General features: G+C 41.6%; 104 protein-coding genes, 8 tRNA genes, 6 rRNA genes, 2 pseudogenes and 2 riboswitches (2 of these 122 running past the window's edge). Of the genes and pseudogenes, 64 read left to right on the top strand and 56 right to left on the bottom strand.

Annotation, left to right across the window (positions count from 1 at the left end; translation table 11 throughout):
• Both uvrA and VCASEI_RS02515 read left to right on the top strand, forming a co-directional pair.
• Window positions 1–1,275: the 3' end of an excinuclease ABC subunit UvrA gene (uvrA, locus tag VCASEI_RS02520; protein ID WP_089110585.1), read on the top strand. 1,551 nt of this gene lie to the left of the window's left edge; 1,275 of the gene's 2,826 nt are visible here — the last part of the coding sequence; its start codon lies off the left edge, out of view; its stop codon occupies window positions 1,273–1,275.
• A 143-nt stretch (window positions 1,276–1,418) separates the two neighbouring features.
• Window positions 1,419–3,212, top strand: coding sequence for a PglL family O-oligosaccharyltransferase (locus VCASEI_RS02515; RefSeq protein WP_089110586.1), 1,794 nt, complete (start codon window positions 1,419–1,421; stop codon window positions 3,210–3,212).
• 113 nt (window positions 3,213–3,325) lie between these two features.
• Here the strand turns inward: VCASEI_RS02515 and VCASEI_RS02510 are convergent, their stop codons facing one another.
• A complete protein-coding gene (locus VCASEI_RS02510) occupies window positions 3,326–4,444 on the bottom strand; it encodes a pyridoxal-phosphate-dependent aminotransferase family protein (RefSeq protein WP_089110587.1) in 1,119 nt (372 codons plus the stop codon).
• A 276-nt stretch (window positions 4,445–4,720) separates the two neighbouring features.
• Window positions 4,721–4,923: riboswitch (Lysine riboswitch) on the top strand.
• Window positions 4,924–5,038: 115 nt separating this feature from the next.
• On the opposite strand from VCASEI_RS02510, the gene lysC (VCASEI_RS02505) reads away from it, so the two are divergent.
• Window positions 5,039–6,412, top strand: coding sequence for a lysine-sensitive aspartokinase 3 (gene lysC, locus VCASEI_RS02505; RefSeq protein ID WP_162621007.1), 1,374 nt, complete (start codon window positions 5,039–5,041; stop codon window positions 6,410–6,412).
• A gap of 128 nt (window positions 6,413–6,540) precedes the next feature.
• Here lysC (VCASEI_RS02505) and metH read toward each other — a convergent pair whose 3' ends face one another.
• On the bottom strand, window positions 6,541–10,227 hold the full coding sequence (gene metH, locus VCASEI_RS02500; protein WP_086960850.1) for a methionine synthase: 3,687 nt from the start codon (window positions 10,225–10,227) through the stop codon (window positions 6,541–6,543).
• 320 nt (window positions 10,228–10,547) lie between these two features.
• Here metH and VCASEI_RS02495 point away from each other — a divergent pair, with 320 nt between their 5' ends.
• Entirely contained in the window at window positions 10,548–11,888 is a 1,341-nt protein-coding gene (locus VCASEI_RS02495; protein ID WP_089110588.1) for a cation:proton antiporter, read from the top strand.
• 84 nt (window positions 11,889–11,972) lie between these two features.
• Here the strand turns inward: VCASEI_RS02495 and metA are convergent, their stop codons facing one another.
• The 9 genes from metA to zapE form a co-directional block, all read right to left on the bottom strand.
• Window positions 11,973–12,914, bottom strand: a complete 942-nt coding sequence (metA, locus tag VCASEI_RS02490; RefSeq protein ID WP_086960761.1) for a homoserine O-acetyltransferase MetA — start codon at window positions 12,912–12,914, stop codon at window positions 11,973–11,975.
• A 156-nt stretch (window positions 12,915–13,070) separates the two neighbouring features.
• Entirely contained in the window at window positions 13,071–13,547 is a 477-nt protein-coding gene (gene sspB, locus VCASEI_RS02485) for a ClpXP protease specificity-enhancing factor (RefSeq protein WP_086960763.1), read from the bottom strand.
• A gap of 2 nt (window positions 13,548–13,549) precedes the next feature.
• Window positions 13,550–14,185, bottom strand: a complete 636-nt coding sequence (gene sspA, locus VCASEI_RS02480; protein WP_086960851.1) for a stringent starvation protein SspA — start codon at window positions 14,183–14,185, stop codon at window positions 13,550–13,552.
• A gap of 126 nt (window positions 14,186–14,311) precedes the next feature.
• Window positions 14,312–15,052: a cytochrome c1 gene (locus VCASEI_RS02475; protein ID WP_086960765.1), complete on the bottom strand. Its 741-nt coding sequence runs from the start codon at window positions 15,050–15,052 to the stop codon at window positions 14,312–14,314.
• A complete protein-coding gene (locus VCASEI_RS02470; protein ID WP_086960766.1) occupies window positions 15,049–16,317 on the bottom strand; it encodes a cytochrome b in 1,269 nt (422 codons plus the stop codon). Before VCASEI_RS02470 ends, VCASEI_RS02475 begins: the two co-directional genes overlap by 4 nt.
• Window positions 16,317–16,910: a ubiquinol-cytochrome c reductase iron-sulfur subunit gene (petA, locus tag VCASEI_RS02465; protein WP_086960768.1), complete on the bottom strand. Its 594-nt coding sequence runs from the start codon at window positions 16,908–16,910 to the stop codon at window positions 16,317–16,319. Before petA ends, VCASEI_RS02470 begins: the two co-directional genes overlap by 1 nt.
• Before the next feature lie 603 nt (window positions 16,911–17,513).
• Window positions 17,514–17,906, bottom strand: a complete 393-nt coding sequence (gene rpsI / locus VCASEI_RS02460; protein ID WP_086960770.1) for a 30S ribosomal protein S9 — start codon at window positions 17,904–17,906, stop codon at window positions 17,514–17,516.
• A 15-nt stretch (window positions 17,907–17,921) separates the two neighbouring features.
• On the bottom strand, window positions 17,922–18,350 hold the full coding sequence (gene rplM, locus VCASEI_RS02455) for a 50S ribosomal protein L13 (RefSeq protein WP_017024950.1): 429 nt from the start codon (window positions 18,348–18,350) through the stop codon (window positions 17,922–17,924).
• Between the two features lie 379 nt (window positions 18,351–18,729).
• Window positions 18,730–19,833, bottom strand: coding sequence for a cell division protein ZapE (zapE, locus tag VCASEI_RS02450; RefSeq protein WP_086960772.1), 1,104 nt, complete (start codon window positions 19,831–19,833; stop codon window positions 18,730–18,732).
• A 165-nt stretch (window positions 19,834–19,998) separates the two neighbouring features.
• Here zapE and zapG point away from each other — a divergent pair, with 165 nt between their 5' ends.
• The 4 genes from zapG to VCASEI_RS02430 all read left to right on the top strand — a co-directional run bounded on the left by zapG (window position 19,999) and on the right by VCASEI_RS02430 (window position 24,038).
• Window positions 19,999–20,439 carry a Z-ring associated protein ZapG gene (gene zapG / locus VCASEI_RS02445; protein WP_086960774.1) on the top strand — a complete coding sequence of 147 codons (441 nt, stop codon included), beginning with the start codon at window positions 19,999–20,001 and terminating at the stop codon, window positions 20,437–20,439.
• A 75-nt stretch (window positions 20,440–20,514) separates the two neighbouring features.
• Window positions 20,515–21,888: a Do family serine endopeptidase gene (locus VCASEI_RS02440; protein ID WP_086960776.1), complete on the top strand. Its 1,374-nt coding sequence runs from the start codon at window positions 20,515–20,517 to the stop codon at window positions 21,886–21,888.
• 129 nt (window positions 21,889–22,017) lie between these two features.
• Complete coding sequence (degS, locus tag VCASEI_RS02435) at window positions 22,018–23,082, top strand: outer membrane-stress sensor serine endopeptidase DegS (RefSeq protein WP_086960778.1); 1,065 nt, start codon at window positions 22,018–22,020, stop codon at window positions 23,080–23,082.
• 74 nt (window positions 23,083–23,156) lie between these two features.
• Window positions 23,157–24,038 carry a DMT family transporter gene (locus VCASEI_RS02430; protein WP_086960780.1) on the top strand — a complete coding sequence of 294 codons (882 nt, stop codon included), beginning with the start codon at window positions 23,157–23,159 and terminating at the stop codon, window positions 24,036–24,038.
• A gap of 139 nt (window positions 24,039–24,177) precedes the next feature.
• Here the strand turns inward: VCASEI_RS02430 and parC are convergent, their stop codons facing one another.
• From parC to nudF, 6 genes are all read right to left on the bottom strand, one after another.
• On the bottom strand, window positions 24,178–26,463 hold the full coding sequence (parC, locus tag VCASEI_RS02425; protein ID WP_086960782.1) for a DNA topoisomerase IV subunit A: 2,286 nt from the start codon (window positions 26,461–26,463) through the stop codon (window positions 24,178–24,180).
• Window positions 26,464–26,510: 47 nt separating this feature from the next.
• Window positions 26,511–28,397, bottom strand: coding sequence for a DNA topoisomerase IV subunit B (gene parE / locus VCASEI_RS02420; RefSeq protein ID WP_086960784.1), 1,887 nt, complete (start codon window positions 28,395–28,397; stop codon window positions 26,511–26,513).
• A 245-nt stretch (window positions 28,398–28,642) separates the two neighbouring features.
• Complete coding sequence (gene yqiA / locus VCASEI_RS02415) at window positions 28,643–29,230, bottom strand: esterase YqiA (RefSeq protein ID WP_162621055.1); 588 nt, start codon at window positions 29,228–29,230, stop codon at window positions 28,643–28,645.
• Window positions 29,231–29,269: 39 nt separating this feature from the next.
• Window positions 29,270–30,079, bottom strand: coding sequence for a 3',5'-cyclic-AMP phosphodiesterase (gene cpdA / locus VCASEI_RS02410; protein ID WP_086960786.1), 810 nt, complete (start codon window positions 30,077–30,079; stop codon window positions 29,270–29,272).
• A gap of 62 nt (window positions 30,080–30,141) precedes the next feature.
• The gene (locus tag VCASEI_RS02405) at window positions 30,142–30,564 is read right to left on the bottom strand and encodes a DUF1249 family protein (RefSeq protein WP_086960788.1); all 423 of its coding nucleotides are present in this window, start codon (window positions 30,562–30,564) and stop codon (window positions 30,142–30,144) included.
• Between the two features lie 20 nt (window positions 30,565–30,584).
• A complete protein-coding gene (gene nudF, locus VCASEI_RS02400) occupies window positions 30,585–31,220 on the bottom strand; it encodes an ADP-ribose diphosphatase (RefSeq protein WP_086960790.1) in 636 nt (211 codons plus the stop codon).
• Between the two features lie 224 nt (window positions 31,221–31,444).
• Between nudF and tolC the strand changes: the two genes are divergently transcribed.
• Window positions 31,445–32,785, top strand: coding sequence for an outer membrane channel protein TolC (tolC, locus tag VCASEI_RS02395; protein WP_086960792.1), 1,341 nt, complete (start codon window positions 31,445–31,447; stop codon window positions 32,783–32,785).
• 186 nt (window positions 32,786–32,971) lie between these two features.
• Here the strand turns inward: tolC and hldE are convergent, their stop codons facing one another.
• Window positions 32,972–34,402, bottom strand: coding sequence for a bifunctional D-glycero-beta-D-manno-heptose-7-phosphate kinase/D-glycero-beta-D-manno-heptose 1-phosphate adenylyltransferase HldE (gene hldE / locus VCASEI_RS02390; RefSeq protein WP_086960794.1), 1,431 nt, complete (start codon window positions 34,400–34,402; stop codon window positions 32,972–32,974).
• A 98-nt stretch (window positions 34,403–34,500) separates the two neighbouring features.
• The gene (gene glnE, locus VCASEI_RS02385; RefSeq protein ID WP_086960855.1) at window positions 34,501–37,350 is read right to left on the bottom strand and encodes a bifunctional [glutamate--ammonia ligase]-adenylyl-L-tyrosine phosphorylase/[glutamate--ammonia-ligase] adenylyltransferase; all 2,850 of its coding nucleotides are present in this window, start codon (window positions 37,348–37,350) and stop codon (window positions 34,501–34,503) included.
• A 239-nt stretch (window positions 37,351–37,589) separates the two neighbouring features.
• Between glnE and VCASEI_RS02380 the strand changes: the two genes are divergently transcribed.
• The gene (locus VCASEI_RS02380; RefSeq protein WP_374700993.1) at window positions 37,590–38,366 is read left to right on the top strand and encodes a potassium channel family protein; all 777 of its coding nucleotides are present in this window, start codon (window positions 37,590–37,592) and stop codon (window positions 38,364–38,366) included.
• A gap of 49 nt (window positions 38,367–38,415) precedes the next feature.
• Here the strand turns inward: VCASEI_RS02380 and VCASEI_RS02375 are convergent, their stop codons facing one another.
• Complete coding sequence (locus VCASEI_RS02375; RefSeq protein WP_086960798.1) at window positions 38,416–39,933, bottom strand: CYTH and CHAD domain-containing protein; 1,518 nt, start codon at window positions 39,931–39,933, stop codon at window positions 38,416–38,418.
• A 210-nt stretch (window positions 39,934–40,143) separates the two neighbouring features.
• On the opposite strand from VCASEI_RS02375, the gene VCASEI_RS02370 reads away from it, so the two are divergent.
• The 3 genes from VCASEI_RS02370 to VCASEI_RS02360 all read left to right on the top strand — a co-directional run bounded on the left by VCASEI_RS02370 (window position 40,144) and on the right by VCASEI_RS02360 (window position 43,040).
• A complete protein-coding gene (locus VCASEI_RS02370) occupies window positions 40,144–40,824 on the top strand; it encodes a TIGR00153 family protein (RefSeq protein ID WP_086960800.1) in 681 nt (226 codons plus the stop codon).
• A 117-nt stretch (window positions 40,825–40,941) separates the two neighbouring features.
• Window positions 40,942–42,201 (top strand): inorganic phosphate transporter, encoded by a 1,260-nt coding sequence (locus VCASEI_RS02365; RefSeq protein WP_086960802.1) that lies wholly within the window; start codon window positions 40,942–40,944, stop codon window positions 42,199–42,201.
• Window positions 42,202–42,428: 227 nt separating this feature from the next.
• Window positions 42,429–43,040 carry a TIGR04211 family SH3 domain-containing protein gene (locus VCASEI_RS02360; RefSeq protein WP_086960804.1) on the top strand — a complete coding sequence of 204 codons (612 nt, stop codon included), beginning with the start codon at window positions 42,429–42,431 and terminating at the stop codon, window positions 43,038–43,040.
• A gap of 113 nt (window positions 43,041–43,153) precedes the next feature.
• Here VCASEI_RS02360 and VCASEI_RS02355 read toward each other — a convergent pair whose 3' ends face one another.
• The 3 genes from VCASEI_RS02355 to VCASEI_RS02345 form a co-directional block, all read right to left on the bottom strand.
• Window positions 43,154–44,401 carry a uracil-xanthine permease family protein gene (locus tag VCASEI_RS02355; RefSeq protein WP_086960806.1) on the bottom strand — a complete coding sequence of 416 codons (1,248 nt, stop codon included), beginning with the start codon at window positions 44,399–44,401 and terminating at the stop codon, window positions 43,154–43,156.
• A 199-nt stretch (window positions 44,402–44,600) separates the two neighbouring features.
• The gene (locus VCASEI_RS02350; RefSeq protein WP_086960808.1) at window positions 44,601–45,470 is read right to left on the bottom strand and encodes a general secretion pathway protein GspB; all 870 of its coding nucleotides are present in this window, start codon (window positions 45,468–45,470) and stop codon (window positions 44,601–44,603) included.
• Entirely contained in the window at window positions 45,470–47,221 is a 1,752-nt protein-coding gene (locus tag VCASEI_RS02345; RefSeq protein WP_089110589.1) for an ExeA family protein, read from the bottom strand. Before VCASEI_RS02345 ends, VCASEI_RS02350 begins: the two co-directional genes overlap by 1 nt.
• Window positions 47,222–47,412: 191 nt before the next feature.
• Between VCASEI_RS02345 and VCASEI_RS02340 the strand changes: the two genes are divergently transcribed.
• Window positions 47,413–48,681, top strand: coding sequence for a multifunctional CCA addition/repair protein (locus VCASEI_RS02340; protein WP_089110590.1), 1,269 nt, complete (start codon window positions 47,413–47,415; stop codon window positions 48,679–48,681).
• A gap of 126 nt (window positions 48,682–48,807) precedes the next feature.
• A complete protein-coding gene (locus VCASEI_RS02335) occupies window positions 48,808–49,578 on the top strand; it encodes an undecaprenyl-diphosphate phosphatase (protein WP_086960814.1) in 771 nt (256 codons plus the stop codon).
• 72 nt (window positions 49,579–49,650) lie between these two features.
• On the opposite strand, the gene folK is transcribed toward VCASEI_RS02335, so the two are convergent.
• Window positions 49,651–50,148 carry a 2-amino-4-hydroxy-6-hydroxymethyldihydropteridine diphosphokinase gene (gene folK / locus VCASEI_RS02330; RefSeq protein WP_086960816.1) on the bottom strand — a complete coding sequence of 166 codons (498 nt, stop codon included), beginning with the start codon at window positions 50,146–50,148 and terminating at the stop codon, window positions 49,651–49,653.
• Entirely contained in the window at window positions 50,145–50,504 is a 360-nt protein-coding gene (gene folB / locus VCASEI_RS02325) for a dihydroneopterin aldolase (protein ID WP_086960818.1), read from the bottom strand. The genes folK and folB overlap by 4 nt, the downstream gene beginning before the upstream one ends.
• A 201-nt stretch (window positions 50,505–50,705) precedes the next feature.
• On the opposite strand from folB, the gene plsY reads away from it, so the two are divergent.
• Window positions 50,706–51,317: a glycerol-3-phosphate 1-O-acyltransferase PlsY gene (gene plsY / locus VCASEI_RS02320; RefSeq protein ID WP_086960820.1), complete on the top strand. Its 612-nt coding sequence runs from the start codon at window positions 50,706–50,708 to the stop codon at window positions 51,315–51,317.
• A gap of 80 nt (window positions 51,318–51,397) precedes the next feature.
• Here the strand turns inward: plsY and tsaD are convergent, their stop codons facing one another.
• Window positions 51,398–52,417, bottom strand: a complete 1,020-nt coding sequence (tsaD, locus tag VCASEI_RS02315; RefSeq protein WP_086960821.1) for a tRNA (adenosine(37)-N6)-threonylcarbamoyltransferase complex transferase subunit TsaD — start codon at window positions 52,415–52,417, stop codon at window positions 51,398–51,400.
• Window positions 52,418–52,649: 232 nt separating this feature from the next.
• Here tsaD and rpsU point away from each other — a divergent pair, with 232 nt between their 5' ends.
• From rpsU to VCASEI_RS02290, 5 genes are all read left to right on the top strand, one after another.
• Complete coding sequence (gene rpsU, locus VCASEI_RS02310) at window positions 52,650–52,865, top strand: 30S ribosomal protein S21 (RefSeq protein ID WP_017024921.1); 216 nt, start codon at window positions 52,650–52,652, stop codon at window positions 52,863–52,865.
• Between the two features lie 27 nt (window positions 52,866–52,892).
• Window positions 52,893–53,336, top strand: a complete 444-nt coding sequence (locus tag VCASEI_RS02305) for a GatB/YqeY domain-containing protein (RefSeq protein ID WP_086960822.1) — start codon at window positions 52,893–52,895, stop codon at window positions 53,334–53,336.
• A 157-nt stretch (window positions 53,337–53,493) separates the two neighbouring features.
• Window positions 53,494–55,257, top strand: coding sequence for a DNA primase (gene dnaG / locus VCASEI_RS02300; protein ID WP_086960824.1), 1,764 nt, complete (start codon window positions 53,494–53,496; stop codon window positions 55,255–55,257).
• A 117-nt stretch (window positions 55,258–55,374) separates the two neighbouring features.
• On the top strand, window positions 55,375–57,216 hold the full coding sequence (rpoD, locus tag VCASEI_RS02295; protein ID WP_086960826.1) for an RNA polymerase sigma factor RpoD: 1,842 nt from the start codon (window positions 55,375–55,377) through the stop codon (window positions 57,214–57,216).
• Window positions 57,217–57,385: 169 nt separating this feature from the next.
• Window positions 57,386–57,462, top strand: a tRNA-Ile gene (locus VCASEI_RS02290).
• Window positions 57,463–57,642: 180 nt separating this feature from the next.
• On the opposite strand, the gene ribB is transcribed toward VCASEI_RS02290, so the two are convergent.
• From ribB to VCASEI_RS02270, 4 genes are all read right to left on the bottom strand, one after another.
• On the bottom strand, window positions 57,643–58,305 hold the full coding sequence (gene ribB, locus VCASEI_RS02285) for a 3,4-dihydroxy-2-butanone-4-phosphate synthase (RefSeq protein ID WP_089110591.1): 663 nt from the start codon (window positions 58,303–58,305) through the stop codon (window positions 57,643–57,645).
• A gap of 134 nt (window positions 58,306–58,439) precedes the next feature.
• Window positions 58,440–58,591: riboswitch (FMN riboswitch) on the bottom strand.
• Between the two features lie 147 nt (window positions 58,592–58,738).
• Window positions 58,739–59,341 (bottom strand): acetate uptake transporter, encoded by a 603-nt coding sequence (locus tag VCASEI_RS02280; RefSeq protein ID WP_086960857.1) that lies wholly within the window; start codon window positions 59,339–59,341, stop codon window positions 58,739–58,741.
• 192 nt (window positions 59,342–59,533) lie between these two features.
• The gene (locus VCASEI_RS19625) at window positions 59,534–60,160 is read right to left on the bottom strand and encodes a mechanosensitive ion channel domain-containing protein (RefSeq protein ID WP_226983415.1); all 627 of its coding nucleotides are present in this window, start codon (window positions 60,158–60,160) and stop codon (window positions 59,534–59,536) included.
• A 32-nt stretch (window positions 60,161–60,192) separates the two neighbouring features.
• Entirely contained in the window at window positions 60,193–61,182 is a 990-nt protein-coding gene (locus tag VCASEI_RS02270; protein ID WP_086960830.1) for a bile acid:sodium symporter family protein, read from the bottom strand.
• 226 nt (window positions 61,183–61,408) lie between these two features.
• Between VCASEI_RS02270 and VCASEI_RS02265 the strand changes: the two genes are divergently transcribed.
• Both VCASEI_RS02265 and VCASEI_RS02260 read left to right on the top strand, forming a co-directional pair.
• Window positions 61,409–61,807, top strand: a complete 399-nt coding sequence (locus VCASEI_RS02265) for a DUF3302 domain-containing protein (protein WP_086960832.1) — start codon at window positions 61,409–61,411, stop codon at window positions 61,805–61,807.
• Window positions 61,807–62,940 (top strand): HlyD family secretion protein, encoded by a 1,134-nt coding sequence (locus VCASEI_RS02260; RefSeq protein WP_086960834.1) that lies wholly within the window; start codon window positions 61,807–61,809, stop codon window positions 62,938–62,940. Before VCASEI_RS02265 ends, VCASEI_RS02260 begins: the two co-directional genes overlap by 1 nt.
• 86 nt (window positions 62,941–63,026) lie before the next feature.
• Here the strand turns inward: VCASEI_RS02260 and VCASEI_RS19620 are convergent.
• Window positions 63,027–63,800 (bottom strand): annotated as a pseudogene (locus tag VCASEI_RS19620) (NAD(P)/FAD-dependent oxidoreductase); the annotation flags it as partial.
• 60 nt (window positions 63,801–63,860) lie between these two features.
• Between VCASEI_RS19620 and VCASEI_RS02250 the strand changes: the two are divergent.
• Window positions 63,861–64,916: pseudogene (locus VCASEI_RS02250) on the top strand (beta-ketoacyl-ACP synthase); the annotation flags it as partial.
• Window positions 64,917–65,005: 89 nt separating this feature from the next.
• Here VCASEI_RS02250 and VCASEI_RS19745 read toward each other — a convergent pair.
• Together VCASEI_RS19745 and VCASEI_RS19740 are read right to left on the bottom strand one after the other, a co-directional pair.
• Complete coding sequence (locus VCASEI_RS19745; RefSeq protein ID WP_264298562.1) at window positions 65,006–65,257, bottom strand: OmpW/AlkL family protein; 252 nt, start codon at window positions 65,255–65,257, stop codon at window positions 65,006–65,008.
• Window positions 65,238–65,696, bottom strand: coding sequence for an OmpW/AlkL family protein (locus tag VCASEI_RS19740; RefSeq protein WP_264298561.1), 459 nt, complete (start codon window positions 65,694–65,696; stop codon window positions 65,238–65,240). Before VCASEI_RS19740 ends, VCASEI_RS19745 begins: the two co-directional genes overlap by 20 nt.
• A 280-nt stretch (window positions 65,697–65,976) precedes the next feature.
• On the opposite strand from VCASEI_RS19740, the gene zntR reads away from it, so the two are divergent.
• Window positions 65,977–66,426, top strand: coding sequence for a Zn(2+)-responsive transcriptional regulator (zntR, locus tag VCASEI_RS02240; protein WP_226983414.1), 450 nt, complete (start codon window positions 65,977–65,979; stop codon window positions 66,424–66,426).
• A gap of 336 nt (window positions 66,427–66,762) precedes the next feature.
• On the opposite strand, the gene VCASEI_RS02235 is transcribed toward zntR, so the two are convergent.
• The 20 genes from VCASEI_RS02235 to dusA all read right to left on the bottom strand — a co-directional run bounded on the left by VCASEI_RS02235 (window position 66,763) and on the right by dusA (window position 85,444).
• Window positions 66,763–66,839: transfer RNA gene (locus VCASEI_RS02235), tRNA-Trp, on the bottom strand.
• Window positions 66,840–66,908: 69 nt separating this feature from the next.
• Window positions 66,909–66,985: transfer RNA gene (locus tag VCASEI_RS02230), tRNA-Asp, on the bottom strand.
• 30 nt (window positions 66,986–67,015) lie between these two features.
• Window positions 67,016–67,131: ribosomal RNA gene (gene rrf / locus VCASEI_RS02225) — 5S ribosomal RNA — on the bottom strand.
• A gap of 141 nt (window positions 67,132–67,272) precedes the next feature.
• Window positions 67,273–70,160 (bottom strand): 23S ribosomal RNA (locus VCASEI_RS02220).
• A 354-nt stretch (window positions 70,161–70,514) separates the two neighbouring features.
• Window positions 70,515–70,590 (bottom strand) — tRNA-Val (locus tag VCASEI_RS02215).
• A 43-nt stretch (window positions 70,591–70,633) separates the two neighbouring features.
• Window positions 70,634–70,709, bottom strand: a tRNA-Lys gene (locus VCASEI_RS02210).
• A 19-nt stretch (window positions 70,710–70,728) separates the two neighbouring features.
• Window positions 70,729–70,804, bottom strand: a tRNA-Glu gene (locus VCASEI_RS02205).
• Between the two features lie 91 nt (window positions 70,805–70,895).
• Window positions 70,896–72,452, bottom strand: a 16S ribosomal RNA gene (locus tag VCASEI_RS02200).
• Window positions 72,453–72,832: 380 nt separating this feature from the next.
• Window positions 72,833–72,948: ribosomal RNA gene (rrf, locus tag VCASEI_RS02195) — 5S ribosomal RNA — on the bottom strand.
• Between the two features lie 141 nt (window positions 72,949–73,089).
• A 23S ribosomal RNA gene (locus VCASEI_RS02190) occupies window positions 73,090–75,977 on the bottom strand.
• A 307-nt stretch (window positions 75,978–76,284) separates the two neighbouring features.
• Window positions 76,285–76,360, bottom strand: a tRNA-Ala gene (locus VCASEI_RS02185).
• A 40-nt stretch (window positions 76,361–76,400) separates the two neighbouring features.
• Window positions 76,401–76,477 (bottom strand) — tRNA-Ile (locus VCASEI_RS02180).
• 70 nt (window positions 76,478–76,547) lie between these two features.
• Window positions 76,548–78,104 (bottom strand): 16S ribosomal RNA (locus VCASEI_RS02175).
• Together the 16S, 23S and 5S rRNA genes with 7 tRNA genes alongside form the textbook arrangement of a ribosomal RNA operon.
• Window positions 78,105–78,738: 634 nt before the next feature.
• Window positions 78,739–79,521: a phosphoadenylyl-sulfate reductase gene (locus tag VCASEI_RS02170; RefSeq protein ID WP_086962894.1), complete on the bottom strand. Its 783-nt coding sequence runs from the start codon at window positions 79,519–79,521 to the stop codon at window positions 78,739–78,741.
• Window positions 79,514–81,241, bottom strand: a complete 1,728-nt coding sequence (cysI, locus tag VCASEI_RS02165; protein ID WP_086962896.1) for an assimilatory sulfite reductase (NADPH) hemoprotein subunit — start codon at window positions 81,239–81,241, stop codon at window positions 79,514–79,516. Before cysI ends, VCASEI_RS02170 begins: the two co-directional genes overlap by 8 nt.
• The gene (locus VCASEI_RS02160; protein ID WP_089110280.1) at window positions 81,241–83,055 is read right to left on the bottom strand and encodes an assimilatory sulfite reductase (NADPH) flavoprotein subunit; all 1,815 of its coding nucleotides are present in this window, start codon (window positions 83,053–83,055) and stop codon (window positions 81,241–81,243) included. Before VCASEI_RS02160 ends, cysI begins: the two co-directional genes overlap by 1 nt.
• Window positions 83,056–83,287: 232 nt before the next feature.
• Entirely contained in the window at window positions 83,288–83,518 is a 231-nt protein-coding gene (locus VCASEI_RS02155) for a hypothetical protein (RefSeq protein WP_086962899.1), read from the bottom strand.
• Between the two features lie 137 nt (window positions 83,519–83,655).
• Complete coding sequence (locus VCASEI_RS02150; protein ID WP_086962900.1) at window positions 83,656–83,973, bottom strand: porin family protein; 318 nt, start codon at window positions 83,971–83,973, stop codon at window positions 83,656–83,658.
• 40 nt (window positions 83,974–84,013) lie between these two features.
• Window positions 84,014–84,226 (bottom strand): envelope stress response protein PspG, encoded by a 213-nt coding sequence (locus VCASEI_RS02145; RefSeq protein WP_086962902.1) that lies wholly within the window; start codon window positions 84,224–84,226, stop codon window positions 84,014–84,016.
• Window positions 84,227–84,433: 207 nt separating this feature from the next.
• A complete protein-coding gene (gene dusA, locus VCASEI_RS02140; protein WP_089110281.1) occupies window positions 84,434–85,444 on the bottom strand; it encodes a tRNA dihydrouridine(20/20a) synthase DusA in 1,011 nt (336 codons plus the stop codon).
• A 122-nt stretch (window positions 85,445–85,566) separates the two neighbouring features.
• On the opposite strand from dusA, the gene VCASEI_RS02135 reads away from it, so the two are divergent.
• The 3 genes from VCASEI_RS02135 to VCASEI_RS02125 all read left to right on the top strand — a co-directional run bounded on the left by VCASEI_RS02135 (window position 85,567) and on the right by VCASEI_RS02125 (window position 88,439).
• Window positions 85,567–86,643, top strand: coding sequence for a tyrosine-type recombinase/integrase (locus VCASEI_RS02135; RefSeq protein WP_089110282.1), 1,077 nt, complete (start codon window positions 85,567–85,569; stop codon window positions 86,641–86,643).
• 114 nt (window positions 86,644–86,757) lie between these two features.
• Window positions 86,758–87,225, top strand: a complete 468-nt coding sequence (locus tag VCASEI_RS02130; protein ID WP_089110283.1) for a Panacea domain-containing protein — start codon at window positions 86,758–86,760, stop codon at window positions 87,223–87,225.
• Window positions 87,216–88,439 carry a RelA/SpoT domain-containing protein gene (locus VCASEI_RS02125; protein ID WP_089110284.1) on the top strand — a complete coding sequence of 408 codons (1,224 nt, stop codon included), beginning with the start codon at window positions 87,216–87,218 and terminating at the stop codon, window positions 88,437–88,439. Before VCASEI_RS02130 ends, VCASEI_RS02125 begins: the two co-directional genes overlap by 10 nt.
• A gap of 199 nt (window positions 88,440–88,638) precedes the next feature.
• On the opposite strand, the gene VCASEI_RS02120 is transcribed toward VCASEI_RS02125, so the two are convergent.
• Window positions 88,639–89,328, bottom strand: a complete 690-nt coding sequence (locus VCASEI_RS02120; protein ID WP_089110285.1) for a helix-turn-helix domain-containing protein — start codon at window positions 89,326–89,328, stop codon at window positions 88,639–88,641.
• A gap of 146 nt (window positions 89,329–89,474) precedes the next feature.
• Here VCASEI_RS02120 and VCASEI_RS02115 point away from each other — a divergent pair, with 146 nt between their 5' ends.
• From VCASEI_RS02115 to VCASEI_RS01995, 24 genes are all read left to right on the top strand, one after another.
• Window positions 89,475–89,729: a pyocin activator PrtN family protein gene (locus VCASEI_RS02115; protein ID WP_089110286.1), complete on the top strand. Its 255-nt coding sequence runs from the start codon at window positions 89,475–89,477 to the stop codon at window positions 89,727–89,729.
• Window positions 89,730–89,822: 93 nt separating this feature from the next.
• Window positions 89,823–90,032 carry a hypothetical protein gene (locus VCASEI_RS02110; protein ID WP_089110287.1) on the top strand — a complete coding sequence of 70 codons (210 nt, stop codon included), beginning with the start codon at window positions 89,823–89,825 and terminating at the stop codon, window positions 90,030–90,032.
• Entirely contained in the window at window positions 90,032–90,268 is a 237-nt protein-coding gene (locus VCASEI_RS02105) for a hypothetical protein (RefSeq protein WP_089110288.1), read from the top strand. Before VCASEI_RS02110 ends, VCASEI_RS02105 begins: the two co-directional genes overlap by 1 nt.
• Window positions 90,265–90,486: a hypothetical protein gene (locus tag VCASEI_RS02100; RefSeq protein ID WP_089110289.1), complete on the top strand. Its 222-nt coding sequence runs from the start codon at window positions 90,265–90,267 to the stop codon at window positions 90,484–90,486. Before VCASEI_RS02105 ends, VCASEI_RS02100 begins: the two co-directional genes overlap by 4 nt.
• Window positions 90,487–90,709: 223 nt before the next feature.
• A complete protein-coding gene (locus VCASEI_RS02090; RefSeq protein WP_089110291.1) occupies window positions 90,710–91,000 on the top strand; it encodes a hypothetical protein in 291 nt (96 codons plus the stop codon).
• Complete coding sequence (locus VCASEI_RS02085; RefSeq protein WP_089110292.1) at window positions 90,936–92,822, top strand: replication endonuclease; 1,887 nt, start codon at window positions 90,936–90,938, stop codon at window positions 92,820–92,822. Before VCASEI_RS02090 ends, VCASEI_RS02085 begins: the two co-directional genes overlap by 65 nt.
• 7 nt (window positions 92,823–92,829) lie before the next feature.
• Entirely contained in the window at window positions 92,830–93,081 is a 252-nt protein-coding gene (locus VCASEI_RS02080; RefSeq protein ID WP_089110293.1) for a PapB/FocB family fimbrial expression transcriptional regulator, read from the top strand.
• A gap of 37 nt (window positions 93,082–93,118) precedes the next feature.
• On the top strand, window positions 93,119–93,361 hold the full coding sequence (locus tag VCASEI_RS02075; protein ID WP_089110294.1) for an ogr/Delta-like zinc finger family protein: 243 nt from the start codon (window positions 93,119–93,121) through the stop codon (window positions 93,359–93,361).
• Window positions 93,358–93,642: a hypothetical protein gene (locus tag VCASEI_RS02070; protein WP_089110295.1), complete on the top strand. Its 285-nt coding sequence runs from the start codon at window positions 93,358–93,360 to the stop codon at window positions 93,640–93,642. Before VCASEI_RS02075 ends, VCASEI_RS02070 begins: the two co-directional genes overlap by 4 nt.
• A 281-nt stretch (window positions 93,643–93,923) precedes the next feature.
• Complete coding sequence (locus VCASEI_RS02065) at window positions 93,924–94,931, top strand: glycosyltransferase family 9 protein (protein ID WP_162621006.1); 1,008 nt, start codon at window positions 93,924–93,926, stop codon at window positions 94,929–94,931.
• Window positions 94,932–95,668: 737 nt separating this feature from the next.
• Window positions 95,669–96,865: a DNA circularization N-terminal domain-containing protein gene (locus tag VCASEI_RS02060; protein WP_089110297.1), complete on the top strand. Its 1,197-nt coding sequence runs from the start codon at window positions 95,669–95,671 to the stop codon at window positions 96,863–96,865.
• Window positions 96,862–97,797 (top strand): phage tail protein, encoded by a 936-nt coding sequence (locus VCASEI_RS02055; RefSeq protein WP_089110298.1) that lies wholly within the window; start codon window positions 96,862–96,864, stop codon window positions 97,795–97,797. The genes VCASEI_RS02060 and VCASEI_RS02055 overlap by 4 nt, the downstream gene beginning before the upstream one ends.
• The gene (locus VCASEI_RS02050) at window positions 97,790–98,266 is read left to right on the top strand and encodes a phage baseplate assembly protein domain-containing protein (RefSeq protein ID WP_238321384.1); all 477 of its coding nucleotides are present in this window, start codon (window positions 97,790–97,792) and stop codon (window positions 98,264–98,266) included. The genes VCASEI_RS02055 and VCASEI_RS02050 overlap by 8 nt, the downstream gene beginning before the upstream one ends.
• 19 nt (window positions 98,267–98,285) lie before the next feature.
• A complete protein-coding gene (locus VCASEI_RS02045) occupies window positions 98,286–98,483 on the top strand; it encodes a hypothetical protein (protein ID WP_089110299.1) in 198 nt (65 codons plus the stop codon).
• On the top strand, window positions 98,480–98,866 hold the full coding sequence (locus tag VCASEI_RS02040; RefSeq protein WP_089110300.1) for a phage GP46 family protein: 387 nt from the start codon (window positions 98,480–98,482) through the stop codon (window positions 98,864–98,866). The genes VCASEI_RS02045 and VCASEI_RS02040 overlap by 4 nt, the downstream gene beginning before the upstream one ends.
• A complete protein-coding gene (locus tag VCASEI_RS02035; RefSeq protein WP_089110301.1) occupies window positions 98,863–99,915 on the top strand; it encodes a baseplate J/gp47 family protein in 1,053 nt (350 codons plus the stop codon). Before VCASEI_RS02040 ends, VCASEI_RS02035 begins: the two co-directional genes overlap by 4 nt.
• Window positions 99,897–100,361, top strand: coding sequence for a hypothetical protein (locus VCASEI_RS02030; protein WP_089110302.1), 465 nt, complete (start codon window positions 99,897–99,899; stop codon window positions 100,359–100,361). Before VCASEI_RS02035 ends, VCASEI_RS02030 begins: the two co-directional genes overlap by 19 nt.
• On the top strand, window positions 100,358–101,446 hold the full coding sequence (locus VCASEI_RS02025) for a phage tail-collar fiber domain-containing protein (RefSeq protein ID WP_089110303.1): 1,089 nt from the start codon (window positions 100,358–100,360) through the stop codon (window positions 101,444–101,446). Before VCASEI_RS02030 ends, VCASEI_RS02025 begins: the two co-directional genes overlap by 4 nt.
• Window positions 101,446–102,324 carry a hypothetical protein gene (locus VCASEI_RS02020; RefSeq protein WP_089110304.1) on the top strand — a complete coding sequence of 293 codons (879 nt, stop codon included), beginning with the start codon at window positions 101,446–101,448 and terminating at the stop codon, window positions 102,322–102,324. The genes VCASEI_RS02025 and VCASEI_RS02020 overlap by 1 nt, the downstream gene beginning before the upstream one ends.
• 216 nt (window positions 102,325–102,540) lie before the next feature.
• Window positions 102,541–102,804 carry a hypothetical protein gene (locus tag VCASEI_RS02015; RefSeq protein WP_089110333.1) on the top strand — a complete coding sequence of 88 codons (264 nt, stop codon included), beginning with the start codon at window positions 102,541–102,543 and terminating at the stop codon, window positions 102,802–102,804.
• A complete protein-coding gene (locus VCASEI_RS02010) occupies window positions 102,801–103,340 on the top strand; it encodes a lysozyme (protein WP_089110305.1) in 540 nt (179 codons plus the stop codon). Before VCASEI_RS02015 ends, VCASEI_RS02010 begins: the two co-directional genes overlap by 4 nt.
• Before the next feature lies 1 nt (window position 103,341).
• Complete coding sequence (locus VCASEI_RS02005) at window positions 103,342–103,716, top strand: hypothetical protein (RefSeq protein WP_162621005.1); 375 nt, start codon at window positions 103,342–103,344, stop codon at window positions 103,714–103,716.
• Entirely contained in the window at window positions 103,646–103,945 is a 300-nt protein-coding gene (gene lysC / locus VCASEI_RS19920) for an Rz1-like lysis system protein LysC (protein ID WP_455685143.1), read from the top strand. The genes VCASEI_RS02005 and lysC (VCASEI_RS19920) overlap by 71 nt, the downstream gene beginning before the upstream one ends.
• Window positions 103,946–104,365: 420 nt before the next feature.
• Window positions 104,366–104,854, top strand: coding sequence for a hypothetical protein (locus tag VCASEI_RS01995; protein WP_089110307.1), 489 nt, complete (start codon window positions 104,366–104,368; stop codon window positions 104,852–104,854).
• 73 nt (window positions 104,855–104,927) lie between these two features.
• Here the strand turns inward: VCASEI_RS01995 and VCASEI_RS01990 are convergent, their stop codons facing one another.
• Complete coding sequence (locus VCASEI_RS01990; RefSeq protein ID WP_089110335.1) at window positions 104,928–105,860, bottom strand: phage portal protein; 933 nt, start codon at window positions 105,858–105,860, stop codon at window positions 104,928–104,930.
• Window positions 105,861–105,916: 56 nt separating this feature from the next.
• Window positions 105,917–107,677 carry a terminase large subunit domain-containing protein gene (locus VCASEI_RS01985; RefSeq protein WP_089110308.1) on the bottom strand — a complete coding sequence of 587 codons (1,761 nt, stop codon included), beginning with the start codon at window positions 107,675–107,677 and terminating at the stop codon, window positions 105,917–105,919.
• Window positions 107,678–107,810: 133 nt separating this feature from the next.
• On the opposite strand from VCASEI_RS01985, the gene VCASEI_RS01980 reads away from it, so the two are divergent.
• The 12 genes from VCASEI_RS01980 to VCASEI_RS01925 all read left to right on the top strand — a co-directional run.
• Window positions 107,811–108,656: a GPO family capsid scaffolding protein gene (locus VCASEI_RS01980; RefSeq protein ID WP_089110309.1), complete on the top strand. Its 846-nt coding sequence runs from the start codon at window positions 107,811–107,813 to the stop codon at window positions 108,654–108,656.
• Window positions 108,657–108,713: 57 nt separating this feature from the next.
• Window positions 108,714–109,802 (top strand): phage major capsid protein, P2 family, encoded by a 1,089-nt coding sequence (locus tag VCASEI_RS01975; RefSeq protein WP_089110310.1) that lies wholly within the window; start codon window positions 108,714–108,716, stop codon window positions 109,800–109,802.
• 141 nt (window positions 109,803–109,943) lie between these two features.
• Window positions 109,944–110,393, top strand: coding sequence for a head completion/stabilization protein (locus VCASEI_RS01970; protein ID WP_089110336.1), 450 nt, complete (start codon window positions 109,944–109,946; stop codon window positions 110,391–110,393).
• A gap of 8 nt (window positions 110,394–110,401) precedes the next feature.
• Window positions 110,402–110,869, top strand: a complete 468-nt coding sequence (locus tag VCASEI_RS01965) for a phage tail protein (protein ID WP_089110311.1) — start codon at window positions 110,402–110,404, stop codon at window positions 110,867–110,869.
• Window positions 110,866–111,387 carry a phage virion morphogenesis protein gene (locus tag VCASEI_RS01960; RefSeq protein WP_089110312.1) on the top strand — a complete coding sequence of 174 codons (522 nt, stop codon included), beginning with the start codon at window positions 110,866–110,868 and terminating at the stop codon, window positions 111,385–111,387. Before VCASEI_RS01965 ends, VCASEI_RS01960 begins: the two co-directional genes overlap by 4 nt.
• Before the next feature lie 36 nt (window positions 111,388–111,423).
• A complete protein-coding gene (locus VCASEI_RS01955) occupies window positions 111,424–111,630 on the top strand; it encodes a DUF2635 domain-containing protein (RefSeq protein ID WP_089110313.1) in 207 nt (68 codons plus the stop codon).
• Complete coding sequence (locus VCASEI_RS01950; protein ID WP_089110314.1) at window positions 111,627–112,760, top strand: phage tail sheath subtilisin-like domain-containing protein; 1,134 nt, start codon at window positions 111,627–111,629, stop codon at window positions 112,758–112,760. The genes VCASEI_RS01955 and VCASEI_RS01950 overlap by 4 nt, the downstream gene beginning before the upstream one ends.
• A gap of 9 nt (window positions 112,761–112,769) precedes the next feature.
• On the top strand, window positions 112,770–113,135 hold the full coding sequence (locus tag VCASEI_RS01945; protein ID WP_089110315.1) for a phage tail tube protein: 366 nt from the start codon (window positions 112,770–112,772) through the stop codon (window positions 113,133–113,135).
• A 10-nt stretch (window positions 113,136–113,145) separates the two neighbouring features.
• A complete protein-coding gene (gene gpM / locus VCASEI_RS01940) occupies window positions 113,146–114,078 on the top strand; it encodes a phage terminase small subunit (RefSeq protein WP_238321383.1) in 933 nt (310 codons plus the stop codon).
• On the top strand, window positions 114,071–114,340 hold the full coding sequence (locus VCASEI_RS01935; protein ID WP_089110316.1) for a phage tail assembly protein: 270 nt from the start codon (window positions 114,071–114,073) through the stop codon (window positions 114,338–114,340). Before gpM ends, VCASEI_RS01935 begins: the two co-directional genes overlap by 8 nt.
• Window positions 114,286–114,483: a GpE family phage tail protein gene (locus VCASEI_RS19850; protein ID WP_089110317.1), complete on the top strand. Its 198-nt coding sequence runs from the start codon at window positions 114,286–114,288 to the stop codon at window positions 114,481–114,483. Before VCASEI_RS01935 ends, VCASEI_RS19850 begins: the two co-directional genes overlap by 55 nt.
• Window positions 114,484–114,543: 60 nt before the next feature.
• A protein-coding gene (locus VCASEI_RS01925; protein ID WP_089110318.1) for a phage tail tape measure protein crosses the window boundary here: on the top strand, window positions 114,544–115,343 show its start. The gene runs 1,102 nt beyond the window's last position; 800 of the gene's 1,902 nt are visible here — the first part of the coding sequence; the start codon lies at window positions 114,544–114,546; its stop codon lies beyond the right edge, outside the window.

The raw sequence follows: 115,343 nt of genomic DNA, 5'->3' as shown, positions 1-115,343 counted from the left end.
GGTTTACATCAACGAGATAACGAACGTTTACTCAAAACTTTAATACATCTGCGTGATCTCGGAAATACCGTCATTGTGGTAGAGCATGATGAAGACGCGATCAGAGCAGCAGATCATGTAATTGACATTGGCCCAGGGGCTGGTGTTCATGGCGGTAATGTTATTGCAGAAGGAACAATGGATGACATACTGGCTACCCCAGATTCGTTAACTGGACAATATCTCAGTGGCGTAAAACAAATCGAGGTACCAAAACAACGAACCCCAGTAGATAAGAAAAAAATCGTAGAACTTATCGGAGCGACAGGAAATAATCTTCAGAACGTTAATTTGTCTATTCCTGTTGGTTTATTCACTTGCGTGACAGGAGTTTCCGGATCCGGTAAGTCGACCTTAATTAACGATACTTTCTTTAAAATCGCTCATGCTCGATTAAATGGTGCCACAACAGCAGAAGCGGCACCTTATAAGAAAATTGTAGGGTTAGAGCATTTTGATAAAGTCATCGATATTAATCAAAGCCCAATAGGTAGAACACCTCGTTCAAACCCAGCAACCTACACTGGCATTTTCACCCCTATCCGAGAGCTTTTTGCTGGAACTCAAGAATCACGTTCTCGTGGCTATAAACCAGGACGATTTAGTTTTAATGTGCGCGGTGGTCGTTGTGAAGCTTGTCAAGGTGATGGTGTCATCAAAGTTGAAATGCATTTCTTACCAGATGTCTATGTCCCTTGCGATGCCTGCAAAGGAAAGCGCTATAACCGCGAAACATTAGATGTTCGATATAAAGGCAAGAGTATTGATGAAGTACTTGAAATGACAGTTGAAGATGCTCATCAATTCTTTGAACCCGTTCCGGTAATTGCCCGTAAATTGAAAACCTTAATCGATGTTGGTTTATCCTATATCCGTTTAGGACAGGCCGCTACAACCTTGTCAGGAGGCGAGGCTCAGCGAGTTAAACTTGCCAAAGAACTCTCTAAACGAGATACAGGTAAAACCTTGTATATTTTAGATGAGCCAACCACCGGTCTGCACTTTCATGATATTCAGCAATTGCTTAATGTTTTGCATCGCTTACGTGATCATGGAAACACTGTTGTTGTCATTGAGCATAATTTAGATGTGATCAAAACGGCAGATTGGATTGTTGACCTTGGTCCTGAAGGTGGGAATGGTGGCGGTGAAATTATCGCGGTAGGCACCCCAGAAGATGTCGTAAAAGTGAAAGGATCTCATACCGCACATTTTCTAAAGGCATTATTAAAATAAATATACCTAAATAGCATTAAGGTATGAGTTTCAGCTAGGACGTCATCTTGAGTATACTAAAGGCATTCGTTTAACGTTAGTTTCGAATGCCTTTTCCAATCAACTATATTCTCAGTCTATTTAAAGAAGGATTTTCATCTAAAATGGCAATATTACACACCCAAGGTACTCAACTGGAAGAGGTCTCGGAACCAAGCTCACGGACGAAGCCTTTTCTGTGGTGCTTAGGTGCGGTTTTTATTATTGCGATGCACTTCTTTCAGCCAAACCCCGGTGGTGCAGGGTTATTTCTATCATTTAACTCGGTCACTTGGTTAGTATTAAGCCTAACTATCGGCGTTGCACTTTATTCAACAGCAAATCGTCATGCTTTACGCTTCTCCAGTTTAACACTAACGTTATTAACGACTTGTATCATTTTAACCATCCCAGTATTTTACAGCGCGGCCAATATACAAGATTCCGTATTAAGAATTATTGGGCTATGGGCTGGTTGGTTATTTTTACTTTTATTGCAACAATATAACTTCACCATAAAACAAAAACAGACTTTGCTTTGGTTTATTATTGGGGCAATTTTAATCGAATCTATTCTCGGTTATGTTCAATACCTTCTACTGCAACCTGGCAATATATTGGGCTACGACGTAGTGCAAAATCGACCGTACGGTATTTTCCAACAACCGAATGTAATGGCCAGTTTTCTGGCTACTGGTTTAACGGTTGCGGCGTACCTTCTCGCCAGACAAAAACAAACCAATGTTCAGCATCACCCAGTCATGACGGGTTTTCTTTATTTCATCCCTATAATTACGCTACCTTTGCTTTGGGTATTAGCTTCTCGCACAGGATGGCTTGGCGCCCTTATCGCTTCATTATTATTACTCCCTTACTTAAAAACATTCTTATCTAAGCGTGGATTTTATGTATGGTGTTTAGCTCTTATCATTGGTTTTTTGGGGGGGGTGACACTCGCATCATTAACCGGAGGTAATGCATTTATTGCCGAAAAATCAAGTTTAGAAAGCCCTCGCCGTTACACCTTCCCGCAAACTCTAGACATGGTGATCGAAAAGCCATGGTCTGGATATGGCTACGGTAAATTTGAATCGGCTTATATGCTTTATACCGCCAGACAACATCAGTTAAATTCAAGTTACCATGCTGGGTTAGCTTCGATGGATCACCCGCATAATGAAATACTTTACTGGGCGGTGGAAGGTGGTGTCTTGCCATTACTGGGCTTATTATTAGCGGCACTCGTTGTACTACGAAAAATACTGAAAGCGCAATCGGGTACTCGCTTAGCGTTAGCGGCTTTATTTTTTCCTATCGTATTACACACACAATTAGAATACCCGTTTTATCATTCAGCCATACATTGGATTATTTTTATTATTCTCATTTATTGGGTTGATCAAATCACGTCTCAGTATCAAACCATTTCATTTAGTAAAATAACCAAGAGTATGTTAAGTGTGATATCTCTCGTTTTACCTATTATAACGGCTTTCTTTATGATAACGGCTTTGCAAACAAACTCGATCCTTAGCCGTTTTGAATATCAAAAACCGATGGATCCAAACTTACTGAATAAAGTCACAAACCCAAGTGTTTGGAGAGACCGATTTGATTGGGATGTTTACAATACTCAACTCAATATTGGTTTACATATGAACAAGCCAGAATACATACAGCCTTATATTGATTGGGCGACAACCATAATAAAGCGCAAACCAAGACCGGCCTTTTACTCAAGTTTAATCGTGGCTTATCAGGGGTTAGGAGAACAACACAAAGCAGAAGAAATTAGAAAGGAAGCCAGCTTTTTATTTCCCAATCAAGATTTCTCAAAAGTACAATTTACGCCCTCGAAGAAAAGCGCACCACAAGCATTATCTTCAACCCAAACTAATCAGGTACCTAAGATAAAATAGCGCTAGAGCACGATTTACAGAAAAACACATTCAAGGCAAGACCGGAAAAAATTAAAGGCGACCAATGAGTCGCCTTTAATTTTTCCGCTATATAAGCAGGGAGTTGGCAAGGATCATTTGATCGTTTCTTCTAATGCCTTTAAACACAGCGCAACATTCTCTTTTTTCGCGCTGTATCCCATTAAACCAATACGCCAAACTTTACCGGCGAGTGCACCTAATCCACCACCGACTTCTAAATTATATTCCTTTAATAAGTGCTGACGAGTGTCTGCATCATTAACACCTTCTGGTAAATATACGGAATTAAGCTGTGGTAGACGATGAGCTTCCTCTACCACATATCGGAAGCCTAACTGTTCAAGTCCTAATTTTAGTCTTTGATGCATCTCGGCATGTCGTTGCCAGGCATTTTCTAACCCTTCTTCGTATAAAGCGAGTAAAGCCTCATGTAAAGCATACAGACTATTTACCGGAGCGGTGTGGTGATAACTACGTTTACCTTCCCCACTCCAATAGCCCAAAACTAAACTTTGATCGAGGAACCAACTTTGTATCGGCGTTTTACGAGCTTGGATTTTTTCAATCGCTTTAGGTGAAAAAGTAATGGGCGATAACCCTGGCACACACGAAAGGCACTTCTGGCTCCCTGAATACACGGCATCAAGTTGCCACTCATCTACTTTAAGCGGAACGCCTCCTAGAGAAGTAACTGCATCGACGATCGTTAGCGCACCATAATGCTTCGCCACCTTAGATAATGCCTCGGCATCACTCAACGCTCCGGTTGACGTTTCTGCATGAACAAAAGCTAATATTTTTGCATCTGGATTGGCTTTAAAAGCAGACTCGACTTTAGAAATACTGACCGGTTGTCCCCATTCATCATCCACAAGAATCACTTCAGCACCACTACGAAGGGCATTTTCACGCATGCGATCACCAAATACACCATTACGGCACACAATGACCTTATCGCCCGCTTCAATCAAGTTAACAAAACATGCTTCCATTCCTGCACTACCCGGGGCTGAAACTGGGATTGTAAAATCATTATCAGTCTGAAAAGCGTATTTTAATAATGCTTTAACTTCATCCATCATACCGATAAATAAAGGATCTAAATGTCCAATGGTAGGACGACTCAATGCCTGCAAAACATCAGATGAAATATCAGAAGGCCCCGGCCCCATTAAAATTCGGCGAGGAGGGAAAAAACGTTGTATCTTCATATCAATCCTTAATGATGAATAATTATATCTATACCTTAAATTAAATTGACGAGCTTCAACAATTAACCCGTAAGTCAAGAATCAAAGCTGTGAAGTCCCTCACCTAAAAGCATAAAATCAGAAGTACGCCTTAAAATAAAAACCAATATAAAAAGTTATTAACTGTAATACGAAGTGTTATTGACTTTTCAAGAACAAAAACGTTCAATGTGACCAGAGTGTTGGTTTTTTCAATGCCCTGTTCGTCAATGATGCAACAGTATAGATCAATCATCACTTCACAGAAGAGGAGCGTAACCCAGGCAGATCATTCGTGGATCCCTTAATCCAAAACGAATCATTCAGGGGGAGTTACGCCGAGGTGGATAAATCTTCGGGAATTTATCACACCGGTTGTTATATCAATGGATTTCGTTGGTATTAGGTTGAATCCTAGCAACTGTCATCAATATTAATCTTGATGAAGGGCTTCTAAGGTTTACATGGTTACACTATTCAGTGGTGACCTTCATGTATTTCCCTGCTCTAAGAAATCTCTCTTCAACATTGGACGTTTTTTTGTTTATCTCTTGATAGACATTATATGAAAGTATTATGGGAGACTGTGCCGTGAGCGCATTTAATGTAGCAAAGTTTGGTGGAACCAGCGTGGCAAATTTTGACGCCATGAGTCGTTGTGCCTCCATCATTGAAAATAACGCTTCAACAAAACTCGTCGTAAGCAGTGCTTGCTCGGGGGTGACTAATCTTTTGGTTGAACTTGCGCTTGGTATACAAAACCCAAAGGATCGTGAAGCCATTCTCGATGATTTACGTACGATTCATTACGCCATCATTGAACAGTTCTCTGAACAAAAGAAAACCAAACAAGCTGTCGATAATATCTTAAATACGCTATCTAGTATGGCTGAAGCCGCTTCATTTCAATCAAGTGATAAACTCACCGACCACATTGTTGCGTGTGGTGAGCTAATGTCGACTCACATTTTAACCCAACTCATGATTGAACGAGGCATTCCAGCGGTTCGCTTTGATATTAGAGAAATTCTTCGTACCAGCGCAGATTTCGGTAAAGCCGAGCCTATCGTTGATAAAATATCCGAATTAGCCCAACAAAAATTAGTACCACTATGCCAAGAAAATGTCGTGATCACCCAAGGTTTTATTGGTAGTGATAACGACGGTAATACGACAACACTGGGGCGAGGAGGAAGCGATTATAGCGCAGCACTTATCGCTGAAGCGGTAAAAGCTTCTGGTTTAGAGATTTGGACGGATGTTCCTGGGATTTATACCACCGATCCTCGTATTGCGCCTAAAGCCACGCCTATTCCCGAAATTAGCTTTAGTGAAGCGTCTGAAATGGCCAATTTTGGCGCAAAGATCTTACACCCATCAACCTTGCTCCCCGCTCTCCGACATAAAATCCCAGTTTTTGTAGGCTCGTCGAAATCCCCCAATCAAGGTGGTACATGGATAAGAAAACAAGTCGAAAGTGCACCACTTTACCGTGCTTTAGCACTACGTGGAAATCAAACAATGGTCACGCTTCGTAGCCCTGATATGTTCCAAACGTATGGATTTTTAGCTCAAGTCTTTGCTATTTTAGCGAAACATCAAATTTCCGTCGATTTGATTACAACATCTGAAGTCAGTGTGTCTTTAACGCTTGATCAAACCAACACTTCCGGACAAGCTCCTGAACTTCCTATCGATGCTCGTACTGAGCTAGAAGAACTGTGCATTGTTGAAGTTGAACATAACCTTAGCTTAGTGGCACTTATTGGTAATAAAATGAGTGCCAAAAAAGGCTATGCTAAGCAAGTATTCAGTGCATTAGAAGACTTTAATTTACGTATGATTTGCTATGGTGCAAGCCCGCACAATCTTTGCTTCTTAGTGGATTGCAATGAAGCAAAGCGCGCTATTCAAGTGCTGCATCAAGAATTATTCGAACAATCGGCCTAGATGCTATATAAGTGATATTCAAAACTGAAAAAGCGGTACCAGAATACAATCTGGTACCGCTTTTTTTCACTGCCGCTTATCTTCATTACGCGCTATATTAGCTCGTTAAAACACTCGAGAGTTGCTCATCAACTCAAATTAGGCCCTAACCATTTTTCCATTTCCGCCTCATCCCAACCTTTACGCTGCGCATATTCTTCAGCTTGATCTTGTTGGATCTGAGCAATCGCAAAATACTTAGAATCGGGATGAGAAAAATACCAGCCAGAAACCGATGCTCCTGGCCACATTGCGTAACTAGTGGTTAGAGACATTCCTATGGTTTCTTCAACTTTTAGAAGCCCCCATAAGCTGCCTTTTTCAGTATGCTCAGGACAAGCTGGGTAGCCAGGAGCGGGGCGTGTACCTTGATATTTTTCACGAATAAGATCATTGTTAGTCAAATTTTCATCTGCCGCATAACCCCAAATTTCTTTACGAACTTTTTCGTGCATATACTCGGCAAAGGCTTCTGCTAAGCGATCAGCCACCGCTTGGATCATAATCGCATTATAATCATCACCAGCCGCTTTATAGGCATCAGCCAAATCACGCTCACCAATCCCACCAGTTACAGCAAAACCACCAATCCAATCCGCCTTTCCGCTGTCTTTCGGAGCAATATAATCTGATAGACAATAATTCGGCCCTTTTGGTTTTTCGGTTTGTTGGCGTAAGTTATGTAGCACTTTGATGACCTCGGAACGCGATTCATCGGCATACACTTCAATGTCATCACCGACACTATTGGCAGGAAATAAACCACACATACCACTAGCTTTTAAAATGCCGTCTTGCTCGACCTTTTCTAGCAAAGCAATCGCATCATCAAAAATACGTTTTGCTTCTTCACCGACTTCTTCATGTTCAAAAATAGAAGGGTATTTGCCCATCAATCCCCAAGTTAAGAAAAAAGGCGTCCAGTCGATATAATTACGCAACATTGAAACATCAATATTTTCAAAAACTTGCACTCCAAGTTTTACGGGGGCTGGTGGCGTGTAATTCTGCCAATCAATTGCGACTTTATTCGCACGAGCTTGCTCAATAGTGACAGGCTTGGTTCTTGGACGCTTACGGGCATGTTGATCACGGGTCCGCTCGTAATCTAAATTTAATTTTTCGACAAATGCAGGAAGTAAAGTATCAGATAATAGTGCAGAACAAACGCCCACGGCACGTGATGCATTATTCACATACACAACTGGCTTGTGGTAGTTTTGTTCAATTTTAACCGCTGTGTGGGCTTTGGACGTTGTTGCACCACCAATCAATAATGGCAAATCGAATCCTTGGCGCTCCATTTCTTTTGCAACGTGCACCATTTCATCAAGAGATGGAGTAATAAGGCCAGATAAGCCAATAATATCAACGTTCTCTTCCTTCGCCACTTTAAGGATTTTTTCAGTTGGAACCATCACACCTAAATCGATGATCTCATAGTTATTACATTGCAGAACCACACCGACAATATTTTTCCCTATATCATGAACATCACCTTTTACGGTCGCTAATAAAATCTTGCCATTACTTCTTTGACCTTCATCTTTTAAAGCATTGATAAAGGGTTCAAGGTAAGCCACCGCTTGTTTCATAACCCGCGCAGATTTCACCACTTGAGGAAGGAACATTTTCCCTTCACCAAATAAATCCCCCACAACGTTCATGCCATCCATTAATGGGCCTTCAATGACATCAATCGGTTTATCCAACTTCAAACGCGCCGCTTCAGTATCTTCAATAATAAATTCGGTAATACCTTTGACTAAGGCGTGCTCAATACGCTTTTCAACTTCCCATGTACGCCATACTAAGGCATTAGGATCTTCGACTTTACCGACCCCATTTGAGCGATATTCTTCGGCGATCTCCAATAAACGTTCAGTGCCATCATCACGGCGGTTTAATACTACATCTTCAACCGCTTCACGCAGTTTATCTGGAACGTTATCGTAAATTTCAAGCTGTCCAGCATTCACAATCCCCATATCCATACCGCGTTTGAAACAGTGGTATAGGAAGACGGCATGGATTGCTTCACGTACGTAGTTATTGCCACGAAATGAGAAAGAAACGTTAGAGACACCACCAGAAATCATCGCGTAAGGGAGATCGCGTTTAATGTCACTAACGGCTTCAATAAAATCCACCGCATAGTTATTATGTTCATCAATCCCCGTCGCAATAGCAAAAATATTCGGGTCAAAAATGATATCTTCAGGCGGGAATCCCACTTCATCAACTAAGATACGGTAAGCTTCTGTACAAATTTCTGTCTTACGTTCACGAGTGTCCGCCTGACCAACCTCATCAAATGCCATGACAATAATTGCCGCACCATAACGACGAACCAATTTGGCTTGTTCAATAAATTTTTCGACGCCTTCTTTCATCGAAATCGAGTTAACGATCCCCTTACCTTGAACACATTTTAAGCCTGATTCGATGACTTCCCATTTAGAAGAATCGACCATAATCGGTACTTTGGAAATTTCAGGCTCAGACGCACAAAGATTCAAAAAGCGAACCATGCAGGCTTCTGCATCTAACATCCCTTCATCCATATTGATATCGATGATTTGTGCGCCATTGGCCACTTGTTCACGAGCCACATCAAGCGCTTCATCATATTGCTCTTCAACAATCAGACGTTTGAACTTAGCGGAACCCGTTACGTTAGTACGCTCACCAACGTTAACAAAGAGTGAATCTTTATCTATCGTCAAAGGCTCTAATCCTGACAATCGACATGCTTTAGGAATATCAGGTAAAGCGCGTGGCTTAACCCCTTCAACCACTCGAGCCATTTGGCGAATATGCTCAGGAGTTGTACCACAACACCCACCGACTAAATTTAAAAAGCCACTTTCAGCCCACTCTTGAATATGTTTTGCCATTTCACGAGGTTCAAGATCATATTCACCGAAAGCATTCGGTAAACCCGCGTTTGGATGAGCAGAGACATAAGATTCTGATATTCTAGATAACTCTTCAACATATTGACGTAGTTCATTCGGGCCAAGGGCACAGTTTAAACCAAATGAAATAGGTTCAATGTGGCGTAAAGCATTATAAAAAGCTTCCGTTGTTTGGCCTGAAAGCGTGCGCCCAGAAGCATCGGTAATCGTACCTGAAATCATGACCGGTAATTTATAACCTAGCTCATCGAAAACACTTAATACAGCAAATGCACAGGCCTTAGCATTTAAGGTATCAAAGATCGTTTCAATCATGATGAGATCCGCGCCACCAGAAATTAAAGATCGCGTTGATTCAGAATACGCTGTCACTAGCTCATCAAAACTTACATTGCGATAACCGGGATCGTTAACATCAGGAGAAATCGAGCAGGTACGGTTAGTTGGCCCTAATACACCAGCAACAAAACGTGGTTTGTGAGGCGTTTTTTTTGTCCACTCATCGGCCGCTTCTCTTGCCAGCTTAGCAGCAGCAAAGTTAATTTCAGCACTCAAGCCTTCCATATCGTAATCAGCCATCGCGATAGTCGTAGCATTGAATGTATTGGTTTCAAGAATATCGGCACCAGCGGCCAAATAATCAGAGTGGATATTTTTAATCAGTTGAGGTTGTGTGAGGACTAATAAATCGTTATTACCTTTAAGATCACTGTGCCATTCAGCAAAACGTTCACCGCGATAATCCGCTTCTTCCAACTTATAAGATTGAATCATGGTACCCATACCACCATCAATTAATAAGATGCGTTCTTTCAGTAATGCTTTAATATCTTGTGCCGATTGACTTTGAACATTCAAAGTAGTGTCTTGATTAAAAGTGCTTCCTGTCACGATACAACCTCTTTCGATACTGTTTATGCCATCCTATCATAGAAATCTAGACGTCTAAAATAAGTTTTAGTTCTCTTGACAAGATACGCCATACCACCAGTAGTATTTGCTTGCCATTCTCTGTCAGGTATCAAGAGCTTAATCAAAGATCATTAACTCCAATTCTTCTCGACCGGCTTCGCAGATAAAAAATAAACAGGCTATATTCTTTAAAAAGAGTTGATCTTTATTGAAATGAGCATGAAAATTGCGGAATTACAATTTGTTACATCAGCCAAGGTTCAATTATGTCAGTCTATAATACGCTTTGCTTCCTATCGTTTGCCGCGATGGTGATAGCATTGATTAACAGTAAATTCGGCCGCTTGCAAACCACCATTGCCATCACTGCCGGTGCGATGATGCTTTCTTTACTTATTTTAATTGCAGGCCATAGTGGCTGGTTCAACCTGGTTGATATTGCCGCCAAAACCATGGCAGAAATTAACTTTGAAAGCTTCTTACTTAACGGCATTTTAGGGTTCTTATTATTTGCAGGAGGCCTCGGAATAAAGTTACCTCATTTTGCCGATCAGAAATGGGAAATCACTATTCTTGCTTTAGGCGGCACATTATTTTCAACCTTCTTTATCGGTTTTAGCCTGTATGCTATATGTAACCTAATTAATATCCATATAGATTTAATTTACTGTTTATTATTTGGTGCACTCATTTCTCCTACCGACCCCATAGCTGTCCTCGCTATTGTTAAAAAGCTCAAAGCGCCTCAGCGAATTTCCACTCAAATAGAAGGAGAGTCCTTATTTAATGATGGTATTGGTTTGGTTATTTTTGTCACCATTTTCGCCGTTGCTTTTGGTGGGCATGCCCCAACATTTGGTAGTGTACTTTCATTATTCTTACAAGAAGCCATCGGTGGTATCGCTTATGGTTTCGTATTAGGGCTCCTTTTCCACTACCTAATCAGTGCAACCAATGATCACTCAATGGAATTACTATTAATGATCTGTGTTCCAACCGCCGGTTATGCTTTTGCTGAAGTACTCGAAGTTTCAGGGCCTCTTGCAATGGTTGTCTCCAGTATCATGATAGGCAACTGGACTCGCTATGTCGGTTTCTCAAAAGAGAGTACTGAACATATGGATCATTTCTGGGAGCTCATTGATGAATTTTTAAATGGAATCTTATTCTTACTTATTGGTATGACCATGCTGTTATTTGAATTTCATTCCGAAGATCTAATCATGATGGCTGTCGCAGTGCCTCTGGTTTTACTTGCTCGTTTCTTAAGTGTTTGGATCCCATACTTAGGCTTCAAACGCTTCCGTACCTACAATAAGTGCTCAGTTAAAATTTTAACTTGGGGTGGATTACGTGGTGGTTTAGCACTTGCTATGGCGCTATCAATACCGAGTGGAAAGTACTTTGTGACAGCTGCTCAAATTGATGTAAAAGAAATCATCATGGTCATGACCTATGCCGTGGTTGTATTCTCTATTTTAATCCAAGGTTCGACCATCACCCCGATGATTAATAAAGCCAAAGTACTCCAAAAACAAATGGAAGATGCGGAAGTATTGCGATCGCAGGTTGAAAAGACTGAAGATTTATCCAATAAAAACTCGTAAAATATACATAAATTTAAAATTCAAAAAAGCAGCGAATTTCGCTGCTTTTTTGATAGAAACTATTATCAGGATAACAAGATTAGGCTAGTTATCTTTCGTAAAATTATCGACTGAAAAATGTTCCAAATCATATGGCGTTTGTTGATAAACACAATAATTCAACCAATTCGCAAATAACAAATGCCCGTGACTTCTCCAACTAGCAATTGGCGAGTTGTCTGGATTATCATTTGGATAATAATTCACTGGGATCGGTGGGTCCATTCCCTCTGCAAGATCTCTTGCATATTCATTATGTAAAGTATGTGCGTCATATTCAGGGTGCCCAGTGACAAAAACATTACGCTTATCCTTTGTACTCGCCAAATATACCCCCGCATCTGATGACGTGGCCAGAATATCCAAATCCGTATGTTCAGTAAGATACTCAGCTGTAAAATCTGCATACCTAGAATGCGGGGCGAGGAAACTGTCATCAAATCCTCTCACCACTGGGTGAAATTCACTAGTGACGTTATGATGATATACACCAGATAACTTTTCTTTGCGTGTACGTTTAGGTAAGTCATAAAGTAACTTTAAACCTGCTTGTGCCGCCCAACAAACATAAAGTGTTGAGGTTACATGATTTTTTGCCCATTCCATGATCGTTTGAAGATGCTCCCAATAGGCAACATCTTCAAACTGCACCAAGCCAAGGGGGGCCCCAGTAATAATCAAACCATCAAAGTTTCGGTTTTTCACCATATCAAACTGACGATAAAAATTATTTAAATGCTCTTCAGGCGTATTTTTACTAGGTCTATCATCTATTCGTAATAACTCAATATCCACCTGTAGAGGGCTATTAGAAAGTAAACGAAGAAACTGAGTTTCCGTTTCTATTTTTTTAGGCATCAAATTAAGAATCAAAACTTTGAGTGGACGAATCATCTGAGTCGTCGCCCTAGTTTCCGACATAATAAAAATTCTCTCCTGACTTAGAATATCAGAAGCAGGTAGCTGATCGGGAATCTTAATAGGCATTGCACTCTCTCCATAAGCAATCTAGACGTCTAAACACCCATAAGTATATCAAGCAAAAAATGAATGTCGAGAAAGAAAAAGTGATGTAGGTATTATGTTATTTTAGAACAAAAAAAAGCAGCACATTTAGTGCTGCTTTTATTCGATAAAAAATCGTTACTTAACAATCTTAAGACTAGGACGACCTTTAGGTTTAGTATCATCAGAAATAGTTTGATTTGTCTCTATCTCTGACTCTTGCTTTCCTACGCTTGTTAAAGAAGAAACTTGTTCTTCCGCTATCCCCGCTTCCATTTCTGCTGCATAGCCATCTTCTGGCTCAAACATCGTTCCTGCACCATTTTCACGAGCATAAATAGCCTGAACTGCATACATAGGAACGATTACAGAATGTGGACGACCACTAAAACGAGCATTAAACATGATGGTATCGTTACTTATTTCTAAGTTACCAACCGCACGAGGTGCTACATTCAAAATAATTTGGCCATCCTGTACAAACTCAAGCGGAACACGTACACCGGGTAAATTGGCTTCAACCACAAGATGAGGCGTCAATTCATTATCGACTAGCCATTCATAAAAAGCACGTACCAAATAGGGACGTCTTGGTGTCATCTTATCCATATCCATTGCTATCGAACCAATCGCATTTCTCGTTCTGCTTCAGTCAAAGAAGCTAAGAATGAATCACGTTCAAATACACGGCTCATGTATATTTTCAACTCTTTTGAACCTGGACCCGATAACTCAATACCAAGCGCAGGTAAACGCCATAATAAAGGCGCTAGATAGCAATCGATTAAGCTGAATTCTTCACTCATAAAGTGTTCGTATTCAGCAAAAACAGGAGCAAGAGTCAGTAAATCATTACGTAATTTATTACGTGCAGCTTCAGCTTCTTCAGCTGTGCCTTTAACAATTTTTTCAGCTTGTGAGTACCAATTACGCTCAATACGATACATCATTAAACGGCTATTACCACGTGCCACTGGGTATACTGGCATCAATGGTGGATGAGGGAAACGCTCATCAAGATATTCCATAATGATATTTGAATTGTAAAGAGCAAGCTCACGATCGATCAACGTTGGAACAGACTTGTAAGGATTCAGTTCGATCAACTCAGCAGGCAAGTTATCTTCGTCGACAAGTTCAACTTCAACACTCACGCCTTTCTCAGCTAGAACAATACGAACCTGATGGCTATACATGTCTGAAGCACTTGAAAATAGAGTCATCACAGAACGTTTATTGGCAGCTACAGCCATTGATAAGCCCTCCAGCATACTTTAAATAAAAAAAGAATGGAGGCTAACTGCCTCCATTACAAAAAAATTAGCAAGGAATTTTAACACAAATGTTCACATTCAGGCTAATTTTTATTCCCAACACAATTAATGAACATCGCGCCAGTATTCTTTCTTAAGTAATACCACAATAATAGTGAAAATCACTAAGAAAGCCATTACCCACCAACCAAGGTTATGACGTTCTAATTTCACTGGATCACCAGAGTATTCAAGGAAGTTCACTAAATCACGGATCGTAGAGTCATACTCTTCAGTAGTCAATTCACCTTGTTTTTCAACTTTAGTGCTTGTGACTACTTTATGCTCTTTACCATCAATCATGGTGGTTTCATGCACAGGCTGAGGGATTCCTTGTAATCCTTCCAGTACATGAGGCATTCCCACATTCGGGAAAGTAATATTATTCACCCCAAATGGACGAGCAGGATCGGCATAAAAAGAACGCAAATAGGTATATAACCAATCAACGCCACGAACACGCGCCACTAAAGTTAAGTCTGGAGGCGGAGCACCAAACCATTTCGCAGCACTATCTTCAGGAATCGCATTGGTCATCAGATCCCCAATTTTAGCTTTAGGATCAAACATCAGATTTTCTTTCATCAAATCATCAGGAATACCTAAATCAGTCGCCACTCTTTGATAACGCTGATATTGGGTAGAATGACAACCCGCACAGTAGTTCATGAACGTTTTAGCGCCTCGCTGTAATGACGCTTGATCCGTTAGATCGTTATTTGCTTTATCTAGGTGGACGTTGCCACCAGCCGCCATCACCGATAATGGCAACATGAACGCAAAAAGTCCTACAATCCACTTTTTCATTTGAATGTCACCCTCTCTGGTAATGGTTTCGTAGCTTCATTTTTACTATAGAAATACAATAAAATGAAGAACATGAAATAACCTAAACTGAAAATCTGTGCTAACAAAGTGTAAAGCGCAGTTGCCGGTAAGGTTCCCAGAATACCAAGAGCAATAAAACAAATGACGAATTGAATAATATTCAATAAGTGCCACTTACTACGGTAACGGTATGAGCGAACTTTACAGCGATCAAACCAAGGAAGTAAGAATAAGAAAACAATAGATGCTCCCATTGCTGCAACACCTAATAACTTGTCCGGTACTGCGCGTAAAATGGCGTAAAATGGTGTGAAGTACCATACCGGAGCAATGTGTTCCGGTGTTTTCAGTGGGTTTGCGGCCTCAAAGTTAGGCGGCTCAAGGAAATAGCCCCCCATTTCAGGATTGAAGAACAATACATAACAGAAAAGAAACAAAAAGCCTGCAACACCAACCATATCTTTAACCGTACCATATGGATGAAATGGAACAGAGTCTTGAACATTGTACTTACTGGTAAATTGCTTATGAAACTTAAACTGTGTTTTATGCTCACCATTATCATCTGGCGCTTTTGGTATCTTTGTTTCAATTCCATCGGGGTTATTTGAGCCGACTTCATGCAAAGCCAATACGTGTAATACCACCAATAGTAGTAACACAATAGGCAGAGCAATCACGTGAAGTGCAAAGAATCGATTTAAGGTTGCGCCAGAGATAACGTAATCCCCACGTATCCATAATGTTAAGTCATCACCAATAACTGGAATTGCACCAAACAGAGAAATGATTACCTGAGCACCCCAATAAGACATTTGCCCCCAAGGTAATAAATACCCCATGAAAGCTTCAGCCATTAGCACTAGAAAAATCAACATACCAAAAATCCACAGCAATTCACGGGGCTTTTGATATGAACCATAAATCAGCCCACGAAACATATGCAAGTAAACAACAACAAAGAATGCTGAAGCGCCTGTGGAGTGCATGTAACGTAACAACCAGCCATATTCCACATCACGCATGATGTATTCAACAGAGGCAAATGCACCATCACCTGATGGGACATAGTTCATTGTTAGCCAAATCCCCGTTAGGATCTGATTAACCAACACCAACATCGCCAAAGAACCAAAAAGGTACCAAAAATTGAAGTTCTTAGGCATTGGGTATTCAGATAAATGCTTTTTATAGGCATCCATTACGGGTAGACGTTTTTCTACCCAATCAAGTAAGGCTTGCATCAGGCTTCCCCTCCACGGCTCTCACCAATGATAATACGTGTGTCACTAAGATACCCATGCTCTGGAACAACTAAGTTTAGCGGTGCTGGCACACCTTGGAACACACGACCAGCTAAATCAAACTTAGAGCCATGACATGGACAAAAAAATCCAGATTGAATGCCTTGAACTTGCTCACTAAAAGAGTCTGGTAAGTAGGTTGGTGAGCAACCAAGGTGTGTACAGATACCCACAGCAACAAAATACTCAGGCTTTATAGAACGATAAACATTATGAGCGTATTCAGGTTGTTGCTCTTGTTCTGATTGGGGGTCTCGCAATTTATCGGCGATAGAATCCAGCTCAACCAACGTTGATTTGGAACGACGAACCACCCAAACTGGCTTACCGCGCCATTCCACACGAACTAATTGTCCTTCTTCGAGCTTACTAATATCTACCTCTACAGGTGCACCAGCAGCTTTCGCCCTTTCACTTGGGTTCCAAGACTTAATAAAAGGCACAGCTACTGCCACTGCTCCAATCCCACCAACAACTGCTGTTGTGGCAGTCAAAAAGCGCCGACGGCCATTATTTATAGGCGCATTGCTCATCCAACATTCTCCCGATCGATTTGTATTAAATACAAAAGAATAACCAAGTCCTTAGCATTCTTATTATGTATTTTTTCTTTTATGAAAACCGACTTTTGCTTCCAATAATATTTATATGCGTATTTTCATGCACATGTATCTGCAAATGATAAATAAAGCGATACATAGAGACAAGGTAAAGCTACCTTTTCATAACATCTGTTACCCATATTTGTTTAGGACTTCACAAAAGCGGCTAAAAACAGCGAATATAAGGGCTGATAGCCTAAATTAAAAATCTAAAAAACAATACAAACAACCACTATAAAGCAAGATAATCCACCTAAAATGACACATTATGTAACACTTGGTTATATAAATATTAAAACTTACCGAGCCCTCTTTTCGAAATATAGTCAATACAAATACGTTCTCCCTCAAGAAATGAGGCTTAAATATAAAAGTACAAAAAGAGGAAGATACAAAAGTAGTATTAGAGAGTACATACCAATAGAGCTGTTTTTTAGATACAAAAAAGCCCGACCGAAGTCGAGCTTTTGTAACCACACACCAGAAATACTGATGACGTATATTTGCAGTACAGAAAAAACTCTGTAAAGAAAATTAACGCTTAGAGAATTGTGGTTTACGACGTGCTTTACGTAGACCAACTTTCTTACGTTCAACGCAACGAGCGTCACGCGTAACATAGCCAGCTGCGCGTAAAACAGGGCGTAGAGTTTCATCGTATTCCATAAGAGCGCGTGTGATACCATGACGGATCGCACCAGCTTGACCAGAAATACCACCACCTTTAACTGTTACATATAGGTCAAATGTATCAACCATATTAACAAGTTCAAGTGGTTGCTTAACAACCATACGTGAAGTTGGACGACCGAAGTACGTCTCTAGATCACGTTTGTTGATTACGATGTTGCCGCTGCCTGGTTTGATGAAAACACGAGCAGCTGAGCTTTTGCGACGGCCAGTGCCGTAGTATTGATTCTCTGCCATTTCGATAATCCTCGGTTAGATGTCTAGTACTTGTGGTTGTTGAGCAACATGGTTGTGCTCAGCGCCAGCGTAAACTTTTAGCTTACGGTACATAGCACGGCCAAGAGGACCACGTGGTAGCATACCTTTAACAGCTAGTTCAATAACCATTTCTGGCTTCTTATCAATCAGTTTTTCAAAAGAGATTGATTTTAGGCCACCAGGGAATTCAGAGTGACGGTAATAGATTTTACCCTTCGCCTTGTTACCTGTAACAGCTACTTTCTCTGCGTTTACAACGATGATGTAATCACCAGTGTCAACGTGAGGAGTGTACTCAGCTTTATGTTTGCCACGTAGGCGAGATGCAATTTCACTTGCTAGACGGCCAAGAGTTTTACCTTCAGCGTCTACAACATACCAGTCGCGTTTTACAGTTTCTGGTTTAGCAACGAAAGTTTTCATGCTAACAATACCCGTTTAATTTAAATTCATAGTTTAAGGAACAAGCGTCTTGCTCATTACCCTTAGGATAAAAAGCCTACAGAAAGCTTATTCCCACTGTCTAAGAGTCCCATTCATCACCCCTTCGAGTCGTTGGTACTCTCGGTTCATTATAAAATAATGAAACCTGCAGTAACGGTGGGTCGCAGGATTATAGAGAAGAGTGAAGGAAAAATCATCTACTTTCGATAAAAAAGTCTCTTTTTTTAGCTTAGGAGGTAAGGCTAGTGAAAACGAGCACTTTCTCGCACCAAAGATAAACTTTTTAAAACTTTTTCTTAAAAGAAAATTAAAGCCCCTTAAATAGTTATCTAGGTTTTAAAAGCCTACTGGCTATTTTTTATGATAAATGCTCATGAGAAAGATATTCTAAGCTCTGCATCTCGAACAAGCGAGATTGACAGCGTTGGAATTCAAATTCTAATTGCCCAGAACGATATAAAGATTCCAAATCCGTTTCAGCAGAAATAATCAAAGTAACATTCCGTTCATAAAACTCATCCACCAAAGCAATAAAGCGCCTCGCCGCATCATCACTACTGCGATCCATTTGCTTCACACCTGACAATAAAACAGTATGGTACAAACGGGATAATTCAATGTAATCAGATTGACTACGCGCTGTTTCACATAGCTGACTAAAGCTAGCATAAAGCACACCATCACATGCTCCTTTTACGTCAAGATTACGATAATTAATCTCAATACTCTTAACGTGTTTACATTCATCTCGGCTTAATTGAAGGTAATAATGCTCAAGATTTTCCTGAGCTTGACCATCTAACGGAAAGTGGTAAATTTCAGCTTGTTCTAATGTTCTCATTCGATAATCAATACCACTATCAACATTCACTTCTATGCAATGCTTTTCAATCAATTCAATAGCAGGTAAAAAACGTGCACGTTGCAATCCATTTCGGTAAAGGTCTTGAGGCGGGATATTTGATGTGGCAACAAGAATGACTCCCCGAGCAAATAACCCCTGAAAAAGAGTCCCTAAAATCATCGCATCGGTAATATCGGAAACGAAAAATTCATCAAAACACAAAATATCGGCTTCTTGCTTAAACGTATCCGCCACCCTTTCTAATGGATCACTTACCTCTTTTAAACTCGCTAGCTCTAAATGGACTCGCTGCATAAAGCGGTGGAAGTGAATTCTGGATTTTTTTTCATAGGGCAATGAATCAAAAAACAAATCCATTAAATAGGTTTTACCTCTGCCGACCCCCCCCCAGAAATATAGCCCTTTAGGTGGCACTTTTGAATGACTACGTCCTAACCATTTCGCAAATAAACTCACTTTTTCGTCAGGGGCTGATACATACTCAAGAAATTGATGGTAAAGTTGATCGAGCTTATCCACGGCGAATTGTTGCGCAGGATCTTGTTGATAACCTGAATGTTCAATGTCGTGCTGATACTTTTGTTTAGGCGTTGTCATTATTGAATGTCATTTACGAATATTAAGAAAAAATAGCCCGATCAAGTTAGCAACTTTCAAGGGCAGCTTTTGCTTTATCAAGCTGAGATGTCATAGTACCATGTATTCTCAACATGTATAACGCGTCGTAACAAACATGTTAAAAAACAATAATAAGGAGCTTATATGGCTTTTCTTTACGCTGCAGTAGGTTTGGTTATTGGTCTCATTGTTGGCATCATCATTGCTCGACTAATGACACCTGAATACAAAAAACACAAACAAATTCAAAAAGAACTCGAAACCGCAAAATTTGAATTAGAACAGCATAGGCAAGATTTGGCTGACCATTTTTCAAATTCAGCAGAAATGCTTGATACCTTAGGTAAAAACTACACTAAAATTTATCAACATATGGCTCAAAGCTCTTCAAACTTATTGCCTAATTTACCAAAGCAAGAAAATCCATTTGCAATACAAGCTTCAGAACCAACACCAGATGAACAGCGTAAGGCAGAAGAACTCACCGACGTTCAACCTAAAGATTACGCTAATGGTGCAACTGGCCTATTAAAAGAACAAAAGAAATCAATTGTTGATTCGCCAAAAATGAACAAAGCTTCGTAAATTACCCCGTAATAGCAAGGAACTTTGCAAAGGTTTTTCAGTCTTAACTCCGGTATACCATAAAGGAGTTTTAGAATGAAAGGACCTTTGCTTGTTCTGAGTACAATCTCATTAAGCCTCAGTGCTATTTTCACCCCAATATCGGCATCTGCAACCATTCCTAATTCAGTTAATGGGCAAGAAACGCCTAGCCTTGCACCTATGCTGGCCACCGTTACACCCGCGGTCGTCACTGTCTCGGTTGAGGGCAAAAAAACAGATAATAGCCAATCTATCCCTGAACAATTTAGGTATTTCTTTGGCCCAGATATGCCTATACAGTCAATGCCTAAACGACAATTTAGAGGATTAGGATCCGGAGTCATTATTGATGCTCAAAACGGCTATATTGTCACTAATTACCATGTCATTAATGAAGCAGATAAAATCCAAGTCACGCTTTCTGATAAACGTGAATTTAAAGCTACTTTAATTGGTGGCGATAAACTATCCGATATCGCCTTAATCAAATTAGAAAAAAAAGTATCCGGACTCACTCAGGCAACCTTGGCTGACTCAGACCATTTACGAGTGGGTGATTTTGCAGTAGCGATAGGTAACCCTTTCGGTCTCGGCCAAACCGTTACATCTGGGATTATTTCTGCTTTAGGTCGTAGTGGTCTCAATATTGAAAACTTTGAAAACTTCATTCAAACCGATGCAGCAATAAATAGTGGTAATTCTGGTGGAGCATTGGTTAACTTAAACGGTGAGTTAGTTGGTATTAATACAGCCATCTTAGGCCCTAACGGCGGTAACGTTGGAATTGGCTTTGCTATTCCGTCAAATATGGTCAAAAACTTAACTGAACAAATCATTGAATTTGGAGAAGTTAAGCGAGGTATACTCGGTGTCCAAGGCGGAGAAATTACGCCCGATCTTGCAGAAGCTATGGGTTATACGAATAGTAAAGGTGCTTTCGTTAGTCAAGTGATGCCCGACAGTGCTGCAGAAAAAGCAGGATTAAAAGCCGGTGACGTGATCACATCCATTAATGGTAAAGACATTAATACCTTTGGTGAACTCCGAGCAAAAATAGCCACCATAGGGGCTGGAAAGAGTGTCAAACTAGGCCTACTTCGTGATGGTAAAACCATAAAAACAAATGTGGTATTAGGATCATCACAGCAATTACAAGCGTCTGCAGAAGAACTGCATCCCGGTTTAGAAGGGGCTAAATTTAGTAACACAGACAATAATGATTCTATTTCTGGAATCAAAGTTACTGAAATAGTAAAAGGCTCACATGCCGAGAGCTATCAATTACAACAAGGTGATATCATCATTGGAGTTAATAGAACTCGAGTGAAAAATCTAGCGCAAATGAAAAAAGTATTGGACCACAAAACCAATATATTAGCCCTCAACATTCAACGAGGAGATCGTACAATTTACCTTGTCGTTAAGTAAATAAATCTTTCCGTCATCACTCAAAGAGAAGCTTCAATATGAAACTTCTCTTTTCTTTGCTTTCTTTCCAGTGCTATTCTTTGCAAATCTCAATCACCGCCCCTATTCATTCAGTACCTTGAGGGTTACATGTTAAAATTTTTGCTTCGACCTATTCTTATTGGCCTAGCAACCGCAACGATCATATTGCTCGCTGTCCCCTCTTTACGTCAAGATATCTTACGCATTCAGCCTTCCCAAGAAACTGAAGATATTGGTGATGTTCAGGTATCATTTAGCCATGCCGTGCATCGCGCCGGTCCAGCGGTTGCCAATATTTATAGTCGCCAGTATGTAGAAGGTGACCGATTAAAACTGAAAACTCAAGGACTTGGATCTGGTGTTATCGTTTCTGATAAAGGTTATATCATTACCAACTTTCATGTGGTTGCTCAAGCCGATCAAATTGTAGTTGCCTTGCAAGACGGGCGTGTTTCAAGCGCCCAACTTATCGGCTCGGACAAACAGAGCGATATTGCCGTCTTAAAAGTTGATATGAATAACTTGCCGGTGATTCCTCAAAATCCAAGTTATAAAGCCAAAGTGGGGGATATTGTGTTAGCAATCGGCAACCCCTACAATCTTGGTCAAACTACGACTTTTGGGATTATTTCAGCTCTAGGACGCTCATCGGTAAGCGCAGATGGGCGTCAAGCTTTCATTCAAACAGATGCTGCAATCAATAAAGGGAACTCCGGCGGTGCTCTAGTCAATACTCGAGGTGAATTAATTGGCATTAATACTGCTTCATTCCAGCAAGCGACAGACCTTGAAACGTATGGCATTTCTTTCGCTATTCCTTATGCACTGGCCAATAAAATCATGACCAAAATTATTGCTGATGGACGTGTTATTCGTGGTTATATCGGGATTGATGGGCAAGATATGAATGCCGTTGCTGCTCGATTACTAGGTATTGAACATGTTAGCGGTATCATTGTTTTAAGCATCGCAGAAAATAGCCCAGCACAAAAAGCCGGCCTAAAAGATAAAGATGTGATTGTCAGTATTGATGGTAATAAAATCCTTAACAGCCAAACCGTCATGGAAATGGTCACCGAATTCCGTCCTGGCACAACAATAGACTTCGATGTTTTACGAGATGGCAAAAAAATCACCCTTCCTGTCACGATAGAAGAAGATCCAAGAGATTAAATCCCTCAAAAATGAGAGGCTCTAGCAAACAATAAAAAGCAGCTTATTTGTACGGTAATAATAGGAACAGTGGTATGACATGGATTTTATTTACCTTACTTGCCGCATTTATGCAGTCATGGCGTAATGCTTTTCAAAGCCACTTATCAGATGAAGTCAAAACCCTTGGTGTTACCTTATCTCGTTTTCTTTGGGCAAGTCCAATTGCTGCCATTTATTTAATTATTTTGTACGCGGCGAACGCACCAGTCTCTCTTCCTCATTTCACGCCTCGTTTTTTTAGCTTCATTGTTGCCGCCTCTTTAATGCAAATATTAGCCACCGCATTAATGGTTCAATTATTTAAACTCAACAACTACGCGATTGGTGCAGGGCTTGCCAAAAGTGAAGCATTAGCTGCAGCGATTTTAGGTGTACTATTTTTTGGTACTACATTAACAATATTAGGCTGGATTGGTGTCTTCATCGGCGGCATTGGCATTTTTATGCTCAGCACCACCAATGGTTGGAAAGGACTATCAATTGGAACCATTACCTTAGGTTTATGCTGTGGAAGTGCCTTTGCTTTGACTTCTCTGTGGGTACGCGAAGCAAGTTTGTCTTTAGATTTACCCTTTCCATATAATGCTGGCTGGGTATTACTGTTTGTACTGAGCTTACAAACCTTATTACTTGTGGGTTATATTTTTATCCGCGATAAACCCACCCTTCAAGCGCTTTGGCAAAGGCCGAAACTCACGTTTCTAACTAGTGCGACTAGTTGTATTGGTTCAATAGGCTGGTTCAGTGCGATGTCTTTACAAGCTGTGCCCTATGTGAAAACATTAGGCCAAGTTGAAATATTCTTCACTATGCTTATTTCTATTTTCTGGCTAAAGCAAAAAGTTAAAATAAAAGATGGGTTAGGACTTACCTTAGTTGCTATTGCAGCAGTGTTAGTTATGTGGATTGAATAAAACACCTCGCTGAAATTATGAGGTGTTTTTGAGTCTAGTTTTTAATACATCGTGGCGCGCTCACGAACGTAAAACCGAATAACAAAGGCCACATATCAATGTGGCCTTTGGATAACATTCTCAATATAAAATTGCCATTTTACTCACTAGAAACAGAATCACTCACATCATTTGAAGCAACGGAATCGACTTCGATACTTGTCACGCGCTGCAACCCTCTTGGCAATTTACCACCTCGACGCCCACGCTCACCACGGAAGTTATCCAAATCAATCGGCTTCAAACCAAGTTTACGTTTACCAGCATACAAGGTTACAGTAACACCATAAGGAATCGATACGAGATGCGACACCACCTCTTCACGAGCTTTGGCTTTAGCAGAAGGAATATTGATAATTTTATTCCCTTTCCCCTTACTCAATTGAGGAAGATCTTTAATTGGGAAAAGGAGCATGCGCCCTTCATTGGTAATAACGAGAATTTCATCTTTTTCAAGATCTGAAACAGGGCTAGGCGGTAAAACCTCCGCCGCTTGTGGTAAGTTAATCAATGCTTTACCACTACGGTTTTTTGACAATAAATCACTGCCTTTACACACAAAACCATAACCAGCATCCGAGGCAATTAACCACAACTGATCTTCTTCGCCCATCACAACTTGGCGAACCTGACTACCTTCAGCTATGCCTAAACGACCTGTAATCGGCTCACCTTGGCTGCGAGCAGATGGCAATGAATGGGATTCTAATGAATAACTTCGACCATCGGATCCAAGGAAAACCGCGGGCTGGTTACTTTTACCATGAGCATGCGCTAAGTAACCATCCCCCGATTTATAGTTCAAGCTAGAAGGATCAACATCATGCCCTTTTGCATGACGTATCCAGCCTTTTTCAGACAACACTACAGTGATAGGCTCACTAGGGATCAAATCACGTTCAGTCAGTGCCTTAGCTTCCGCTCGTTCAACTAATGGCGAACGACGATCATCGCCATATTTCTCAGCATCCGCTTGAATTTCTTTTTTGATCAGCGTATTTAAACGGCGTTCTGAGCCCAGCAATAATTCTAATTTCTCACGCTCTTTTTCTAACTCACTTTGCTCACCACGAAGCTTCATTTCTTCTAGTTTGGCAAGATTACGTAAGCGAGTATCTAGAATAGCATTAGCTTGAATTTCGGTAATACCAAAACGAGCCATTAACACATCTTTAGGCTCATCTTCCGTACGAATAATCTCGATTACTTCATCAAGATTTAGATAAGCAACCAACAAGCCTTCTAAAATATGTAACCGATCTAAAATTTTATCTAAACGGTACTGTAAGCGACGGCGAACCGTGGTACGTCTAAACTCAATCCACTCTAAAAGAATACTCACTAAACCTTTAACTTCTGGACGATTATCCAAACCAATCATATTAAGGTTTACACGATAACTTTTCTCAAGATCAGTCGAAGCAAAAAGGTGGTTCATTAGCTGATCACAATCCACTCGATTAGAACGTGGCACGATCACCAAACGAGTTGGATTCTCATGATCGGACTCATCTCGTAAGTCATCAACCATTGGCAGCTTTTTGGCACGCATTTGATTGGCAATTTGTTCAATCAATTTTGCCCCAGAAACTTGATGTGGCAAGGCAGTAATAACAACATCAGAGCCTTCTTTATGCCACACTGCGCGCATTTTAATACTGCCACGACCATTCCGATAAATTTTCTCAATATCGCTTGCCGCTGAAATAATTTCCGCTTCAGTTGGGTAGTCTGGCCCTTTAACAAAGTTCATCACTTCGCCTAATTCGGCCTTAGGATTATCGATCAAGTGTACGGTGGCATCAGCAATTTCACGCACATTGTGCGGAGGAATATCCGTTGCCATACCGACGGCAATCCCTGTAATCCCATTCAATAAAATATGAGGCAAACGCGCTGGCAGCATTTTGGGTTCTTTCATGGTGCCATCAAAGTTTGGCGACCATTCCACCGTGCCTTGCCCTAACTCGCCTAACAAAACTTCCGCGAATTTAGATAATTTAGCCTCGGTGTAACGCATAGCGGCAAATGATTTAGGATCATCTGGCGCCCCCCAGTTACCTTGGCCATCCACTAATGGATAACGGTAAGAGAAAGGCTGTGCCATTAAGACCATGGCTTCATAACAGGCCGAATCACCATGAGGGTGGTATTTACCTAGCACGTCACCAACGGTACGAGCTGATTTTTTATATTTTGCCGCAGCCGATAACCCCAATTCAGACATCGCATAAATAATACGGCGCTGCACCGGTTTTAGACCATCTCCGACATACGGTAAGGCTCGATCCATGATTACGTACATGGAATAGTTCAAATACGCATCTTCAGTGAATTTGCGCAGGGCTAACTGTTCGACGCCATCAAATGTAATTTCAGAGCTCATTTCATAAACCTTGTTTATTCTCGTTCGCTAATCGTTTGATACGGTGCTTATAATTCAACATCGGCTTTATCGCCATATGCTTGAAGCCAATTTCTACGGTCTTCGGCACGTTTCTTACCAAGCAGCATATCCATCATTTCAATGGTTTGTTCATTATCATCAATGGTTAATTGCACTAAGCGGCGAGTATTTGGATCCATCGTGGTTTCACGAAGTTGAAGTGGGTTCATTTCACCCAAACCTTTAAATCGCTGTACATTTATTTTGGCTTTTTTATTGCTAAGACGCTCTAATATGCCTTCTTTTTCACCTTCATCCAGTGCGTAAAATACTTCTTTACCGCAATCAATACGGAATAAAGGAGGCATTGCAACATAGACATGTCCAGCACGCACTAAAGATTCAAAATGACGCATAAACAAGGCACATAACAAGGTTGCAATATGAAGACCATCGGAATCGGCATCGGCAAGGATACAAACTTTACCGTAGCGCAAGCCCTCTAAGTTGTCGGTATCGGGATCAATACCTAATGCAATCGAAATATTGTGTACTTCATCAGAAGCTAACACTTGATCAGACGAGACTTCCCAAGTATTCAGAATCTTACCACGCAGTGGCATAATCGCTTGAAACTCACGGTCACGAGCCTGTTTAGCAGAACCACCAGCAGAATCCCCTTCCACAAGAAAGAGTTCCGTTCGGCTAAGGTCTTGAACGGAGCAGTCCGTCAATTTCCCTGGTAAAGCCGGTCCCGATGCGACTTTTTTACGCACCACTTTTTTACTCGCACGCATACGACGATGGGCATTAGTAATACAAGTTTCTGCTAATAATTCAGCAATTTGTGGTTTTTCATTCAACCATAAACTGAAAGCATCTTTCACAACACCAGAAACAAAGGCTGCGGATTGGCGAGACGATAAGCGCTCTTTCGTTTGACCGGCGAATTGAGGGTCTTGCATTTTGATCGATAGGACATAAGCACAGCGATCAAAAATATCATCTCCCGTCAACTTAACACCACGTGGAAGTAAGTTTCGGAATTCACAAAACTCGCGCATAGCGTCCAACAAACCTTGACGTAAACCATTAACATGAGTGCCTCCTTGAGAGGTAGGAATCAAGTTAACATAGCTTTCAGTAATCAGATCACCACCTTCAGGCAACCATATGATTGCCCAAGTCGCCGCTTCAGTTTGAGCAATAAATTCACCAGTAAAAGGCTCTTCAGGAAGCAAAGGAAAACCTTTTACACCTTCAGCCAGATAGTCTTTTAAGCCATCTTCATAATGCCACTTGTATGTTTTATCATTAATTTTATCAATAAACTCAACATCCAAACCCGGGCATAATACGGCTTTAGCTCGTAAATTATTTACCAAACGGCTAACCGAGAAATTACCTGAATCAAAATACGACGCATCAGGCCAAAAATGAACACTAGTCCCCGTATTACGACGACCACAAGTTCCCGTCACTTCAAGTTCAGAAACTTTATTACCATGTTCAAAGGCAATTTCGTACACTTGCCCATCACGTTTAATTTGTACTTCAACACGCTTAGAGAGGGCATTCACAACCGAAATACCCACGCCATGTAAACCACCAGAAAATTGATAGTTTTTATTAGAGAATTTACCACCGGCGTGTAATTTACAGAAAATAAGTTCTACCCCTGAGATTTTCTCTTCAGGGTGAATATCAACCGGCATACCACGTCCATCATCACTGACTTCAATGGATTGATCAGCATGCAAGATCACTTGAACTTTTGAAGCATGCCCCGCTAAAGCTTCATCGACACTGTTATCGATAACTTCTTGCGCTAAATGATTTGGGCGTACCGTATCGGTGTACATCCCTGGTCGGCGGCGAACCGGTTCAAGCCCATTAAGAACTTCAATCGCACCAGCATTATATTGTTCAGTCATAATAAAAAGATTTACTCAAAATTGATGGTAGCCATTTATACACGCTACAAAACCTAGACCCGTAGAAGCCGATGCACATTATATACATAAATAAACCGTCTACTTTATTGTTGATTGGGTCATCATATTTCTCAAAACAATCATGGGAAATATACTCTGTATCCATAAGCCTTATGTCAAGTTAAGTCACAGAGAAAATGGGGATTTTTTGATTAAAGGTCGTAATTCATTATATTTGAAAATTTTTATAATTGTAAAAACTCGATAATCTTTTGAGGGTAACGCTCGAAATCAACAAAACTATGATCGCCATCAGGTTCAATAGTTGCTCTGCAGTGTTGGTATTTCGCAACCGCTTCTCGATAATCCAAAACCTCATCACCCATTTGTTGTAACAACCAAAATCTGTCTGGATAAAATAACGATTCAACGTCTAATGATTGTAACTCTTGAATGTGCACGTCTTCTAGAAAGTAATTTTGCAAAGTGTAAGGATTCGTTTGAGGACCTAAAAAGTCTTGTAAAAGCTCAAAAGGTTTAACCGCTGGGTTAATCAATACCGCTCGAAAACCGTATTGGTTATGGAGCCAAGTTGAAAGATAGCCTCCTAGAGAGCTCCCAACTAGCCCAATGTTATAGTCATTTTGATGACGATGAACAAAGTCACCTAAGAACTCAGCCGTTTGCTTTGGAAAAGAAGGGAGCTGAGGAATTTCTATTTTTATATCAGGGCGCTGTTGCTGACAATACTCTCGCATAACCCCCGCTTTATGAGACATAGGTGAACTATTAAAGCCATGTAAATACAGCAACATTGATGGTTTGGACACAATAAGTCCCTCAAAATAAAAGTGACATAATTATAGAGGGTTTTAATATCCCTGAGCATCAAAATCTGGCAAAAAGGCCTCATCCGCTAAACGATATACTTGGGTATCGATCACACCATTCGCTTTTAAGGTTAAAGCACGCCAACCAGGCGATACTTTCTCTAATGCAAAATCATCGGAGTTGGGTTTAAATTGAATGCACGTCGATGGGCTCGTCACCACACTCACGCCCAAATGCACTTGATGAAAATCTTGGTGTACATGACCACACAATATGCCTTTAACATTTTGATGTGGTTTTATGACCCCCCAAAAGTCATTACTATTATGTAAGCAATGTTTATCTAGCCACTGGCTACCAACAAGTACAGGGTGATGATGAAGCAAAACTAAAGAAAAACGGTCAGGATGCTGTTTTAATACCGAGTCTAAATACTCTAATTGTTGCTCAGACAAAAAACCATGCGGGGAGCCTTCTACTTGGCTATCCAATAAAATAACTTGCCAATGCTTACCAATTTGCAAGTAGGTATCATCCTTAATTTGAGTCGAAGGATAAATACTATGCATGCTAGGCTTGTAGTCATGGTTGCCCGGCAACCAATAACAATCTTGTTTTAATGGCAAGATCCCATGCTCAAAGCGAGAATAAGAAACATCGGTATGATCTTGGGAGACATCACCGGTCATAATGATCGCATGATATTCCAGCCCACTTTCAAGTACGTCGTTAACGACAGCAGAAAAGCTGTTTAATGTATTGACACCAAGAAGTTCACCTTCTGAATCAGAAAAAAGATGCGTATCGGTGATTTGAACTAGAGTGACATCATCTAAGTTCGGCTCAATCATTTCTATATCATTTGTTTTCAATGCTAATAGACTCAAAATTTACGTTCATACGTAGTCAATATTTAATAAATAGGTGTTCGACTAATTCCATGCTTTAAGCAAAAGCTTAGCCATTCACCAAGAAATTGGTTCAGCTGAAACTTTTCATCTTTTTGCATCATTTTAGCATTAGGGTAATCATATCTTGGCTTTACCCTAGAAATCTGCTCACTAGAACACACTTCAGCAACTCGAGCATCGTGATATAAGCGTACTAACATTCTTGGAAGAGGAAATATTGGGCGTACGTCACATTGGCAAACATCGACTAACGTTGTATAACGAGTAACTTCTTTTATTTCAAGTTGATAAGAAAAATCCGAAACTTGATAGGAACGCGTTTCTCCAACAATCGGATCCACAGGGATCAAAGCGTTCATCTTGGCGTAATTTGTTTCATAGATTCGCATTAAACCGGCTAAATCTACATGATATGTCTTTTGCATTTTGCCCTATTTACGCCTCGTTATTCAGTTGGAAACCAACGTTCTTTTAATTCTCCATGATGCAACTCTAACCATTGCAGAGCGATAATAGTCGCACTATTTTCTATCACACCAGAACGGACCAGTTGATAAGCCTGCGCTCGATTGATGACATGCACTTGAATGTCTTCATTCTCATCTTCTAAACCATGGACCCCAACTGCCGTCGAAGTATCGACTCGCCCGATAAAGACATCCAGCCTCTCGGAACACGCGCCTGATGAAGGATAATAATGGCTAATAGGTTCTATTTGAGTCACCGTAATGCCAGCCTCTTCTTTCGCTTCACGTCGAATGACCTCTTCAGGCGGTTCTCCTCTATCATTCATTCCTGCAATAATTTCTAACTGCCAAGGTGAATGATGCTCTAACGCACCGACTCGAATTTGTTCTATCAATACGACCTCATCCCTTGATGGATCATAGGCCAATAAAGCGGAAGCATTCCCTCTATCAAACATTTCTCGTTCAATAATAGGACTCCATCCTCCCAAAAATAAACGATGACGGAACCTATATTTGACCATTTTAAAGAAACCACGAAACAAGGTTTCTTTGCTTTCAATCACAAGATCTTTAGATTCAAATTTCGTTTTTATCATACGAAGTTGGTCCATATCGCCCATCCTTTAAGTCAATGATCTAATCATGATAGATTCAAATCAACAAGGCTTGTTATCAAAAAATTTGAATAATCTAGAGTTTTGTTTAAATTTCACCTATTATATTGTCCAGACGGATAGTAAGTGGTAAATTAGTGTAAAACTTTGCATAACATTTTTCTTACTTAGGTTACAATCTAAGTCATATTGTCTATTTATTTATAAGCGGGAAACGAACCATGAAAAAACTGCTTCCTCTTCTTATTAGCTTATCACTAGGTGGAACCCACCTTGCACACGCTGATGACCTAGCAGAGATTTATAATCAAGCGAAAGAAAACGATCCTCTATTATTAAGTTCAAAAGCCGATCGTGATGCAGCATTTGAAGCTATCAATTCAAGCCGTGGCGTCCTTTTACCGCAAATAAATTTAACCGCGGGTTACAATATTACTCGTAACATTGACTCTCATGATAGTCACCGCCCTAGCGCTTATACTGATGAAAATAACAATTTCACAGCAGGATTGGATTTTTCACAGCAATTGTACCAACGAGACAGTTGGGTAAATTTAGACATTGCTGAACAAAATGCTCGCCAACAAGACTCATCTTATGCCTCTCAGCAACAAAGTTTAATTTTAAGAGTCTCTCAAGCTTACTTCGGTGTGCTTCAGGCACAAGATAACCTTAGTTTTGTTAGCGCAGAAAAGAAAGCGGTTGGTCGTCAATTAGAACAAACAAAACAACGCTTTGACGTTGGACTTTCGGCGATTACTGATGTTCATGATGCTCAAGCACAATACGATAGTGTTCTAGCCGATGAAATCTTGGCACAAAATGACCTTACAAATAGCTATGAAGAGCTACGTGAAATTACAGGTCAAGACAATAAAGATCTTCGAATTTTAGACACTAAACGTTTTTCCGCCAGCACGCCTCAAACTACACAAAATTCATTGGTTGATGAAGCTCAAACGAAAAACTTAGATCTACTTACCGCTCGCATTGCACAAGATATTGCTAAAAGTAACATCTCACTTGCCAATTCTGGATACACGCCATCTCTAACTCTCGATGCTGGTTACCAATATTCAGATGTTGATGCTCATAATGATCATTCATCACTCAATAACTATAAGAGTAATGATTATAACGTCGGCATTAATCTTGTTGTGCCTTTATATCAAGGTGGTAGTACTAGCGCCGATGTAAAAACGGCTCAATATCAATATGTTTCAGCTAGCCAACAACTAGAAGCGACTTATCGTGGTGTTGTGAAAAATGTGCGTGCTTATTACAACAATATTAACGCATCTATTGGCACAATTAGAGCCTATCAACAATCTGTCGTTTCAGCGAAATCTGCATTAGAAGCGACCGAGGCTGGTTACGAAGTGGGTACTCGTACTATTGTCGATGTACTAGATTCAACTCGCAGCCTATACGATGCTAACCGTAACCTTTCGGATGCTCGTTATAACTACATTTTAAGTGTGCTTCAGCTTAAACAAGCAGTTGGTACACTGAGTGAGCAAGATATTTTAGATATCAATACCGGTTTGGTTGCTGCAAAATAGCAGCTAAAAAATAAATAACGACTATTCGTCAATTATTTTTATTGATATCAATCATTCAAATGCTGTCAGTAAATAGTTTAAGGTTGAACCACTTAAACTTATATACAACAAAAAAACGCCACTTCAATTGAAGTGGCGTTTTTATATTTATAATTAGAATTAGCAGGGTAAAGTTAAGCCAATACCTTAACCTTTACCGCCTTTTATCGCATTGATAATTTCGGATGTTGAGCAACCATCTTCAAAATTAAGCACTCTGACTTCACCACCTGCGGCAATAACCTCTTCACCACCAGCAATCTCTTCAGGCTTGTAATCTCCACCTTTCACCAAAATACTTGGTAGCACTTCTGATATAAGTCGTTGAGGTGTATCCTCACTAAAAGGTACCACCCAATCAACCGCACCTAACCCTGCCAATACAGCCATACGGCGATCGGTTGGATTCACTGGACGACCTGGGCCTTTTAAACGCTTAACTGAATCATCGGTATTCACAGCGACAATCAATCGATCTCCCAATTCAGCAGCATGGTTTAGATAAGAAACATGTCCAGCATGCAAAATATCAAAACAACCATTCGTCATAACGACTTTTTCACCACGAGCACGAGCACGCTTGACGGCTTCAATCAATGATGACTCACTGATCACGCCATAATCACTGTCTTTACTGCCATGTATGGCCTCAGCAAGTTCTATCGTCGACAATGTTGATGTGCCAAGTTTACCCACAACTACACCAGCAGCAGCATTGGCTAAGGCGCAAGATTCTTTCAAATTCTTCCCAGCCGCTACCGATGCCGCTAAAACGGAAATCACTGTATCCCCAGCTCCCGTTACATCAAAAACTTCTTGCGCTTGAGTTGGTAAGTGAAAAGGGTCTTCTCCACGGCATAATAAAGTCATACCATGTTCACTGCGAGTGACCAATAATGCCTCAAAATCAAATTTCTCAATGAGGGCAAAACCTTTTTCAACCAGATCTTGCTCATTCCTTGTTTTACCAACGACCATTTCAAATTCAGACAAATTTGGTGTCAGTAACGTCGCACCACGGTAACGCTCAAAATCTGCGCCTTTTGGATCAATAAAAACAGGAACTTTCGCCGCTTTTGCTCGTTGAATCATGGTCTGAACATCTTTCAATGCCCCTTTACCATAATCGGATAGAATCAACGATTTTACACTCGGTAAATAATGGTCCATACGCTCAAGCATTAATGTTGAATCGATATCCTCAAAGCTTTCTTCAAAGTCTAAGCGAATCAACTGCTGGCCTCGACTCATAACACGAAGCTTCGTGATCGTCGGTAATTCAGGAATAGAAACAAAGTCACACGCCACATTCAATGAAGAGAGCTTCTCATTTAATACTCGAGCGGGTTCATCATCACCCGTTAAGCCAATCAGTTTTGCATTGCCACCTAGCGCGGCAATATTCATCGCTACGTTGGCAGCCCCACCTGGTCTTTCTTCATTATTTTCAATTTTAACCACTGGCACAGGGGCTTCAGGTGAAATACGTCCCGTTGGACCGTACCAATAACGATCTAACATCACATCACCAACAATCAACACACCAGATTGTGCATAATCAGGCAAAATAGGTTTCATACTGTTCTCCGCAAGCTCAGATTCACCAAGCTTTATTCAACAATTAGCTATCAATAATTAGCTAAGATCATATCACAGCCTCAGTTTGGGAAGAAATTCTATCCATTAAACCACTGCTGCCATTGTTGCTTAATACATTGACGTTGTTCAACAAAACAGCTGTCATCCACATCAGCGTCTAAATTGAGTAGATTTCGATGATGTATTTCATCACGTAGGCATGTATAAGCCTCTATCAAATTCCGTGCGACTTCGTCTGTTATTAATCCCTGCTGAGCACAATTCTCCAAGATACGAACATTATCTGACCATACCGTTAATGGCGCTTTGTCATGGCTATGTTGCAATACTAAATATTGGACTAAAAATTCAATATCAGTAATGCCTCCTTTATCTTGTTTAAGCATAAAGCGCCCCGGTTTTTTAGCACTTAAATGGTCGCGCATTTTTTCACGCATTATCACAACATCATGTTTCAATTTATTTGGATCACGAGTTTGAGTCAGGACTTTTTCACGCGTGGTTTTGAAGGTTTTCCCTAACGGTTCGTCTGCATAAATTAAACGCGCTCTCACCAACGCTTGATGTTCCCAAGTCCACGCTTCCGTCAGTTGATATTCTTCAAATGCATCCGCAGCACAAGCCAGTAACCCAGATATACCAGAAGGACGTAAACGTGTATCGATGTCATATAATATGCCCGAAGGCGTTCGCGTTGAAAAAATATGCACAATTCGCTGAGCTAAACGAAGATAAAACTGGCGACCATCTATTTCTTTCTTCCCATCGGTATAAACATTATTAGGGCAATCATGCATAAAGACTACATCCAAATCCGAATTATAACCAAGCTCCCATCCACCAACTTTGCCATAACCGATAACCGCAAAGCCTTTTCCTTCTCGATCTTTCAAATGCGTTGGCTCACCGTATTTTTCCGTTAATTGCATCCACGCCTGCGACACCACTGCTTCCACAAAGGCTTCAGCTAAATAAGTTAAGTGATCACTAACTTTCATTACCGGTAATACGCCAGCGATATCAGCAGCCGCAATTCTCAACAAACAAATCTGCTTAAACTGCCGTAGTGCTTCCATTTGTTGCTCCATATCCTCTTCAGGAATACGGGCTAAGAAATCACGTAATTCGGTACGATAATCCTCTAAGGCTATCGGGTTATACAGTTGTTGAGGGTCAATAAGCTCATCCAATAAAATAGGATAACGGCCTAATTTCTCAGAAATCATGGGGCTTGCTGTACACAAACGAACCAATTGCTTCAAAGCCCCAGGGTGCTCTTCTAATAACTCTAAATACGTTGTGCGAGTCACTATATTATTCAGTAAGTGCAGAACGCGAGATAAACCAAACTGAGCATCTTTATGGGCAAATACCACATCAAAAACTTTAGGCATTAAGCGAACTAAGACTTCACGCCCCCTTGGTCCTAAGGTTTTTTTCGCTAAATCTTGCTTAAATTGAGCAATTACCGATGCAAGCTCTTCTGAGTTTTCAATGCCAACGTCTTGCTCTAGAATAGAGATTAAGACATCCGGTTGATTAGCCATATCCCAAAGCTCAGTATAATGTGCGGCAACCGGATTTTCAGGCTCATCTTCCTCACCAATCAAGTCAGTAAAGATCAAATGCACTTGTTCCATTTTATCAAAAGCAGCGGCTTTTAATTCCTCCCAACCGGTATAGGACATCGCATAAGCAAGGCGCTGTTGGTCAATCTCGCCATCAGGCAGGGTTTGCGTTTGCTTATCCCCAATAGCTTGCAATAGATTCTCAAGCTTTCTAAGGAAAAGATAAGCTTGACGCAAAGTATCAACATCTTGGTTTTCTAGTAACGCAAGTTCTTCAATAGCTTGAAGCGTTTGCAATAAACCTCGCCCTTGTAAACTTGGCTCTCGCCCTCCACGAATGAGCTGGAAAACTTGTACAATAAATTCAATTTCACGAATGCCGCCTGCCCCTAATTTAATATTATTGGTTAAGCCACGGCGTCTTACTTCTGAGCTGATCATCGATTTCATTCGACGTAAAGATTGAATGGCACTGAAATCAATGTAACGGCGAAATACAAATGGTCGCAACATTTGGCGTAGTTCTTGATATTGTGGATACATTTCGCATCCCATCACACGAGCCTTCACCATCGCATAGCGTTCCCAATCTCGACCTTGTTCTTGGTAATAATCTTCTAATGCAGAAAAGCTCATCACCAATGGACCGCTTTCTCCAAATGGACGAAGACGCATATCCACTCGATAGCAGAATCCATCAAAAGTCGCTTGATCTAAGGCTTTAATGACACGTTGACCGAGACGAGTAAAGAACTGAGCATTATCTAAACAGCGGCGCTTACCTTGAGTCTCACCATTTTCTGGATAGGTAAAAATAAGATCAATATCGGACGAAAAGTTCAGCTCTCCGCCTCCCAGCTTTCCCATACCAATAATCAGCATAGGTTGCGCTTCACCTTCTGCATTACAAGGTGTCCCCCATTCTTCACAACATACTGCGTATTGCCATTGATAGGCTTCAACAATCATGGCTTCCGCTAGCTCAGATAAGTGCTTCAAACTTTCTTCCAATGACCATAATTGTAGAAAATCACGCCAAGCGATCACCACCATTTCTTGACGGCGAAACAACCGTAATTGATGAAGAAAATCTTCTTCATTCGAACAACAAGAAAAACGCTCAAGCAATTCGGTTCTATAGTGTTTATAACGATGCTCAATCGATAATAATTGTGGTAAATGCCCACATAAGCCTTCATCACATAATAATGATTCGGCAATAAAATCACTTAATCCTAATACTTGTTCCAATTGCTCCCGACATTCATTGGACCATTGCGCTATTTCAGATGAATGTCGCTCAAGCAATACATTTAATTCAATCTGAGAACGTTCTTGTAACTGAATAGGTAAGCTCATTTGGATTCCTTGTTTCATTGATATTCCATTACCTGCCTGTAGAGGCTTTCTTCCGTTGTGACGGGAGCAAGGCATTCATACTTGATGGATTGTTCGTCTGTTGGTTGATGCATGCGAACATGATAAAATAGTGGGCCACCAGTCGTTATTTATATCTAACGAAACAATACTCTACTCTGTTTTACCATTGGATGTTAGTTGAAAAAACGCATTGAGATCTCGTTTAATAATAAGGAAGCATAATGAAGAGTTTGTATAGCGAAACCGACTTTAAACCCATGAGTTTAATGTCTTTGCTTCTTTCCTTTATCTCTTTAGTTATTGTTTTTTATTTACTGTTTACCCCTCTATCAGCTGAAACTCGCCATACTTTGGTGGCAATTGATACGATAATTTGTTGTTTATTCTTATTTCAACTTTCTATTGATTGTTATCGTTCTAATAATCGTCTCCATTATTTAAAGTCTCATTGGATCGATATCGCAGCCAGTATTCCTGCCATTGAGGTTTTACGCTTTGCTCGACTACTGCATATTATTCGGATTATTTTAATTTTTAGAAATGGCGAATACTTCCTAAAGCAAATCAAGAAAAATCGTAAAGAAGCCACGCTAGCCACCATTTTTACTTTACTGATTATTCTTGTCAGTACGGGATCGAGTATGATGTTAATGCTTGAACGCCATGCAATAGATAGCAATATCACCAATGCTGCTGATGCTTTATGGTGGAGTTTGGTCACGATTTCTACGGTTGGATATGGGGATCACTACCCCGTTACTTTTGCCGGAAAAATATTAGCATCAGGAATGATCATTTGCGGGGTTGGAATTTTCGGTATGGTCTCTGGTTTAATCACCTCAATCGTCACTTCACCTCATAAACATGATCATAACAATCACGATACCAAGCATCTTGCGGAATTAATTGAACAGCAGAAAAAAATGATGGACAAAATAGATCAATTAGAACAACTGTTACAACAAAACGCTGACCATAAAAAAGGAACCCAGTGATCCCTTTTTTGGTCAACGTAAACTAGAAGATGTTGAACATAACGGGTTATTAACTATGCCAATATGGTTGAAGTTCTGTGCAGCGTGCGCGGGTTTGCTCCATAGCATGTAAAATCGATACTTCTTGCCTGCGAATCCAACGTTCAAGTTGATCTTGTTGATCCGGCTCCAAGTCTTCATGCAGTAACTGTAATGGCATAAGACAAAGTAAATCCTCAATCCCTTCAAGTAGATCAACCCACGGCAATCGGAATTTAGTCCTCAGCTCTAAATCAAATAAAGAAGCAAACGCTAAACCCGTGTACAAATTACGCTTCAGGAGTGTTTGTTGGTCAATATAGTCTTGACGAGAAAACTCACGTTCAACTGGAAATATTTCAATTAACTCTGCCCAGCTACGATCCAACTGCTTAATCGCAAAAGGTTTTACATCTTCCATCATTTTCCCTCTTGCTTTTTCATCGAGGAATGGCTGCCAACCGCGAGATAAAATCCAACGGCTCAGATCAAGTAACATGGCAGTATAACGAGCAGACTCAAACAAACGGATCATAGACTCACGAGACGGTAATACTTCTTTTTGCTGATTCAATGCAAGGACTAATTGTTTTTGGCAATCAAGCTTTCTTAGTGTGTATCCTCTATCTTCGGTTAAATCATTTAAAAATTGTAATTGTTTAATCCAAGATAATTCTTCTTCTAGCCACTTAAACTCTTGGCGCAATAAAGAACTTGCTCGACGCGGAATAATGCCACCATAAACATAAAATAATTGACGGGTAAAACCAATGGCATAATCTATTTGTTCAAGTGCTTCGACAGACTCACATTCGGTATAAAGTTGTTCATGATAATGCCAATGAGATAGCCCATGCTCCAACGACTGAATAAAGCATTCTTCAACGGTTTGTTTTGGTTCTGTACTCACTAAATCAAAATGCAATACAGGATCGGACACATGATTTTGCGCTAAACGATAACCTCTTGCCGCTTTACTTAAGTTACCAAGACGCATCCCACCTTGATCTGACAATATTCTAGCCAAAGTAAATAAAGATTCGGTTTGCCCTGATTTCAGTTCAAGCTCCACCTCACAAATAGGACTTTGTTGATCTCCAGCAATCACGACACCTTGATCGAAAGCAACTTCAATATGGCTGCCATCTGGCATACTTAACAACCATTGTTCACGCTGAAAGTTTGTTGAAAATAGAGGTGCAATTTCTTGTTGTAAAACTTGCACATCTCGCTCTGATGGCCAAATATCATCAGGATGAAGAAAAAGATTCGGTTCATTACTATTATGTTCAGCATTGTATTCAGGCCGTTGATGAAGTCCAGCAACTACACGACCTGAGGTTTTGACTGTTTGTACGAACACATCATCACTTCGACGAATACGTAAGCCAATATCATGCTTACGTAACCAGTGATCTGGTGTATCAAAATAAGTATTGCCTAAATCTTTGCAGCTATGCTGTAAAACTTTGGTGTCGGCAATCTTTTGTTTTAAAATATCTGAGAAGTCAGGTGAAACAAAAAACTTCAGTTCTATCTCGGTTTCCATGCTGATACCTGTAGTGAATGACTGTGAAAGCATATTGTGGAATTGAGTGCTGAGCAAGAAAGAAATAACGACTTAATCATGATCTAAAACAGTAGGAATGGCCGTAAGATTAAGTTAACATGCGCGACTTTGTAGCACTGTCCAGCATTTGAGCGATACTTAATGATCAAATGTCCTATGGGTTCTATTTTTTTTGTAGGTTGAATAACCATGCCAGTAAATACAATAATGGGGTTGTTTGCAAAGTCCCCTATTAAGCCTTTGCAAGAGCACGTTGTTTGTGTGAACGAATGCTGTTCACATCTTATCCCTTTCTTTGAAGTTTGCGCAGAAGGCAATTGGGAAGAAGCGAATCGTATTCGTGAAACCATTTCTCGCCTTGAACGTGAAGCCGACTCTCTAAAAAGAGAAATTCGTCTTAAGTTACCTCGCGGACTTTTCATGCCAGTCGACCGTACTGACATGCTTGAATTACTTACCCAACAAGACAAACTTGCTAACCTTGCTAAAGACATTGCAGGCCGTGTCATTGGTCGTAAGTTAGAAATTCCTTCATCGATGCAAGAAGCATTTGCAGCTTATGTCGTACGCTGCCTTGATGCAGCACTTCAGGCGCAAAAGGTCATTCATGAACTTGATGAATTACTTGAAACCGGCTTTAAAGGCCGAGAAGTTACGCTTGTTGCTGAAATGATCAACCAATTAGATGAAATTGAAGACGACACTGACACGATGCAAATCGATTTACGTCAGCAGTTGATGGAAGTGGAATCAAAATATAACCCAATAGACATTGTATTTTTATACAAAATTCTTGAATGGGTTGGTGGAATCGCCGATCAAGCACAACGCGTAGGTGCTCGTTTGGAAGTCATGTTGTCTCGTTCATAACGTTCAAGTCAACGAAAGTAAATAAAGACAGTAATAAATAACTGGTGTGGTAAGTGTGGGGTGTGACTCCCTGCTTTCTGCTTACCCAAATTGTTATCTCAAAAACTAGGTATTACGATGGATATCCTCGCAAACTACGGCACTATTTTAATTATAGTTGCAGCGTTATTTGGTTTCCTAATGGCTATTGGTATTGGTGCAAATGATGTTGCCAATGCAATGGGCACATCTGTTGGCTCAAAAGCGCTAACCGTAAAACAAGCAATATTCATTGCTATGATCTTCGAATTTGCTGGCGCATATTTAGCTGGCGGTGAAGTAACCGACACCATTCGAAAAGGTGTTATTGACACGTCTTATTACACAACACAACCAGACGTTTTAGTCTACGGTATGATGTCGGCGCTGTTAGCCGCCGGTACATGGTTATTACTGGCATCCTATATGGGTTGGCCAGTATCAACAACACACTCTATCATTGGTGCTATTATCGGCTTTGCTTGTGTATCCGTAGGAACAGAAGGCGTTGACTGGCATTCTGTTCAAGGTATTGTTGGCAGTTGGATAGTTACCCCATTCATTGCCGGTATTTTTGCTTACGGGATATTTGTCAGTGCGCAACGACTGATATTTGATACCGAAAACCCAGTTGTTAATGCCAAACGTTTTGTGCCTGTTTACATGTTTATCACAACAATGGTGATCGCTCTGGTAACCATCAAAAAAGGTCTTAAGCACGTTGGGCTGCATTTAACGCACAGTGAAGCTTGGGTCTATTCGGCATTAGTTTCCGCAATTGTTATGTTCTGTGGTTACCTATACATCAATAGAAAATTTGCTGACCAAAAAGAAGATCACAGCTTTGCTGGTGTAGAAAGCATTTTTAGTGTTCTTATGGTTATTACCGCTTGTGCAATGGCGTTTGCGCATGGCTCTAACGATGTTGCCAATGCTATCGGTCCTTTGTCTGCGGTTGTATCAACCGTACAAAACATGGGCGCCTTAACCACTCAAAGTGCTATCGCTTGGTGGATTCTTCCTCTTGGTGGTATTGGTATTGTGGTTGGTCTTGCAACCATGGGCCACAAAGTAATGGCAACCGTTGGTACGGGGATTACCGAGCTAACGCCTAGTCGTGGTTTTGCAGCTCAACTTGCGACGGCAACAACCGTAGTATTAGCATCAGGCACTGGATTACCTATTTCAACGACACAAACATTAGTAGGTGCCGTTTTAGGGGTTGGTTTTGCTCGAGGTATCGCAGCACTAAACCTAGGTGTGGTTCGTAACATTGTGGCCTCCTGGATTATTACTTTACCAGCAGGTGCCGTTCTGTCTATCGTATTCTTCTACGCGATTCAGGCCATATTTGCTTAAGCAAAATAGAAATAAATACTAGGTAACGGCACTCTGTCAAAGCCGTGTCATAATTATTACCTAGAAGTAAAAATAGGGAGCGAAAGCTCCCTATTTTGTTGCACCTTACCGTTAAACTTCTTACTATTCATTCATATCTTTTTGGGGTTTACGAGATTTAATCGTAAAACGTATAGTGCCAAGTTATACCTATCCCCTAGTTTTACACCTATTAAAAGGGACTAAATGTGAAAAAGCTTCTTTGCTTAGTACTATTGGCATGTTTTTTTGCTCCAATGACATATGCACGCGACTCTTATATTTCAGATAAACTATTCACTTATGTTCATTCTGGCCCTAGCAATGATTATCGAATCATTGGCAGTGTGGATGCCGGTGAGCCTATCAGAGTTTTATCTCGTAATAAGGCGAGTGGATTTACACAAATAATAGACAGTAAAGGCCGTAAAGGTTGGGTAGAAAGTAAATATATTACTCAAGATGTCAGTATGTCGATCCGTCTTCCTGAGATAGAAAAAGAGTTAGCCACCGTAAAAGAACAATTAAGTAATGCTCGTCAAACCTCTGACACGGAAAAAGCAGGATTAGTCAGTTCATTAGAATTAAGTAAACAACAAATTACTGATTTAGAGACCAACTACCGTGATATCAATCAACAACTCACAACCTCTCAAGAAGAAGTTCGTGAATTACGAGCTAAAATTGATACTCAAAAAGAAGACTTATTAATGCGTTACTTCATGTATGGTGGTGGCGTTGCAGGTCTTGGTTTGCTATTTGGTTTAGTTTTACCTCATCTTATTCCTCGCCGTAAGAAGAACAATGGTGGTTGGGCATAAAACCCACGATCTCAACGTTAACCTTATTTAGGACAGGACAGTCGTAAAATAAAAAACGTGCATTTGAAATGCACGTTTTTTATTCTTTCAATATACGGTTCAAGCGTTAGAAGTTATTTCTCAGCTTCCATCTGTGCCTTATCCACAACATGATTTTCACCAATATCTTTTGGCAGAACAAGGTTTAGAACAATCGCCACAATGCCACATAAACTTACCCCTTGAAGGCTAAATTCACCAATACCAAATGCCATTCCACCAATACCAAAAACTAACGTAACCGCCACAATCACTAAGTTACGTGACTTATGTAAATCCACTTGATTTTTAATTAGGGTATTTAAGCCAACCACCGCAATAGAGCCAAACAATAAAATCATAATACCCCCCATTACAGGAACAGGAATCGTTTGCAGTATCGCACCGAGCTTACCGACAAAAGCCAACACTAAAGCCGTCACCGCTGCCCAAGTCATGATCACCGGGTTAAAAGCTTTCGTTAGCATCACAGCGCCCGTCACTTCAGAATAAGTGGTATTTGGTGGAGCACCAAATAGTGCAGCAGCCATAGTGGCAACGCCGTCTCCTGTCATGGTACGGTGTAGTCCAGGTTTTTTCAGGTAATCTTTATTCGTCACATTTGAAATAGCGAGAATATCCCCGACATGCTCAACAGCAGGTGCAATCGCAACTGGGATCATAAACAACACAGCGTTAATATTAAATTCAGGAAAGGTAAAGTTAGGAAACGCAATCCATGATGCCTGCTGCACCGGCGTGAAGTCGACTACCCCAAAAAATAAACTCACCACATAACCTGAAATAATGCCGCCTAAAATAGGCATTAATCGAAAGAAACCTTTCCCCAAGACGCTCAAGGCAATGGTCACTAATAGAGAAACGGCTGAAATCCATAATGCAGCATCATGAGCAACAATCTGAATTCCACCATCACCACTTTTGCCTAATGCCATATTGACAGCTGCAGGTGCTAAACCTAAGCCTATCACCATGATCACAGGGCCAACCACAACCGGTGGTAGCAGCTTATGAATAAAGCCAACGCCACGAACTTTAATCACCGTACCAAGAACCACATATACTGCGCCGGCCATCATTAAGCCCCCCATAGTACTGGCTACCCCCCACGCTTGGATGCCATACATAATCGGAGCAATAAAAGCGAAAGAAGATGCAAGAAAAATGGGAACACTTCGCTTTGTAATAACCTGAAAGATTAAGGTACCAATACCTGCCCCAAACAATGCAACACTTGGATCTAATCCTGTGAGTAAAGGCACTAAAACTAATGCGCCAAATGCCACAAATAGCATTTGAGCACCCTGTAAAATCTGCAACATACCGCATCCCTCTATAAAAAAACAAACGGTCGAAGTCTAGCACTAAAATTGTAAGCAAACATGGTGTTTATTGAATAATCAACATCAAAAGGAGATCGATTGCATGAACGACTTCATCGTAATGTCATTAATCAACCAATAAAAAAGGAGTGGTCATTGACCACCCACTTCTAAGCTCCATTTTTTATCTTAAATAAACTTAACCTTTCCACTCATACAAAGCAGGAACTTGAATCGATTGCCCGCCAAACTGAATAACCAAACTGCCAGGTAAAATCTGTTCAAGTTGAACACTATCACCAATAATCCAGTCACCTTCATGTGCTTCCTTGCCATTCACTTTGACCCAACGGCGGCTAGATTGTGAAGAATACATATGAGTTTCAAAGTCCATTTCAGGCAAATGCCCATAATACTGCTTTTCATTTCCGACCAAATTTATTGTATTTTTAGGGATTGGAATTACGTTTGATGTTTGAGCTTTTTTTCTCGCAGAAGCTGGAGAATCTAATGCTAATTTAAAACGCTCTGCCAATTCAGGAGAAACACCGGATAAATCCAATTCACTCACCCCCCAGTCGCTATTGGGATCATCCATATTAATTTGATCGGTTTTTATGATTGTCCCACCATCTGAACGAATCGAATCATTATTACTTTTCTTCGTGACAAGACCTGAAGAGGTGTTAGATGATGCTGGCTTAGGCGCCACGACAACCTTAGCTGCGGGTAAGGTTTTTGTTGCCACAATATCAGGGTAAGGTAATAAGAGACTATACTCTTTTTTGCTTTCAATCACCTCGACCTCTGCTATATCAGTTTCGACTAAACCACTTTGAGGCTTATTTTTGGTTACCTGTTCAACAAACAGCACTGGTTTATTTATCTTTTGGTGATAAAACAAAAACGCGAGGACCAACAAAATCGGCGCACAAATCACTAGCACAATCAGCCCTTGATTAAACGACTTAGGTTGCTTGTAATGCTGATATCCACTTGAGGATTTAGGCATCGATTGCGCTTGATAAGCTTGCTCTGATTGCTGTAAAGCTTTCATAACTTCTGACATTATTTATTTACCCCACTGTCTTGTTTCGCCACAATCACAGGGGCGTTTTCATTCACATAACTATCTAACAGCATGAGTGTTTCTTTACCAGCAATACCATCCACATTGATCCCTTGCCACATTTGAAAGGCTTCCACTTTAGCCTTCACTGTTTGATCAAAGCGATCTTTAGTACCTAAAGGCTCACCAAGAACTTGAGATAATGAACGATTCAATTTAACAACTTCATCACCTTGCGAATGAAGTTTCAAGGTTTGTCCCGCCATGTCACTGTGCCACAAAAGTTGGTATTCACCAGTCCAGTGTTGCTTCAACCACTCAATAGGCACTTCGACTCGCTTACCTGCCAATAATAATTGAGCATGGCTATCCGTCAGACGATACAATACCGAAAAATACGTTCTATATTGATCTTGTAACGTCAACATCGCAGGGCGATTAATGATCGCTAAATTAGAAATATTACCGCTTTGCTGATAACAATATAATTCACCTCTTTCTGCATCTCGGCAATTCGCTTCATGGCTAGAGACTTGATAGCCCCATAAAGAAAACAATGTTTGCATTGCTACAATAGGATTATGACTTTGGTAAACAAAAGGCAATATCACTTCATCAACACGGGATAAATCATCCTCTTTACTTACACCTGCTGTCGGCAAACTTTGGCGATGTTCTGATATCTGGTTCATCAATGTTGGCGAGTCCACCGACAAAGATTCAGAAGAATCAACCTCAGACAACACTCTATGCTCAGAAGAAACAGTATTAACTTCTGATATGAATTCCGGCACTGATATAAACCGTGGCACAACAATCCAAGCACCAACAGCTAACGCAATACCAATAGCAAGACTTAAAAGGTAAGGCACCGCTGGTTTTAAAAAGCTATCAGGAGAATGCACGCCACTGTGTGCAAGGGGGTTATGACTGCCTATCGGTCGCTGAAACGTCATAATATCTTCACAAGCTTTGTCTGCGATGTCACCAGAAACTGATGCTTCACCACCGTAATAAGCATAAAGCATACACTTATCACACACTAAGTTAATCAACCTAGGAACACCTTGAGTATGCTTTGCAATCAGCTTTATCGCTTTCCCTGAAAACACATCATAACGACACCCTGCCACTTGCAATCTAAATTGAATGTATTGAGCCACTTCTTGAGAGGTTAATGGCAATAGATGATATCGCCCTGTAATACGTTGTGCTAACTGTCTCAATTCTTCCGTTTGTAACTTGTATTGTAATTCAGGCTGCCCTATCAATAGCACTCGTAACAATTTTTGACTTTCTGTCTCAAGATTAGTCAATAAACGTAATTGCTCCAAAACATCTGCCGATAAGTGCTGGGCTTCATCGATTAGCAGTAAAGTTTGTATCCCTTGAGCATGATTATTAAGTAAGTATTGATAAATCGATTGGGTCAATGTCTTCAAACTAGCTGGCGTTTGATACTCAATAGAAAATTCATCACAAATCGATTCAAGCAATTCAGTGCTGGTATAGGTCGGATTAAGAATAAGACCAGTTTTTATATTGGCATCTAAAACTGATAATAACGCTTTAGATACGGTTGTTTTTCCAGTGCCAACCTCTCCCGTTAATAAAGCAAATCCACCACCGCCACCAAGTCCAGCTTGGAGATGATTCATCGCCTCACGGTGCCTTGCACTCAAAAATATATATCGAGAGCTCGGTACAATAGTAAATGGTAATTCAGATAGGCCAAAAAAATCCTTGTACATGCTTAACTCTCAAATCGTCAGTGGTATTGATTTCTATCAACAGGGCGCTCAGATAACGTGAGTATAAAGTACACCAATCAAGGTGGCATTTATACCCACAAAGCGTGGCGCACTCAGTGTTTCTTGATAGAATGCTTCACAGTTTTATTCCAAATAAATCTAGGCTGGAATAATCAATCGGCTTTAGGGCAATGAAAGTAGGGAAAAATGTGCAAATATTTCTAGTAGGCGGCGCAGTCAGAGATCAATTATTAGGCATCCCAAGTCACGATAAAGACTGGGTTGTCGTTGGCGGTAGCCCTGAATCCATGCTAGAGCAAGGTTTTCGTTCTGTAGGGCAAGATTTCCCCGTTTTCCTTCACGCTAAAACACAAGAAGAATATGCTCTTGCCCGCACAGAACGCAAAACAGGCCAAGGCTATAATGGGTTTGAGTGCTTTTATGCGCCAGATGTCACTTTAGACGAAGATTTGGCTCGTCGAGATTTAACCATTAATGCGATAGCGCAAAGCAAAGACGGAACATTGCATGACCCTTATCATGGGCAAAAAGATCTTCAACAACGAGTTTTACGTCATGTTTCCCCTGCCTTCAGCGAAGATCCACTAAGAGTATTACGAGTAGCTCGATTTGCCGCTAAATTGGCCTCTTTTCATTTCAAAATTGCTCCAGAAACCATGCAACTAATGAAAGAAATTGTGGTCAGTGGTGAGCTTGAACATCTTACCGCAGAACGTGTTTGGCAAGAATGGCATAAATCATTAACCACTTCTGCACCGCATATTTTCCTCCAAGTATTAAGGCAATGTGGTGCGCTCAACGTTATCCTACCAGAAATCAATGCTTTATTTGGTGTGCCTCAACCAGAAAAATGGCATCCAGAAATTGATACTGGAATACACACCTTAATGGTGGCAGAGCAAGCTTCTACTCTCAGTAGTGAAGTAAGTGTTCGCTTCGCCGCACAAGTCCACGACTTAGGAAAAGGCGTTACCCCTGAAACCGAATGGCCAAGCCACAAAATGCACTGTCACACGGGAATTAAACTCATAAAACAACTATGCAGTCGAATAAAGGTGCCTAATGATTGTCGAGATTTAGCCTTGTTGGTTTGCCAACATCACTCCAATGTCCATCGAGCATCGGAACTAAAGCCGGCCACCGTGCTCAAATTGCTCAACCAAATAGATGCGTGGAGAAAGCCCACACGCTTTGAACAAATATTATTATGCTGTCAAGCCGATCATCAAGGTCGTAAGGGATTGGAACATTTACCTTATTTACCCAAAATGATAATGAATGCATACTACCAAGCCGCGAATGCTATCGATGTTCAAAGTATTATTTCGCAAGGCTTTAGTGGTAAAGCAATTCGTGACGAATTAGATAATCAAAGAATAAAGGCGATAGCCAAATGTAAAAATTTGTTGGTCACAAGTAAAAAAAACCACGACTTATAGCGGTTAAATATTGATAAACCTATTTATGCAGGCATGATACATGGCGATTTTAACCATCAATTTACCGAGTCACACCTCTGATATTGTTAAAATATCGGAAACTTAACGATAGGAAAACCATTTGCAATGACCATTTTCGATGCCATCATTTTGGGAATAATTGAAGGGATTACTGAATTTCTTCCAATTTCATCTACCGGGCACATGATTATCGCGGGTAATTGGCTAGGAATAGCGGATACCGATACCAACCAAGCATTTGAAGTGATCATTCAAGTCGCAGCAATCTTAGCGGTGATCGCTAATTATAAAGAAAAATTTCATCCTAAATATTTTTCGCTTTGGGTCAAAGTTGCCGTAGCATTTTTGCCTATCGGCATTATTGGTTTCTTAATGAGTGATATTGTGAAGGCCTTATTCAGTGTCACGATTGTAGGCATCATGTTTATTGTTGGCGGTATTATCTTCATTGCAGTCGAACGGTTTTATAAAGAGGAAACCTGCCCCACGACCGATGTGAATGACGTTTCAATGAAGCAAGCATTATGGATTGGCTTTGCTCAAATATTTGCACTGGTACCCGGTACAAGCCGAGCAGGTGCTACGATCATTGGAGCTATGTTGGTGGGTTTAAATCGTAAAACCTGTGCTGAATTTTCATTCTTATTGGGATTACCTGTATTAATGGCTGCATCAGGTTATGACTTATTAAAGCACTATCAAGATTTTACCAGTGCCGATTTCCTTAACCTTGCCGTTGGTTTTGTCACCGCCTTTATCGTTGCGTATTTTGTGATTAAATGGTTTATCAGCTTCTTAGCAAAATTCACTTTTGTTAGCTTTGGTATTTATAGAATTATCTTTGGCTTACTGTTACTCGTGATGGCGTGGGGTTAATCTTTACTCACCGTCAATAATATCAAATCAATCACGATACTTCAGGTAAGGCGCTTATCAAAAGGCCTTACCTTAATCATGGTTCTTGGTATTAAAAGTAAACGCCACCAGCGTTAAAGTGCCTTTAGATTCTAGAGATTGCCAAACTTGCCGAATACTGCGTCCATCACTGGGAATAATATAATCAGGGCACAATTCCAATAAAGGTTTTGCAACAAATTCATACGTAAAAATATCATGTCGAGGCACTATCGGGTCTGAGGAAGAAACCGCATCACCAAATAACAAAATATCTAAATCTAATGTGCGGTCTTGAAATTTCTGAGCATTAGCTGCTCTTCCCCATCTCAACTCAATCTCTTTTAATCGTCGCTGTAATTCCACCAAAGAGAGCTCAGTCACTAACTCGAAGACCATATTATAAAAGGCGTGGCTATCAAACCCAATGGGTTGACACTCATAAACACAAGAAGCTCGTACTGAGCCTATTTTATGCAGCTCTTGATACGCTGCCTGAATATGTTTTTCTCGCTCAAGATTACTGCCTACACCTATGTACGCTAAAGTCACATTTGACCTCGTTCAATAATCACTCCGACCCCTTTAGCTTGAGGTACAGCACCTGGCTTAATCAAATGAATTTTCACCCAAGGCACTGAAAAAGTTTGCATGACAAGCTCGGCTACTTCTTCGGCAACACGTTCAACCAATTGAAAGTGACCATTTTCAATATGAGATAATATGGCTTGACTCACTTGAGCATAATCCAGCGCATCGTTGACATCATCACTTTTTGCCGCAGGGCGGTTATCATGAGCCATTTCAATATTCAGCACTAATTTCTGCTTAATACCCTGCTCCCAATCATAAGCACCAATCGTGGTGATCACTTCTAATTGTTCAATAAATACCTTGTCCAATACCATGTTACTTCCTTAATAATTCCTTATGAATCGTTTCTCATCTCATCCTAATGGACGAAAGGTGCGCGACAGATCAGTGATAAAAGTTAAGTGCTGATTAATTTCTTAGATTACGACTCATCGGATACCCAAGTCGAAGAAAAACACGTAATATGCTCGAAATATACTATATAGCTAAGTAACACACTACCACCAAGGAAGACCATGAGCATTTTGGTACTCGTAATGATCATTTTTGCCTATTTACTCGGATCGATTTCGAGTGCAGTGCTGATCTGCCGAGTTTGCCGACTACCAGACCCTAGGTTGCAAGGTTCTAAAAACCCAGGGGCGACTAATGTTTTAAGAGTCGGTGGGAAAGGGGCTGCTATTGCGGTTTTATTGTGTGACATCCTGAAAGGAATGATCCCCGTTTGGCTTAGCTATTTCTTTGGTATTACACCATTAATGCTTGGTTTCATTGGTGTGGCGGCATGCCTTGGGCATATTTATCCTATTTTTTTCCATTTTAAAGGTGGAAAAGGTGTCGCAACGGCAGTCGGAACCATGGCACCAATAGGCTTCGATCTAACGGGCATGGTCATGATGACTTGGCTTGTTACCTTTTTATTGAGTCGCTATTCTTCTCTTGCAGCGGTTGTCACTTCACTGCTTGCGCCATTTTATACATGGATGATCAAGCCCCAATACACCATCCCAGTTGCAATGTTATCTTGCTTGATTATTTTCCGTCATTATTCCAACATCAAACGACTTATTGAAGGCAATGAACCCAAAATAAAATCAAAAAAAGCCTCTCAATCTAATTCGAAATAAACGCTATCTTTTTCATACAAAAAAACGGCAATCAGTTAAGGTTACCGTTTTATATCTGCATCGGCTTACACTAACATAGCTTAGTCAGTGATCGGCTCAAGTTGATCTATGGGCCAACGCGGTTGCGCTTGTACAGAAAGATCCGTCATCTCACCGTTTCGTAAACGCTGCATGCCAGCATATGCAATCATTGCACCATTATCGGTACAAAACTCTGTGCGCGGGTAGTACACAGCGCCGCCAACTTTCTGTGCCAATGCCTCTAATGATAAACGCAGCTGCTTGTTAGCACTGACTCCACCAGCAATCACGATACGCTTTAGCCCTGTTTGCTCTAATGCTCGACGGCATTTAATGGCTAAAGTATCACATACCGCCTCTTGAAATGCATAAGCGATATCTGCTCGAGTTTGATCGTCATTGTCATTATCTCGAATCGTATTCGCCGCAAAAGTTTTTAAACCTGAAAAGCTAAAATCTAATCCTGGGCGGTCTGTCATTGGACGAGGGAACTTAAAGCGCCCCTTAGTACCTTTTTCTGCTAAACGGGATAACAGAGGCCCCCCTGGGTAATCTAATCCCATTAATTTAGCCGTTTTATCGAATGCTTCGCCAGCTGCATCATCAATCGACTCGCCTAAAATTTTATATTCTCCAATCGCTTTCACTTCCACCATCATGGTATGTCCGCCAGACACAAGTAATGCCACAAATGGAAATGGAGGTGGGTTATCTTCTAACATCGGTGCTAATAAATGCCCTTCCATATGATGAACCGGTACAGCTGGCACACCCCAAGCATAAGCTAAACTACGGCCAATCGTAGCACCAACCAATAACGCCCCCACTAAACCTGGGCCAGCGGTATACGCTACTCCATCGATGTCTTTCGAGGTTAAACCCGCTTCAGCTAAAGCCGCTTTAATCAAAGGAATGGTTTTTTTTACGTGATCACGAGAAGCCAGTTCAGGCACAACACCACCGTAATCTGCATGTAACTTAACTTGGCTGTATAATTGATGAGACAACAAGCCTTTTTCTTCATCGAAAATAGCAATACCTGTCTCATCACAAGAAGTTTCAATACCTAAAATGCGCATAATATTCTCACGACAGAATCTGTCGATTAGTTGATTTTTATTTAATTGAGCGTAATCTTACCGCCTCGGAAAAAATTTAACCAGATCTTACCTTGATAATGCTTTACAAATGGGTATTGATCGGATTAAAATTCCGCACCATTTTTGATCTAGCTGATTAATATCCACTCTAACTTTTTTAGAGGCGATTTAAAAATCAGCATTAATGAATAACCCCTGAGGTGAAAGGCATATGCCAGTAGTTAAAGTACGTGATAACGAACCGTTTGACGTAGCATTACGTCGTTTCAAGCGCTCTTGCGAAAAAGCAGGTGTTCTTTCTGAAGTGCGTCGTCGTGAGCATTACGAAAAACCAACAACTGTACGTAAACGCGCTAAAGCAGCAGCTCAAAAGCGTCATGCTAAGAAGCTAGCTCGCGAAAACGCTCGTCGCGTTCGCTTGTACTAATAACTTAATCCCATTAAGGACTGAGTTATGGCTCTGATTGAACAACTCAAAGAAGAGCAAAAATTAGCGATGAAAGCCAAAGATAAATTACGCCTTGGCACTATTCGTTTAGCTCTTTCAGCCATTAAGCAACGTGAAGTTGACGAAAGAATTACGCTTTCTGATGATGATATCCTTGCTGTGCTGACTAAAATGGTTAAACAACGTCGCGACTCTGTTACGCAATATGAAGCAGCAAATCGTCAAGATCTTGCTGACGCTGAAAAAGCTGAAATCGTTGTACTTGAGGAATTTATGCCTCAACCACTGAGCGAAGAAGAAGTGAGCGCTTTAATTGATAAAGCAATTTCTGATTCTGGTGCAGCTGGCATGCAAGACATGGGTAACGTAATGGGGGTATTAAAACCTCTACTTCAAGGACGTGCAGACATGGGTAAAGTAAGTGGTTTAGTTCGCTCTAAACTCGCTTAAATCCCAGCTTAAATTAAAACAAGCCGTGCACTTCTTTGAAGTCGCACGGCTTGTTTGTATTTATAAATACGAGAATGAAAAACTTGTAACTTGATAAATCCTATCTAAGCTCGGTAAGTAAAACGCGCTCTAAACACGAAATTGGATTCTATTCTTTATGGCAGGACACATCCCACGTAGTTTTATTGATGACCTTCTCGCTAGAGTCGACATCGTCGATCTGGTTGATCCTAGAGTAAAGCTCAAGAAGCAAGGTAAAAACTACGGCGCATGTTGTCCATTTCATAATGAAAAGTCCCCTTCTTTTATCGTCAGCCCCGATCGTCAAACCTACCACTGTTTTGGTTGTGGTGTTCACGGTAATGCCATCGATTTCATGATGGAATACGAACGTCTTGAATTCGTAGAAGCAATAGAAGAGCTGGCACACTTACAAGGTTTAGAAGTCCCTAGAGAGCAACGCAGTGGTGGCAATTTCAAAGATTCCATACAAAAAGTCAGCACTGAAACAAAACGTAATTTATACGATTTATTGGGCAGTATCAGCCAGTTTTATCGGTCTCAATTAAAAGTGTCCACCAATAAAATGGCAATTGAATATCTCAAAAACCGAGGATTATCCGGTGAGATAGTGCAAAAATTTGGTATCGGTTATGTTTCTGATGACTGGGATAGCGTTCGTAAAAATTTCGGCCAACAAAAAGCCGTACAAGATATGCTGGTCGAAGGCGGCATGTTAATTGAAAATGATAAAGGAAACCGTTATGACCGTTTTCGTGGTCGTATTATGTTCCCCATTCGTGATCGACGTGGCCGAGTTATTGGCTTTGGTGGGAGAGTCTTAGGGGATGAAAAACCTAAATATTTAAATTCACCAGAAACGCCAGTGTTTCATAAAGGCAAAGAACTTTATGGTTTGTATGACGTATTGCAAATACATAAAGAACCACAGCAAATTTTAGTCGTTGAAGGCTACATGGACGTGGTTGCGCTAGCACAATATGGTGTCGATTATGCAGTTGCAGCCCTAGGCACATCAACCACTGGCGATCACATGCAAATGTTGTTTCGTCAAACTGGTACCATTGTCTGCTGTTACGATGGAGACAGGGCCGGTCGTGAAGCAGCATGGCGAGCAATGGAGAATGCTCTTCCTTATTTAAATGATGGCCGCCAGCTAAAGTTTATGTTCTTGCCCGATGGTGAAGATCCAGATTCTTATATTCGAGAATATGGTAAAGATCAGTTTGAACAACAAGTTCATAAAGCAACATCATTGTCTGAGTTTTTATTTAACACATTGATGCAACAAGTCGATACCAGCAGTAATGAAGGTAAAGCAAAGCTCACCGCTTTGGTTGTACCGCTAATAGAAAAAGTACCGGGAGGGACATTACGCCTATACTTACGTGATTTACTTGGTAAAAAGTTGGGCCTTCTAGATGAAAGACAATTGCAACAATTAATAAGTAAAGAAGCTCAAGCAGCATCGTCACCTCAACCACACAAAAAAATAAAGCGTACACCTATGCGTGTCGTTATAGCGTTACTTTTACAAAAACCCAGCTATGCTGAATTAGTACCTGATTTAACCAGTATTAGTCATATAGACTTACCGGGATTAAGTTTATTATTAAACGTACTTGATATTTGTCGAGAAAACCCCCATATCAAGTCCGGTCAGCTGATGGAAAACTGGCGAGAAACAAAAATGGAAGCATTATTATCAAGACTATTAAGTTGGGATATTCCCCTCAATGATGATAATGAACAAGACGTTTTTTTAGATACATTGGATAACATATTTACTCAGTGTATTAATAAACAAATTGAAGTATTGCAAGCAAAGCAAAGAAGCTCCGGCTTATCAGTCGAGGAGAAAAAGGAGTTGAATGATTTAACTCTTCAACGTCCTAAATAGATGCTACGACCAACGGCTAATACCCAACTGGTCAGCAATAATTAAATTTGTTATAATTGGCGGTTTGCATTTCGCATACTAATATTCTTCACTCAGACCTCAAGTTGGATATCGTCGATGGATCAAAATCCGCAGTCACAGCTAAAGTTACTTGTCGCAAAAGGTAAGGAACAGGGCTATCTGACCTACGCCGAAGTAAATGACCACCTACCTGAAGAAATCGTAGATTCAGAGCAGGTAGAAGACATCATTCAAATGATCAATGACATGGGTATCCAAGTCGTTGAAACCGCACCTGATGCGGACGATCTTATGTTGAATGAAGCCGTAGCCGATGAAGATGCTGCCGAAGCCGCAGCTGCAGCACTTTCAAGCGTTGAAAGTGAAATTGGCCGAACGACTGACCCTGTTCGCATGTACATGCGTGAAATGGGTACGGTTGAACTATTGACCCGTGAAGGTGAAATCGACATTGCAAAACGCATTGAAGATGGCATCAATCAAGTTCAATGTTCAGTTGCCGAATACCCAGGTACTATTTCATACATCCTTGAGCAATTTGATAAAGTTCAAGCTGAAGAGTTACGTCTTACTGATATCATTTCAGGCTTTGTTGATCCTGATGATGATGGTAATGCCGCACCAACAGCAACTCACGTTGGTTCAGAGCTTGCCGTCAGTGATGATGAGCTGGACGATGATGATGATTCAGACGATGATTCAGACGATGACGAAGAAGAAGATGTTGGCATCGATCCAGAGCTTGCTTTAGAGCGCTTCACTGAATTACGTAATACGTATCAGAACCTTCAACTAGCCATCAATGAACATGGCCGTGAAAGTAAAGCGATTGCCGCGAGCAAACAAGAATTTCTTGATGTTTTCCGTCAATTCCGCCTGATCCCAAAACAGTTTGATTACTTAGTCAATGGTTTGAAAAACTCAATGGATCGTGTTCGTACTCAAGAACGCTTGATTATTCGCACCGTGGTTGAGTACGGAAAAATGCCTAAGAAAGCTTTCGTTAATGCCTTTACTGGCAACGAATCTTCTGACGCATGGTTAGATAATATTCTAGCTTCAGGCAAACCATACGCAGAAAAGATTAAGCAAAGTGAAGAAGATCTTCGTCGCTCAATCTATAAACTTAAGAGCATCGAAGAAGAAACGTCTTTAAATGTACAAACCATTAAAGACATCAGCCGCCGCATGTCGATTGGTGAAGCGAAAGCTCGTCGTGCGAAGAAAGAAATGGTTGAAGCCAACTTACGTTTGGTTATCTCGATTGCTAAGAAATACACAAACCGTGGTTTACAATTCTTGGATCTTATCCAAGAAGGTAATATTGGCCTCATGAAAGCGGTCGATAAATTCGAATACCGTCGTGGTTATAAGTTCTCAACTTATGCCACATGGTGGATTCGTCAGGCGATCACTCGTTCAATTGCAGACCAAGCGCGTACCATTCGTATTCCAGTTCACATGATCGAAACTATCAATAAATTGAATCGTATCTCTCGTCAGATGCTTCAAGAAATGGGTCGTGAACCGCTACCAGAAGAATTGGCTGAACGCATGCAAATGCCGGAAGATAAGATTCGCAAAGTTCTGAAAATTGCTAAAGAGCCAATCTCAATGGAAACACCAATCGGTGATGACGAAGATTCGCACTTAGGTGACTTCATTGAAGATACCACGCTAGAACTGCCTTTAGATTCTGCTACTTCAACCAGCTTGAAGTTTGCTACTAAAGACGTACTAGCTGGCCTAACGCCACGCGAAGCAAAAGTGCTACGTATGCGTTTCGGTATCGACATGAATACAGACCATACTTTGGAAGAAGTAGGAAAGCAATTCGATGTAACACGTGAACGTATCCGCCAAATCGAAGCGAAAGCTTTACGTAAACTTCGCCACCCAAGCCGCTCAGAAACCCTGCGTAGCTTCTTGGATGAATAATCCAAATTAGGCAGCGATAAATTAGATAAATGGTAAAAAAGGTGGGCTTAGCTCACCTTTTTTGTACTTGTAAGGTGAAACTGGTTTAAGTGACTAGAAACTGTACAGAATAGGCATACTTATCATCTAGACAGCTTTGTTCTATTCCCCTATAATCGTCCCTCAATTCGGCCCCATAGCTCAGTTGGTTAGAGCGCACGACTCATAATCGTTAGGTCCACAGTTCAAGTCTGTGTGGGGCCACCATATACAGAAAAGCCTGAGATCATTATTGCTTCTCAGGCTTTTTATTGAAATAAAGTAAAGCTTCTCTTAGTCTCAGTCAATTTTCATACTTACTGCACCTATTGGACTGAAAATAAGTCGATAAAAAAGCAATGTCATTACCGACATCGCTTTTTATATTTATCCGTCTCTTTTACTGCACTACGCTTGTTTTTTCATTAGCGATTCACGGTATTGAACAATATCTTCAATCGTTAATACTGGCATATTATGAACCTTACCAAAAGTTACTATTTCTTCTGCTCTTGCCATAGTACCATCTGGGTTAGTCACTTCACACAATACTCCTGCTGGATTTAGTCCAGCAAGCTGCATAAGATCGGTAGTCCCTTCGGTATGCCCACGACGGGTTAAAACCCCACCTTTACGGGCGCGCAATGGAAATACATGCCCTGGACGTGCAAGGTCGCTTGGTTTTGCATCGGCAAAGATAGCTGTTTTAATCGTCGTCACTCGGTCGGCAGCTGAAACCCCAGTCGTGACACCTTGTTTTGCTTCAATGGAAACAGTAAAGGCCGTTTGATTTTGGCTATTATTGTCGATGACCATTGGTGGCAGTTCGAGTTGATTGGCTTGCTCATCACTTAGACATAAACACACAATGCCACTGCCTTCGCGGATCATTAATGCCATTTGGACATCTGTTAATGTTTCGGCAGAATAAATCATATCGCCTTCATTTTCGCGATCTTCATCATCAAGCACAAGTACACCTTGTCCTTGTTGTAAAGCAAGCAATGCAGCTTCAACACGTTCAATTGGATTGCCAAAATCAGCAAGTAAAGAAGGTTGTTTCTGATTCATGGTAATAGCTCCTGTAGATACCAGAATCAGGGCTATTGTAGAAGGGGTTTGCTCAAGACACAGCGATACTGCGTTTTGATTAAACGTCAAATGCACCTAGCGCCCTTTATACATAGAAATAGCAGCTAAGTGCAAAATATCCTCTCCCATCCAGACTATAACTGTCGGCTCTGGCATCTCACCAGATCTGCTGACCTTGATCCAAAAATCAAGCGCTCGCGGGCTGATAACGTTTAATACGTTATATACCGCCGGTGGGGAATTACACCCCGCCCTGAGAATAAATTAAATAAATTGTGTCTACCGATACACGCTAAATGTATGTGGTAGGCCTTGATGATATTACAGCTTTAAAAAAAAATCTAATTGATCTGCGCAAAAAAAACCTCAGCAAGCACGCTGAGGTTTTTTGAAGTCTTGAGCTTAGTAAGCGTTATGCTGCTGCTTTCAATTCTTCTACTGAAGCCACTACTTTTTTCTCACCAATAGGCAATACTGTGCGGCCAAATTCATGATTAATCACAGTTGCCATTGCAAGGTAAACCGCACTTGAACCACAGAACAAACCAACGATACCGGCAATGTGACCAATTGTTGAATTTCCAGTAAAATCACCTGCCGCAAGTAGGAAGAACAATACAGTTAAGCTACCAAATACAACTTGCTTCGCAACCGGATAACGAGCCAATGTGGCAATGAACATTAAACCAGTAAATATACCCCAAATCGTCAAGTAAGATGCTAAAAAGTAAGCTGAAGTGGCTTCACCTAAACCCATACTTGGCATTAGGATTAAACCCACTAAAGATAACCAAAACATACCATAAGAAGTAAATGCGGTAGTACCAAATGTATTACCATTTTTGTATTCCATGATACCGGCGATCACTTGAGCGATACCACCGTAAAAGATCCCCATAGCAAGAATAACCGTGCTTAATGGAAATAAACCTATATTGTGTAGATTTAAAAGAATAGTGGTCATACCAAAAGCCATTAGGCCTAGTGGGGCTGGGTTTGCTGGGTTTGTAGAGATCGAGGTTGACATAAAATTACCTGGTTAAAATGTGATCGGAACAGTAAAAAGCGGCGTATTATTGTCGATGGTTTCGCCTTTGTAAAACATTTTGTGGGCTATATCACGAAAAATTATTTCACATCATAAAAAACCTCAAAACTCCTTACTAAGGAAATATTGAACCTTTACATCTTTATCATAAAAACTAAGCTAGCGAGTCTTTTTTATCTCTGGTGGAATAGCGGTTTGTTCCGGTTGAGATTCTGATTTCACGTCATCTATTCCTGTTGTCTGCTCTTCAGTTTTAGGTAATGGCGGATTCTTCAAAACAATCACAGGACGAGTAATAAATAAGTTATTAGGATACAAAACAGAATCCCCTTCCATATTACGCATTTGTACTGTCATGAATGACATTTCTATGATTTCACCTTCAATGAAGTTAGCACCATCAACCACTCTCACCCAACGCCCAATTCGGCAATCATTTTGAGTAAATAGGATTAAAAAGCTGGTTAAATTGCTCAAAATAGACCAACCCGCAAATAATGCGACTCCCAATAAAGCAAACATTGATGATCCCACCACCAACAATCCACGCAACTCTATGCCCCATATCATCAACAAGATACAAATAAGAACAATTGAGGTCAGAGTATTTAGCAGCAAACGAGCTCGTTGCTTACGGTGTGGACTGATGCCGGATTTCATACTACGTAGAAATATTTTCGCCGGTATACGACGTAGCATAGGATAAAAGATCAATAATACAGCTGTGATTAACCACTTATAATAATCTTGAGTAAAAACAATCCACTCTTGCGGAAAATTAAACATATATGATGAACCTCATCAGCTGAGTGATTAAATTAAATCGCAAATGCTTTCTTTTGGTATCGATTTGCCAAGACAGCGCAGTAAAAAATTTGTAATGGGTGATAAATCATAATGGGTAATAAGATCATCCCCAATCTTGGATCACTTCCAAAAATCACTTTTGCCATTGGAATACCGGCGGCGAGTGTTTTTTTACTGCCACAAAATACGGCGGCAACTTCATCGGCATGACTAAAACCTAAACGCTTTGTCGTCCATACCATCAATTGCACAATTGACACCAAAACAACACTACAAATCAAGACGGACATCGCGACATACTCAAATGAAAAACTATGCCAAACACCTTCAGAAACAGAATCACTGAATGCATTAAATACAATCAATAAAATGACGTATTTATCGAGCTTATTCACAATGTTTTTATGTTTTTCAAAAGTAGACAATAATAGCGGTCTAAGTACTTGTCCGATAATCATGGGTAACAATAACATTTTCGATATCGACATAACCGACGACATAATATCAAGCTGTACGCCTTCAAACCCCATGAATAGTTGTATCAACAAGGGCGTAATCACAATGCCTAAGATACTTGAAAGAGAAGCATTGAAGATTGCCCCCGGTATATTTCCTTTACCAATTGCAGTCATGGCAACCGACGATGAAATAGTACTTGGTAATACGAAAAGAAAACAAAAACCAAATGCTAAAGCATGCGGCATGATAGAAAGCATACCTTGTCCAAAAATAACCCACAGCATAGGATAAATAACAAATGTCGCACACTGAACAAAAAGATGAAGCTTCCAGTTACTTACACCATTTTTCAAAGCTTGTGGAGATAAACCAATTCCATGCAGAAAAAAAACCAAAGCAATACCAATATCAGTCACCTTATTTAAATGAAGAATACCATCACTTTGACCAACTTGTGGTATGAGTGCAGCCAATACTATGGCAACAACCATGCAAGCTAAAAACCATTCCTTTTTTAGTATATTAATCACGCTGAATTTCATTACCTCTCCATTTAAGACTATTACAGCTTTGGAACTTGTCAGACATCGTATAAACTAAACTCTTAGATAAAACTGTTAACTGTATCCTTATTGTAAATAAGTATGCTTTCAAATTAACACTATATTTGACATAAATTATAGTGAGCTTCGATAAGAGGTCATACTCGTCTACAATTTAAACATCGTAGTATGCTCATAATAGGCTTCTAACCCATAAGGAAAGACAATGACATTGGATCATGTAGCCCTAGGTATTCTCATCTTTGTAGTGTTGGTCATATTTTACGGTATTATCGTTATACATGATATCCCGTACGAAATATCCAAAAAACGCAATCATCCTCATCAAGATGCCATTCATGTAGCAGGTTGGGTAAGTCTGTTTACGTTACATGTTTTATGGCCATTTCTGTGGATATGGGCAACATTATGGCGCGATGACAGAGGGTGGGGATTTAATAAGCTCCAAGCAGAACAAGATGACATGCATCATCAAGTTGATGACCTCAATAAAAAAATAGCCCAACTACAGAAACAAATGGCAGAATTAACGACGACACCAAGCTCTCAAACGACATCAAAACCAAACACACAAGACAATAATACTAGTGGAGAATCAAACTAATGGAAACAATATTGATTCTAACCTATACCGCTTTTTGTATTGCGATTTTTAAAATTTTCCGTATTCCACTCAATAAATGGACCGTTCCTACAGCCGTTTTAGGCGGCGTTGTTTTATTAGGATCCATCTTTTTAGCGATGAACTATTTCCAACCTTTCACTCAACTTGGCGGTCAAATCTACAGCACTACGCCAATGGTTTCAAACGTTCGAGCTCGAGTAGTCTCTGTTGAAGTTGAACCCAATAAACTGGTGAAACAAGGTGATGTGTTAGTTCGGTTAGACGATACACCTTTTAAGGCGATTGTCGTTCAGAAAAAAGCCGCTCTTGCAGCAACCAAACAAAATGTTTTAGTACTTGAAGCAGCTTACAAACAAGCCGCGGCAACAAGTGTTCAAGCACTAGCAGAAAGAGATCGTTCTCAACGTGAAGCCGTTCGTTATCAGAAAGGTTACAAGCGTGGCGCCTTCACGTTGCAACAAGTAGATGACAAACAACAAACAGCAAAAGGCGCAGAAGCCGCTTACCAAGCCGCGCTTTCTAATGAAAATGCAGCCAAGGCAGCCTATGAATCTCAAATAGATGGAGTCAATACTTCTGTAGCAGAAGCACAAGCGACATTAGATCAAGCACAATTCAACCTTGATCAAACCATTGTTCGAGCTCCCACTGACGGTTATGTGTCTCAATTAGCGTTAAAACCAGGTGTCATGGCGGTTCCCCTTCCATTTAAGCCAATATTAACGTTTGTTAGCACTCAAGATCCACGTGAATTTGTTGGTGCATTCCGCCAAAACTCAACCTTAAATATCAAGCCGGGTAATGAGGCAGATGTTATCTTCCGTGCATTACCAGGTAAATCCTTTAAAGCTGAAGTGACGGATATTCTACCAGCTATTGCCGAGAGTCAAATTCAAGCTACTGGTACATTACTAGGAACCAGTGCCTTACAGACTCAAGGCCGGATCATGGTGAAATTCAGACTAAAAGATGATATTTCACAGTATAACCTTCCAATGGGAACCAATGTTGAAATTGCGGTTTATTCTGGAAATTTAGAACATGTTGCTATTATTCGAAAAATCCTCATTCGTATGAAAAGCTGGCAAAACTACGTGTATTTCGATCACTAGTATTACGACGATTAACACCAAAAAGCCCCGAATGAATTCGGGGGCTTTTTAAACACTATCATCAACTCAAGTTATTTTTTAATAAATCAATACGCACAAATTTCAGCTAAGGTACTCAAGCGTTTTTGTGGATTTTCTACATAGGGATTGCTGATATCCCACGCATACCCCGCCAGAATAGAACTGATTTTCTTTTTAATCTCAGGGTTAGCCTCTTCAAAAAATACGACGTTTTGGAAACGTCCATCATACCAACCTTCAACATACGCTCGAAACGTATTCACTCCAACCATTAATGGTTTGGCATAATCTTGCTGCCAATCCACTTCTTCACCGTTGAATTGACGAATTAAAACTGCGCTAGCAAGCTCGGCCGATTTCATAGCAATCGTCACGCCAGAAGAAAAGACGGGATCCAAAAATTCACCAGCATTCCCTAACATCGCATAATTGTTTGCAGCAAGGTGCTTAACATTTGCAGAATAACCGCCAATCGAGCCACTAGCATGACAAAATTCGGCATCTCGGAATAATTGTTTTAAATGCGGCTATTCTTGAGTCAGTTGTTTCAGCGCTGTAATTTCATCTTGCGGATAGGCATCAAAAAAATCAGGCGTAGCCACCACACCCACCGAGCAAATACCGTGACTAAAAGGAATTAACCAATACCATACATCCCAATTATCTGGATGGACATAAATCGTGATTTTATTACGATCATAATCTAACTCTGAAGCTAAATTGTCACTGATATTATCCGTCACATGAGTAAATAACGCCTTACGCGTTGGTAAACCGGAAGAGGACTCCAAATCCAATAAGCGAGGTAACACTCGTCCGTAGCCACTAGCATCTAGCATCTAGCATCTAGCATCTAAGATAAAGTCGGCTTCAATCTGGTAAGGGTGTTGTTGCTCATCTTCAACCGAAAAAAAATTCGCGGCATGGGTCGCGTCTCTCAGATGGCAACTTTCGCCACAGAGAATGCTTTATTACAAAGTGGTTTACTCACTTCCGATGGTGAAAAACATGACGTACTCACTAATGGAAAAACGGGTGTCGCTTATGATTCTTCAACTGGAAGTACACCGGCTATTGGTGCGTTTGGAGTGATACTAAATGAAAAATCGACCCGAGCAATAACCGCCACTACTTACGTACAAATGATGCCACATACGTCTGCCGTTAACGTTGGATTATTTTTCGGTTTACGTGGACGCGTCATCCCAACTAGCAGCGCATGCACGTCAGGCAGCCAAGCGATTGGTTATGCTTATGAAGCAATTAAGCACGGCTATCAAACCATTATGATAGCCGGAGGAGGAGAAGAACTATGTCCAACAGAATCTGCTGTTTTTGATACCCTTTTTGCTACCAGCTTAAAAAATGATGCACCGAAATCCACACCTCGTCCATACGATAAAGACCGAGATGGATTAGTTATTGGGGAGGGCGCAGGTACATTAGTCCTCGAAGAGTATGAACATGAGTGGCCCGTGGTGCGACTATTTATGCAGAGATCGTAGGATTTGCGAGCAACTGCGACGCTGCCCATGTCACCCAGCCGCAAATGGAAAATATGCAACGCTGTATGGAACTGGCTCTTGAGAATGCCAACCTAGAGCCAAACATGATTGATTATATTTCAGCTCATGGAACAGCAACCGACCGAGGAGATATCGCTGAAAGTAAAGCAACCTTTAATGTCTTTGGACATCAAACCCCGATCAGCTCACTGAAGAGTTATTTTGGACACACACTCGGTGCTTGCGGTGCAGTAGAAGCCTGGCTGAGTTTAGAAATGATGCATACTGGCTGGTTTAGCCCCACCTTAAATATGGACAATATCGATCCTGAATGTGGCGATCTCGATTATATTCAAATATACTGGGCGAGAAATCGAATGTCGATACATCATGAGCAATAACTTTGCTTTTGGCGGCATTAATACCTCCATTATTTTCAAAAACATCTAGATAATACCCCAAAAAACTAACAATAGATGATCGATAACCCAAACGGCGCCCATATAACAAGCGCCGTTTTCATTAACCAGAAAACCTTCCTAGAGCTTATAACCAATACCGACCATATAAACCCATGGATCAATATCCACATCAACATCAAGTGCCCCAACACCAGACAGATCAACGGTCGCCTTGGTATCGATATCGATATATCGAACTTGAGCATTCAATGTAATATTATCGGTAATAAAATAATCCATACCAATTTGTCCAGCCAACCCCCATGAATTATCAAGATTCAAATTACTAAAACCTTTTGCTTCTGCACTGCTATCGATCGATCGATTCATCAAAAAACATCGTATAGTTAATGCCAATACCAGCATAAGGTTGAAATTTTGAACTCATTGCCATAGGGTAATACAATACACTTAATGTTGGTGATAAGTGTTTTATATTGCCCAATCCACCATTTAAAGTATCTAAACCTGCTGGCGCTCCACCTAAAGAAACATCATGACTAAATGGGGTAGCAGCCAACAGCTCTACCGCCCAATGATCCATAACCATATACGCAAAGTTAATCCCTAGTTGCGTATTATTATCTACAGAAACATTGCCTCCTAAATCAGCACTTCCCGCCTTAACGCCTGAACTACTTTCATCTGGAGCAACCATCACCGCACCAGCCCGAATTAAAAAATCCCCCTTTTCTAAAGCAGCATTAGCAGAAACAGATACCGTCAGCCCTAACGTAAAAAGTGATATTGTTAATAGTGATTTTTTCATTATTACACCCATTTTTTAATTATTAGTTATCGCTGACAACAATAATCAATAAACAGATAATACTTTTGAGGTATATCAATTTAAGTAATCTATTATTACATTATTATAATAATTTATGATCCATTTAACACTTTCCTCCCCCAAATAAATCACGTTTAATAAAGCAACAAAAATCAAGGCTAGACTTATCTCTAAGGTTTATACTCAGAAACTTGAAGAAAGTGAGCTTATCAAAAACACCACTGATGGTTATGGAAACTAATATAATCAGGAAATGTACATGATTTATAAGATTGGAGAGTTAGCAAAACAATGTGGTATCAATAACGATACACTTCGATTTTACGAAAAATCAGGATTACTCAGCCCATCAGCTCGTTCTGATTCAGGGTACCGACTTTATAGCGAACAAGACAAACAAGCTTTACAATTTATTATACGAGCTAAAAAGGTTGGATTTAATCTTTCTGACATAAAAGAATTACTAGAGATTGAAGTCGATAAAGCCAGTAGTTCATGCTCGGACGTAAAACAAGTAGTCGATATGAAACTCGCCGATGTGGAGCAAAGATTACTTGAACTACAACATTTTCAACGTTCATTGAAAACCTTATCTTCCGCTTGTTGTGGAGGAGAAGGTAGTGCAGAGCAATGTACTATTCTACAAGCACTAGAAACCAACACAGACAAAGTCACACAAGAAACCCACCATGGGCATAAACATAATTAATGCCAGAGCTTTCCCTTAACAATTATGCATAACGTTATCGTGCAGCTTTAGAGAAAATCCGTCCTAAGTATTATAAAAATCGACGCCTACACGCGCTGAGACTAATATACCCAATAGATTCAAGTACCACCGGAACTGGAAGATCAGTATAAAATAGAAAAGTATCAATATCGACAACAACGAATCTAGTTTCTTCTTCGGTAATAAGTTATAAAGCAAAGAATTATGGTAATCCCGTCGAAAAATAATCACTGGCAAAAGTGAGATTGTCTTGTAATCTAAACGTAGGAGATTCAAATACAAAAAAGGCCTTAGCATTTCTGCTAAGGCCTAATATGGCAGGGGTGGAGAGATTCGAACTCCCAACACGCGGATTTGGAATCCGCTGCTCTGCCAATTGGAGCTACACCCCTAAAACTTTGTTTATATTACTTTATATTGGCTAGTAAAGTAAATTGTCTTTTTCAAAATTGAAGAATAAGTGGCGGAGTGGACGGGACTCGAACCCGCGACCCCCGGCGTGACAGGCCGGTATTCTAACCAACTGAACTACCACTCCGCAGTGTCTATTCAGTAAACTAAATTTAAAGCCTGGCGATGTCCTACTCTCACATGGGGAAACCCCACACTACCATCGGCGCTACTTCGTTTCACTTCTGAGTTCGGCATGGAATCAGGTGGGTCCAAAGCGCTATGGTCGCCAAGCAAATTCTTTCGTTAAACGCATAAGCGTTTAACTTAATTCGGAAAGCTGCTGTTATCTCTAACTCGTTCTCAACACGTCATTCAAGTATCTATTCGTATTTCTTACTCTATTCAGTCCAGCCAAAACCCTTTAGGTGTTGTATGGTTAAGCCTCACGGGCAATTAGTATTGGTTAGCTCAACGCCTCGCAGCGCTTACACACCCAACCTATCAACGTCGTAGTCTCCGACAACCCTTTAGGACGCTTAAAGCGCCAGGGAAGACTCATCTCAGGGCTCGCTTCGTGCTTAGATGCTTTCAGCACTTATCGATTCCGAACTTAGCTACCGGGCAATGCCATTGGCATGACAACCCGAACACCAGAGGTTCGTCCACTCCGGTCCTCTCGTACTAGGAGCAGCCCCCTTCAATCTTCCAACGCCCACGGCAGATAGGGACCGAACTGTCTCACGACGTTCTAAACCCAGCTCGCGTACCACTTTAAATGGCGAACAGCCATACCCTTGGGACCGACTTCAGCCCCAGGATGTGATGAGCCGACATCGAGGTGCCAAACACCGCCGTCGATATGAACTCTTGGGCGGTATCAGCCTGTTATCCCCGGAGTACCTTTTATCCGTTGAGCGATGGCCCTTCCATTCAGAACCACCGGATCACTATGACCTGCTTTCGCACCTGCTCGAATTGTCATTCTCGCAGTCAAGCGGGCTTATGCCATTGCACTAACCACACGATGTCCAACCGTGTTTAGCCCACCTTCGTGCTCCTCCGTTACTCTTTGGGAGGAGACCGCCCCAGTCAAACTACCCACCAGGCACTGTCCTCACCCCAGATAATGGGGCTAAGTTAGAACATCAACACTACAAGGGTGGTATTTCAAGGTTGACTCCACATCCACTGGCGTGAATGCTTCAAAGTCTCCCACCTATCCTACACATGTAGGGTCAATGTTCAGTGCCAAGCTGTAGTAAAGGTTCACGGGGTCTTTCCGTCTAGCCGCGGGTACACTGCATCTTCACAGCGATTTCAATTTCACTGAGTCTCGGGTGGAGACAGCGTGGCCATCATTACGCCATTCGTGCAGGTCGGAACTTACCCGACAAGGAATTTCGCTACCTTAGGACCGTTATAGTTACGGCCGCCGTTTACCGGGGCTTCGATCAAGAGCTTCTCCGAAGATAACCCCATCAATTAACCTTCCGGCACCGGGCAGGCGTCACACCGTATACGTCATCTTACGATTTTGCACAGTGCTGTGTTTTTAATAAACAGTTGCAGCCACCTGGTATCTGCGACTCCCGTCAGCTTAGAGAGCAAGTCTCATCACCAACAAGAGCGTACCTTCTCCCGAAGTTACGGTACCATTTTGCCTAGTTCCTTCACCCGAGTTCTCTCAAGCGCCTTGGTATTCTCTACCCGACCACCTGTGTCGGTTTGGGGTACGATTTCTTACAAACTGAAGCTTAGAGGCTTTTCCTGGAAGCATGGCATCAATGACTTCACTACCGTAGTAGCTCGACATCGTGTCTCAGCCTAACAATTTCCCGGATTTACCTAAGAAATTAGCCTACGCACTTGAACCTGGACAACCATCGCCAGGCCCACCTAGCCTTCTCCGTCCCCCCATCGCATTTATAAGAAGTACGGGAATATTAACCCGTTTCCCATCGACTACGCTTTTCAGCCTCGCCTTAGGGGTCGACTTACCCTGCCCCGATTAACGTTGGACAGGAACCCTTGGTCTTCCGGCGAGGGAGTTTTTCACTCCCTTTATCGTTACTCATGTCAGCATTCGCACTTCTGATACCTCCAGCAAACTTCTCAGTTCACCTTCAACGGCTTACAGAACGCTCCCCTACCCATCCTAGTAAACTAGGATGCCGCAGCTTCGGTGTATAGCTTAGCCCCGTTACATCTTCCGCGCAGGCCGACTCGACCAGTGAGCTATTACGCTTTCTTTAAATGATGGCTGCTTCTAAGCCAACATCCTGGCTGTCTGAGCCTTCCCACATCGTTTCCCACTTAGCTATACTTTGGGACCTTAGCTGGCGGTCTGGGTTGTTTCCCTCTCCACGACGGACGTTAGCACCCGCCGTGTGTCTCCCGGATAGTACTTACTGGTATTCGGAGTTTGCAAAGGGTTGGTAAGTCGGGATGACCCCCTAGCCTTAACAGTGCTCTACCCCCAGTAGTATTCGTCCGAGGCGCTACCTAAATAGCTTTCGGGGAGAACCAGCTATCTCCAGGTTTGATTGGCCTTTCACCCCTAGCCACAAGTCATCCGCTAATTTTTCAACATTAGTCGGTTCGGTCCTCCAATTGATGTTACTCAATCTTCAACCTGCCCATGGCTAGATCACCTGGTTTCGGGTCTATACCTAGCAACTCGACGCCCAGTTAAGACTCGGTTTCCCTACGGCTCCCCTATACGGTTAACCTTGCTACTAAATATAAGTCGCTGACCCATTATACAAAAGGTACGCAGTCACACCACGAAGGTGCTCCTACTGCTTGTACGTACACGGTTTCAGGTTCTATTTCACTCCCCTCACAGGGGTTCTTTTCGCCTTTCCCTCACGGTACTGGTTCACTATCGGTCAGTCAGGAGTATTTAGCCTTGGAGGATGGTCCCCCCATGTTCAGACAGGATATCACGTGTCCCGCCTTACTCGTTTTCACTTAGTATGCGTTGTCGGTTACGGGGCTATCACCCTGTATCGCGGCACTTTCCAGAGCCTTCACCTGACGCATATAAAGCTTAAGGGCTAATCCAATTTCGCTCGCCGCTACTTTCGGAATCTCGGTTGATTTCTCTTCCTCGGGGTACTTAGATGTTTCAGTTCCCCCGGTTCGCTTTATTAACCTATGTATTGAGTTAATAATACGTGCTTATGCACGTGGGTTTCCCCATTCGGAAATCGTAGACTCAAGTGGCTTTTACTGCCTAATCTACGCTTATCGCAAGTTAATACGTCCTTCATCGCCTCTGACTGCCTAGGCATCCACCGTGTACGCTTATTCACTTAACCATACAACCCAAAAGGGTCTTTATGTATGTCAACTAAATAAGGTTTAGTTTTTGTTTATTTTGGAGGGTAATCCAAAATAAACGATTTGCCGGACTCAATAGAACAAACCATTACTGGTTTGTAGAATACAAGACACTTGAATGTGTGTTGTTACTTATTACTTGCAAGCAAGCAATAAGATTTGAGAACTTTTATTAAGATAAACAGTAAATGTTTATCTAGTCAGCTTTCCAAATTGTTAAAGAGCAAGAGTTTATTCTTTTCAAACAAACCACTTTTTAAAGACTCTTGGCGACAAAAATTCCCATCCAAAGTAGTTATTGGATGCGAAGCATCGTAAAAGTATTTAAAGAGTGGTGGGCGATACCGGGCTCGAACCAGTGACCCCCTGCTTGTAAGGCAGGTGCTCTCCCAACTGAGCTAATCGCCCACATTGTTTTCTTACCTAAAGTAAGCATTTCCGTGGGAGGAAATGGTGGGTCGTGCAGGATTCGAACCTGCGACCAATTGATTAAAAGTCAACTGCTCTACCAACTGAGCTAACGACCCAGATCTTCATTAAAGAAGATGGTATCCCGTAGGGGAGTCGAACCCCTGTTACCGCCGTGAAAGGGCGGTGTCCTAGGCCTCTAGACGAACGGGACACGGACGGTGAAAGCATTGGGATGCTTTCAAACTCTTTTCTATATAAACCTAATCAATCTGTGTGGGTACTCATCAATAATAAATCTTTCGTAAGGAGGTGATCCAGCCCCAGGTTCCCCTAGGGCTACCTTGTTACGACTTCACCCCAGTCATGAACCACAAAGTGGTAAGCGTCCTCCCGAAGGTTAAACTACCTACTTCTTTTGCAGCCCACTCCCATGGTGTGACGGGCGGTGTGTACAAGGCCCGGGAACGTATTCACCGTGGCATTCTGATCCACGATTACTAGCGATTCCGACTTCATGGAGTCGAGTTGCAGACTCCAATCCGGACTACGACGCACTTTTTGGGATTCGCTTACTTTCGCAAGTTCGCTGCCCTCTGTATGCGCCATTGTAGCACGTGTGTAGCCCTACTCGTAAGGGCCATGATGACTTGACGTCGTCCCCACCTTCCTCCGGTTTATCACCGGCAGTCTCCCTGGAGTTCCCGACATTACTCGCTGGCAAACAAGGATAAGGGTTGCGCTCGTTGCGGGACTTAACCCAACATTTCACAACACGAGCTGACGACAGCCATGCAGCACCTGTCTCAGAGTTCCCGAAGGCACACCTGTATCTCTACTGGTTTCTCTGGATGTCAAGAGTAGGTAAGGTTCTTCGCGTTGCATCGAATTAAACCACATGCTCCACCGCTTGTGCGGGCCCCCGTCAATTCATTTGAGTTTTAATCTTGCGACCGTACTCCCCAGGCGGTCTACTTAACGCGTTAGCTCCGAAAGCCACGGCTCAAGGCCACAACCTCCAAGTAGACATCGTTTACGGCGTGGACTACCAGGGTATCTAATCCTGTTTGCTCCCCACGCTTTCGCATCTGAGTGTCAGTATCTGTCCAGGGGGCCGCCTTCGCCACTGGTATTCCTTCAGATCTCTACGCATTTCACCGCTACACCTGAAATTCTACCCCCCTCTACAGTACTCTAGTTTGCCAGTTTCAAATGACCTTCCGAGGTTGAGCCCCGGGCTTTCACATCTGACTTAACAAACCACCTGCATGCGCTTTACGCCCAGTAATTCCGATTAACGCTCGCACCCTCCGTATTACCGCGGCTGCTGGCACGGAGTTAGCCGGTGCTTCTTCTGTTGCTAACGTCAAGCAACGCCGCTATTAACGACGAAACCTTCCTCACAACTGAAAGTACTTTACAACCCGAAGGCCTTCTTCATACACGCGGCATGGCTGCATCAGGCTTTCGCCCATTGTGCAATATTCCCCACTGCTGCCTCCCGTAGGAGTCTGGGCCGTGTCTCAGTCCCAGTGTGGCTGATCATCCTCTCAGACCAGCTAGGGATCGTCGCCTTGGTGAGCCATTACCTCACCAACTAGCTAATCCCACATAGGCGTATCCTAACGCGCGAGGCCCGAAGGTCCCCCGCTTTGCTTCTTTCCTTTAACAGAAAGGAGATTATGCGGTATTAACAGTCGTTTCCAACTGGTATCCCCCTCGTTAGGGCAACTTCCTATGCATTACTCACCCGTCCGCCGCTCGACGCCGAAGTAGCAAGCTACTTCTCGTTTCCGCTCGACTTGCATGTGTTAGGCCTGCCGCCAGCGTTCAATCTGAGCCATGATCAAACTCTTCAATTAAAGTTTTGTTGATGCTTTCGCATCGGCTCAATGATTACTGACTTCAAACTTATTCTTCTTAAAAAGAAGAAGTAACTTTAAAGTTTATTATCATTTCCCAGCAGGAAATGATAATGAATTGACTGTGCCGCTATTATTACTTTCACTTTAAAAAGTGAAATCAAACAAGCTCAAAGCTGTTCTTATTAATAGCCGTTTGGTCACTCAGTTCATTGATAATTCTTTTTGATTATCATCAACGAGTGCCCACACAGATTGATAGGTTTAAATTGTTAAAGAGCAGTTTCAAATCAAGATAGCATTTTAATTAAAATGCTATCTTGATTTTACTATTAAAAGTAAAATCAAATGCCAGTTATAGATAAAGGCATAAATTCAAAGCCTGGCGATGTCCTACTCTCACATGGGGAAACCCCACACTACCATCGGCGCTACTTCGTTTCACTTCTGAGTTCGGCATGGAATCAGGTGGGTCCAAAGCGCTATGGTCGCCAAGCAAATTCTTTCGTTAAACGCATAAGCGTTTAACTTAATTCGGAAAGCTGCTGTTATCTCTAACTCGTTCTCAACACGTCATTCAAGTATCTATTCGTATTTCTTACTCTATTCAGTCCAGCCAAAACCCTTTAGGTGTTGTATGGTTAAGCCTCACGGGCAATTAGTATTGGTTAGCTCAACGCCTCGCAGCGCTTACACACCCAACCTATCAACGTCGTAGTCTCCGACAACCCTTTAGGACGCTTAAAGCGCCAGGGAAGACTCATCTCAGGGCTCGCTTCGTGCTTAGATGCTTTCAGCACTTATCGATTCCGAACTTAGCTACCGGGCAATGCCATTGGCATGACAACCCGAACACCAGAGGTTCGTCCACTCCGGTCCTCTCGTACTAGGAGCAGCCCCCTTCAATCTTCCAACGCCCACGGCAGATAGGGACCGAACTGTCTCACGACGTTCTAAACCCAGCTCGCGTACCACTTTAAATGGCGAACAGCCATACCCTTGGGACCGACTTCAGCCCCAGGATGTGATGAGCCGACATCGAGGTGCCAAACACCGCCGTCGATATGAACTCTTGGGCGGTATCAGCCTGTTATCCCCGGAGTACCTTTTATCCGTTGAGCGATGGCCCTTCCATTCAGAACCACCGGATCACTATGACCTGCTTTCGCACCTGCTCGAATTGTCATTCTCGCAGTCAAGCGGGCTTATGCCATTGCACTAACCACACGATGTCCAACCGTGTTTAGCCCACCTTCGTGCTCCTCCGTTACTCTTTGGGAGGAGACCGCCCCAGTCAAACTACCCACCAGGCACTGTCCTCACCCCAGATAATGGGGCTAAGTTAGAACATCAACACTACAAGGGTGGTATTTCAAGGTTGACTCCACATCCACTGGCGTGAATGCTTCAAAGTCTCCCACCTATCCTACACATGTAGGGTCAATGTTCAGTGCCAAGCTGTAGTAAAGGTTCACGGGGTCTTTCCGTCTAGCCGCGGGTACACTGCATCTTCACAGCGATTTCAATTTCACTGAGTCTCGGGTGGAGACAGCGTGGCCATCATTACGCCATTCGTGCAGGTCGGAACTTACCCGACAAGGAATTTCGCTACCTTAGGACCGTTATAGTTACGGCCGCCGTTTACCGGGGCTTCGATCAAGAGCTTCTCCGAAGATAACCCCATCAATTAACCTTCCGGCACCGGGCAGGCGTCACACCGTATACGTCATCTTACGATTTTGCACAGTGCTGTGTTTTTAATAAACAGTTGCAGCCACCTGGTATCTGCGACTCCCGTCAGCTTAGAGAGCAAGTCTCATCACCAACAAGAGCGTACCTTCTCCCGAAGTTACGGTACCATTTTGCCTAGTTCCTTCACCCGAGTTCTCTCAAGCGCCTTGGTATTCTCTACCCGACCACCTGTGTCGGTTTGGGGTACGATTTCTTACAAACTGAAGCTTAGAGGCTTTTCCTGGAAGCATGGCATCAATGACTTCACTACCGTAGTAGCTCGACATCGTGTCTCAGCCTAACAATTTCCCGGATTTACCTAAGAAATTAGCCTACGCACTTGAACCTGGACAACCATCGCCAGGCCCACCTAGCCTTCTCCGTCCCCCCATCGCATTTATAAGAAGTACGGGAATATTAACCCGTTTCCCATCGACTACGCTTTTCAGCCTCGCCTTAGGGGTCGACTTACCCTGCCCCGATTAACGTTGGACAGGAACCCTTGGTCTTCCGGCGAGGGAGTTTTTCACTCCCTTTATCGTTACTCATGTCAGCATTCGCACTTCTGATACCTCCAGCAAACTTCTCAGTTCACCTTCAACGGCTTACAGAACGCTCCCCTACCCATCCTAGTAAACTAGGATGCCGCAGCTTCGGTGTATAGCTTAGCCCCGTTACATCTTCCGCGCAGGCCGACTCGACCAGTGAGCTATTACGCTTTCTTTAAATGATGGCTGCTTCTAAGCCAACATCCTGGCTGTCTGAGCCTTCCCACATCGTTTCCCACTTAGCTATACTTTGGGACCTTAGCTGGCGGTCTGGGTTGTTTCCCTCTCCACGACGGACGTTAGCACCCGCCGTGTGTCTCCCGGATAGTACTTACTGGTATTCGGAGTTTGCAAAGGGTTGGTAAGTCGGGATGACCCCCTAGCCTTAACAGTGCTCTACCCCCAGTAGTATTCGTCCGAGGCGCTACCTAAATAGCTTTCGGGGAGAACCAGCTATCTCCAGGTTTGATTGGCCTTTCACCCCTAGCCACAAGTCATCCGCTAATTTTTCAACATTAGTCGGTTCGGTCCTCCAATTGATGTTACTCAATCTTCAACCTGCCCATGGCTAGATCACCTGGTTTCGGGTCTATACCTAGCAACTCGACGCCCAGTTAAGACTCGGTTTCCCTACGGCTCCCCTATACGGTTAACCTTGCTACTAAATATAAGTCGCTGACCCATTATACAAAAGGTACGCAGTCACACCACGAAGGTGCTCCTACTGCTTGTACGTACACGGTTTCAGGTTCTATTTCACTCCCCTCACAGGGGTTCTTTTCGCCTTTCCCTCACGGTACTGGTTCACTATCGGTCAGTCAGGAGTATTTAGCCTTGGAGGATGGTCCCCCCATGTTCAGACAGGATATCACGTGTCCCGCCTTACTCGTTTTCACTTAGTATGCGTTGTCGGTTACGGGGCTATCACCCTGTATCGCGGCACTTTCCAGAGCCTTCACCTGACGCATATAAAGCTTAAGGGCTAATCCAATTTCGCTCGCCGCTACTTTCGGAATCTCGGTTGATTTCTCTTCCTCGGGGTACTTAGATGTTTCAGTTCCCCCGGTTCGCTTTATTAACCTATGTATTGAGTTAATAATACGTGCTTATGCACGTGGGTTTCCCCATTCGGAAATCGTAGACTCAAGTGGCTTTTACTGCCTAATCTACGCTTATCGCAAGTTAATACGTCCTTCATCGCCTCTGACTGCCTAGGCATCCACCGTGTACGCTTATTCACTTAACCATACAACCCAAAAGGGTCTTTATGTATGTTCAACTAAATAAGGTTTAGTTTTTGTTTATTTTGGAGGGTAATCCAAAATAAACGATTTGCCGGACTCAATAGAACAAACCATTACTGGTTTGTAGAATACAAGACACTTGAATGTGTGTTGTTACTCATCACTTGCAAGCAAGTAATGAGATTTGAGAACTTTTATTAAGATAAACAATAAATGTTTATCTAGTCAGCTTTCCAAATTGTTAAAGAGCAAGTTAAGCCTCTTTCGAGGTAACCATGTTTAAACATTCTTAGTAAAAACATTTAAAGATGGTGGAGCTATGCGGGATCGAACCGCAGACCTCCTGCGTGCAAGGCAGGCGCTCTCCCAGCTGAGCTATAGCCCCATCTTGTTTTTTAATGTTGACCAACTTTTCGAAAGAAAATTGGTGGGTCTGAGTGGACTTGAACCACCGACCTCCCGCTTATCAGGCGAGCGCTCTAACCAGCTGAGCTACAGACCCAACATTAAAACTCTTAACTTTTATAAACCTAATCAATCTGTGTGGGTACTCATCAATAATAAATCTTTCGTAAGGAGGTGATCCAGCCCCAGGTTCCCCTAGGGCTACCTTGTTACGACTTCACCCCAGTCATGAACCACAAAGTGGTAAGCGTCCTCCCGAAGGTTAAACTACCTACTTCTTTTGCAGCCCACTCCCATGGTGTGACGGGCGGTGTGTACAAGGCCCGGGAACGTATTCACCGTGGCATTCTGATCCACGATTACTAGCGATTCCGACTTCATGGAGTCGAGTTGCAGACTCCAATCCGGACTACGACGCACTTTTTGGGATTCGCTTACTTTCGCAAGTTCGCTGCCCTCTGTATGCGCCATTGTAGCACGTGTGTAGCCCTACTCGTAAGGGCCATGATGACTTGACGTCGTCCCCACCTTCCTCCGGTTTATCACCGGCAGTCTCCCTGGAGTTCCCGACATTACTCGCTGGCAAACAAGGATAAGGGTTGCGCTCGTTGCGGGACTTAACCCAACATTTCACAACACGAGCTGACGACAGCCATGCAGCACCTGTCTCAGAGTTCCCGAAGGCACACCTGTATCTCTACTGGTTTCTCTGGATGTCAAGAGTAGGTAAGGTTCTTCGCGTTGCATCGAATTAAACCACATGCTCCACCGCTTGTGCGGGCCCCCGTCAATTCATTTGAGTTTTAATCTTGCGACCGTACTCCCCAGGCGGTCTACTTAACGCGTTAGCTCCGAAAGCCACGGCTCAAGGCCACAACCTCCAAGTAGACATCGTTTACGGCGTGGACTACCAGGGTATCTAATCCTGTTTGCTCCCCACGCTTTCGCATCTGAGTGTCAGTATCTGTCCAGGGGGCCGCCTTCGCCACTGGTATTCCTTCAGATCTCTACGCATTTCACCGCTACACCTGAAATTCTACCCCCCTCTACAGTACTCTAGTTTGCCAGTTTCAAATGACCTTCCGAGGTTGAGCCCCGGGCTTTCACATCTGACTTAACAAACCACCTGCATGCGCTTTACGCCCAGTAATTCCGATTAACGCTCGCACCCTCCGTATTACCGCGGCTGCTGGCACGGAGTTAGCCGGTGCTTCTTCTGTTGCTAACGTCAAGCAACGCCGCTATTAACGACGAAACCTTCCTCACAACTGAAAGTACTTTACAACCCGAAGGCCTTCTTCATACACGCGGCATGGCTGCATCAGGCTTTCGCCCATTGTGCAATATTCCCCACTGCTGCCTCCCGTAGGAGTCTGGGCCGTGTCTCAGTCCCAGTGTGGCTGATCATCCTCTCAGACCAGCTAGGGATCGTCGCCTTGGTGAGCCATTACCTCACCAACTAGCTAATCCCACATAGGCGTATCCTAACGCGCGAGGCCCGAAGGTCCCCCGCTTTGCTTCTTTCCTTTAACAGAAAGGAGATTATGCGGTATTAACAGTCGTTTCCAACTGGTATCCCCCTCGTTAGGGCAACTTCCTATGCATTACTCACCCGTCCGCCGCTCGACGCCGAAGGTGCAAGCACCTTCTCGTTTCCGCTCGACTTGCATGTGTTAGGCCTGCCGCCAGCGTTCAATCTGAGCCATGATCAAACTCTTCAATTAAAGTTTTGTTGATGCTTTCGCATCGGCTCAATGATTACTGACTTCAAACTCATTTCTACCGAGGTAGAAAGTAACTTTAAAGTTTATTACCATTTCCCAGCAGGAAATGATAATGAATTGACTGTGCCAAGATTAAGCTCTTTATAAAAAGAGAAGTAATCTCGATTGGTCACTCAGTTCATTGATAAATCTTTTTGATTATCATCAACGAGTGCCCACACAGATTGATAGGTTTAAATTGTTAAAGAGCGTTGTTCTTTCGGCTTGTGCCTCAGTGAACAGGTCGGTCATTTTAGTCATTTAAGCTTCAGTGTCAAACACTTTTTGAAACTTATTTCCTAACCCTTTTTGAGAAGGTTTTGACCTCTGACTCGCAGCGCCGTTAGGCTGTGTGCTCCGTGTCAGTGAGGTCGCATTATAGAGATCATCATCACCTTAGCAAGCTCTTTTTTCAAAAAAGCACATAAATAAGTGTTAAGCGCTCAATTTACACTCAACCATTTATTTATACCACTTTACCCAACACAAAATCACAACTTATCCACAGAGTTATTATTTTTGTTACTTATAGAAATTAAAAAAGGTTACCTTTTCTGGTAACCTTCCTTTTTCATTTATCTAGATAACTAGAAAATTAAATACCTGAACCATCTTTTTCAGCTTCAGCATCGTCTTCATGAAGTCCACACTCTCTTTTCAATCCAAAAAAGCGAGTTTCTTCCTCTGTCATACCGGGTTCCCACTTTCGAGTCGTATGCGTATCACCTACTGATAGGTACCCCTCATCCCATAACGGATGATATGACAACCCATTCTGCTCTAAATATTGATGTATTTGCTTATTACTCCAATCGATAATTGGAAGGAATTTAAACACCCCATGTTGTACAGCAAGAATAGGTAGATGATTTCGTGTATTGGACTGCTCTCGACGTAAGCCAGAGAACCACGTTGATACATTCAGTTCTTTCAATGCTCTTCTCATTGGTTCAACTTTATTTATCTTATTGTATTTTTCAATCCCCTCAACGCCCTGTTCCCATAATTTTCCATACAGGGCTTCTTGCCAGTTAGGACTTTGTTCTGCCCGAAATACTTTTAAATTCAGATTTAATTGTTGGGTTAACTCATCTATAAACCGATATGTTTCTGGAAACAAATAACCGGTATCTGTCAATATGACAGGGACATCAGCTTTTGCTTCAGTTACCAAATGAAGCATCACTGCAGCTTGAATACCAAAACTTGACGATACAGCAAACTCACCATTCAAGTTTTCTAAAGCCCAAATGACTCTTTGCTTTGCATCTAGTTCTTCAAGGTAAACATTTATTTCTGCCAACTTTAAACTTTGTTCAACTTTGTTAAGAGTGAGTAATTCATTTAAAACTAGCTTTGATTCAATAGTGTTATGCATAGAAATCCCTCTTAGAAATAAAGACCTCTTCGATAATACCGACTCGAATAACAAAATCCCCAAATGCTTCTTTTTCTGTACGTTCTTTTGACCAACGCTCAATTAAACTATCTATTTCTTCTAGGATTTGTTTATCCGTAATGTTTTCTTTATACATTTTAGGTACACGGGTACCACTTCGATTACCGCCAAGGTGTAAATTATAACGCCCTGGTGCTTTACCTACTAATCCAACTTCAGCCAACATTGCTCGACCACAACCATTTGGGCAACCAGTAACACGTAAAATGATGCTTTCTTCTTTTGGTAGCTGATGTTTTTGTAAAATCCCTTCAACATTAGTAACAAAAGAAGGTAGAAAACGTTCAGCTTCAGCCATTGCTAATGGGCAAGTTGGAAAAGCCACACAAGCCATTGAGTTCTTACGTTGCTCACTGATAGAAACATCCATCAAGCCGTGTGCTACGGCAATACTTTCAATCACTGCTTTTTGGTCGGCGACGACGCCAGCAATAATTAAGTTTTGATTTGCAGTAATACGGAAATCACCTTTATGCACTTTAGCCAATTCTACCATTCCAGTTTTCAATGGCTTGTCTGGGTAATCTAAAATACGGCCATTTTCAATAAATAGTGATAAGTAGTGTTTACCATCGATACCTTCCGACCAACCAATACGATCACCACGTTCTGTAAACTCATAAGGACGACTGGCTTCAAATTGTCTACCTGCACGTTTTTCTACTTCTGCTTTAAATACATCAATACCAACTCGATCTAATGTATATTTGGTTTTCGCATTTTTACGATTAGATCGATTCCCCCAATCACGTTGAGTTGTTACCACCGCCTCCGCAAAAGCCAAAGTTTGATCTGCTGGGATAAAGCCAAAATCATCAGCACGACGAGGATAAGTCGATGTGTCACCATGCGTCATAGCGAGGCCACCACCCACCAGCACATTAAAGCCGATTAACTTACCTTTTTCTTCAATCGCCACAAAATTTAAATCATTGCCATGCACATCAACATCATTAAGTGGCGGAATAGCAATTGTCGTTTTAAATTTACGAGGCAAATAAGTCCGACCTAATATAGGTTCTTCTTCCTGAACCGTACTATCAATTTTTTCAGCATCTAACCAAACTTCAGCATAGCCTCGTGCATGTGGTAAAAAGTGCTCACTTATTTTCTTTGACCATTCATAAGCTTCTTGATGTACTTCTGATTGATATGGGTTAGCAGTACAAAGTACATTACGATTCATATCTGCTGCAGTACCAATAGTATCAATACCAATAGAATGTAAAGCCTTATGCACTTTCTTAATATTTGGTTTTAAAATACCGTGATATTGAAATGTTTGACGTGTGGTTAAACGGATACTGCCATATAAAGTATGTTCATCAGCCCATTTATCAACACCAAGCCATTGTGTTGGTGTGATCACGCCTGCGGGTAAACGTGCTCGTACCATCAAAGTATGTAATGGTTCTAGTTTTTGTTTAGCACGCTCAGCTCGAATATCACGATCATCTTGTAAATACATACCGTGAAAACGAATCAATGTGAAATTATCGCCAGTAACCGCCCCAGTAATTGGGTTTTGTAAGTCTTCTGCAATCGTGCCACGTAAGAAATTACTTTCTTCTTTTAAACGTTCACCATCAGAAAGTGGGCCTAATACTTCACCTAATACAACTTGTTCTTTCGTGCTCATTAGTACACATCCCTTTGATAACGTTTCGCCTTACGTAGGTCATTAATGAATTCTTCAGCTTGATCTCGACCTAATTTACCTTGCTCTTCTACTACAGTTATTAATGCGTTATGAACATCTTTCGCCATGCGATTTGCATCACCACACACATAAACATAAGCACCTTGCTGTAACCATTGCCATACTTCAGCTGCATTTTCTAAGATACGATCTTGAACATACACTTTTTGTGCTTGGTCACGGCTAAAGGCCACATCCAGTTTATTTAACACACCTGATTTCAGATATTTCTGCCATTCAACTTGATATAAGAAATCTTGAGTAAAGGTTCGGTCACCAAAGAACAACCAGTTCTTACCTTCTGCATCTCTGGCTTCACGCTCCTGAATAAAACTACGAAAAGGCGCAATTCCCGTACCAGGGCCAATCATGATGACTGCAGTACTCTCATCTTGTGGCAACTTGAAGTTATTATTGTGTTCAATGAACACTTTCAAGTTATCCCCCTCTTCTAGGCGATGAGTAAGATAATGTGATGCACCACCAAATCGGGCTTCATCACCTTGAGGATATTCAACCAGGCCAACTGTTAAATGAACTTCATCTTCAACGTCGGCTTGGCTAGAAGCAATAGAATATAAGCGAGGTGTCAAACGACGTAATAGGCTTACTAATTGTTCCGCCGTTAACGGTGTTTTTTTCTCTCTTAGAACATCAATAATCTGCGTATTGCCCGAGTATTCACGAAGCTTATCTTTGTCTTCCACTAGCTTTAGTAATTTCTTACTCTCGGATAACTCTACATACTTAGTCACAAACTGTGGGTTAGATGAAGTAATTTCGAATTTGCTCACTAAAGCACTATGAATGGATAAACTTTCACCATCCAGTTCAATACTTTCAATACCCGATAAGCCAACTTGATCTAAAATAGCCGAAACCAAATCAGAGCCGTTTTCATACCAAACACCTAATGCGTCACCAGGTTGATATGTAATACCGGAACCATCCAGATCGATTTCAATGTGACGAACATCTTTACCTGAATCTCGGCCTGTGATTTTTTGACTCGTCAATAATGTCGCGGTATACGGATTTTGTTTATTCCATTGGCTTTCTACGCGCGCGGCCTGCCCAACAGGAAGCTGTACCACTTCCGCATCCGTAGTGACTAAAGTCTCTTTCACTTTTTCTAATGCTTGTTTACGCCACTCTGTTGCTTGAGCTTCATAGTCCACATCACAATCAAGACGATCTAAAAATGCAGTTGCGCCCAACTTACCTAAATAAGTATCGAAATCTTTACCCGTTTGGCAAAAAAACTCATAACTAGAATCGCCAAGCGCAATAACTGAATATTGCAAATGGGGTAATTTAGGGGCTTTCTTCGACTGTAAGAATTCATGCAGTTCGAGCGCATTATCGGGCGCTTCACCTTCACCATTGGTAGAAGCGACAATAATGACATGTGTTTCTTTAGCTAAATTTTTGCCCTTATAATCACTGGCATCAAATAACTCAACCGCAATACCATTGGCATCTGCCTCATTTTTTAAAGCTTCCGCAACGCCTTTTGCATTTCCCGTTTGAGAGGCATAAATAATGCTCAATTTCCCAGCGGGTTGAGCCGCCACAGAAAGCTGAGATTGTGGCGCATTCGCCGCTGAGGGTTGGCCCGTTTGGCTTACTCCCCAAAAGTAACCACTAACCCACGCAAGTTGTTGTGGTGATAGCTCAGACATAGCCTGCTGTAATTGGCCCATTTGTTGGTCATTCAGCGGACTAGCCAGAGCGGAAAGATCCTTTAGTAACATGTCACGACATCCTATCTATCTAGGCCCAACTCTTTTTTAAATTCAAGTTTGGGTATTTTAGGTATAACACTATATTTGCTTCGTACTATTAGATTAACGATTCTGGTTAATAGCGAGAAAGAATAGATAAGTATGTTTTATAACTTTTTGGAAATAAGGATATAAAAAAGCAGATAGTTAAGGAACAAAACAGTAAGGACGATAAACCACCTTACTGTTAAGTAACAATAATTTATTTATTGGCAATACGAACTTGTTTAAAGCCTACATCTAAAGCCGATCGAGATGCATCATCAACATCTTGATAATGGCATTCTTTTCCATTTTCATCCGTCAACAATACCAAGCCACCTCGACTGTAGCGAAATTCCACAATCCAGTCTTCATCTTCAGCTGAAGATTCAATAATAGCTTCGATTAATTGCTTGGATTCATATAAACGACGTAATTCAATGACCGTCATTGTTCACCCTTCCATGTTACTTACACCATGAACTTTAAGCATGGCGCAAATTTATAATCCTGCTAAGAAAAGGGTCACATTTTGAATAAAAAAATACCGCCATCAATAGCGGTATTTAATGGTGCATTTTTTTCCGTTTAGAAATTGAGTTCTATTCCTGTAAAGAAACCTTCCTCGCGCACCTTTACTGGCTCTCCAGCAAAGTAATCAAATGAATAATCCATAACTCGATAACCGCCACGTAAAATAAAGTCAACCGAACTTAAATTAAAAACATAATCGAGGCCAGCCATAACATCTGCGGTAGAATTATCGCCTTGGTACTTTATTTCATCAACTTTATTTGTTGTCCACCAATAATCCGAACCAATTTTCATATTCCAAATCGTTTCAGCTTGCACACTTGCCGCCGTTAGCATCAATAAAGTTATGCTAAGCGAAATCCATGCTTTCATTGTTAACTCCAAATTCCATTTCAATCAGCCTTTCAAGCCATTAATAAGAACTTGGCTTGTTATAATGCTTATAAATATATAGACCAATTAACGCTATCACAATCCACGGCAATAATTTAATCACCGCACCAATCATACTCACCACGAAGACAAACAAGAGCGACACAACAATCGCGAGGAATAACGTAACCATAGTCACACCTGTAAACATCAAAAAGCCAAAAAACATTAAAACAAATAATAGCTCAACCATACTTCCTTCCTCAGGCCTAATCTCATCAAATTATTTATATTAACGCTTAGTGCAGTTATCAAGCCAACTAATCAAAAGTTTAAAATAAAAAATATATCAATAACTTACAAGGATTCGATGATGAATAAAAAAGGTGAATTTAACTAATTTTTAGTATAATTCACCAGTATTAAGTTAATTGGTCATAGAATCAAATATACGCTTTCGCTATACGTCCAACTCTGCAGGGATTTTAGCTAAAGCCGCTTCAACCACTTCAATTCCCGAGCCTGGTTTATGCGCATTTTCACTAATATAACGACGCCATTGACGCGCCCCCGGCATTGCTTGGAATAAACCTAGCATGTGACGAGTGATATGACCTAGGCTAGCGCCGGCAGCCATTTCTTGTTCAATGTAAGGCAACATCTCTTGTACTACCTGACGACGTTTCTTAATTGGCTTATCACTGCCAAATATTTTCTGATCGACTTCGGCTAACAAATAAGGATTTTGATACGCTTCACGCCCCACCATCACACCGTCAAGATGCTCTAAATGAGTTAATGAATCCTCAATGGTTTTCACTCCACCATTAATCGCAATGGTTAAATCAGGAAAATCTTGCTTAAGTTGATACGCACGAAGGTAGTCTAGCTCTGGAATCTCACGGTTCTCTTTGGGGCTTAATCCACTTAGCCAAGCTTTACGAGCATGGATAGTAAATTGATCAACGCCACCCTTTTCACTCACCATAGCAATAAAGCGCGTTAAAAATTCATAAGAATCTTGATCATCAATACCAATACGCGTTTTTACCGTAACCGGAATATCCACCACTTCACGCATCGCTGCCATGCAATCAGCCACCAGCTCAGGTTCCGCCATTAAGCACGCACCAAATTTACCATTTTGTACACGATCTGAAGGACAACCCACATTTAGGTTCACTTCATCATAACCACGCTCTTGGGCAAGCTTGGCACAATGAGCTAAATCAACAGGATTCGAACCACCAAGTTGCAAAGCCACCGGATGTTCTTGCTGGCTAAATTGCAGAAAGTCCCCTTTACCATGAATAATCGCACCAGTTGTGACCATTTCGGTGTATAACAACGTATGCTCAGATAATAAGCGATGGAAGTAACGGCAGTGGCGATCAGTCCAATCGAGCATGGGTGCAATGGAAAAACGCTGCATCACGAATTCATTGGGTTTCTTTGTAGAATCTAGCTTCATAAAGGTTTTGGCTTCTTAGTTACTTGCTACGAGTTGCTTTGATTTACTATGAATTGCGTTATATAGTACGCCTATGGTACACCTTATATTTTGAAGATCGGTACGCCTCATAGGTAAATAATATGGCTTCTTTTAGTATTCAAAAACGCACACTCGCAAGTGGTGAGCCACGCTTCAAAGCAACTATTACTGTAAAAAAATCTGGCAAGATTATACACCGTGTTGCGAAAACATTCAGAAAAAAAGAATTAGCCCGTACCTGGGGTAAGAAGCAAGTACAAGAAATAGAAGAAAACGGATTGTTCACGTCTAAAGCTGTTTCTATCGGTGATATGTTAGATCGGTTTATTGATGAGCGTGACTTGTGGGATAACACAGGGCGTACCAAACAATACGTAATAAAAATGCTACGCGATTGCGACATTGCTAAAGTTGAAACTGATAAATTGAAAGTTAGTGATCTTGTCGAACATTGCAAAAACCGCAAAGGTGCAGGAGCCAAGCCTGCCACTATCTATCATGATATCGCTTACTTACGTTCTGTAATGAAAAAGGCGAATCCTGTTTTTAATATAACAACCAATGTAAACATCTTTGACGATGCCGTTCCTGTCCTGATTGATATGAAGTTAATCGGTAAAAGTGATAAACGAACTCGTAGGCCAACAACGCTAGAACTGGATAAACTCAAAGAGAGATTACGCGAACGCGAAAACTTCCGAAGTAATGGCTCGGTGAGAATTCCATTTTGTGACATTTTAGAATTCAGTATTTTAACCTGTATGCGAATTGGTGAGGTGTGCAAGTTGCGTTGGGAGGACTTAAACGAAAATCACAAGACAGTGATTGTTAGAGATAGAAAAGACCCTCGTAAAAAAGAAGGCAACCACATGATAGTGCCATTACTTGCTGGCTCTTTTGATATTGTGATAAAGCAACCGAAACAAGGCGAATTTATCTTCCCTTATAATTCTCGCTCAGTAACAGCTGGATTCCAAAGGGTGCGAAATTCGTTAGGAATTGAAGATTTACGTTATCACGATTTACGCCGAGAAGGTGCAAGCCGGTTATTTGAAAAAGGCTACTCCATTGAAGAAGTAGCCCAAGTGACAGGTCATAGGAATTTGAATATTTTATGGCAGGTTTATACGCAACTGTTTCCACATAAATTGCATGAAAAAGCCGTGCAAAATAATTAGGCTGATCACTCACTTTATTCTCATTTGCTTGTCGACAGCAAAAATATTCATTACACTGTTATTGTTTGCATATATGTAAACATTTCACTTTTCTACTCTAGTTGGATAAAAATTATGAAAGCTTATCATACCTACAGCGCTATTGACGTAGCGTTTAGCTTGCTCGCCCATGCGAAAAAGCAAGGTAAACGCTTCACCAATTTACAACTACAAAAGTTAACTTATGTGAGCCACGGTTTATCGCTATCTCATTTTAAGCGACCGCTAATCATTGAAGATGTATACGCATGGCAGTATGGACCAGTCGTTCCATCTGTTTATTTTAGATTTAAATCTTTTGGTTCATCAGTTATCACTGACGAAAATGATGTATGCCTTGATGCGGAAAGCAATAGCATAATTCAGGATGTTGTAACTAAATTGGGCGATTATTCTGGTCCACAACTTGTTGAACTAACCCATAGAGACGGTAGCCCATGGAAGATCACTTGGGATAAAACACCACAACAAATTATTCCTGATGCTTTAATACAAGCACACTATGACAACATCCAAAAAACGAGACATACCACATGCCTATAGATGATAAAAAAAATCATCTCGAGGAAAACTTAAGTGTCATCAATTTTGAAGTTGATGGCACTTTTTCTTTAGATGAAGAATCAATTGTTGAAGTTGATCAGTCTTTAGAAGCCTTCATCCAAGAACAAGATCTAATTCCCGAAATTTTTGTTTTTACAGGTGGCGATGTCAAAAGAGCAAGCGACGCATATAGAAAAAACATTGGTAACCTAAAACAATCTCTTGAAATAATACAAGCCTTTCGTGAAGCACATGAAAAACCACTCAAAGTTATTTCATCGTTACTATCACAATGTTGCGAGCAACTAGAACTAAACACTAAACCTGTTAGCAGATTAAAGCGGACTGAAACCATAATAAACAAGCTCCAAAGACCCTCTTTAGATGGAAAAACCATAAATCAAACATGTGTTAAAAACATGATTGATATTGCTGGATGCCGGCTAATACTTCCAGACATGAACTCGTTAAATAACATTGCTCAGCATATCGAAAATAGAGTCAATAGTATTAATCGAATCGAAATAAACAAAATAAAAAACTATATAACAGATCCTAAAGATAATGATTGTCGATATCGAAGTCTTCATATTCATTTCAAATATAAAACTAAACAAGGAAAACCCTTTAAGGTTGAAGCTCAATTAAGAACAGAATATCAACATGCTTGGGCTACGACTGTTGAAATTATTGACCTTTTGGAACACACAAAAATAAAAACGCATTCACACAGCGACTTATATAAAGAAAACCAGCAGAAAAAATGGGAAACGTTGCTCATATTTATGAGTGATTATATTGCAGATAAAGAAGGAATAATTACATTAAGCGAAGAGGAAAGAAGTTCTATTTCCCTGAGATTAAGCCAGCTAAATGATGAGCTCCATGCGGCAAGCCATCTGGAATCATTTCAGATGATGACTAAAAAGCTAGAATCAATTATTACAGATAATAAAAAACAATATATTTTATTTCTCATTGAAGAAACAGAAAAAAAAGTACTCCTTGAGGAAATATATAACAAAGAAAAAGAAGCCATAGCACGTTATAATTTAATTGAAAAGGCATTTACAGGTATTGACTCCTTAAATGCCTTACTTGTTTCTTCTGAAAAAATGAGTTCAATAAACAAGGCATATCCTAACTATGCTGGTGATTGCTCTGAGTTTATCAAGCTTCTAAATGAAGCTATCAAATACAAAGATTTATCCTAGCTCCCCTATAAAAAAACCTCTGGGCCGTCACTTCCCTGATTGTGGGAGGAGTCGCCAGAGGTTGGATGTACCTCATCGAAAGTTAAAATATTAACTTCGGAAAACAGCAGTAGCCCGAAAGGCCACTTCTAAAATTCACTATAAACACAAAACTATTTTCTGTCTACTTAACGTAAACCCACTAAAGTGGGCCTATCAATCAAAAAATTCTCTTCATCACTACAGTCAAAACCTTGCCTTCAATGGCAAAATCTTCTAACTGGTGTTTCGTTAACGTAAACGGATCATATTCTGCTGTGTTGTCCGAAATAACATCATAGCTTTCGGCGAGAATGTTGTATTTCAAACGCTTGATGAAAACATGCTTACCAATGCGGATCACATACACACCATTTTTCACAGGGTGGTCAAGTTCGCGGATGTCCACTAACACTTCATCACCATCACTTAAGGTGTCTTCCATCGAATCACCGTCACATGTAATGATTCGTGCGGTTTTGGTACATACACCAAAGCGTGCCAATGTTTCTGTTGGCAAATAGGTGGTGCGTATTTGGTATTCCGTATCAATCACAGAGCCAAAACCACAGGCAGCGTAAACGTTATAAACCGGAATTGGAGTCACATCGAGCGTATCCAGTTCCTGGACTTTCTTTACGTTTGATTGAATTGGATGAACGTCTCCTTCCCCAACCTCACCAAATTTTTCACGCAATTGAGCGATCACATCTTTATTAAAATTCGAGATGTGGTACTCCAATGCACGACCATTACCCTTAGCTTTTCTAGTTTTCCAATCATGCCTTCTTGCTTGTTGTGCAATACCGCTAGGAGAGTTAGGAACGCCTCTGATATCAACTAATTCAGTGCTTAAAAACCATTCTTTCATATAAAACCTCAAAAAAAACTTGACGGAAGTGCTTTTAGTGCGTTTAATTAAAAACACTAAAAGCACACAGAGTTTCTTTGAGTTGCTCCGAGTGTCAATGAGTTGATTATACAAGATACGTTACATAACGAAAGCAGGTTGAATCTATGAATACAAAATATGCGCTACATGCACGCTTTGGTAATCCTGTTGTGCCTTTGCGTGATATCTGCGAAGAGTTTTTTGGCATTAGTCCTAAGACGGCAAACCAGAAAGCAGCAAGCCAAGAACTACCTATTGCTACCTTCCGATTAGACGATGGTCAACGCTGCCCAATCATGGTGGACATTAATGATCTTGGTGATTACATCGACAAACGACGTGAGCTTGCTTTAGCTGATTGGCGCATGGTTCATGGCTAATTGAAATTGGCTTTGACATCAGAGCCAATTTGAAACGCCTTTAGTGGTTTAGAGGTATTTCAAATTTTAAACACACATTCCAAGGGGTTGGACATGAACAGATTTACCAAAGCACTAGCCATTGATACAGCAATTGAATTAATCAGAGAACAACGCAAACAAACCGAGCGTAATAACGTGATGTTTGTTCAGCATGGCCTCGTTGATTTCGATTTATCAAATGAATCAAACTGCGATAAGAACTTCGACTCGCTACTTAATGCGCTTTGTGAAATCAAAGACGATGTTATGGGGGCGGTGTAATGACCCATAAACTGCATCACAAAAGCAAGCACAGTTATGAGGATATAAAAAAGGAAATTTTCTTTGCAGAAGTGCTGATTGAACAAAGCGGAACTGAATTCCCTGATTCAACTTTTGAAGAGGGCTATATAGCTGCGCTTCAATGGATTCTGAATGAATCTGGTTCAAACGTTCGTGAAGAGTTTTTAGATCTTTGCAAAGAAAAACCTGAAATCTTAAAAGACATAGAAGAATGAACTACTTCATTGTTCACTGCGATGAAACCGGAACCGCTATCCGTAACGATAGCGGTGAGGTGAAAAGCTCATTATTGGGTGAGTTTGAAAGTGCCAGTGATGCTATTTCCCAAGCCGAAATTCAATTCGATCTTATCCATATTCACCGAGGTGTGTTTGCTGCAACAAGTAAATGTTTATTGGTGCTGATGGATGCACAGGAGTTTAGTGAGTTATGAGCACTAAGAGCGACTTTAAATTTTTATATGGGGCTATTCGAAATGCACTCGTAAGCAAAAAGATTCTCGATTTTCATTACTTAGCCAAAACTAACAATCGCCAAATGTTTAGTGCTGTGAACTACGCAATAAACGAACCAACGAATAAAGCAGCACTGCATGAGCGTTTGTGGCGATATAAGGTCTTCCGCGAATTAGTTCCTAAAAAACGTAGGTATTAGCTATGGATACAAGTCAATTAAATGAAGCTCGGGCGGTCATTAGCCCCAATCAAGAACAGCAAGAAATCGGTCTCAAATGGTGTCATCAAATCAAGAAAAAAATGATGAGCATTAAGCATCAAAGAGAAGTCACCGAAAGAGAAAAACGTAAACAGAAGTGGAAAGAACGGTTAGCGGTTAAGGCCAATAACCTACCGAGTAAAGTGGTAAAACGAGACGAGCGATTCTATGAAAACTTACAGCAAAGCAACCACCAATCCACTCAAGAAAATACCGCAACATTTACGCACTGAGTTAGCCAACTACGTCGTTACCCATCAAGCCAGTGACAAAGCGCTTTGCTATGTCACTGACCACCACACTCCATATAATGAAAAGTCCCCTCGTGATCAGGTTTTTGAATTCGCTCGCCAGGCTAACGCAAAATTAAACCTTCCTTCTGATATTCGAAATTACATTGATAAAGCAGCTGCATCTCGCTTACGTAAATACGGTTTTAAGCGTGCTATCGATTTTATCGAGAAGCGCTGTAGTGCTGCCTACTCTGCCCTTTCGGTTTTACCCGAAGCATGGTGGAGTGTGAATACTGAATTTAAACGAGCACGACTTGCTAATGAACTCGCAGGCCGTGCCCGTTTACATTTAGATTTATCTATTAAAAAAGGATTAGATGGATTTGAAGCCTTAGCAGCCATTAATGAGTTTGTTGGGGTTGGATTATGGATGCCTCAATTTGCCCCGAACCTTACTGAAAATGAAGATACGGTATTAAGTATCATTGTCCGTGTTATTGATGAAAGCGTGTGGAAACGCACCATCGAGCGCAGTGTTGCGGCTGCATTTGAAAATGCCCGACGCGCTGCAGGTATGGTTTCGCCTCATGTGTCTCCTTATGCCTCCTACTCTGCTTGTGAATGGCTCAAGGTCAGGCAAGAACGCCAGCGTGAGTGGCTTGAATTAATGGCTATAGAGAATGAAACCGGTGATCTGGTTTCTATGACCGATGTTCATGCCTCTTCGGTTTCCAATCCGGCCAATAGACGAAATGAATTAATGACTCGTATTGCTGGTTGTCAAGAATACGCAGATTCAAATGAGCATGTGGCCGTATTTGTCACAATGACCGCACCAGGTAAATACCATAGATTAAAACAGCAAGGTAAATACTGGACTGAAAATGAAAACTGGAATGGCGCCAACCCACGTGAAGCACATGAATGGTTAAATGTTTCTTTCACTCGCTTTCGTAGCGCGGCAGATAGACGCGAACTTACCTACTACGGCATGCGCGTGGTTGAACCCCACACTGATGGAACGCCCCATTGGCACGCTGTGTTTTTTATGCCATTAGAACAAGTGGCACCATTCAATGAATTGATGCAGTTTTACCAATTCCAGCGCGATGCTGATGAGTTATATTTCCCTGATGGCGCACCAAAAACCAAAGCAATGAAAGGCCGCTTTAAATCAGAAATCATTGACCGCACCCGTGGTGATGCGGTCTCTTATATTGCTAAATACATTTCTAAAAACGTCGATGGTTACGGGCTTGAAGGGCTTACCGATTTAGATGCTAAGAAAGTCCAACTACAAGAAACCGTCAAGAACGTAACCGCCTGGTCTCGTTTGTTTTCTTTTAGACAATTCCAATTTCAAAAGACACCATCGGTCACGGTATGGCGTGAGCTTCGACGCATAGAAGAAAAGCAAGAATACTGCCTATTTGAAAAGGCGCGACGTGCGGCTGATATGGGCTTCTTTTCCGCTTTCTTTGATTACATGGGCGGTCACCGCTTGCGTCAATCCATGCGACCAATCAAAACCAAGAAAGAAGAAAAAGAAAACAAGTACGGCGAAACGGTTAAAGAAATCGTTGGTTTGGTAGGTTCTGGTCTGACTGTTTTCACCCATGAAATTAAATGGAAGCTAGTAAAAGCCGAAGCGACAAAGGAGGCTCTTCCTGCTCTTGATCTTGCTCTACCTTGGACTAGTGGCAATAACTGTACGCAAACACCGAAGCAAAGTAGAAGTGAAAAAATCATCAGTAATTTCTTTCTAAAAATGGAATTAGACGGCCCCACACCAGAGTGGGAAGAACTTATGAACTCAGGTTGAGGTCACTATGAACTATTTATCACAAGGTTTAGAAACCGAAGAACGCTTCCTGCTCTTACTGTCATTAACGAAAATTCGCAGCGATAGCCAAGTAAGCGCATTAAAAAACTACTTAGTAGATGGGTTAAATTTTTCACTATCCGCTTCACTCAATGAGATAACCGAGCCGAACTTTCAACGAGCGATAAACCGCCTTGAAGAAGTGGCCAGTACCATTGAAAAAATTAAAGAAATCGACTGGATAAAATCAGTTAAGTGAGAAGTAAACATACTCACAAACCAAAGAGGAATTCATTATGCTTGTTACTTGCCCTGTATGTTTAACGAAAACACGCATCGCAACCTCTCGTGCAATATCAAGCGAGACACGAGAGCTTTACTGCCAGTGCTTAAACTTAAATTGTGGTACCTCGTTTGTGTCGCTGATCTCTTTGGTTCGCATAATTAAGCCCACAGGAAAACAACCAGATATAGAGCTTCAGCCAGAGTTACGCAAGAACGGTAATCAAATGGATATTTTTGAGGAGAGAAGAGCATGAGTTTTATATATCACGGATTTTTCATCGAAGACATGCTGATTTGCATGGCTAAACATGAAAAAAACATAATCATAAATTTGGAATACATCGGCTTTGATTATGGTTGGAAGCTTACTGTTGCAAATGAAGAGCATGGAAGGTTTGAAGAATATGGCCATATTACAACCTTAGTTACAAAAGCATTTAAACCATACCTGCCCGAAGCAAAAATAAAGTTCAATCAACTAAAAAAAGTTTTGAGCGGTACGATTGTTAAAAGAATTAATGGTTACAAGTGCTGAGACAAGAAAAGACGGTGGTTAAACTTGATATGAGCACCTCGATAATCCTCCCCTTATGGAGAATTGAGGAGTATCATAATATGAGTATGTAAATAAAAAAGACAGTAATTAAAAACTCATTACGTGAAAGCATCTGAGCTCTGTTTAGGGCAGGGATGTTACTCTTGGAAAGTCATAATAATTAGACTTTATCATGACTAATACTCGTATTGCTGATTACCGGTCTATTTGCTTATATTTTAAATTCTCGCATTTAAACAACCCATTTGGGAATGGTACGTATGGCCCTATATAAAAAAGTTATATCGAATATATTAAACATAAGAAAAAATAAACTTAGTTCAATTGACACTATCCCTAATAACCCATGCGTGATTATTGACGCAACATTTAACATTGGGGATTATATGGCCATATCACCAATTATAGAGGCTGTTATGTTACAGTGGGAAAACCCAAAAATCACGATATTGTGCACATCAAAAAATGAAGATGCTGTAAAATTCGATGACCGCGTTGATTATATCTGCCTTCCTGACAAGAAAAAATGGCTTCAATATCCCGCAATACTAAAAGAAAAATTAAATAGGCCTATTGATTTACTTATTGAACCGGCTTCTCTAGATTTGCCTTATCGAAGCATAATTGGCTTTATTATAAAGCCTGATTTGACTATAGGACTTGAACCAGAAAAGTATAAGTGCATACAAAACCCCAAAGAAACGATAATTAAAAATAATATTAGTCAGCCACAAATCTACTCAAATATGATGAAAGCATACGGATTTAAAGAAACTCAGGGTGTTTTTAAAGTATATGAAGACAAAACAACACATCGAAAAATACAATCAAACCTAGATAATAAAAATATAACCGATTATATTGTTTTTAACCCTTTCGCTTCGATTGAAAAGCGCTCTTGGGATATTGGTAAAAGTAAAAACTTCTTAACTCATTACTTAAAAAAAGGCGGAGATTGTTTACTTCTATTACCAACATATATCGAGAATAAAGATAGTTGGGAAAGAGAATTAAAAGAGATTTGCAATGTTTTTCACGTTGAATCTATTCAAGAGTCTATTTATCTAATTAAAAATGCTAAAGGCGTGGTCTCGGTTGATACCTCTATTGTGCACATTGCCAGTGCGTACAACGTACCCACGGTAGGTATTTACCATGAAAAAAGTTTTAATCGTAAAGAATGGCACCCACAAAGTGATAAATCCATGATTACTTGTTTAGATTGGGATGTAGATAAAATTATTGATGCAACCACCATACTTAATTGAATAATGGGCGATCAATTGGTTATGTGAATCAGTTAATTGGCCCTGCATTTAGAACTTTACTTTCTCGTAACATGGCATGATCAGTTATGAAAACATCAGGTACGGAGATAGACTTTTAATTTTCGTCATGATTTCTGTGCTTTAATTAAAATGAGTAATTTTCTAATGTAAAAGGAAAGACCGCCCTACGCGGTCTTTTTTGTGCTTAATGTATAATAGATTGTCAGTATTTTTTATTATGATAATTCACACCTTAATCGTACCCATACGAATAATGATTAATTAGATAAGGATTAGTATGATTCAAAAAACCTTGGTAATGCTTCACTTTATGGAATTGAAGTATGGTCTTAATGTTGCGGTTAATTTCAGTTATTTACGGAAAGCCATTAATGAATAAATATGACTATTTAGCCAGATATGGCTAAGTTCAATTATTAATAATTCGCTGATTACAATTATACCTGAGTAGTGAGACATAAGGATCGCATAAACTAAAAAAACGCACGTTTGCGATCTTAAAGGATCTCTATATTCGCCATATAAAACAGCCTTAAGTACCCACTAAACAAAGACTTGCCCATAATATCTCTGTCCTTACCGATTGCGCCTATTTTTCGTTTTTTTATAGGTATGAATTTTGGTGGGGAGGAGGGGGTGAGTCCGAATAAGCCAATATCGCACCCACCCTGGTGTTAATTTCTGCGTCTTTGAGCAGGTTTTACAGGTTGTGTGTTATGTGGGAAAGAAAGTACGAACAAGGTCGCTGGAATGGCCTGACGCTTAACATACTCAGCACCGCGCTTGATGGTGGAAAACGTCTGCAGGTTTCGGAGATTCCTTATGCCGACTTACCAGGCATTAAAATCATGGGCAGCGCCGCCAATAAGATTGACCTTGATGTTGTGTTTGTCGGTGGCGATTCGCTAAACGATGCCAATGCTTTATTGGCAAGTTTGAACCAAACCGCTAAGGGCGAACTGGAGCACCCATGGCTAGGCGAACTGCCTCTAGTTTTTAATACCTACTCGCAAAAAATCAATACCACATTAGGACTTGTTACCCTAACGCTCAATTTCATTCGTAATACCAAACCAATCTCAACGGTAACGACGAACGTCGCCACCACAACTCTCATCGAACAAACCGATGCCGTCGAACAGCTTTCCACTGAAACGTTCGTGGACGATGTTAATAATATGGGCATCAGTGATATCCGGACTTTGCAGACTGATTTTACAAACTTTGTCGGCGAGCTCACCGGTATTGCGACACGGTTAACCGTTCCTAGCCAGGTGCTGTCTTCATTAAACCAAGAGCTCAATAGCGCGATGGTCGCCATATCCAGCATTGCGAATGCTCCTGCACAGTTTGCACAGCAATTAAGTTTAACCATTGATAGTGTGGCGAATGCGGTTCAATCAGAAGATGATGCCGTCAATGAAGCGGTTGATAACTCACGCATGGCACAAGCGAGCATGTTAGATAGCATTAACCCGAATACACCTAGCGCTCATTACAATGTGCAAGCCACCGTGGCCGCCGTCAAAATGAGTAAAGACATCGCTCACTTAGAAGAAGCGCCAACCTTTACTATTACCGAAGCAACCACTCAACCGGCTATTACGCTGAGCGATATAAACCGCATCAGTACCCAATTAGATGTTTGTATTGCCGGCGTTACTACCGTATCCACACTAGAAAGCCTTGCGTTATTTGATGCGCTCACCACCTTAAAAGAAAATGTAAACACTCAAAGTGACAAAGTACAAAAAGGAAGCCAACCCAAAAGCGCCATCGAATCAGCGCGCTTTCAGCCAGCTTTGGTGATTTCTCATAACACTAGTCATGATGAAGACCTAGTCACCGCCTTAAATCCCAATCAGCACCCTTTATTCTTACGAGGCAATATTGCCGTGGGAGTGAATCAATGAGCACCCTTTCCTTACTCATCGATAAAAAGCCGATCATATTTTTAAGCGCAGAACTGACCTATGACATTGAGCAGCTTGCTCACACCTTTCATTGCACGATTGAACCTCTTGCTATCAATAAACCGTTGCCGGTTGAATTCAAGCTTGATGGAAAACGTATATTTTCTGGTGTCATTGATAACGCTTCGACCTCAACCCAAACCAGTGCGTATTCTATGGAGATTTCAGGGCGCTCAAAAAGTGCCAACATGATTGATTCACGCATCACCATGGACGCGCAATACGGCCAAACATTGGAAGCATTATTACGCAGTGTGTCTAAAAATTTTGGTCTAACGGTTAATAGCCTAGTCAACACCAAGCCAGTTGAAGAGTTTCAAATTAATGCCGAGTCGCCAGTCGATAACCTAGCGCAACTCGTAAAGGAACAAGGTTTTATCTTAGTTGAGCGAGACGGCGTGTTAACGATTGAAAACCCAGCGCACTCGCCAGTAAATGCTGCTGCCTTGGAAGTAGGTTCCAACATTGGGTCCTTAAATCTAGAACGTAACTTCACCAATCAGTTTTATCACATCGAAGTGCAAGGACAATGGGATGATGCTCATGCAGCCGTCACCTATGCACCGGCCAATACCATGCGAAAAACCGTGTTTGTGTGCGACCAATTGCAAAGCGCAGAGGCTTGCCAATCACGCGCACAATATGAGCGTTCTTTAGCGATTGCCAAGGGCTTAAATGCTTCAGTATCGATTGATGATGTCATTGAGGCTTTCACCTGCTCCGCTATCAATCGCACCATTCGAGTGATCGACCAATACCAGGACTTTAACGAAATGCTATTAATCAAATCGGTTTCAATATCGGTGGATGACTCCAGCACGAAAACATCATTAACCTTATTTCGACCTTTTGCGGAGAAATCTAATGTCTGACCAATCCATGTTTAATCGCCTAATGAGTCGCATCAAAAACATGATAGTAATCGGTTCGGTCACCGGCTCTGATACCAAGATGCTGCAGATTCAAACCTCGACCGGCAAAACAAACGACCGAATTAAACGCCTGCACAATTACGGTTTTATGAGTCGCCCCAAAGTTGGTGCACGCAGTTACGTTTTATTTCTTGGCGGCGTATTAAGTCGCGGTGTATCGGTTTGTGTTGAGGACGAACGCCATGAGATGGAATTAAAAGAAGGCGAAGTGGCCATGCTCGATGACAAGGGCAACCTCGTTCACTTTACAGGAAATGGAATATCCATTACCTCTCTGGGCGATGTCACCGTGAATGCTAAAAACATAAAACTAAATAACGGTACCGGAGTGATCACTTGCGAAAGTATTTGCCCTTTCACCGGCAGCCCACATGTTGACGGTTCAAAAACAGTTACCGCACAAAAGTAGTACAAGGAGCATATCGCTGATGCCTATTTCAAATAGCTCACTTAAAACCAAAATAATCACGCAGATGAAAGGTAAGGGATTTGTGACCGAAGGTGAGTTTGCCAAATCTGCCGATTTAGCCGAAGCCATTGCCAATGCGGTCGTGGAGGAGATTACGACCAATGCATTAGTCGTCGTCAATAAAGGCAGCTCTGCAGGGAGTTATAAAGTCACATGAATTACTTTTCTTTATCAACACTAACCTCCTCAATGACGACACAAGACGGTCTCAAACATGCGGTGTTGCAAAGCTTATTAAATCACGGTGAATCAACCAAAAATGATCGCGCCCGTATGAATAATAATGAGCGTGGCGGCGTGTGGTCAGAACAATATACGCCAGGTGTTGGCTCTCGTGATTGGACATTACAACGAGAAAAGAATACGGCACAAACTGCCAGTCGTGCAAAGCGCTTTTATGAAGAGGCATTGGCATGGCTAGTTGATGGTGGACACGTTCAAAGTATCAACGTTCAAGTAACGGTTATTTCAGCGAACGCGTTAGCCAGAAGCGTGACATTAACATTAAACGATGGCTCTCAATTTGAGGTTCCTTTATGAGTACGCAACGCAGTCTGCAAGCCTTAATTAACCGGGCAACCTCGACGCTTATCACCACAACCGGTCAAAATAATCCAGCCATTCACGCGATCGCTTGCGCCATTGCCGGTGTCAGTTATGGCCAGTATGGTTATCAAGACCAACTGTTTCGTGAAATGCAGCCAGAAACGGCGTCTGAGCCTTGGTTGTATTTGCATGCCCAGCGCCATGATGTTGTACGGCTACTGCCTACCTTTTCTCAAGGCTTGGTGCAATTTGAGTCATTGGCCGAGGCCGTGCTTATTCCTCAATCAACGGTTTTAATTGATAAAGCCGGCAATGAATACCAAACCTTGAAAGCGCAAATGTCGGATGAAGATGTGGCTGTCATTGCTCTCATCGCTGGCATTGAAGGCAACCTACCGGCTGGCAGTATTTTAACCCTATCAAAAGCCATAAGCGGCATCAGTCCTGATAACGTATTGTGTTTAGGTTTTGATGGTGGCGCTCCGATTGAAGATATTGAGCATTGGCGAGAGCGAATTTGTACCGCTTATAACCAAGGGGAAGAGGTTGGTCGTCGTGAAGATTATGAAAGCTGGGCGCTATCGGCGCATTCTGATGTTGACTATGCCTGGGCGCTAGATAACACACCTGAGCGTGGACTGGTTCAAGTCTATATCGGCGCGCGTGAAAACGATCCAACCGTTGGCCCTGAAGTGATTTCAGCCGTACAAGTGCACATTGATTCAGAGCGATTAGCCGGTTGCCACCCAACCGTCGCTATCCCTACCCATAAAGCGATCGATATTGAAATTCAAAATGTTCAAGACGAAGCCACTCGCGCCGATATCATTATCGCCTTGGAAGATTTATTTAAAGATAAAATGGGACAGCGTGACGAATCCGTCAATCCACCGGTTCAAGTGAGTATTACGCCAACGGAGATTGTGTTGGCCATTGCGCCTATCACCAATAGTTACATAGTGAAGCAGCCAACCGAAGAGCAATTTATTACCGATAGTGAAATTCATATTCTTGGGGAGGTCACATGGACACCTCTGACTTAGTCATTGATTACACCACTCAAGATTTTGAGCAAGCGATCCGCCTTTTACTGCCTAAAGGCCAATATTGGCAAGAAGCAACCAACACCAAACTCACCGGTGTCATCAAAGGTATGGCAACCGACTTCAAAGTCACCCACGATGAAATTCAACTCGCTCTGTTATCTGATTTTTCCGAAAGTCTATTTGGCTGGAAAATTGCCGATTATCAAAACCTTCTCAATCAAAACACTCAAGGGTTGGTGTTTGATGATAAAGCGACACCCAACCTAATCAGCGTATCTCTTGCGAATAATTGTCGAAGTGAAAATGCCTTTAACGATTTTGAAAAGGTGCGTTTACCCCACACCGAAATTCAGTGGAGAGCGAGTACCAGTACAACTGAACATATTCAAGCGACCAATGCTCGCCACATTCGAAATACCACTCAACATGAGGTTACATCATGAGTCTTGTTATCACCGATGCAGGTATTGCCGCATCCATTCACGCCGAAGAGCTAGGCGTAGAATACAAAATCACCCATATTGCCATTGGGCTTGAGGGTTATTTGCCTACCGTAGACCAAACGCAATTAAAGCAAGAAGCGGTACGAAAGCCATTAAGTCGTGGCTCTGTTCCGGCCCCTAGTCAATTACATTTTGAAGCCGTGTTTGATGATGACTCGGCTTTCGAAGGTAAAGAGATTGGTTACTTTTTAGAAGATGGAACGCTATTTGCCGTAGATAGCCGCGGCGGCGAAATCATGTCATTAAAACGCTCAAATACCATCATCACCGAAGCGTTTGAACTCAATCTCGCCGGCTCAGAAATCACCAATATCACCGTTGAAATTATGGGCACCCCGTATGCAAGTGAAACCGTTGCTGGCATTGCGAAGATAGCCACCAATGAGCAAGTTGATGAAGGTATTGATGACAGCTCATTCCTTACGATTAAAAAATTCACCCGAGCATTAAGTGCCAGTTATGTGATCAATAAATTGGTTGAAAACTTGTGGCTAGGAATTGCGAAGCGTATTTGTCCTGTTGGCGTTCCTTTGCCTTGGGGCTCCGATATCGCGCCAGAAGGGTTTGCCATTCATAAAGGACAAGCTTTTGATGTTGTCGCCAACCCTGAACTCGCCAAACTTTACCCAGACGGCATCATTCCTGATATGCGCGGACTTGGCATTATTGGTAAAGAAGATGGTGAGTTGGTTTTGGCGTATGAAGAAGGCCAAGTTAAGCAACATGGACACCCTAACTCTACAGTCAGCTCGACTAATTTAGGAACAAAATCATCGAACACCACTGGTAACCATGCCCATGGCGCACCCGGTGTCGGTTTTTTAGTGAACCAAGGCGGCACTCGTACATGGGGGCCACCAGGAGGATCGGCAATTGGTTATCAAGATTCCACCGAATACGCAGGCAACCATGCGCATACCGTAGCCATTGGTTCCCATGCCCACAGTGTTGTGATTGCCCTATTTGGCGCACTTAAAAACACCATCAACCACCGTAAATTTAACTGGATAGTGAGACTTGCCTAATGAATGCCATTCAACCTAAATCAATTACTTTATCCGTATCTAAAATTCATCCCGAAGGATGGTGGCTGGGTAATACACAAGAGCATGTCGCCAAAGGCACTGCATTAGGCGTAGATTATACCGAGAATATTTACATACCTAGCAGCAATGAAATGATCGGTAAATATGATTGGGAAACCAATACCTGGTCAGAAATCAAGAACAAAGCTTTAGACGAGTTTTGGACCCCAAATGGACAACAATGTGTCATTGGGACACCCAATGGCGATTATCCAGAATGGGCAGTATTAGAAGCGCCGCCAGAATATGATACTCAAAAACAAACCGTACTTTATCAAGATGAAAAGTGGTCTATTTATGATATTGAAATTGGTAAACCCTATTGGGATAACGAAGGTAATGAGCTAATTATTTCTGACTATAATTTCACGCTACCAGAAAACCATACGTACATTAAGCCGCCAAAATCAAAAGACGGCTTTGCCATCCGATTAGTAGATGATGAATGGCAAGCCATTGAAGATTTTAGGGATCGCATTATTTACGATTGCGCCGATGCCACACGTTCAGAAGTCGTCCAAGAACTTGGTAAGATTAAAGCAGGATTCACCCTTGAAGAGCCTAAAACTCAATATGATGAATGGGTAAATCAAAAGTGGATAACCAATCAAGAAAATCTATATATCAATAACTTTAACATGGTCGATGATAAGCGCCGCCAACTTTATGCAACAGTATGTGATCCGCTAATAGCCGAAGCCAACATCAAACGCTTACAGGGTTTTGAAGGTGAAGCGAAAGATATTGAGGCCAAAGTATTAGCCGCACGACTAGAAATACAAAACTCAAACCCTTGGCCATTACCACTCTCTTCATAATATTCCTTAAACACAATTAAAGCCGCTTAATGCATTCACCGACATTAAACGGCTCTTTCTAATTGAAAGATATAGGATAAGCATTCGTATGACCCAACCCCCTCGCGCGATATGCTAAAGCTCAAACTCGACAAACTTAAAAGCGCTTACCTTCTCTTACGAGTGATGAATGCACTTTCAGTCGGCATATTTCAAATAATAAAGAGAATTCTAAGCATGAATGAAATGGAGTTTAAGGTGATGGTAATTTCATTCCTTGATATGGCCGGATTAAAAAAGATAGGAACGTCTGTCATTGCGACGTTGATTAGCTTTGGGGTAAATGACCTCGCTCAATTGATAGCTATTACAGTAGGTATTATTTCCGGTGTAATGGCCATTCGCCACTATGCGGTTGCGACACAATTAAATAAGGCCAAATTGGCTCGGTTAAAACGAGGAGATGATTCCATGATGGATGAAGAGGAAACCTCCCCATGAGCCTAAAAACCAAAGCCACACAAGCCGCAATATGTTCGGTAACTGCCATCTTAGCCATCGTATTTAATATTGATGATAGTTTACATGTGAGTAAAAACGGCCTACGTCATATTGCGAATGAAGAAGGTTGTCGCTCAAAAGCTTATCAATGCAGCGCTCATGTTTGGACGGTTGGCTTGGGGCACACCACTGACATTAAGCCAGGCATGAAAGCCACCAAAAAAGAGATCGCCGAATATTTTGTGAAAGATGTGGGACAAGCGGAAACGGTGGTCAATAAAAATATCACCCAAAAACCGAGTCAGGCTGAATATGACATGATGGTGAGCTTTGTTTTTAACCTTGGCGCGAGTAACTTTACCAAGTCAACATTGCTTAAAAAGTTCAATCAAGGCGATAAGTCTGGTGCGTGTTGGCAGTATCCGCGATGGATTTATGTTGATGGGCAGGATTGTCGTCTAGAGGATAGTAATTGCTCTGGCATTCCGAAACGCCGAGAAACAGAAAAGAACGTCTGCTTGAATGGTTGGGGATAGAGTGGACGTACTCACTTCAATCAAAGCGGCCTTTAAATGGCTCATTATTATTACTTTGTTACTTAGCATCTTTATTAACTACCGTTTATTTGACTACAGCAATGAACTCAAGCAAGACAACCAGCAACTCTCGCAAACCCTAAAAGCTCAGCAACAAAATAATGACCACCTAGCCACGAAAATTGAGTCTCTCAATCAAGACAGGAAGCATGCACAACAAGTGCAAGATGACATGGTCAACAGGCAGCAACGTGCGCGCCTCGCTTTAGAAAACCGACTGAAACAACTAAAAAAGGAATTAGAACATGCGCCCTGCAATAACCAGCCTATTGATTATCCTGCTCAGTGGGTGTCAGGGTACAAATACGATAACTGAATATCAGTATCATGAAACCACTAAGGTGCCGAATGCTGCTTATTTAGTGAAGTGCGAACTGCCATTCAAAGCGCCACCCAAAACCTATGGCGAGGCAGTTACTCGTGATGAAGTGTGGCTCAATGCCTTTAGATTATGCGCGTGTAAGATAGAAAAAAATCGTGAGTTTTATGGTTATTCCAATAAAAACAGCGTCTGCTCCTCACTCGATATGAATGTAGGTAAATAATAAATGCTGGCGAAATAATTCGACTCATTACCTTGTTTAACTTAACCTCCCTTCAGAAAGCCCAATATAATCATCAGAATTACGAACTGCTTCACGCTCAGCTTTTAGATTGTATACCTTATAGGCTAATCAGCAATCACTACAGAGATTAGCTAGGCTTGCTATTTATCTTGTTTATCCTATCAAGATCTTGTTTTAGACATAAATATTTGTTTCAGCGGAATAAATAATAAAAACTATGAAAGTAATAACTGCAGAGTCAAGTTATGCTTAATTTATTTAACTTAGGTTAAAAAAACCAATTCATATAATACGGTAAATGTGGTGCCTTAATGTGAAATTTAGTATTTTTACTGTACCACCACGTATTAGGCTATAAATTAAATTTTGCAATGTTTAACATATTAATAAGGAATTTGCGTGAAACGAATCAAATTATTAGGCTTACTAACCCTTACTTTCTCAACTTATTCATTAGCTAGCGGAAATCCAGAATTTACCGCATTTGCTTTAAAACAAGCTCATAACAAAGGCTTCTATATTTGTGATACCGCAATTAAGAACACGTTTCGCCTAGCATCAGGTTCAGACATAAGAGTAAACGCGTCTTGGTTTAATGAAACCAAAAAAGATTCAATAAAGTTAACCGCAGTGTATGGCTCAAAAGGTGATAGCATATTCACAGAAGCTGAGTATAGAAAATTATCAGGGAAATGTTATGTGACAGAAACCACTATTATAACAACAGCAAAGTCTTGTACTGCCTATGCGAGCGAAATGAAAGCATTTAACTATGTTGCTGAAACTGGAGATTACATTTGGATGGAGAATAAAGGCGGAATTAATATGTTACTCACACCAGTGCAAAGTTCATGTGTTGCTACCTTTCAAAGGAGTAACATCTTATAGGTAACTGTATAAAACTAAGCATATTTGGGTGTGAGTTTTTTTGTTGTCGTGGTTTATATACAAACTGAGAGGATTATTGTCCTTCAGGCTCTAAGCTTGTATATTCTTTAATAGTAATCACTTCCATCCCCACAAAATCATTCAACTCACACACTTGCTCTAGCAATGGTACCAATTCATTTTTGTAGAACACGCGATCGACTTTATTTAAGTCAGAACTGGATGCGAAGCCTTCACGTACGATACTCATTAAATCGAGCGGAATGCGGTGACTGGCCAGAACATCTTCCGTGGTTTTGCTCTTGATATTTTTAAATTCGTCTTTTGCTTCCACTTGGCCTATTGGTGTGAGTTCCGGTGCTTTCCCATCTTTGCCTTTACCGTTAATAAACAGGTTTTTGAAAGCTATTTTCTTCGATAACTTATCCTTAATATCTTTTTCTTGTTCACCGGTTAAATTGGGATCGTTCATATACAACAAGTAGCCAGCATGAGAGCCATTTAAGTAATATTTACGGCGAAACAAGGTCGCATCTTCATTAAGCCAAATGGAACTCAGTGCCCCGATATATTGCGGCAATCCATATATTTCTTGGCATACATCGTACTCCCCCAAATGAAAGACTTGCCCTGCTTTATAATCCACTCGCCCTTCATCACTGTATTCACGGGGCTTGTACACATACTCGTTAATATTTTCTTTGCGGCGCATGTACAGCGCTGGCAAATGCTTAATTTCCACCACATCACCAAGCCGGTTACGAACAATAGAAAAGTAGCCATTACCAAAAGTTAAAAAGTCACCCATAAAACGTTTAAACTCACGGCGCTTAATTAAAGGCGATAATTCCGCTGAGCTCGATGCCATATTACTTTTTACATATAACGCCGAACCATGCATAGGGTTAGCACGCACCGCTTTAGCTAAGGTATCAAGTGCGATAGGCGGCTCATATAATCCATCAACTAACGCCACTTCCATGTAACTTAAAATATCAGCGGTCATAACGCTTTCAGGGGAATCAAATGTGATCACAATGTGCCTCTTATAAAATTATTGCACTATAGAAATGACACTGTGGTGGTGTCATCGCGTAAAATATCAATCGGCTCCCAATGCAACACATGCATAGCGGCCCAGGCTAAATCGGCATGAGAGCCCACTTTGCTACGATTGGAAATAAAGGTAATTTGGTTACTGGCTTTGGTGGTGTGTTGTCTTATCATCAAAAAGGAATGCACCAGGTCATCCCACTCATCATCAAACTGAAGACGACCAGCGTTAATAATTTCACGCGCTTTGTACGCCATCATCCGTTTCATTTCGGGTGAATAATCCACCTCAATTAAAGCCGGATAAAACTTGCGAACTAATTCAGCCACCGCCGAGCCAACACCGCCCACATCCATTTCAAGATGCACAACGTTGTATTTTTTGGTGATCGCTTCAATGGCCGTGGCTTGTGCTTCATAGCTCGCCCCTTTTAAGCGAATACGCTCAAGCAATCGAAATACGCCGCCTTTCTTCTCAGGTTTTAAGGCCACAATTAAGCCGGCATCATCCGAGCCTTCACCTTGGCCGCCACCACGGGGATCGTAACCCACCAACACCTCACGCCGGCCAGCCGGGTGCAAGTTATCTAATTGAACATCTTTCCATAACGAGGTGTCGGTTTTGCACATCAATAGCGCTTTGATGCTAAAGAACGAGGTCGCATCATCGAGGAATACGCATCGTAGCAAGTTATCAAACACCGACTTATCAGGGTATTTACGATGAAGCTTATCCAGGTTAAAGAAGTTCGCACCACCGGCAATCGCATCATCCACCGTAATAATTTGGCGGAAAATCCCATCAACACCCATTGAACCGTTTTTAAGTCCTTTGTGGCTGACATCGATGTTGTTCTCTTTTGCTCCGGACCACTTCGAATAGGCTTCATGGGCGGTACTCGATGGCGTCGATAAATACGTGGTGCGGTATTGTGCTTGAATGGACATGCCGCCGGCAAAATCATCCAATTCTTTAAATTTTGGTATCCAAAAGACTTCATCGAAATACAAGTGGCCATTGAAGCCTTGACTGGTTCGCGCATTGGTCGATAAGAAATTTAAACAGGCACCGTTCGAGAGCCACAGCTCATCCTTGCCCTTTAATTCGACATCACCAATTTCAAGCGCAAAGCGGCGAATGTAGTTCTTAAATATTTCACTTTGCTTGCGTGAGGCCGATAAGAATATTTGGTTGTCGCCATTAAGAATGGCATCTTCAAAAGCTTCAAATGCGAAGTAGTAAGTTAGACCAATTTGGCGAGATTTCAGATAGAACCGGAATTCATTAATGTCATTATTGAGCTTATGACCATGAATGTCTTTTTGATATTGAAAGAAGGTTTTCTCTCGAAAATCGGCCAGCATTTCAGCCGTAATGCCAGAGATATCATTCTTGGTTCTATTGGCCGGTCTGCCTCGACGTGGCCCACCGGATTGAGTACCAGAACTCGACGTTTCTTTTGCTTTTAATGCCTGATCCCGTTTGCGCTTTTGCTCAAGTAATAACTCTAATTCTTTCAGTTGAGATTCGTGCTTTTTATCGACCCACATCAAATAGGCAATACGTTGCCTCATCATCAATTCAACCGGCGCATCATCGCGCAACGCTTTCCAATCAAACTTTGAGATCCATTGCTGAATCGTTCGAGTGGCCACATTGAGCTTTTCGGCAATTTCTACCGGTTTGTACTGACGTAGGTAATAACCCAGCGCATAAGTTTGCGCACTGGTGTAAAGCGGTTCGTCAATGGATTGGCATTTATCGTTCATAGCTGCAGTGTGCAATAAGCTTTGTTTTTCCTCAGCTTATCAACATTCTAGATTGAGGTTTTAGGATCGAGATGAATATAAAAGGTCGGTGGTTTTCGCTAAATTAAACTCAGAAATCACAAGAGGCAAACTCATGTTTCAATCTGAACCTATTTGTATATTAACTGCCGGCCCAACTATTGACGGCCGCTTCATTGAACAAAAAGTCATTGATGATATGGCTGAGCTTTACGACCCCAAAAAATATAACGCTCGCATTAATCCAGAGCACTTCCAGTGCGCTCCTAAGTACGGTTCGGTTGCCTCTGTTGAAAAACGAGACAACCAACTCTTTGCCATTTTAAAACCTAATTCTTTACTGCTTAAAACCATTGAAGAAGGTCAGCTTTTGCATACCTCTTGTGAGATTGAAGGGAATTATCAAAACACCGGTCGCAGTTATTTAACCGGCCTTGCGTTAACGGATGAGCCTGCATCGATGGGCACTACCGAAATGCACCTATCAGCAAGTGCTCAAAGCGTCAGTAAAAGCCGTGAACATTTCAGCTCAGGCGCGACATTGAGCATGGATAATTGGACGGCTCAAAACGAACCAAATAATGAACAAGAAGACCGCAAATTTTTTAGCCGGTTAAAACAATTATTGAGCATTACATCGGATACTCAAACTAAAGAACATGAAGAGAAGGACATTGAAATGAATGAAGAAACAAAAGCGATGTTTGAAGCGCAAAAAGAACAAACCGAAGCACTAACCTCTGCAGTTACATTGCTCACGGCTGCGGTGACAGGATTAAAACAACAAGAAGCAGCGCCTGCAGAAGAGCCGGAAGCAGAACAAGACGACACCACCAAGTTAAGCGCAAAAGTGGACGACCTAGCAACCAAGTTCGACACGCTCACCGAAAAGCTAAGCAAAGTCACCGATGAACAAGAACGCGACCTTGCTGGCGGTGGTAATGCTGGCGGTTACTTATAACAAGCTCGCTATCGCAGCTTTCCTTTTAAATTTATTTTTAATTGTTAAGGTATTTCTATGTTAGAAACCACTAAAAAAGCCGTTGCTCTGTATACCGCAACGGTCGCAAAACAAAACGGTGTAGACGATGCGACAGAACGATTCAATGTTACACCGGCTGCCACTCAAAAAATCATTGCCCAAATTCGTGAAAGTAATGAGTTTTTAAAGAAAATTAATATCCTAAGTGTAAAAAATCAAAAAGGTGAAGCGCTAGGGCTTGGCGTCAGCGGTATGATTGCTAGCCGCACAGACACAAGTTCAGGCAAAGAGCGTAAAACCAAGGCCGTCTACAATATGAAGCCAATGCCTTATATGTGTGAACAGACTAACTTTGATTCCCATATTCGCTACGCTCAATTAGATGCCTTTGCGCACCTAAAAAACTTCAATCAAATCATCTCAAACCAAACTCGTGAGCAGATTGACGCTAACAAAATCACCATTGGTTTCTATGGTAAGTCATGCGAAGCCAACACCGATGCTGAAGCAAATCCAAACGGTGAAGATGTCAACAAAGGTTGGTTCCAGGCAATACGTGACAACAACCCTGCTGGTATGTTTAAAGAAGGTGCAACACCAGGTGAAATCCGTATCGGTGAAGGCGAGCCAATGGTCGATGATGGTACTGACACCGGCACCCTTATTGGCGCAGGTGTCGGTGATTTTATCAACTTAGATTTGGCAGTAATGAACGTCAAAGGCCTACTTGGTGATGCTTGCATCAATTCGCCAGATTTGGTCTCCATTATCGGCTCTGATTTATTGTCGTATGACAAAGCTAAGTTTTACGCCGCCAATGGTAATAAGCCAAGCGAAAAATCACGCATTGAAGACAAGCAAGTGATCGGCACTTATGGCGGCCTACCTGCGGTGTCGGTACCGGGTTTCCCTGCAACCGGCATTTTAGTCACAAGCTACAGCAACCTATCGATTTACATTCAAGAAGGTTCGGTTCGCCGCTCAGTTGCCACTAAAAATGACAAACTTGATCAGATTGAAAACTTTGAATCAATGAACATGGCTTACGTGGTCGAACACCTTGAAAAAGCCGCAGCACTTGAATTTGAAAACGTTAAATTGTGGATTAATGGTGAATGGGTATAACCCAAGCATTTTTTCATTTAATTAAATAAGAACAACCCCTCAGTAGGCTATCAATTGTTTATCAAAGCCGGTAATTAACCGCGAATTGATGCACAAGTGTTTAGCCTACTCCCCTCTTTTTTTGGGAACCGCATTATGAGTATGCAATTTGTCGGTAATAAAGATGAGATTTACGACTCAACGCTGCCTGCTACGGCTCAATATCCTGAACTTAAAGTCTCAGAATTCCAGTCTCTGTTTCATTTCCTCAGTAATGAAACAGAGCCGGGCATTTTGCAACAGCTCACTATTGCTCGAATCACGGTAAATCGAGAATTGCTTAATATATTTCCATCTACCGTTACGTTGGATGAATTTTCACAACAGCAATTTGGTGACACGAACACCGGTACCACCCTTTATAAACAAGCGGTGTTTTCATTAGCCGCCAACTTCATTGTCGGTAACCAACTCAGCACCAACGCCACTAGTGATGCAAGTGATCGCCAAGAAGCGCTGCAGCAAAAAGCAGAGAATTGCCTGGTGCAATACCGACGCGCAATGGATTTACTTGGCAATGGCGTCGAGACCTATTGTTTTGAAGTGGTGTAGGAGCCTATATGAAAGCATTACAAAGTTTAACCACCCTTTTCACCCAACAAGTCACCGATGCTGGCAACTTAGAAGTATGGGCGGAAGATGGCGAATTGAAATGCACTCAAGGCAATAGCGTAGATGGGTTTGATATTGCGTACACCGTGATTATTTCAATGAGCAGCGTTGATGTTCAGCCTCATATTTTAATGATGCACCTAGTCAACTGGCTCAACCAATACGATATTGACCGCGCCGAAAAAGGACTAGAGCCACCAACCTTTGCGGTGCAATTACTCGATAAAGGCCTATGTGACATAAAGCTCAAAGTGGATATTCAAGAAAGCTATGAGCTTGAAGAAAACGACAACGGCAACTGGCTACAAGCCACCACTCGTTTTGAATGCGTCAGCGCTTTTATGAAAGCGCCAACTGAAGAAACGCTCCCCCCGTTCAAATATCTTGATGGCCCCAATCAAGTGATCGCGTTATGAAGCTCACGAATCCCGACCAATTAACCCGTGCATTAAACGCGCTTGTTTTAACGGATGCTGAAAAATTTGATTTAAACCGACGACTGGCCAACCGAACGCGTCAGTATTTTCGTGAACAAATTCGTAAACAACGGGACATTGACGACAAGCCATATCAAGGGCGTAAGAAGCGAAAAATAACGCTAGATAGCAAAACCAAGCAAGCCAAAGACAATAAAAATATGCTAACCGGTTTTAGTCGCGCTTTAACCACCCGTGTGGACAAGCAGAATTTTGAAGTCGGCTTGTCTGGCGTTGTTGGCAACATGGCTAAAGAACATAACGAAGGCTTAGGCCTCTCGTTCACCACTCGCGTCAATGGTTTTTACAACTCAAAAACCAACCGTTGGGAAGGTGGTAGCGGCGTTAAAAACAATTACAAGATGACCAAGCGAACCTTCATAGGTTGGACGCCCAAACTAGAAAAAGAACTACTCGCCATGGTGGCTGAAAACTTTGCCAATGGCGCGAAAAATTAACGCCAACTACGACCACTCAAAGCATGGGAGAAAAGCATGCGTGAAATGATGATTAAACCCAAGGGTGAACTACTCGTGCGAGATCCAGAAACGCGAGTGCCCTTGAAAAAACAAGGCGAAACCAAGCCACGCAATTCCTATTGGTTGCGCCGAATTCAAGATGGCTCGTGTGAGCTTATCGCCAAACAACCGACGGAAACTGTAACTACAGTAAAAGCCGAAACCAAGAAGGATAACGCATGAGTATCAGCTTTTCAGAAGTGCCGAGTAATGCTCGCGTACCAGGCGTTTACATTGAAATTGATAATAGCCTCGCCAATAGCGCCGAAGCTCAGCAATTAGTTTTAATCATTGGTAACGCAATTGAAGGCGCAACCGTACCGCCTAACAAGGTTGTACTTTGCTTAAACAAGGACTCAGCCTTAGCACAATTTGGTGATTCAGACGTGACCAAAATGGTGACTTGGTTTACCAAACAAGACGAAACTTTACCGATTTACGCGGTTAGTGTCGCGGATGCTGATTTGATGAGCGCACTAGCCTCATTAGGGGATACGCAATACCATCATATTGTGTGTGCATTGAATGATGAAACCAGCATTCGAGATTTAAGTGAATTCTTAGAAGCGCGTTATCAAGCACTAGAAATGATCCCTGGTATCGCCTATCTACCCAAGAAAGGCAATCACGCCGAGCTCGTGACTTTTGGCTCAACTTGTAATTGTCCCTTAATTAGCTTTATGCCAATTAATGCATTAGGTGATTCAAGCAATAAAGCCATCAGTGAAGCAGAAGCCGTCGCCGCCTGGGCTGGACAAATCGCCCCATCACTTGCAGCCGATCCTTGTCGTCCCCTTCAAACCTTGAAAATGAATGGGGTGTATTCCATTGCCGATACCGAGTTTGATTGGACAGAACGCAACTTGTTGCTTCATGAAGGGATCGGAACCTACACCGTCACCAGTACCGGTGAAGTTTTAATTGAAAGACCGGTGACCGCTTACACTGAAAATGCCGCAGGTGTTGCCGATGATAGCTATCTCGATGTCATGACACCGGCAACCGCCATGTACTTTCGAGAGAAGCAACGTTCATTAATTTTAAGTAAGTATGGACGCCACAAGTTAGCAAAAGATGGCACCAGCTTTGCCACCGGGCAAGCCATTGTCACGCCTAGCATCATTGCCGGTGAATTACTCTCACTTTACAAAGATTTGGAATACAACGGTATTGTTCAAGATTTCGAAGGGTATAAAAAATCGCTAACGGTTGAACTCGATGAGACCGATAAAACGCGCATTAACTACCTAGACAGTCCTCAGTTCGTCAACGGCTTAATCATCGTTGCCGGCAAAATTCAATTTAGAAAATAAGGGCTTTTTATGAGTACCACAATTACTAGCCGTGGCTTTTTAGATGCTGGATCCCTTGGTCGCCTACCCACTAAAGAAGGTGCTACCGTTAACTTTGGCGGCGTCAAACGCGATGCCGTAATGGGCGATGCTGGCGTACTAGGGTTTAGCGAAACATTTGACGCCGCGCCAAGCATTAAAGCCACCATCGTTCATGCTAAAACCACCGATGAAACGGCCATTCGTAACTTCACAGGTGAAAACATTACGCTTAATACCAACAGTGGTAAAAGCTACACCTTGATGGGCGCATGGACGAGCGAAGCTTTAGAGCTCACCATCAAAGATGGTCAGCTTGAAGTGATGTTTCTTGGCACTGAATTAATCGCGCAATAAGGTTGCCACTATGCTCACACTATTACGAAAGCGAAAAATGCAAGCCGAACAAAAAGCCATTCATACGGCGAAAAGCAACATTGCTCAGGCCAAAATTAAAGTCAATAAGGCTTTAATCGTCCAGCAACGAGCAGAAGCAGCCCAAAAGGAAGCTGAAACGAACCTTAAGCAAGTGGATGATAATAATCTAGACGAAATTCAAGCGGCGATTGATTTAGCCGAGCAAGCTACCATTGAAGCGCAAGATGCCACTCGTGATGCTCAAGGTGCAACTGAAGAGCTTAATGATGCAATGGACGCTGCAAGCTATGTTGAGAACTCACTCAATGATGTTATTGATAAAGCTCAGCAACAAGTAGCCGAAAGCCCGTGGAGCGAAATGCAACATAAGTTAAAGCTGGATTTGGAATGCGCTCGAACGCTGGCTGGCTCAGAAGAAAAAATTCCCTTCAAGCTTGAGCTAATCAAAAAATATAAACCTCACGTTATGACGCTACTTCAAACCCATGAAAATTTAGAAGGGCTGGATGTGATTTGGTGGTGGTATCAATGGCAAATTGATTGTGGCCAATTCGAAGAGTTTCACGACTCGTTTAAAGCGCTCATTCTGCGTGGTCTTGATACTCCTCGTGGTTGGAAATCCAATGGTGAAACCGCTTATTGCGATATTGTTTTTCAATATTCCCATAAGGCGCACAAAGCCCAAAAAGAATGTAACCGCCAATATTTAATGGATGCAGTACAAGATTTATTAAGCGGTGCGATGGCTACAAACGCCCCCTTAAAAGTGAAGATGTTTCGCTTGATCGGTGACTGGTATGAAGCCGAAGGTAAACAGGCTGAAGCATTGGAACTCTTTGAAAGAGTCATGATGATTGACCCCAACAAAGGCGGCCGTAAAACAAAAGTAAACGAACTCAAAGAGGCTCTTGGTTATGAATAAAGTATTTATCCCTATTAAATTAGCTGTCCCAATTGAAAAGGACGGAAAAGAACTCACCACCATTGAAATACGCAAGCCTTGCGCCGGTGATTTACGAGGATTGAATTTAGTGGATGTATGCCAAATGGACTTTGAAGCACACAGTACCCTTTTGTCTCGTATTTCCATTCTCAATGAGCGTGATTTACTGGATATGGACCCTGCAAACTGGGCCCCTCTTCAAACGGAGATCGCCGGTTTTTTCGTGGATACGAAACACTAATTGAGCGTGTCGAAGACTTCTACGCTGATATTGCTTTAGTGTTCCATTGGCCGCCAAGCGAAATGGACGCATTCAGCCTAGAAGATTTGATGCTGTTTCGGGAAGAAGCGCGAGTACGTCACCAACCACCAGAGCGCACCTAGCGCTCTTTTTTATATCAAGACTTTTTACCTCAAGACTTTCTACCTAAAGAGAATATCAATATGAAAATGAATTTATCGGTTGTGATGGGCGTTGTTGATAAGGTCAGTGAACCGCTCCAAAGTATGGCCAGTGACTCTGATTACTATGCAAAAAAGATAAAAGCTATCCAAAAAGCACAAGCGGATGATTCTAGTGCATTAACCATGATTGCCTCTTATCAGAAGATACAAAAAGAGCTAGACAAAAACGCGCTTGAAACCGATGAAGCTAATGAGAAACTAGCCAAATTAAAAGCGCAAATGGCCGCCACCGAAACCCCAAGCGCGGCGCTCACTAATAAGCTGGCTAAGCAAGAAGAAAAGGTTTCGTTACTGAGCGCTAAAAATGACAAGTATGAAAGCAGCTTAAAGCAAACCAGTAGCCAAATGAAAAAGGCCGGTGTTAATGTCGCCAAGCTTGATAGTGAATTTGACCGCTTATCAAAAAGCCAAAATGAACATGCAAAAAGCATTGATAAAGTCAGCCGCCGCTATAAAACCCTTAGAACTGCCATGACCCCTATTCAAAAGCTCAGTAAATCCATCAAGATGCCCAATATTAAAGGGGCAGCAATGGGGAAAGGGGCTGCATTATTAGGTGGCCTCAGCTTTGCCGGCTTATTCCAGCAAATCAATAGCGCTGCAGGTGAAATGGATCACCTGTCAAAATCAGCGCAGAACCTCAACATGCCCGTCGAAGAGCTTCAAGCGATGCAATCTCAAGCTGAGCATGCAGGCGTTAGCGCTGATGGGATGACAAAGGCGCTCGGTACGTTCAGTAAACGACTTGGCGTACTTCAATCGACAGGCAAAGGCGCTGC

It is taken from the genome of Vibrio casei, from assembly GCF_002218025.2.
In the GTDB taxonomy this organism is placed as follows: Bacteria; Pseudomonadota; Gammaproteobacteria; order Enterobacterales; family Vibrionaceae; genus Vibrio; species Vibrio casei.
This window is presented reverse-complemented; position numbering and strand designations above follow the sequence as displayed.

What these genes read in the sequence shown, in the direction of transcription:
- VCASEI_RS01970 (WP_089110336.1), top strand. Translation starts at nt 109,944, where the DNA reads ATGCAATTTGTCGGTAATAAAGATGAGATTTACGACTCAACGCTGCCT.
- VCASEI_RS02150 (WP_086962900.1), bottom strand. Translation starts at nt 83,973, where the DNA reads ATGAAAGCATGGATTTCGCTTAGCATAACTTTATTGATGCTAACGGCG.
- degS (WP_086960778.1), top strand. Translation starts at nt 22,018, where the DNA reads ATGTTAAAATTTTTGCTTCGACCTATTCTTATTGGCCTAGCAACCGCA.
- VCASEI_RS02100 (WP_089110289.1), top strand. Translation starts at nt 90,265, where the DNA reads ATGAACTACTTCATTGTTCACTGCGATGAAACCGGAACCGCTATCCGT.
- hldE (WP_086960794.1), bottom strand. Translation starts at nt 34,402, where the DNA reads ATGAAACCTATTTTGCCTGATTATGCACAATCTGGTGTGTTGATTGTT.
- folB (WP_086960818.1), bottom strand. Translation starts at nt 50,504, where the DNA reads ATGGTATTGGACAAGGTATTTATTGAACAATTAGAAGTGATCACCACG.
- VCASEI_RS02375 (WP_086960798.1), bottom strand. Translation starts at nt 39,933, where the DNA reads ATGGAAACCGAGATAGAACTGAAGTTTTTTGTTTCACCTGACTTCTCA.
- VCASEI_RS02015 (WP_089110333.1), top strand. Translation starts at nt 102,541, where the DNA reads ATGAATGAAATGGAGTTTAAGGTGATGGTAATTTCATTCCTTGATATG.
- tsaD (WP_086960821.1), bottom strand. Translation starts at nt 52,417, where the DNA reads ATGCGCATTTTAGGTATTGAAACTTCTTGTGATGAGACAGGTATTGCT.
- VCASEI_RS01960 (WP_089110312.1), top strand. Translation starts at nt 110,866, where the DNA reads ATGAAGCTCACGAATCCCGACCAATTAACCCGTGCATTAAACGCGCTT.
- glnE (WP_086960855.1), bottom strand. Translation starts at nt 37,350, where the DNA reads ATGAGCTTACCTATTCAGTTACAAGAACGTTCTCAGATTGAATTAAAT.
- VCASEI_RS02495 (WP_089110588.1), top strand. Translation starts at nt 10,548, where the DNA reads ATGTCAGTCTATAATACGCTTTGCTTCCTATCGTTTGCCGCGATGGTG.
- VCASEI_RS01975 (WP_089110310.1), top strand. Translation starts at nt 108,714, where the DNA reads ATGTTAGAAACCACTAAAAAAGCCGTTGCTCTGTATACCGCAACGGTC.
- VCASEI_RS01955 (WP_089110313.1), top strand. Translation starts at nt 111,424, where the DNA reads ATGCGTGAAATGATGATTAAACCCAAGGGTGAACTACTCGTGCGAGAT.
- VCASEI_RS19625 (WP_226983415.1), bottom strand. Translation starts at nt 60,160, where the DNA reads ATGTTTAATTTTCCGCAAGAGTGGATTGTTTTTACTCAAGATTATTAT.
- rpoD (WP_086960826.1), top strand. Translation starts at nt 55,375, where the DNA reads ATGGATCAAAATCCGCAGTCACAGCTAAAGTTACTTGTCGCAAAAGGT.
- VCASEI_RS02260 (WP_086960834.1), top strand. Translation starts at nt 61,807, where the DNA reads ATGGAAACAATATTGATTCTAACCTATACCGCTTTTTGTATTGCGATT.
- VCASEI_RS02160 (WP_089110280.1), bottom strand. Translation starts at nt 83,055, where the DNA reads ATGTTACTAAAGGATCTTTCCGCTCTGGCTAGTCCGCTGAATGACCAA.
- VCASEI_RS02155 (WP_086962899.1), bottom strand. Translation starts at nt 83,518, where the DNA reads ATGACGGTCATTGAATTACGTCGTTTATATGAATCCAAGCAATTAATC.
- VCASEI_RS02010 (WP_089110305.1), top strand. Translation starts at nt 102,801, where the DNA reads ATGAGCCTAAAAACCAAAGCCACACAAGCCGCAATATGTTCGGTAACT.
- VCASEI_RS02130 (WP_089110283.1), top strand. Translation starts at nt 86,758, where the DNA reads ATGAAAGCTTATCATACCTACAGCGCTATTGACGTAGCGTTTAGCTTG.
- VCASEI_RS02040 (WP_089110300.1), top strand. Translation starts at nt 98,480, where the DNA reads ATGAATTACTTTTCTTTATCAACACTAACCTCCTCAATGACGACACAA.
- VCASEI_RS02060 (WP_089110297.1), top strand. Translation starts at nt 95,669, where the DNA reads ATGTGGGAAAGAAAGTACGAACAAGGTCGCTGGAATGGCCTGACGCTT.
- rpsU (WP_017024921.1), top strand. Translation starts at nt 52,650, where the DNA reads ATGCCAGTAGTTAAAGTACGTGATAACGAACCGTTTGACGTAGCATTA.
- plsY (WP_086960820.1), top strand. Translation starts at nt 50,706, where the DNA reads ATGAGCATTTTGGTACTCGTAATGATCATTTTTGCCTATTTACTCGGA.
- tolC (WP_086960792.1), top strand. Translation starts at nt 31,445, where the DNA reads ATGAAAAAACTGCTTCCTCTTCTTATTAGCTTATCACTAGGTGGAACC.
- VCASEI_RS02120 (WP_089110285.1), bottom strand. Translation starts at nt 89,328, where the DNA reads ATGAAAGAATGGTTTTTAAGCACTGAATTAGTTGATATCAGAGGCGTT.
- zntR (WP_226983414.1), top strand. Translation starts at nt 65,977, where the DNA reads ATGATTTATAAGATTGGAGAGTTAGCAAAACAATGTGGTATCAATAAC.
- VCASEI_RS19740 (WP_264298561.1), bottom strand. Translation starts at nt 65,696, where the DNA reads ATGAAAAAATCACTATTAACAATATCACTTTTTACGTTAGGGCTGACG.
- VCASEI_RS02370 (WP_086960800.1), top strand. Translation starts at nt 40,144, where the DNA reads ATGCCAGTAAATACAATAATGGGGTTGTTTGCAAAGTCCCCTATTAAG.
- VCASEI_RS02475 (WP_086960765.1), bottom strand. Translation starts at nt 15,052, where the DNA reads ATGAAAAAGTGGATTGTAGGACTTTTTGCGTTCATGTTGCCATTATCG.
- VCASEI_RS02350 (WP_086960808.1), bottom strand. Translation starts at nt 45,470, where the DNA reads ATGTCAGAAGTTATGAAAGCTTTACAGCAATCAGAGCAAGCTTATCAA.
- gpM (WP_238321383.1), top strand. Translation starts at nt 113,146, where the DNA reads ATGCTCACACTATTACGAAAGCGAAAAATGCAAGCCGAACAAAAAGCC.
- VCASEI_RS02085 (WP_089110292.1), top strand. Translation starts at nt 90,936, where the DNA reads ATGAAAACTTACAGCAAAGCAACCACCAATCCACTCAAGAAAATACCG.
- VCASEI_RS01950 (WP_089110314.1), top strand. Translation starts at nt 111,627, where the DNA reads ATGAGTATCAGCTTTTCAGAAGTGCCGAGTAATGCTCGCGTACCAGGC.
- VCASEI_RS02030 (WP_089110302.1), top strand. Translation starts at nt 99,897, where the DNA reads ATGGACACCTCTGACTTAGTCATTGATTACACCACTCAAGATTTTGAG.
- lysC (WP_162621007.1), top strand. Translation starts at nt 5,039, where the DNA reads ATGGGAGACTGTGCCGTGAGCGCATTTAATGTAGCAAAGTTTGGTGGA.
- VCASEI_RS02125 (WP_089110284.1), top strand. Translation starts at nt 87,216, where the DNA reads ATGCCTATAGATGATAAAAAAAATCATCTCGAGGAAAACTTAAGTGTC.
- VCASEI_RS02045 (WP_089110299.1), top strand. Translation starts at nt 98,286, where the DNA reads ATGCCTATTTCAAATAGCTCACTTAAAACCAAAATAATCACGCAGATG.
- VCASEI_RS01980 (WP_089110309.1), top strand. Translation starts at nt 107,811, where the DNA reads ATGTTTCAATCTGAACCTATTTGTATATTAACTGCCGGCCCAACTATT.
- VCASEI_RS02345 (WP_089110589.1), bottom strand. Translation starts at nt 47,221, where the DNA reads ATGTACAAGGATTTTTTTGGCCTATCTGAATTACCATTTACTATTGTA.
- VCASEI_RS02135 (WP_089110282.1), top strand. Translation starts at nt 85,567, where the DNA reads ATGGCTTCTTTTAGTATTCAAAAACGCACACTCGCAAGTGGTGAGCCA.
- parE (WP_086960784.1), bottom strand. Translation starts at nt 28,397, where the DNA reads ATGACTGAACAATATAATGCTGGTGCGATTGAAGTTCTTAATGGGCTT.
- VCASEI_RS02355 (WP_086960806.1), bottom strand. Translation starts at nt 44,401, where the DNA reads ATGTTGCAGATTTTACAGGGTGCTCAAATGCTATTTGTGGCATTTGGC.
- parC (WP_086960782.1), bottom strand. Translation starts at nt 26,463, where the DNA reads ATGAGCTCTGAAATTACATTTGATGGCGTCGAACAGTTAGCCCTGCGC.
- VCASEI_RS02070 (WP_089110295.1), top strand. Translation starts at nt 93,358, where the DNA reads ATGAGTTTTATATATCACGGATTTTTCATCGAAGACATGCTGATTTGC.
- VCASEI_RS19745 (WP_264298562.1), bottom strand. Translation starts at nt 65,257, where the DNA reads ATGAATCGATCGATCGATAGCAGTGCAGAAGCAAAAGGTTTTAGTAAT.
- VCASEI_RS02105 (WP_089110288.1), top strand. Translation starts at nt 90,032, where the DNA reads ATGACCCATAAACTGCATCACAAAAGCAAGCACAGTTATGAGGATATA.
- VCASEI_RS02025 (WP_089110303.1), top strand. Translation starts at nt 100,358, where the DNA reads ATGAGTCTTGTTATCACCGATGCAGGTATTGCCGCATCCATTCACGCC.
- VCASEI_RS02115 (WP_089110286.1), top strand. Translation starts at nt 89,475, where the DNA reads ATGAATACAAAATATGCGCTACATGCACGCTTTGGTAATCCTGTTGTG.
- VCASEI_RS02335 (WP_086960814.1), top strand. Translation starts at nt 48,808, where the DNA reads ATGACCATTTTCGATGCCATCATTTTGGGAATAATTGAAGGGATTACT.
- sspB (WP_086960763.1), bottom strand. Translation starts at nt 13,547, where the DNA reads ATGGATATGGATAAGATGACACCAAGACGTCCCTATTTGGTACGTGCT.
- VCASEI_RS02090 (WP_089110291.1), top strand. Translation starts at nt 90,710, where the DNA reads ATGGATACAAGTCAATTAAATGAAGCTCGGGCGGTCATTAGCCCCAAT.
- VCASEI_RS02430 (WP_086960780.1), top strand. Translation starts at nt 23,157, where the DNA reads ATGACATGGATTTTATTTACCTTACTTGCCGCATTTATGCAGTCATGG.
- VCASEI_RS02365 (WP_086960802.1), top strand. Translation starts at nt 40,942, where the DNA reads ATGGATATCCTCGCAAACTACGGCACTATTTTAATTATAGTTGCAGCG.
- lysC (WP_455685143.1), top strand. Translation starts at nt 103,646, where the DNA reads ATGCGCCCTGCAATAACCAGCCTATTGATTATCCTGCTCAGTGGGTGT.
- VCASEI_RS01985 (WP_089110308.1), bottom strand. Translation starts at nt 107,677, where the DNA reads ATGAACGATAAATGCCAATCCATTGACGAACCGCTTTACACCAGTGCG.
- VCASEI_RS02270 (WP_086960830.1), bottom strand. Translation starts at nt 61,182, where the DNA reads ATGAAATTCAGCGTGATTAATATACTAAAAAAGGAATGGTTTTTAGCT.
- rpsI (WP_086960770.1), bottom strand. Translation starts at nt 17,906, where the DNA reads ATGGCAGAGAATCAATACTACGGCACTGGCCGTCGCAAAAGCTCAGCT.
- VCASEI_RS02075 (WP_089110294.1), top strand. Translation starts at nt 93,119, where the DNA reads ATGCTTGTTACTTGCCCTGTATGTTTAACGAAAACACGCATCGCAACC.
- zapG (WP_086960774.1), top strand. Translation starts at nt 19,999, where the DNA reads ATGGCTTTTCTTTACGCTGCAGTAGGTTTGGTTATTGGTCTCATTGTT.
- VCASEI_RS01935 (WP_089110316.1), top strand. Translation starts at nt 114,071, where the DNA reads ATGAATAAAGTATTTATCCCTATTAAATTAGCTGTCCCAATTGAAAAG.
- VCASEI_RS02470 (WP_086960766.1), bottom strand. Translation starts at nt 16,317, where the DNA reads ATGCAAGCCTTACTTGATTGGGTAGAAAAACGTCTACCCGTAATGGAT.
- VCASEI_RS02035 (WP_089110301.1), top strand. Translation starts at nt 98,863, where the DNA reads ATGAGTACGCAACGCAGTCTGCAAGCCTTAATTAACCGGGCAACCTCG.
- VCASEI_RS02055 (WP_089110298.1), top strand. Translation starts at nt 96,862, where the DNA reads ATGAGCACCCTTTCCTTACTCATCGATAAAAAGCCGATCATATTTTTA.
- rplM (WP_017024950.1), bottom strand. Translation starts at nt 18,350, where the DNA reads ATGAAAACTTTCGTTGCTAAACCAGAAACTGTAAAACGCGACTGGTAT.
- VCASEI_RS02080 (WP_089110293.1), top strand. Translation starts at nt 92,830, where the DNA reads ATGAACTATTTATCACAAGGTTTAGAAACCGAAGAACGCTTCCTGCTC.
- VCASEI_RS02050 (WP_238321384.1), top strand. Translation starts at nt 97,790, where the DNA reads ATGTCTGACCAATCCATGTTTAATCGCCTAATGAGTCGCATCAAAAAC.
- VCASEI_RS01990 (WP_089110335.1), bottom strand. Translation starts at nt 105,860, where the DNA reads ATGACCGCTGATATTTTAAGTTACATGGAAGTGGCGTTAGTTGATGGA.
- VCASEI_RS01965 (WP_089110311.1), top strand. Translation starts at nt 110,402, where the DNA reads ATGAAAGCATTACAAAGTTTAACCACCCTTTTCACCCAACAAGTCACC.
- VCASEI_RS01945 (WP_089110315.1), top strand. Translation starts at nt 112,770, where the DNA reads ATGAGTACCACAATTACTAGCCGTGGCTTTTTAGATGCTGGATCCCTT.
- metA (WP_086960761.1), bottom strand. Translation starts at nt 12,914, where the DNA reads ATGCCTATTAAGATTCCCGATCAGCTACCTGCTTCTGATATTCTAAGT.
- dusA (WP_089110281.1), bottom strand. Translation starts at nt 85,444, where the DNA reads ATGAAGCTAGATTCTACAAAGAAACCCAATGAATTCGTGATGCAGCGT.
- sspA (WP_086960851.1), bottom strand. Translation starts at nt 14,185, where the DNA reads ATGGCTGTAGCTGCCAATAAACGTTCTGTGATGACTCTATTTTCAAGT.
- zapE (WP_086960772.1), bottom strand. Translation starts at nt 19,833, where the DNA reads ATGACAACGCCTAAACAAAAGTATCAGCACGACATTGAACATTCAGGT.
- VCASEI_RS02110 (WP_089110287.1), top strand. Translation starts at nt 89,823, where the DNA reads ATGAACAGATTTACCAAAGCACTAGCCATTGATACAGCAATTGAATTA.
- VCASEI_RS02020 (WP_089110304.1), top strand. Translation starts at nt 101,446, where the DNA reads ATGAATGCCATTCAACCTAAATCAATTACTTTATCCGTATCTAAAATT.
- VCASEI_RS02515 (WP_089110586.1), top strand. Translation starts at nt 1,419, where the DNA reads ATGGCAATATTACACACCCAAGGTACTCAACTGGAAGAGGTCTCGGAA.
- VCASEI_RS02405 (WP_086960788.1), bottom strand. Translation starts at nt 30,564, where the DNA reads ATGCAAAAGACATATCATGTAGATTTAGCCGGTTTAATGCGAATCTAT.
- petA (WP_086960768.1), bottom strand. Translation starts at nt 16,910, where the DNA reads ATGAGCAATGCGCCTATAAATAATGGCCGTCGGCGCTTTTTGACTGCC.
- VCASEI_RS02145 (WP_086962902.1), bottom strand. Translation starts at nt 84,226, where the DNA reads ATGGTTGAGCTATTATTTGTTTTAATGTTTTTTGGCTTTTTGATGTTT.
- VCASEI_RS02305 (WP_086960822.1), top strand. Translation starts at nt 52,893, where the DNA reads ATGGCTCTGATTGAACAACTCAAAGAAGAGCAAAAATTAGCGATGAAA.
- VCASEI_RS02510 (WP_089110587.1), bottom strand. Translation starts at nt 4,444, where the DNA reads ATGAAGATACAACGTTTTTTCCCTCCTCGCCGAATTTTAATGGGGCCG.
- VCASEI_RS02170 (WP_086962894.1), bottom strand. Translation starts at nt 79,521, where the DNA reads ATGCATAACACTATTGAATCAAAGCTAGTTTTAAATGAATTACTCACT.
- ribB (WP_089110591.1), bottom strand. Translation starts at nt 58,305, where the DNA reads ATGAATCAGAAACAACCTTCTTTACTTGCTGATTTTGGCAATCCAATT.
- VCASEI_RS02065 (WP_162621006.1), top strand. Translation starts at nt 93,924, where the DNA reads ATGGCCCTATATAAAAAAGTTATATCGAATATATTAAACATAAGAAAA.
- nudF (WP_086960790.1), bottom strand. Translation starts at nt 31,220, where the DNA reads ATGGACCAACTTCGTATGATAAAAACGAAATTTGAATCTAAAGATCTT.
- VCASEI_RS02440 (WP_086960776.1), top strand. Translation starts at nt 20,515, where the DNA reads ATGAAAGGACCTTTGCTTGTTCTGAGTACAATCTCATTAAGCCTCAGT.
- dnaG (WP_086960824.1), top strand. Translation starts at nt 53,494, where the DNA reads ATGGCAGGACACATCCCACGTAGTTTTATTGATGACCTTCTCGCTAGA.
- VCASEI_RS02340 (WP_089110590.1), top strand. Translation starts at nt 47,413, where the DNA reads ATGAAAGTAGGGAAAAATGTGCAAATATTTCTAGTAGGCGGCGCAGTC.
- cpdA (WP_086960786.1), bottom strand. Translation starts at nt 30,079, where the DNA reads ATGATTGAGCCGAACTTAGATGATGTCACTCTAGTTCAAATCACCGAT.
- cysI (WP_086962896.1), bottom strand. Translation starts at nt 81,241, where the DNA reads ATGAGCACGAAAGAACAAGTTGTATTAGGTGAAGTATTAGGCCCACTT.
- VCASEI_RS02265 (WP_086960832.1), top strand. Translation starts at nt 61,409, where the DNA reads ATGACATTGGATCATGTAGCCCTAGGTATTCTCATCTTTGTAGTGTTG.